At 65.1% G+C, this 95,816-nt stretch carries 94 protein-coding genes and 4 tRNA genes; 54 read left to right on the top strand and 44 right to left on the bottom strand.

Annotated elements, in window-relative coordinates; translation table 11 throughout:
• The 3 genes from CH286_RS23000 to CH286_RS22990 form a co-directional block, all read left to right on the top strand.
• On the top strand, positions 1–592 hold a 592-nt coding region (locus CH286_RS23000; protein ID WP_094610482.1), incomplete at its 5' end, for an MBL fold metallo-hydrolase.
• A gap of 111 nt (positions 593–703) precedes the next feature.
• Entirely contained in the window at positions 704–1,411 is a 708-nt protein-coding gene (locus CH286_RS22995; RefSeq protein WP_080737249.1) for a DUF5642 family protein, read from the top strand.
• A gap of 149 nt (positions 1,412–1,560) precedes the next feature.
• Entirely contained in the window at positions 1,561–2,673 is a 1,113-nt protein-coding gene (locus CH286_RS22990; protein ID WP_094610481.1) for a DUF4192 domain-containing protein, read from the top strand.
• A gap of 16 nt (positions 2,674–2,689) precedes the next feature.
• On the opposite strand, the gene galE is transcribed toward CH286_RS22990, so the two are convergent.
• Both galE and CH286_RS22980 read right to left on the bottom strand, forming a co-directional pair.
• The gene (gene galE / locus CH286_RS22985; RefSeq protein ID WP_032403287.1) at positions 2,690–3,670 is read right to left on the bottom strand and encodes a UDP-glucose 4-epimerase GalE; all 981 of its coding nucleotides are present in this window, start codon (positions 3,668–3,670) and stop codon (positions 2,690–2,692) included.
• A gap of 45 nt (positions 3,671–3,715) precedes the next feature.
• Complete coding sequence (locus CH286_RS22980; protein ID WP_032403288.1) at positions 3,716–4,402, bottom strand: metal-dependent transcriptional regulator; 687 nt, start codon at positions 4,400–4,402, stop codon at positions 3,716–3,718.
• Between the two features lie 185 nt (positions 4,403–4,587).
• On the opposite strand from CH286_RS22980, the gene CH286_RS22975 reads away from it, so the two are divergent.
• The gene (locus CH286_RS22975; protein ID WP_052058623.1) at positions 4,588–5,856 is read left to right on the top strand and encodes an acetoin utilization protein AcuC; all 1,269 of its coding nucleotides are present in this window, start codon (positions 4,588–4,590) and stop codon (positions 5,854–5,856) included.
• A gap of 67 nt (positions 5,857–5,923) precedes the next feature.
• Positions 5,924–8,581: a bifunctional acetate--CoA ligase family protein/GNAT family N-acetyltransferase gene (locus CH286_RS22970; protein ID WP_037153243.1), complete on the top strand. Its 2,658-nt coding sequence runs from the start codon at positions 5,924–5,926 to the stop codon at positions 8,579–8,581.
• Positions 8,582–8,708: 127 nt separating this feature from the next.
• On the opposite strand, the gene CH286_RS22965 is transcribed toward CH286_RS22970, so the two are convergent.
• The 3 genes from CH286_RS22965 to CH286_RS22955 form a co-directional block, all read right to left on the bottom strand.
• Positions 8,709–9,680, bottom strand: coding sequence for a sigma-70 family RNA polymerase sigma factor (locus CH286_RS22965; RefSeq protein WP_032377730.1), 972 nt, complete (start codon positions 9,678–9,680; stop codon positions 8,709–8,711).
• A gap of 180 nt (positions 9,681–9,860) precedes the next feature.
• Positions 9,861–11,354: a DUF7782 domain-containing protein gene (locus CH286_RS22960; protein ID WP_094610480.1), complete on the bottom strand. Its 1,494-nt coding sequence runs from the start codon at positions 11,352–11,354 to the stop codon at positions 9,861–9,863.
• Between the two features lie 34 nt (positions 11,355–11,388).
• Entirely contained in the window at positions 11,389–11,757 is a 369-nt protein-coding gene (locus tag CH286_RS22955) for a DUF3099 domain-containing protein (protein WP_032377732.1), read from the bottom strand.
• 93 nt (positions 11,758–11,850) lie between these two features.
• Here CH286_RS22955 and CH286_RS22950 point away from each other — a divergent pair, with 93 nt between their 5' ends.
• The gene (locus tag CH286_RS22950; RefSeq protein ID WP_032378432.1) at positions 11,851–12,087 is read left to right on the top strand and encodes a DUF3039 domain-containing protein; all 237 of its coding nucleotides are present in this window, start codon (positions 11,851–11,853) and stop codon (positions 12,085–12,087) included.
• Positions 12,088–12,091: 4 nt separating this feature from the next.
• Here CH286_RS22950 and CH286_RS22945 read toward each other — a convergent pair whose 3' ends face one another.
• Complete coding sequence (locus CH286_RS22945; RefSeq protein WP_052058624.1) at positions 12,092–13,159, bottom strand: YihY/virulence factor BrkB family protein; 1,068 nt, start codon at positions 13,157–13,159, stop codon at positions 12,092–12,094.
• 189 nt (positions 13,160–13,348) lie between these two features.
• On the opposite strand from CH286_RS22945, the gene CH286_RS22940 reads away from it, so the two are divergent.
• Positions 13,349–15,085, top strand: a complete 1,737-nt coding sequence (locus CH286_RS22940) for a DEAD/DEAH box helicase (RefSeq protein WP_094610478.1) — start codon at positions 13,349–13,351, stop codon at positions 15,083–15,085.
• A 94-nt stretch (positions 15,086–15,179) separates the two neighbouring features.
• Here CH286_RS22940 and CH286_RS22935 read toward each other — a convergent pair whose 3' ends face one another.
• Complete coding sequence (locus CH286_RS22935) at positions 15,180–15,374, bottom strand: DUF7455 domain-containing protein (RefSeq protein WP_032377734.1); 195 nt, start codon at positions 15,372–15,374, stop codon at positions 15,180–15,182.
• 233 nt (positions 15,375–15,607) lie between these two features.
• On the opposite strand from CH286_RS22935, the gene CH286_RS22930 reads away from it, so the two are divergent.
• Both CH286_RS22930 and CH286_RS22925 read left to right on the top strand, forming a co-directional pair.
• Positions 15,608–16,537 (top strand): EamA family transporter, encoded by a 930-nt coding sequence (locus CH286_RS22930; protein WP_052058625.1) that lies wholly within the window; start codon positions 15,608–15,610, stop codon positions 16,535–16,537.
• 28 nt (positions 16,538–16,565) lie between these two features.
• Entirely contained in the window at positions 16,566–16,925 is a 360-nt protein-coding gene (locus CH286_RS22925; RefSeq protein WP_094610477.1) for a DUF952 domain-containing protein, read from the top strand.
• A 73-nt stretch (positions 16,926–16,998) separates the two neighbouring features.
• Here CH286_RS22925 and CH286_RS22920 read toward each other — a convergent pair whose 3' ends face one another.
• The gene (locus CH286_RS22920; RefSeq protein ID WP_037153118.1) at positions 16,999–18,330 is read right to left on the bottom strand and encodes an RNA polymerase sigma factor; all 1,332 of its coding nucleotides are present in this window, start codon (positions 18,328–18,330) and stop codon (positions 16,999–17,001) included.
• A gap of 161 nt (positions 18,331–18,491) precedes the next feature.
• Complete coding sequence (gene ppgK, locus CH286_RS22915) at positions 18,492–19,313, bottom strand: polyphosphate--glucose phosphotransferase (RefSeq protein WP_037153120.1); 822 nt, start codon at positions 19,311–19,313, stop codon at positions 18,492–18,494.
• Between the two features lie 257 nt (positions 19,314–19,570).
• Between ppgK and CH286_RS22910 the strand changes: the two genes are divergently transcribed.
• Positions 19,571–20,413 (top strand): inositol monophosphatase family protein, encoded by an 843-nt coding sequence (locus CH286_RS22910; RefSeq protein WP_080734503.1) that lies wholly within the window; start codon positions 19,571–19,573, stop codon positions 20,411–20,413.
• A 15-nt stretch (positions 20,414–20,428) separates the two neighbouring features.
• Here CH286_RS22910 and cei read toward each other — a convergent pair whose 3' ends face one another.
• Entirely contained in the window at positions 20,429–21,109 is a 681-nt protein-coding gene (gene cei, locus CH286_RS22905) for an envelope integrity protein Cei (protein WP_094610476.1), read from the bottom strand.
• Between the two features lie 545 nt (positions 21,110–21,654).
• On the opposite strand from cei, the gene CH286_RS22900 reads away from it, so the two are divergent.
• Positions 21,655–21,957 (top strand): DUF4193 domain-containing protein, encoded by a 303-nt coding sequence (locus tag CH286_RS22900; RefSeq protein WP_027496891.1) that lies wholly within the window; start codon positions 21,655–21,657, stop codon positions 21,955–21,957.
• 72 nt (positions 21,958–22,029) lie between these two features.
• Here the strand turns inward: CH286_RS22900 and CH286_RS22895 are convergent, their stop codons facing one another.
• Positions 22,030–22,500, bottom strand: a complete 471-nt coding sequence (locus CH286_RS22895; RefSeq protein ID WP_037153252.1) for a DUF3093 domain-containing protein — start codon at positions 22,498–22,500, stop codon at positions 22,030–22,032.
• A gap of 163 nt (positions 22,501–22,663) precedes the next feature.
• Here CH286_RS22895 and dut point away from each other — a divergent pair, with 163 nt between their 5' ends.
• Both dut and CH286_RS22885 read left to right on the top strand, forming a co-directional pair.
• Positions 22,664–23,167, top strand: coding sequence for a dUTP diphosphatase (dut, locus tag CH286_RS22890; RefSeq protein ID WP_094610490.1), 504 nt, complete (start codon positions 22,664–22,666; stop codon positions 23,165–23,167).
• Positions 23,168–23,231: 64 nt separating this feature from the next.
• Positions 23,232–24,059 carry a DUF3710 domain-containing protein gene (locus tag CH286_RS22885; RefSeq protein ID WP_094610475.1) on the top strand — a complete coding sequence of 276 codons (828 nt, stop codon included), beginning with the start codon at positions 23,232–23,234 and terminating at the stop codon, positions 24,057–24,059.
• Here the strand turns inward: CH286_RS22885 and CH286_RS22880 are convergent.
• The gene (locus CH286_RS22880; protein WP_255182748.1) at positions 24,041–24,763 is read right to left on the bottom strand and encodes an alpha/beta fold hydrolase; all 723 of its coding nucleotides are present in this window, start codon (positions 24,761–24,763) and stop codon (positions 24,041–24,043) included. The two genes, CH286_RS22885 and CH286_RS22880, sit on opposite strands and share 19 nt — an antisense overlap.
• A 167-nt stretch (positions 24,764–24,930) precedes the next feature.
• Here CH286_RS22880 and CH286_RS22875 point away from each other — a divergent pair, with 167 nt between their 5' ends.
• Both CH286_RS22875 and CH286_RS22870 read left to right on the top strand, forming a co-directional pair.
• A complete protein-coding gene (locus CH286_RS22875) occupies positions 24,931–25,308 on the top strand; it encodes an OB-fold nucleic acid binding domain-containing protein (protein WP_032378440.1) in 378 nt (125 codons plus the stop codon).
• Positions 25,309–25,420: 112 nt separating this feature from the next.
• Positions 25,421–26,074, top strand: a complete 654-nt coding sequence (locus CH286_RS22870) for a DUF3159 domain-containing protein (RefSeq protein ID WP_052058637.1) — start codon at positions 25,421–25,423, stop codon at positions 26,072–26,074.
• On the opposite strand, the gene CH286_RS22865 is transcribed toward CH286_RS22870, so the two are convergent.
• Together CH286_RS22865 and CH286_RS22860 are read right to left on the bottom strand one after the other, a co-directional pair.
• Positions 26,048–26,707 (bottom strand): potassium channel family protein, encoded by a 660-nt coding sequence (locus CH286_RS22865; protein ID WP_032377739.1) that lies wholly within the window; start codon positions 26,705–26,707, stop codon positions 26,048–26,050. The two genes, CH286_RS22870 and CH286_RS22865, sit on opposite strands and share 27 nt — an antisense overlap.
• 49 nt (positions 26,708–26,756) lie before the next feature.
• Positions 26,757–27,422 (bottom strand): potassium channel family protein, encoded by a 666-nt coding sequence (locus CH286_RS22860; RefSeq protein WP_032403642.1) that lies wholly within the window; start codon positions 27,420–27,422, stop codon positions 26,757–26,759.
• Positions 27,423–27,599: 177 nt separating this feature from the next.
• Between CH286_RS22860 and CH286_RS22855 the strand changes: the two genes are divergently transcribed.
• Genes CH286_RS22855 through CH286_RS22845 form a run of 3 tightly spaced genes read left to right on the top strand, consistent with a single transcriptional unit; the run spans position 27,600 to position 31,905 of the window.
• A complete protein-coding gene (locus CH286_RS22855) occupies positions 27,600–29,597 on the top strand; it encodes an APC family permease (protein WP_032403643.1) in 1,998 nt (665 codons plus the stop codon).
• Positions 29,594–30,865, top strand: a complete 1,272-nt coding sequence (locus CH286_RS22850; protein WP_094610473.1) for a class I SAM-dependent RNA methyltransferase — start codon at positions 29,594–29,596, stop codon at positions 30,863–30,865. Before CH286_RS22855 ends, CH286_RS22850 begins: the two co-directional genes overlap by 4 nt.
• Before the next feature lie 44 nt (positions 30,866–30,909).
• A complete protein-coding gene (locus CH286_RS22845) occupies positions 30,910–31,905 on the top strand; it encodes an iron-siderophore ABC transporter substrate-binding protein (RefSeq protein ID WP_255182747.1) in 996 nt (331 codons plus the stop codon).
• 4 nt (positions 31,906–31,909) lie between these two features.
• On the opposite strand, the gene CH286_RS27920 is transcribed toward CH286_RS22845, so the two are convergent.
• The gene (locus tag CH286_RS27920; RefSeq protein WP_165430216.1) at positions 31,910–32,062 is read right to left on the bottom strand and encodes a hypothetical protein; all 153 of its coding nucleotides are present in this window, start codon (positions 32,060–32,062) and stop codon (positions 31,910–31,912) included.
• Positions 32,063–32,087: 25 nt separating this feature from the next.
• On the opposite strand from CH286_RS27920, the gene CH286_RS22840 reads away from it, so the two are divergent.
• Positions 32,088–32,609: a CGNR zinc finger domain-containing protein gene (locus tag CH286_RS22840; RefSeq protein ID WP_176458323.1), complete on the top strand. Its 522-nt coding sequence runs from the start codon at positions 32,088–32,090 to the stop codon at positions 32,607–32,609.
• A gap of 56 nt (positions 32,610–32,665) precedes the next feature.
• On the opposite strand, the gene CH286_RS22835 is transcribed toward CH286_RS22840, so the two are convergent.
• Complete coding sequence (locus tag CH286_RS22835; protein ID WP_037153133.1) at positions 32,666–33,505, bottom strand: ABC transporter permease; 840 nt, start codon at positions 33,503–33,505, stop codon at positions 32,666–32,668.
• Complete coding sequence (locus CH286_RS22830) at positions 33,502–34,491, bottom strand: daunorubicin resistance protein DrrA family ABC transporter ATP-binding protein (protein WP_032403644.1); 990 nt, start codon at positions 34,489–34,491, stop codon at positions 33,502–33,504. The genes CH286_RS22835 and CH286_RS22830 overlap by 4 nt, the downstream gene beginning before the upstream one ends.
• Before the next feature lie 181 nt (positions 34,492–34,672).
• Between CH286_RS22830 and CH286_RS22825 the strand changes: the two genes are divergently transcribed.
• Both CH286_RS22825 and CH286_RS22820 read left to right on the top strand, forming a co-directional pair.
• Positions 34,673–35,416 carry a sigma-70 family RNA polymerase sigma factor gene (locus CH286_RS22825; protein WP_094610472.1) on the top strand — a complete coding sequence of 248 codons (744 nt, stop codon included), beginning with the start codon at positions 34,673–34,675 and terminating at the stop codon, positions 35,414–35,416.
• A complete protein-coding gene (locus tag CH286_RS22820) occupies positions 35,413–36,171 on the top strand; it encodes an anti-sigma factor (protein WP_094610471.1) in 759 nt (252 codons plus the stop codon). Before CH286_RS22825 ends, CH286_RS22820 begins: the two co-directional genes overlap by 4 nt.
• A gap of 38 nt (positions 36,172–36,209) precedes the next feature.
• Here the strand turns inward: CH286_RS22820 and glsA are convergent, their stop codons facing one another.
• Entirely contained in the window at positions 36,210–38,036 is a 1,827-nt protein-coding gene (gene glsA, locus CH286_RS22815) for a glutaminase A (RefSeq protein ID WP_094610470.1), read from the bottom strand.
• A 179-nt stretch (positions 38,037–38,215) separates the two neighbouring features.
• On the opposite strand from glsA, the gene dxs reads away from it, so the two are divergent.
• Positions 38,216–40,096 (top strand): 1-deoxy-D-xylulose-5-phosphate synthase, encoded by a 1,881-nt coding sequence (gene dxs, locus CH286_RS22810; RefSeq protein WP_037153264.1) that lies wholly within the window; start codon positions 38,216–38,218, stop codon positions 40,094–40,096.
• 14 nt (positions 40,097–40,110) lie between these two features.
• On the opposite strand, the gene CH286_RS22805 is transcribed toward dxs, so the two are convergent.
• From CH286_RS22805 to CH286_RS22770, 8 genes are all read right to left on the bottom strand, one after another.
• Positions 40,111–40,380 carry a YciI family protein gene (locus tag CH286_RS22805; RefSeq protein WP_032403302.1) on the bottom strand — a complete coding sequence of 90 codons (270 nt, stop codon included), beginning with the start codon at positions 40,378–40,380 and terminating at the stop codon, positions 40,111–40,113.
• Position 40,381: 1 nt separating this feature from the next.
• Positions 40,382–41,779 (bottom strand): sugar porter family MFS transporter, encoded by a 1,398-nt coding sequence (locus CH286_RS22800; protein WP_037153145.1) that lies wholly within the window; start codon positions 41,777–41,779, stop codon positions 40,382–40,384.
• Between the two features lie 161 nt (positions 41,780–41,940).
• Positions 41,941–42,687, bottom strand: a complete 747-nt coding sequence (locus tag CH286_RS22795) for an SDR family oxidoreductase (protein WP_094610469.1) — start codon at positions 42,685–42,687, stop codon at positions 41,941–41,943.
• 95 nt (positions 42,688–42,782) lie between these two features.
• Positions 42,783–43,643, bottom strand: coding sequence for an RNA polymerase sigma factor SigJ (gene sigJ / locus CH286_RS22790; RefSeq protein WP_094610468.1), 861 nt, complete (start codon positions 43,641–43,643; stop codon positions 42,783–42,785).
• A gap of 97 nt (positions 43,644–43,740) precedes the next feature.
• The gene (locus tag CH286_RS22785; RefSeq protein ID WP_094610467.1) at positions 43,741–45,846 is read right to left on the bottom strand and encodes a 3-hydroxyacyl-CoA dehydrogenase NAD-binding domain-containing protein; all 2,106 of its coding nucleotides are present in this window, start codon (positions 45,844–45,846) and stop codon (positions 43,741–43,743) included.
• Positions 45,843–47,069 carry a thiolase family protein gene (locus CH286_RS22780; RefSeq protein WP_032403307.1) on the bottom strand — a complete coding sequence of 409 codons (1,227 nt, stop codon included), beginning with the start codon at positions 47,067–47,069 and terminating at the stop codon, positions 45,843–45,845. The genes CH286_RS22785 and CH286_RS22780 overlap by 4 nt, the downstream gene beginning before the upstream one ends.
• A gap of 72 nt (positions 47,070–47,141) precedes the next feature.
• Positions 47,142–48,437, bottom strand: coding sequence for an HRDC domain-containing protein (locus tag CH286_RS22775; RefSeq protein WP_094610466.1), 1,296 nt, complete (start codon positions 48,435–48,437; stop codon positions 47,142–47,144).
• Between the two features lie 40 nt (positions 48,438–48,477).
• Positions 48,478–49,077 (bottom strand): DUF3000 domain-containing protein, encoded by a 600-nt coding sequence (locus CH286_RS22770; RefSeq protein WP_032403309.1) that lies wholly within the window; start codon positions 49,075–49,077, stop codon positions 48,478–48,480.
• Positions 49,078–49,202: 125 nt separating this feature from the next.
• Here CH286_RS22770 and hemE point away from each other — a divergent pair, with 125 nt between their 5' ends.
• From hemE to CH286_RS22745, 5 genes are read left to right on the top strand one after another with little or no spacing between them, the layout of a single operon-like run.
• Positions 49,203–50,276, top strand: a complete 1,074-nt coding sequence (hemE, locus tag CH286_RS22765) for a uroporphyrinogen decarboxylase (protein WP_032403646.1) — start codon at positions 49,203–49,205, stop codon at positions 50,274–50,276.
• Positions 50,273–51,628 carry a protoporphyrinogen oxidase gene (locus tag CH286_RS22760; protein ID WP_037153161.1) on the top strand — a complete coding sequence of 452 codons (1,356 nt, stop codon included), beginning with the start codon at positions 50,273–50,275 and terminating at the stop codon, positions 51,626–51,628. The genes hemE and CH286_RS22760 overlap by 4 nt, the downstream gene beginning before the upstream one ends.
• A 4-nt stretch (positions 51,629–51,632) precedes the next feature.
• On the top strand, positions 51,633–52,328 hold the full coding sequence (hemQ, locus tag CH286_RS22755) for a hydrogen peroxide-dependent heme synthase (protein ID WP_094610465.1): 696 nt from the start codon (positions 51,633–51,635) through the stop codon (positions 52,326–52,328).
• Positions 52,325–53,029 carry an HAD family hydrolase gene (locus CH286_RS22750; RefSeq protein WP_032403311.1) on the top strand — a complete coding sequence of 235 codons (705 nt, stop codon included), beginning with the start codon at positions 52,325–52,327 and terminating at the stop codon, positions 53,027–53,029. Before hemQ ends, CH286_RS22750 begins: the two co-directional genes overlap by 4 nt.
• Positions 53,030–53,059: 30 nt before the next feature.
• Positions 53,060–55,381: a molybdopterin-dependent oxidoreductase gene (locus CH286_RS22745; protein ID WP_176458322.1), complete on the top strand. Its 2,322-nt coding sequence runs from the start codon at positions 53,060–53,062 to the stop codon at positions 55,379–55,381.
• Here CH286_RS22745 and CH286_RS22740 read toward each other — a convergent pair.
• The 5 genes from CH286_RS22740 to CH286_RS22720 all read right to left on the bottom strand — a co-directional run bounded on the left by CH286_RS22740 (position 55,359) and on the right by CH286_RS22720 (position 60,064).
• Positions 55,359–55,817 carry a MaoC family dehydratase gene (locus CH286_RS22740; protein ID WP_170944821.1) on the bottom strand — a complete coding sequence of 153 codons (459 nt, stop codon included), beginning with the start codon at positions 55,815–55,817 and terminating at the stop codon, positions 55,359–55,361. The genes CH286_RS22745 and CH286_RS22740 overlap by 23 nt on opposite strands.
• Before the next feature lie 28 nt (positions 55,818–55,845).
• Positions 55,846–56,274 carry a peptide-methionine (R)-S-oxide reductase MsrB gene (msrB, locus tag CH286_RS22735; RefSeq protein ID WP_032403312.1) on the bottom strand — a complete coding sequence of 143 codons (429 nt, stop codon included), beginning with the start codon at positions 56,272–56,274 and terminating at the stop codon, positions 55,846–55,848.
• Between the two features lie 27 nt (positions 56,275–56,301).
• The gene (locus CH286_RS22730; RefSeq protein WP_094610485.1) at positions 56,302–57,540 is read right to left on the bottom strand and encodes a glycosyltransferase family 87 protein; all 1,239 of its coding nucleotides are present in this window, start codon (positions 57,538–57,540) and stop codon (positions 56,302–56,304) included.
• A 114-nt stretch (positions 57,541–57,654) separates the two neighbouring features.
• Positions 57,655–59,229: an alpha/beta hydrolase gene (locus CH286_RS22725; protein ID WP_032403313.1), complete on the bottom strand. Its 1,575-nt coding sequence runs from the start codon at positions 59,227–59,229 to the stop codon at positions 57,655–57,657.
• 46 nt (positions 59,230–59,275) lie between these two features.
• Positions 59,276–60,064 (bottom strand): pyrimidine reductase family protein, encoded by a 789-nt coding sequence (locus tag CH286_RS22720; RefSeq protein WP_037153167.1) that lies wholly within the window; start codon positions 60,062–60,064, stop codon positions 59,276–59,278.
• Between the two features lie 34 nt (positions 60,065–60,098).
• Between CH286_RS22720 and zapE the strand changes: the two genes are divergently transcribed.
• Positions 60,099–61,112, top strand: coding sequence for a cell division protein ZapE (zapE, locus tag CH286_RS22715; protein WP_037153170.1), 1,014 nt, complete (start codon positions 60,099–60,101; stop codon positions 61,110–61,112).
• Positions 61,113–61,119: 7 nt separating this feature from the next.
• Here the strand turns inward: zapE and CH286_RS22710 are convergent, their stop codons facing one another.
• From CH286_RS22710 to CH286_RS22680, 7 genes are all read right to left on the bottom strand, one after another.
• Positions 61,120–61,647 carry a GNAT family N-acetyltransferase gene (locus CH286_RS22710; RefSeq protein ID WP_052058627.1) on the bottom strand — a complete coding sequence of 176 codons (528 nt, stop codon included), beginning with the start codon at positions 61,645–61,647 and terminating at the stop codon, positions 61,120–61,122.
• Entirely contained in the window at positions 61,644–62,096 is a 453-nt protein-coding gene (locus CH286_RS22705) for a ribosomal protein L7/L12 (RefSeq protein ID WP_037153171.1), read from the bottom strand. Before CH286_RS22705 ends, CH286_RS22710 begins: the two co-directional genes overlap by 4 nt.
• A 16-nt stretch (positions 62,097–62,112) precedes the next feature.
• On the bottom strand, positions 62,113–62,808 hold the full coding sequence (locus CH286_RS22700; RefSeq protein ID WP_080734500.1) for an alpha/beta hydrolase family protein: 696 nt from the start codon (positions 62,806–62,808) through the stop codon (positions 62,113–62,115).
• Positions 62,801–63,091 (bottom strand): hypothetical protein, encoded by a 291-nt coding sequence (locus CH286_RS22695; RefSeq protein WP_230592486.1) that lies wholly within the window; start codon positions 63,089–63,091, stop codon positions 62,801–62,803. Before CH286_RS22695 ends, CH286_RS22700 begins: the two co-directional genes overlap by 8 nt.
• A 126-nt stretch (positions 63,092–63,217) precedes the next feature.
• Positions 63,218–63,292, bottom strand: a tRNA-Val gene (locus CH286_RS22690).
• Positions 63,293–63,329: 37 nt separating this feature from the next.
• A tRNA-Cys gene (locus CH286_RS22685) sits at positions 63,330–63,400 on the bottom strand.
• 17 nt (positions 63,401–63,417) lie between these two features.
• Positions 63,418–63,489 (bottom strand) — tRNA-Gly (locus CH286_RS22680).
• 242 nt (positions 63,490–63,731) lie between these two features.
• On the opposite strand from CH286_RS22680, the gene CH286_RS22675 reads away from it, so the two are divergent.
• The 9 genes from CH286_RS22675 to pdxS all read left to right on the top strand — a co-directional run bounded on the left by CH286_RS22675 (position 63,732) and on the right by pdxS (position 71,882).
• A tRNA-Val gene (locus CH286_RS22675) sits at positions 63,732–63,803 on the top strand.
• Between the two features lie 116 nt (positions 63,804–63,919).
• Positions 63,920–64,321: a TIGR02611 family protein gene (locus tag CH286_RS22670; protein ID WP_032403651.1), complete on the top strand. Its 402-nt coding sequence runs from the start codon at positions 63,920–63,922 to the stop codon at positions 64,319–64,321.
• Between the two features lie 101 nt (positions 64,322–64,422).
• Positions 64,423–66,483 (top strand): threonine--tRNA ligase, encoded by a 2,061-nt coding sequence (gene thrS / locus CH286_RS22665; protein ID WP_094610464.1) that lies wholly within the window; start codon positions 64,423–64,425, stop codon positions 66,481–66,483.
• A 1-nt stretch (position 66,484) separates the two neighbouring features.
• Positions 66,485–67,027: an HIT family protein gene (locus CH286_RS22660; RefSeq protein ID WP_037153177.1), complete on the top strand. Its 543-nt coding sequence runs from the start codon at positions 66,485–66,487 to the stop codon at positions 67,025–67,027.
• 25 nt (positions 67,028–67,052) lie between these two features.
• Positions 67,053–67,736 carry a phosphatidylinositol phosphate synthase gene (pgsA, locus tag CH286_RS22655; protein ID WP_037153179.1) on the top strand — a complete coding sequence of 228 codons (684 nt, stop codon included), beginning with the start codon at positions 67,053–67,055 and terminating at the stop codon, positions 67,734–67,736.
• Positions 67,733–68,638 (top strand): phosphatidylinositol mannoside acyltransferase, encoded by a 906-nt coding sequence (locus CH286_RS22650; protein WP_094610463.1) that lies wholly within the window; start codon positions 67,733–67,735, stop codon positions 68,636–68,638. The genes pgsA and CH286_RS22650 overlap by 4 nt, the downstream gene beginning before the upstream one ends.
• On the top strand, positions 68,635–69,759 hold the full coding sequence (locus CH286_RS22645; RefSeq protein ID WP_037153185.1) for a glycosyltransferase family 4 protein: 1,125 nt from the start codon (positions 68,635–68,637) through the stop codon (positions 69,757–69,759). The genes CH286_RS22650 and CH286_RS22645 overlap by 4 nt, the downstream gene beginning before the upstream one ends.
• Positions 69,759–70,784, top strand: coding sequence for an NUDIX hydrolase (locus CH286_RS22640; RefSeq protein ID WP_032403324.1), 1,026 nt, complete (start codon positions 69,759–69,761; stop codon positions 70,782–70,784). The genes CH286_RS22645 and CH286_RS22640 overlap by 1 nt, the downstream gene beginning before the upstream one ends.
• A gap of 156 nt (positions 70,785–70,940) precedes the next feature.
• The gene (gene pdxS, locus CH286_RS22635) at positions 70,941–71,882 is read left to right on the top strand and encodes a pyridoxal 5'-phosphate synthase lyase subunit PdxS (RefSeq protein WP_032403325.1); all 942 of its coding nucleotides are present in this window, start codon (positions 70,941–70,943) and stop codon (positions 71,880–71,882) included.
• Between the two features lie 7 nt (positions 71,883–71,889).
• Here the strand turns inward: pdxS and CH286_RS22630 are convergent, their stop codons facing one another.
• Entirely contained in the window at positions 71,890–72,552 is a 663-nt protein-coding gene (locus CH286_RS22630) for a hypothetical protein (protein ID WP_255182746.1), read from the bottom strand.
• Positions 72,553–72,590: 38 nt separating this feature from the next.
• Here CH286_RS22630 and CH286_RS22625 point away from each other — a divergent pair, with 38 nt between their 5' ends.
• The 12 genes from CH286_RS22625 to CH286_RS22570 all read left to right on the top strand — a co-directional run bounded on the left by CH286_RS22625 (position 72,591) and on the right by CH286_RS22570 (position 85,805).
• Positions 72,591–73,442 (top strand): acyl-CoA thioesterase, encoded by an 852-nt coding sequence (locus tag CH286_RS22625; protein WP_032377771.1) that lies wholly within the window; start codon positions 72,591–72,593, stop codon positions 73,440–73,442.
• The gene (pdxT, locus tag CH286_RS22620) at positions 73,439–74,041 is read left to right on the top strand and encodes a pyridoxal 5'-phosphate synthase glutaminase subunit PdxT (RefSeq protein WP_032403326.1); all 603 of its coding nucleotides are present in this window, start codon (positions 73,439–73,441) and stop codon (positions 74,039–74,041) included. The genes CH286_RS22625 and pdxT overlap by 4 nt, the downstream gene beginning before the upstream one ends.
• Positions 74,042–74,149: 108 nt before the next feature.
• A complete protein-coding gene (locus CH286_RS22615; RefSeq protein ID WP_032377773.1) occupies positions 74,150–74,908 on the top strand; it encodes a YebC/PmpR family DNA-binding transcriptional regulator in 759 nt (252 codons plus the stop codon).
• A 111-nt stretch (positions 74,909–75,019) separates the two neighbouring features.
• A complete protein-coding gene (ruvC, locus tag CH286_RS22610) occupies positions 75,020–75,637 on the top strand; it encodes a crossover junction endodeoxyribonuclease RuvC (RefSeq protein WP_032403327.1) in 618 nt (205 codons plus the stop codon).
• Positions 75,634–76,239, top strand: coding sequence for a Holliday junction branch migration protein RuvA (gene ruvA / locus CH286_RS22605; protein ID WP_032377775.1), 606 nt, complete (start codon positions 75,634–75,636; stop codon positions 76,237–76,239). Before ruvC ends, ruvA begins: the two co-directional genes overlap by 4 nt.
• A gap of 54 nt (positions 76,240–76,293) precedes the next feature.
• The gene (gene ruvB, locus CH286_RS22600; protein ID WP_057478785.1) at positions 76,294–77,322 is read left to right on the top strand and encodes a Holliday junction branch migration DNA helicase RuvB; all 1,029 of its coding nucleotides are present in this window, start codon (positions 76,294–76,296) and stop codon (positions 77,320–77,322) included.
• A gap of 138 nt (positions 77,323–77,460) precedes the next feature.
• Entirely contained in the window at positions 77,461–77,871 is a 411-nt protein-coding gene (gene yajC, locus CH286_RS22595; protein WP_032403330.1) for a preprotein translocase subunit YajC, read from the top strand.
• Positions 77,872–78,034: 163 nt separating this feature from the next.
• Complete coding sequence (secD, locus tag CH286_RS22590) at positions 78,035–79,804, top strand: protein translocase subunit SecD (protein ID WP_094610462.1); 1,770 nt, start codon at positions 78,035–78,037, stop codon at positions 79,802–79,804.
• Between the two features lies 1 nt (position 79,805).
• Positions 79,806–80,987: a protein translocase subunit SecF gene (gene secF / locus CH286_RS22585; protein WP_032403331.1), complete on the top strand. Its 1,182-nt coding sequence runs from the start codon at positions 79,806–79,808 to the stop codon at positions 80,985–80,987.
• Between the two features lie 26 nt (positions 80,988–81,013).
• Complete coding sequence (locus CH286_RS22580) at positions 81,014–82,717, top strand: ABC transporter substrate-binding protein (RefSeq protein WP_094610461.1); 1,704 nt, start codon at positions 81,014–81,016, stop codon at positions 82,715–82,717.
• Positions 82,714–83,253, top strand: a complete 540-nt coding sequence (locus tag CH286_RS22575; protein ID WP_094610460.1) for an adenine phosphoribosyltransferase — start codon at positions 82,714–82,716, stop codon at positions 83,251–83,253. The genes CH286_RS22580 and CH286_RS22575 overlap by 4 nt, the downstream gene beginning before the upstream one ends.
• Before the next feature lie 218 nt (positions 83,254–83,471).
• Positions 83,472–85,805 carry a RelA/SpoT family protein gene (locus CH286_RS22570; protein WP_032403654.1) on the top strand — a complete coding sequence of 778 codons (2,334 nt, stop codon included), beginning with the start codon at positions 83,472–83,474 and terminating at the stop codon, positions 85,803–85,805.
• Positions 85,806–85,872: 67 nt separating this feature from the next.
• Here CH286_RS22570 and CH286_RS22565 read toward each other — a convergent pair whose 3' ends face one another.
• Both CH286_RS22565 and CH286_RS22560 read right to left on the bottom strand, forming a co-directional pair.
• Positions 85,873–86,673: a peptidylprolyl isomerase gene (locus CH286_RS22565; protein ID WP_052058630.1), complete on the bottom strand. Its 801-nt coding sequence runs from the start codon at positions 86,671–86,673 to the stop codon at positions 85,873–85,875.
• Positions 86,670–87,533 carry a peptidylprolyl isomerase gene (locus CH286_RS22560; RefSeq protein WP_032377781.1) on the bottom strand — a complete coding sequence of 288 codons (864 nt, stop codon included), beginning with the start codon at positions 87,531–87,533 and terminating at the stop codon, positions 86,670–86,672. Before CH286_RS22560 ends, CH286_RS22565 begins: the two co-directional genes overlap by 4 nt.
• A 191-nt stretch (positions 87,534–87,724) precedes the next feature.
• Here CH286_RS22560 and CH286_RS22555 point away from each other — a divergent pair, with 191 nt between their 5' ends.
• Genes CH286_RS22555 through CH286_RS22545 form a run of 3 tightly spaced genes read left to right on the top strand, consistent with a single transcriptional unit; the run spans position 87,725 to position 90,319 of the window.
• Positions 87,725–88,417 (top strand): MBL fold metallo-hydrolase, encoded by a 693-nt coding sequence (locus CH286_RS22555; RefSeq protein ID WP_094610459.1) that lies wholly within the window; start codon positions 87,725–87,727, stop codon positions 88,415–88,417.
• 2 nt (positions 88,418–88,419) lie between these two features.
• Positions 88,420–89,691, top strand: a complete 1,272-nt coding sequence (gene hisS / locus CH286_RS22550) for a histidine--tRNA ligase (protein WP_094610483.1) — start codon at positions 88,420–88,422, stop codon at positions 89,689–89,691.
• A complete protein-coding gene (locus CH286_RS22545; RefSeq protein WP_032403335.1) occupies positions 89,681–90,319 on the top strand; it encodes a hypothetical protein in 639 nt (212 codons plus the stop codon). The genes hisS and CH286_RS22545 overlap by 11 nt, the downstream gene beginning before the upstream one ends.
• 11 nt (positions 90,320–90,330) lie before the next feature.
• On the opposite strand, the gene CH286_RS22540 is transcribed toward CH286_RS22545, so the two are convergent.
• Positions 90,331–90,801: a DUF3237 domain-containing protein gene (locus CH286_RS22540; RefSeq protein WP_094610458.1), complete on the bottom strand. Its 471-nt coding sequence runs from the start codon at positions 90,799–90,801 to the stop codon at positions 90,331–90,333.
• Positions 90,802–90,928: 127 nt separating this feature from the next.
• On the opposite strand from CH286_RS22540, the gene CH286_RS22535 reads away from it, so the two are divergent.
• Complete coding sequence (locus CH286_RS22535) at positions 90,929–91,957, top strand: Rv2578c family radical SAM protein (protein ID WP_094610457.1); 1,029 nt, start codon at positions 90,929–90,931, stop codon at positions 91,955–91,957.
• A 9-nt stretch (positions 91,958–91,966) separates the two neighbouring features.
• Here CH286_RS22535 and ypfJ read toward each other — a convergent pair whose 3' ends face one another.
• Complete coding sequence (gene ypfJ / locus CH286_RS22530) at positions 91,967–92,884, bottom strand: KPN_02809 family neutral zinc metallopeptidase (RefSeq protein WP_094610456.1); 918 nt, start codon at positions 92,882–92,884, stop codon at positions 91,967–91,969.
• A gap of 170 nt (positions 92,885–93,054) precedes the next feature.
• Here ypfJ and aspS point away from each other — a divergent pair, with 170 nt between their 5' ends.
• A complete protein-coding gene (aspS, locus tag CH286_RS22525) occupies positions 93,055–94,860 on the top strand; it encodes an aspartate--tRNA ligase (RefSeq protein WP_037153209.1) in 1,806 nt (601 codons plus the stop codon).
• Between the two features lie 75 nt (positions 94,861–94,935).
• Here the strand turns inward: aspS and CH286_RS27915 are convergent.
• Positions 94,936–95,816 (bottom strand): hypothetical protein (locus CH286_RS27915; protein WP_176458321.1); only part of this gene is annotated, 881 nt, incomplete at its 5' end.

The raw sequence follows: 95,816 nt of genomic DNA, 5'->3' as shown, positions 1-95,816 counted from the left end.
AACGTTCAGCCTCGACGGCGGCACCTGGGATGTCGAGAACAACATCTGGCTGATCGGCGACGACGACGAGGTGGTGATCGTCGACGCCGCCCACACCGCAGCCCCGATCGTCGACGCCGTCGCCGGCCGCACGGTCAAAGCCGTCATCTGCACGCACGGACACAACGACCACGTGACCGTGGCACCCGAGCTCGCCGACACCCTGGATGCGCCGATTCTGCTGCATCCCGCCGACGACATGCTGTGGCAGCAGACCCATCCGGGCGTCGGTCACACGCTTCTCGAGGACGGTCAGCGCGTCACCGTTGCGGGAACCGACATCGTGGCGCTGCACACCCCGGGGCATTCACCCGGATCGACGTGCCTGTATCTGCCCGAAGCGGGGGAATTGTTCAGCGGCGACACCTTGTTCTCCGGCGGTCCGGGAGCCACCGGACGATCGTTCTCGGATTTCCCGACCATCATCGGGTCGATCCGCGACCGATTGTTCGCGCTTCCCGCCGACACCCGAGTCAACACCGGACACGGTGACGGAACCCGTATCGGCGACGAGGCACCACACCTCGAGGAATGGATCGCCCGCGGCAGCTGAATTCCGACACCGCGGTAGGCCGCCTGCCGCATTCGAGGTGGTCGGAATGAGACAGTGGTGGGACGCCGGAGCGTGTGCTGCGGCGTCCCATCGACCCGAAGAGGACGTCTTGTGAGCCCCGCCGCACGCAGAACCCGCCTGTCCATCGCCGCGACCTCGGCAGCGATCGCAGCTCTTGTGCTGGTCGGTTGCAGCTCCACCGTCACGGGAACCCCCGAACCCAGCGCCGGCGGTACCACGTCGTCGCAGCCGGGAACGGATCTGAACACGCTGCTCATCGACCCGTCGAGTTTTCCGGCACCGTACGACGCCCTGGTGTTGCCTCAGCAGGCCATCTCGCAGGCGGCCCCCGACCTCAGCGGAATACCGGCCGGAGCCGAGGTCAGCCCGGCCGGATGCAAGCCGGCCGATCAGGATTTCGGCCCCACCGGCACGGCCATGATCGTCGGCACCGACAACGACAGCCGGTCGACCATCTCCATCGAATTGACAGCAGTCGACGAGCCGCTCTCGACCCGAATGGAGCAGCTCGAACAGTGCGGCGAGGTGACGGCCACCAAATCGGGCGCAACCTCGACGGTGACGTCCACGTTGACCCCTGCACCTCCGATCGATGCGGACGACACCTTGGCCGTCCGGCAGACGGTGGCGTCGGGAGCCGGTGGCGACGCGGTCACTCAGTCGATGCTGACGCTGATGGCACAGATCGACAACGTGCGGGTGTCGGCCACCTTCATGTCGTTCGGTTCCGAGACGCCCGACGCGATGACGCTGGACGAGCTCTTCACCGCGGCGGTGCAGAAGGTCAAGCAGGGGTGACGCTCGCCTAGCAGGAGGGGCCGACAGAATCGGCCCACAACTGCGCGTGCGGGACGGTTCGTCCACAGAAGGCTCGTTCTCCACAGGGCAGTGCGAAAGCCCAGCTCACGCTGCGTTCCCCGACGAGAGTGCCGCGAGAATTACGGGTCATGTACACACCGACGAATTCTCACGACAACTCCCACTCTCGCCGCCGCGTGCGACTCGGCGATGCCAGCGATCTGATGGCAGCGGTACCTGCGATGCTCGGCTTCCATCCACACCGTTCCATCGTGCTCATCGCGGTGAAGGACGGCGGCGCGACCGTCGGTCCCACGATGCGTCACGACCTGGTGCTGGCAGGTGAGCACATCGATCGACGCGCCGGCAGCGGCACCCGGGCTACACCGGAGATGCTCGACGTCATCGGCTATCTGGCCGGCTACTGCGCCTCGGAGAACGTCCCCGCCGTCATTGCGGTGTTCGTCGACGACCGACTCGACCGGACCGTCAGAGGTGCGCACCTGCTCGACGTCGAGGCTGTGGTGGGGGAGCTGGTCACCACCCTTGCGGCGTTCGGGATAGAGCTCAGTGCGGCCCTTGCGACGGCGGAGATCGCCGATTCCGCTGTGTGGTGGTCGGTGTCCGGGCCGCAGCGGCACGGCCGAATATCCGATCCGTCGACGTCGCCGCTGACCGTCGCCCGCGTTCTCGACGGCTACTCGGTACGACGGTCGAGGCGCGAGTTGGCCGAGACCATCGCGCCGGGCCCCGAGGGCACGGTACGGGCCGTGGCCGTCGAAATCGCGCGCCTCGGTCGCCGCGGACGTTCTGGCACCGATGAGTTGACGGCCGTCCTGTCGTACGTCGCGCGGGCCCCGTACGACACAGAACTGGACCCGGTCGACATTGCTCGGATCGCGGTCGCGATCCGCGCGGTTCAGGTTCGCGACGCGTTGCTCGCCTTGACTCTCGGCGACGATGCGGGGTTTGTCGAGGAATTCTGGGCGATGATCTCCCGTGTACTTCCACGGCGCGAGAGAGCCATCGCTGCAACGCTTCTGGCGTTCAGTGCGTACGTTCGCGGCGACGGACCGATGGCCCGTATCGCGATCGATGCGGCCCTGGAAGCGGACGAGAAATACAGCCTGGCGCGATTGCTGGACAGATCGCTCAGTGCCGGTGCCGGCCCGGAACTGGTTCGCGAAGTCGCCGAGAGTGGATTCGCGTGCGCGCGTGCATGCGGCGTTCGGTTACCCGGCGATCCGTTCGGTCGACGCTGACGGCGCTGTGAGCGCGTCAGTGTGCGGCGTGGGAACGATCGCCGAGCTGTTGCAGAAAGGCCCAGGCGTCGGCGACGATTCGATCGAGATCGGTCAGCTCCGGCGACCACTTCAGCTCCTCCATCGCTCGTGCACTGGAGGCGATGAGAACGGCAGGATCGCCCGCGCGTCGGGGAGCGTGTTCGACGGTGATGGGCAGGCCGGTGACCCTCTCGCAGGACGAGATGACCTCGTGTACGGAGAATCCGGTACCGCTACCGAGGTTGTAGATGGTGTGCTCACCCGGCTGCGCCGCGTCGACCGCAAGGATGTGCGCCTCGGCGAGGTCCGCGACGTGGATGTAGTCCCGGACTGCGGTGCCGTCGGGGGTGGGCCAGTCGGTGCCGAACACCGAGATCTTCTCGCGTTGCCCGAGCGCAACCTGCAGCACGAGCGGAATCAGATGGGTCTCGACAACGCGATTCTCACCGAAGCCGTTGTAGGCACCGGCGACGTTGAAGTAACGAAGGCTGGTGGCGGCGAGACCGTACGCCGACGCATAGGACGTGATCGCGTGGTCGATCGCGAGCTTGGTGGCACCGTAGGGATTGGTCGGCCGGGTAGGAGCGTCCTCGGTGATCGGCGTCTTCTCGGGTTCGCCGTAGGTGGCCGCGGTCGAGGAGAACACCAGTTTCGGAGTTCCGGAAGCCCGCATCGCGTCGAGCAGGGCCAGCGTGGTGACCACGTTGCCGCTCCAGTACTTGTCGGGTGCGACCACCGACTCGCCCACGAGCGACTGCGCGGCGAAGTGCAGTACGGCGTCGAACCCGCCGCCGTTCAGCACCTCCGCGGCAACGTCTCTGACGTCACCCTCTACGAACGTGGCACCACCGGGCACAGCGTCCCGGTTCCCGGTGGACAGGTTGTCCACGACGACGACGTCGTGGCCGCGCTCGAGGAGCACGGCTGCACAGACACTGCCGACGTATCCCGCACCACCGGTAACCAGAAGCTTCACTGTTGCTCTCCCTCACACGCTTGCGGCACCGCCGGCAGTGTGAGGTCAGACCCTCTTCACCTGGACGGCGTGTGCCATTTCATCGGATATGTCGACACCGCTGTGCCCTGGCACGGTGATCGTGACGGACCCGGGCTTGGCTTCGACTGTAACCCGAGCGTCGGGAACAACGCCCGCTTCACGAAGCTGTGCGATCACCTCGGGGTCGGACTGAACATGCTCGGCCAGACGGCGTACGACCACTGCGGTCGGCTGGCCGACCGGCACATCGGTGAGACGGATGAGAGCCTCGGGAGCAAGGGTCGACTGACCGAGACCGAGCTCGGCCAATCCCGGGATGGGGTTTCCGTACGGCGATGTGGTCGGGTTGTTCAGCACGGTGACCAGACGACGTTCGACTTCCTCGCTCATCACGTGCTCCCAACGGCACGCCTCGGCGTGTACGTCTTCCCAGCGCAGACCGATGATGTCCACCAGCAGTCGCTCCGCCAAGCGATGCTTGCGCATGACGGCGACCGCCAGACTGCGACCCTTCTCGGTCAGCTCCAGGTGCCGGTCTCCCGCGACGGACAACAAGCCGTCGCGCTCCATCCGCGCGACAGTTTGGCTGACGGTGGGACCACTTTGTTCGAGCCGCTCGGCGATTCGCGCGCGGAGCGGAATCACACCCTCTTCTTCCAAATCGTAGATCGTCCGGAGGTACATCTCCGTGGTGTCGACCAGATCCTTCACACTCAACCCCTTCGTCGGGCTCGATCCTACCGTCAGCGCCCCGAAATCGGCGCTGCACCCAACCGGCACGGGCGCGGCGCACCACAACGGCGCTCGTCGATTCCCGTGGCTTCTCACAGGGGGACATACGGCACAACACCGGAACCGTGCCACACCATTCCACCCGACAACGTAGTTTTGTCCGTATGTCTGACAAGGCGACACGCGCCGCCGAGTACATCCCGAACCGCCCCGAGGACATCGTCGTGTGGAGCGAGGACTACCTCGGCTACCGGTGGAGCGACGACCACCCGATGAACCCCACTCGACTCGATCTGACCATGGCACTCGCCACCGACATCGGAGTGCTCGCGGGAGTCGAACTCGTCGAGCCCGCTGCCGCCCCGGATTCCGAGCTGCTGCGATTTCACACCAGCGCCTACATCGAGGCGGTCAAACAGGCACCGTCGCAGGGCCCGGCTCTGCGTGACCCCGACGACGTCGTCCACGGGCTCGGTTCCGACGACAACCCGGTGTTTCCGCAGATGCACGAGGCGAGCGCCATGCTGGCCGGCGGTTCGTTGGCCGCAGCCCGCGAGATCGCGTCGGGTCGTGCCCGCCGCGCGGTGAGTATCGGTGGCGGCATGCACCATGCCATGGCCGACTGGGCCTCGGGCTTCTGCGTCTACAACGATGCCGCGATCGCCATCTCGTGGTTGCTGGACAACGGATTCGACAGAATCGCCTACATCGACGTCGACGCCCATCACGGTGACGGCGTCCAGGCAGCATTTCTCGGTGACCCCCGCGTACTCACCGTCTCCCTGCACCAACATCCAGCCACGTTGTGGCCGAACACCGGTTGGTCGACCGAGGTGGGAACCGAACGCGGTGAAGGAACCTCGATCAACGTCCCGTTGCTGCCGGGCACCGCGGATCGGTTGTGGTTGCGCGCGTTCCATGCGATCGTGCCCGGTGCCGTCGGGGCGTTCCGGCCCCAGATCATCGTCAGCCAATGCGGTGTGGACAGCCACCGTGAGGATCCCCTCGCGGATCTCGCCCTGACCGTCGACGGTCAGAATGCTGCGTTCCTGGCCATGCGCGATCTCGCCGACAAGCACTGCGAGGGCAGATGGTTGGCCGTCGGTGGCGGCGGATACGGCCTCGTGCGTGTGGTCCCGCGCGCGTGGACGTACCTCATCGCCGCCGCGCTCGGCCGCGAGATCGATCCGACATCAGCGCTGCCGGACACCTGGCGTGACCGAGTGCGGACGATGGCACCGAGTGTCGATCTCCCGCAGACCATGGGTGACGGGGGAGACGTGGACTATCCCGCCTGGGACGGACCCGGTGGGTCTCTCGCCGGAACCGACGGCACCGACCGGGCGCTCGAACGCGTCGACTCGGCGATCACAGCCACCCGCCGGGCAGTGTTTCCGCTGCTCGGCCTCGATCCGGAGGACCCGCGTGACTGATCGGACCGGCACCTCGTCGTCGAACTCCTCGTCCGACGAACCTGTCGCTGAGCCCAGCGCACAGGACCTGGCACGAGAGCGCGCGGAAACGTCGTTCCCCCGCCACTGGGTTGCCGACGTACTGACCTCCGACGGTGGCGTCGTGCATCTTCGTCCCATCGTCCCGTCGGACTCCGAGCGCATCGTCGCCTTCCACGGGCGACTCTCCGAACGGACGAGGTACCTCCGATATTTCGGTCCGTACCCCACCATGCCCCAGCGGGACGTTCTCAACTTCACCACCGTCGATCACCACGACCGCGTTGCGTTCGTGGCCGTACTCGGCGACGACATCATTGCGGTCGGCCGATACGAACGTCTGCCCGAGGGCGACGGCAACTCGGCCGAAGTGGCCTTCGTCGTTGCCGACGCACACCAAGGCCGCGGACTCGGACCGATCCTGCTCGAGCATCTCGCCGGAGCCGCCGCCGAGAACGGGGTCAACATGTTCGTCGCCGAGGTGCTCGCCGAGAACCGGAACATGGTCACGGTCTTCCGGGAAGCGGGCTACCAGGTCAGCAGGTCCTTCGAGGGTGGGGTGCTGCGGCTGGAATTTGCCATCGATCCGAGCGAGGCACTGCTCTCGGTGCGCAATTCACGTGAGCGCGCCGCCGAGGCCCGCAGCGTACGCAACGTGCTCAGCCCCCGGTCGGTGGCCGTCATCGGAGCGTCGACGGACAGCTCGAAGGTGGGCAACGCGGTGCTCGCCAATCTCCTGGCCGGCAACTTCACCGGACCGGTCTATCCGGTCAATGCAGACCACCGGTCGGTCCGCGGCGTTCGTGCGTACGCCACGGTGCACGACATTCCCGACCCGGTCGACCTTGCGATCGCAGCGGTTCCGGCCGACGCCATCGACGCCGTACTCGACGACTGTCTGGACAAAGGTGTGAAAGCACTGCTTGTGGTGTCGGGTGGATTCGGCGAGACGGGGCCTGCGGGGCAGGAGAGCGAGCGCAGATTGGTACTCGCAGCGAGGGCGCACGGGATGCGATTGATCGGGCCCAATGCGCTGGGAGTGGCGAACACCGACCCCGAGTTCGGGTTGAACGCCACTCTCGCTCCGCATCTGCCGACGCCCGGCAACGTCGGTTTCTTCTGCCAGTCCGGCGCTCTCGGCATCGCGATCCTGGACGAGGCCGCCAACCGCAGGCTCGGTCTCTCGACATTCGTCTCGGCAGGCAACCGAGCCGACGTGTCCGGCAACGATCTGCTGCAGTACTGGGACTCGGACCCGGCAACCGAGGTGATTCTGCTGTACCTCGAGAGCTTCGGTAACCCGAGAAAGTTCACCAGAATCGCCCGCCGGGTGGCGCGCAGCAAACCCATCATCGCTGTAAAGAGCGGACGCGGAGCCGTTCCGCCAGCACATGCGATCGGCGCCGATATCGACGATTCGATCGTGCGCGCTCTGTTCGCACAGGCAGGTGTCATCCAGGTCGATACCATCTCGGAATTGTTCGACTGCGCAGTCCTGTTCGGTAATCAGCCTCTGCCGGTCGGACCGAGGGTCGCAGTCGTCGGCAACTCGACGGCGCTCGGTGTGCTGGCGGTCGATGCTGCGCGGGCCAAGGGGTTGCATGCGAGCACCCCGATCGACGTCGGCCCACAAGCCGGTCCCGAGAATTTCGCCGAGGCCGTCTCGGCGGCACTGGCTGCGTCGGACATCGATGCCGTCATCGTCGTGTTCGTACCTCCGGTTGCCGTCGAGGTCGAACCGTTCGCGACAGCTCTGGGAAACGCCGTCCGTGGATCAGACAAGCCCGTGCTGTCGACGTTTCTCGCCACCGAGGGGATTCCCGACGTACTGGCCGTGCGGGGACCGAGCGGTCATCCGATTCGTGGTTCGGTTCCCTCGTATTCGAGCCCGGAACGGGCGGTTGCTGCTCTGGCCGCGGCCTGGCGCTACTCCGCGTGGCGTTCGCGACCGGTGTCGAACCTGGTTCGGCCCAAGAGCATCGATTCCGAGGGTGCCAAGAACCTGGTCGAGCGATGGCGTTCGGCCGGCAACCGGGGACGCTGGCTGTCGGATTTCGAGACCGCAGAACTGCTCGCCTGTTACGGGCTGGAGGTCGTGCCGTTCCGCGTCGTGACCGACGAGGACGAGGCCGTGGCGGCAGCCGACGAACTGGGCTACCCGGTGGCGGTCAAGGCGACGGGGGAAAGGTGGCGGCATCGACCCGATCTCGGGGGAGTTCGTCTGGACATGGCCGACGCTTCCGCAGTGCGGGTGGCGTACCGCAATCTGGCGGCCGATTCGGGCGAGCCGCTGCTGCACGTGCAGCGGATGGCAGTAAAAGGAATCGGCTGTGTCGTACGGGTCCAGGACGACCCCTCGTTCGGATCGCTCATCTCGTTCGGTCTGGCCGGAGTCATCTCGGACCTGTTGGGCGACCGGGCGTTTCGGGTACTTCCACTGACCGAGGACGAAGCTGCCCAACTGATCGACGCGCCGAAGGCCGCACCGCTACTGTCCGGTTATCGCAATGCGGTGCCTGTCGACAAGAAGGCCCTGATCGATCTGGTTCAGCGCATATCCGCACTCGCAGAGGACATCCCGGATATTCGGGAGATTTCGTGCGAGCCGGTGCTGGCCTCCGCCGACGGCGCGCAGATCACCGATGCGCGCGTGCGTATCGGGCCCGAACCGACCAAGGCGGATCTCGGCCCACGTCGGCTGCGCTGAACGAGACAGGCCTCGAAAAGACGGAAGCCGAGCCGACGTCCCGGGGGGAGGGAACGTCGGCTCGGCTACCGCGTCAGGTGGCGCGAACGGGGATGGTCACCGCTGCTCCACCGGTCGGTGGCTGCGATCAGCTGGCGTAAGACCGCAACTTCTCGGCGCGGTCGCCCTGCCGGAGCTTGACCATCACCTCGCGCTCGATCTGACGAACACGCTCACGGGAGAGCCCGAACAGCTTGCCGATCTGATCGAGAGTGCGGGGCTGCCCGTCGTCCAGGCCGTAGCGGAGTCGAATGACCTGCTGCTCACGCTCGTCGAGTGTGCCGAGCACGACTCGAACGTCGCTGTGCAGCAAGCCGGCGATGACGGCATTCTCGGCCGACGTCGCCTCCGAATCCTCGATGAAGTCTCCCAGGGGTGCTTCCTCGTCGCTGCCGACCGGCATGTCCAGGCTGACCGGATCGCGGCTGTGATCGAGCAGATCTGCGATCTTCTCCACCGCGATGCCGGATTCGCTCGACAACTCCTCGTCGGTCGCCTCACGGCCGAGCTGCTGATGGAGCTCGCGCTTGATCCTGGCCAGCTTGTTCACCTGTTCCACCAAGTGGACAGGCAGCCGGATGGTGCGGCTCTGATCTGCCATGCCGCGGGTGATGGCCTGCCGGATCCACCACGTCGCGTACGTGGAGAACTTGAAGCCCTTCGCGTAGTCGAATTTCTCCATTGCGCGAATCAGACCCAGGTTGCCTTCCTGGATCAGGTCGAGCAGGGGCATACCGCGACCGGTGTAGCGCTTGGCAAGAGAGACGACCAGGCGAAGATTCGCTTCGAGCAAGTGGCTCCGCGCGGCGCTACCGTCGCGAACGATGATGGCGAGGTTGCGCTTCTTGACCGCGCTCAGACGCTTGGTGTTCTCGAGAACCTGCTTGGCGTACAGACCAGCCTCGATCCTCTTTGCGAGATCGACTTCTTCGGCAGCCGTCAGCAGTGCCGTGCGACCGATCCCGTTGAGGTAAACGCGAACGAGATCGGCTGCCGGGCTCTGGGCGTCCAGATCGGCATCGGTGGGCCGTGGACGAATCGTGGTGCTGGGGCTGGTCATGACTTGCCTCCTGGTCGGTGGTGTCTCACAAGGTTCAACGCTCGGGAGACTCCGATAAGTTCCCACGCCGATCCTTCTGATACCCGTGTGACCAGGGATTACGTCATGGTCGTCCTGAGAAGTTGCTGAGAACTGAGACCGGTGGGAACAGCGCCTCGCGCGAGGCACTCCGCGGCGGTCTCATCGGGCCGGCCGAACCAGCCCGTGCCGGACGAGCCCCTGCATCATCGTCACGGCGTGCGCAGCCAGATCCTCGGGGTCTTCGTCGTGCGCGGCAGCGAGCAACTCGACCAGTTCACCGACCGGCAGACCATCGGGTCGGAGCCCGGCGAGCAATGCTGCACCGAGTTCGTCGACGTCGTGCTGCCATTGCGGGCCGTTGCCGCGATGAACCCGCACTGCCACCGGAGCCCAACCCTCGTCGCCGGGTAGATAGACGCGTTCGAGTGCAGTGTTCGGGTCCAGAGTGAGTACCGAATCGAGAATGTCGTGCTCGCGCAGCCAGTCCAACCGCGCGAAGTACTCGATCGATTCGTTACCGAGAGGGTCCGAGAAGCCATGGGTGAGTTCCTCGGCGAGAAGATCGGTCGGTGTATCGGTACGGCGGAGATAGACGAAGCCGAAACCGATTCCCTCCACGTCGGCGGCAGCGAAGTGGTCGAGCCAGGACTGCGCAACTGCGGCCGCGTCGGGATCGCGGGGGTCGAGGCCACCGTCGCGCATCCAGGTACCGACGTAGAGAGCCGGATCGGCGACGTCGCGTTCGACCACCCAGGCGTCGACCCCGTGTGCAGGCAGCCACGACGCCACCCGCGCGCGCCAGTCCTCACCTCTGACATGGACCCAGGAGGCCAGGATGGCAGCCGTGCCGCCCGGGGCCAGGTGCTCCGGGGCCTGCCCGATCATCAGTGCGCTTGCACCGTCGAGATCGAGGCCGGAATCACGATAGGAATGCTGCACTTCGGCGCGTCCGACGACGAACGGTGGGTTGGCCACGATGCGATCGAACCGGCGCCCGGCCACCGGCTCGAACCACGATCCGTGCAGCAGCTCGACCTCGAGGCCGTTGAGCGCCATCGTCGCTGCCGCGAGATCCATGGATCTCGGGCTGATGTCGGTTGCGGTCACCTGCTCGGCGTAGCCGCACGCATGGACGGCCTGGACGCCGCAGCCGGTGCCGACGTCCAGAACGGTCGAGACCGGGGACGTGGGCGTCCCCCGGAGCAGTGACAGCGATGCCTGGCCGACGCCCAAGACGTGGTCGGCCGCGGTCTCTGCCACCCGCATGCTGCCGTCCGGATCCGAGACGATCCACCGAGTGCCGTGTCCGGCATCGAGCGGTCGAATGTCGAGCAACGTCCGCACTGCTGATCCGGAGCGGTGGAGAATGCCGGCCGCCACGGCGTCGGCGACGCTCAAGGGCGCGATGGCGTCGACGACGTCGGACTCGGGGCAGTCGTCGACGAGAAGAAAGAGGCGCACCAGAACGCCCAATGGGCCGGAACCTCGGCTGGCGTTGCGGACCGGAACCGGCTCACTGCGTCCGAGTGCCGCGTGAGCGTCGTCGCCGAGCATCGTCAGGACGCCGTCCGCGTCGTACCCGGTTCGCTCGAAGGCCTCCCGGAGTTGCGAGCATGCGGCGATCAGCGGGGGCGTGGAAGTCGGTGCAGTCACAACGCAAGTGTCGCATCGGCACTCTGGGCAGGCGTCAGTCGTCGCCCGGTTCGATCACTCGGTGGTTGCTCGATTCCAACTGTGGCTTGTCCACGGTTCGGTAGTCGTACCGGCTCATTTCGTCCTTCGTGCGGGGCGGTCGATCGTTGGCGATCAACACCGCCATCCACGGCAGCGGAATGGACACCCCGACGATCGCCATGGAGATCCACGGATTCATCCACATTCCGTAGGCGAGGGCAGCCAACACCAACGCCGGGATTCGAAAGGACATGATGAACATGTACTTGCGTACACGCTTCTTGTGCTGCTCTTCGACCGACTGCTGTGCCTCGGTGATCAGTACAGGCCCATCCGGCGAGTCGCTGTACGCGCTGCCGTCGAACCCTGGGGTTCTCGTCATACCTCCACTGTGGCACTACCGCTCACAGAATGCATACGACGAGCTGTGGAACCGGTTACCCCTTGCTGTGGATCCACGGATTAATCTGTGTCCATGAGCACTCAGACGAAGGACCGTCCCGACATTGCGCCGGACGAGACCACCGAGGACGACCGGCCGAAGTTCTTCCACTACGTGAAGAAGAACAAGATCGCCGAGAGCGCCGTGATGGGTACACACGTGGTCGCCCTGTGCGGTGAGGTGTTTCCTGTCACCAAGTCCGCGAAGCCCGGATCTCCCGTGTGCCCCGACTGCAAGAAGATCTACGAGGGCCTGAAGAAAGGCGAGTGACGACCTACTCGGCGGTGGGCTCGCGGCGATCCGGCCGGCCACGATCTCCGGCCAGCTTGATCGGTCCCGTGGCGAGCCGTCGAGCAACGGCCGTCACCGGTCCCGACGGCTTGTCGTCGGTCGCTGCCTGCGCCGCGATCCACTCGCGCATCTGGTCCATTCGAGTTGCCCGGGCCGGCCAGAACTCCTGAATAGTGGCGTTGAACTCGGCTCCGAGAACGACGGCGAAGCCGAGGAAGAACGTGAACAGCAAGAATGCGATCGGCGTGGCCAGCGCGCCGTAGGTGTACCCCGTGCTCGTCACCCAGGTGAGGTATCGGCGGAGCACCGCGCTGGCGATCATGAAGAACACGCCTGCGAGCAGAGCCCCACCGAGCAGTCGGTGCCACGGCAGCGAGGTGTGCAGGGCGAGCTTGTACAGCGTGGTCAGACCGATGATCAGCAGCAGACCGACGGCCGGGTAGTAGAAGAAGTCGATCAGTTCGCTGCCGAACGTGATCCACGAATCGGGCAAAATCTGCTGGACGTACACCGGTCCGAGCGCGACGAGTGGGAGCACGAACACCGCGATGACGAGAAAGCCGACGTAGAGAAGCAGGGCGAAGAACCTTTGCCAGACGGGATTTCGCGCGTCGGCCTGTCCGTGCGCTTCGACGATGGAGTCCACGAACGTCGAGATCGCCGACGAGCCGGCCCACAGCGAGAGCAGGAAGCCCACCGAGACGATCTCGCCGCTTCCCTGCGCGAGGACGTCTCGGACGGTCGGAGCGATGATCTGATCGACAACACTGCTGCTGAAGAGCGTGTTGCTGAAGGTGATGATCTTGGACTCGATGATGTCGACGGTGTTGGGGCCGAACCATCCGCCGACGAATCCCAGGCTGCCCAGCACACCGAGAAGGAGCGGGGGCAGCGAGAGGGTCTGCCAGAACGCTGCCGTGGCGGCCTTGCTGAAGATCGAGTCGTCCCACGCTTTGCTCAGGGTGCGCAGAGTCACTTTCCACACCGCACGTATCGGCTTTCTCGCCGACAACCGCTCCGGTGTCGGCGTTGTGCCTGTTGACTCACTCATGGTCTCTCCAGCATTCCTGACGAAAGGCGTCTTCGCCTAACGACCGACCCGCCGTGTCGCGTCCGGTTCACCCCAGCGATGCGGGATCGGTCGGTGTGGAGCGATAGGCTCCACGGCGGACACTGCAGGGCTACCGAGAGCGCGAGGAAGTACATCGATGCCAGGAACCGGCGGCCAGTGAGCGCTGACATGTTCGATCCCACACCACAATCCGAGCAGGCAGCTGCCCCCGTGAGCGGGGGAGCGCCGCTGCGCGCGTGGCAGCGGCGTGCGCTGACGAAGTACCTGGTGGCCTCACCGAAGGACTTTCTGGCCGTCGCGACACCGGGCGCGGGTAAGACGACGTTCGCTCTGCGCGTGGCTGCGGAGTTGCTGGCCCATCGCACGGTCGATCAGGTGACCGTCGTGGCACCCACCGAGCACCTCAAGCATCAGTGGGCGGAGTCGGCGGCGAGGGTGGGGATCGCTCTGGACTCACGCTTCTCGAACTCGACCGGTCAGACGTCCAGCGACTATCACGGCGTGGTCGTGACGTACGCACAGATCGCCTCGCATCCGTTCAAGCATCGGGTGCGCACCGAAGCGCGCAAGACCCTCGTGATCCTCGACGAGATTCACCACGGCGGCGATGCGAAGAGCTGGGGAGAAGGCATTCGCGAGGCCTTCGGCGACGCGACTCGACGTCTCGCTCTGACCGGTACGCCGTTCCGTAGCGACGACAGTCCCATTCCGTTCGTCAACTACGAACCGGACCAGGACGGGTTGATGCGGTCCAAGGCGGACCACGCGTACGGATATTCCGACGCGTTGGCCGACGGCGTCGTTCGACCGGTGGTGTTTCTTGCGTATTCCGGCGAAGCGCGTTGGCGAGACAGCGCGGGTGAGGAATACACCGCCCGACTGGGCGAACCGCTCAGTGCCGAGCAGACCGCGCGGGCATGGCGGACGGCACTCGACCCGCAGGGCGACTGGATGCCCGCAGTGTTGTTGGCTGCCAACACACGGTTGGCTCAGCTGCGCGCGGGCGGAATGCCCGACGCGGGCGGGCTCGTGATCGCCACCGATCAGACGGTGGCGCGGGCATACGCGAAGCTCATCGAGGTGATCACGGGGGAGACGCCGGCCATCGTCCTCTCGGACGATCCCACGTCCTCGGCTCGGATCGCCGAGTTCGGCAAGAGTGACCAGCGGTGGATGGTTGCCGTTCGCATGGTGTCCGAGGGCGTCGACGTTCCGCGTCTGGCCGTCGGCGTGTACGCGACCAGTGCGTCGACTCCGCTGTACTTCGCGCAGGCGATCGGTCGATTCGTGCGTTCGCGGCGTAAGGGGGAGACGGCGAGTGTCTTCCTGCCGTCGGTACCGGTGCTGTTGGATCTGGCATCTCAGCTCGAGGCGCAGCGTGACCACATTCTCGGCAAGCCGCACCGCGAGAAGGACGGATTCGACGACGAGCTCCTGGCCGACGCGAACAAGCAGAAGGACGAACTCGGCGAGGAGGAGAAGGCGTACACCTCCCTGGGCGCGGACGCCGAACTCGACCAGGTCATCTACGACGGTTCCTCGTTCGGAACCGCGACGTTCTCGGGCAGCGACGAGGAAGCGGATTACCTCGGGCTGCCCGGTCTGCTCGACGCCACGCAGATGCGGGACCTGCTGCGTCAGCGTCAGCAGGAACAGATCGACAAGCCCGCGGCGGGCCCGGCCGTTCCGGCCCCTCCCATCGTCAACGACAGGGCCGCCAGTGCGGGCCAGCTGGCCGGTCTGAGGCGTGAACTGAACAGTTTGGTTGCGGTGTACCACCATCGCACCGGAAAGCCGCACGGCGTGATTCACGGCGATCTGCGACGCATCTGCGGCGGCCCGCCGACGGCGATGGCGTCGGCCGATCAATTGGGCGAGCGGATCGCCCAGTTGCGAAAGATGTAGAGCGAGCGCACGAAAAAGCGGACGGTCCGAAGACCGTCCGCTTTTCCGTGAGATTCGATCGTGGCGAACCTGTTTCCCCCGACGTCTCGGTGGATTACACCGTGGAGTCCGATTCGGTCATCACCGTTGCGTTCACTTCACGCAGACGGGCTTCGTGCTCGGCGGCGTGGTGACCGCAGAAGAGAAGTTCTCCACCGGTCGAGAGCACGACACGCGCGCGAGCCCCTGCACCGCACCGGTCGCACCGGTCCGCTGCTGTCAATTGTGGGCTGGTCAATGTTCCGGGCATGACTCCTCCGTACTGGCTTGCGGGTTGTCCCGTTCGCCTGGGGCCGGTCCGCCGCGTCGGTATGGCGCGGTTCGTTCACTCTGTCAGACGTATGGCGGTCATGCGTTGTTCCCGAGCGCGTTTCTTTGTGTTGTCACTAACACGAAACATGCCTCACGAGCTGGAACGCCGTGAAATCTGTTCGCTGAGAGCAGACACGGCTCGCAGCGAGCCGCGGCAGTAGGGTCGCCGTTGTGGCTTCGACTTCTCATTCGCTGTCCGGCGCATCGAAGCTGGGTATTCCGTCGCTGTTCGTGATCGGCGCGGTGTGCATGTACGTCGGTGCGGCGATCGGTGTGTTCTTGTTCGACACCGTCGATCCGGCCGCGGTGGCGTGGCTGCGTGGTTTCGGTGCGGCGCTGGTGTTGGTGATCTGGCGGCGGCCCTGGCGGCACCGCGCCGGTGCGGGCGGCACGTGGTCCGTGCGGCGACTGTGTACGGCAGCTGCATTCGGCGGTGCGACGATCGGCATGAACGCGATGTTCTACGAGGCCATCGCCCGGCTACCGCTGGGCGCGGCGGTAGCCATCGAGTTTCTCGGGCCCATCGCGGTTGCAGCAGCCGGGTCGAGGAAGCCGGCCGACGTGTGTGCGCTACTCCTGGTCGTCGCCGGCGTCGGTGCCATCGCCTCCGCGCAGTTCGAGGGCGGCGAAGTGGGCCTCGTGGGAATTGCATTCGCGCTGGGCTCGGCGGCGTTGTGGGCCGCCTACATCGTCCTGGGTAAGTCCGTTGCCGATGCAGGTCAGGGTCTCGACGACATGGCGGCCGGGTTCGGCATCGCGTCGGTGATTCTGGCCGTGCCGTTGTTCGGGCCGTTTGCGCTGGCTCATGCCGATGCTCTGGGGGACTGGCGGATCTGGGTTCTTGGGTTGGGCGTGGGTCTGCTGTCGAGTGTGGTTCCGTACGTTCTCGATCAGTACGTCCTGGTGCGAGTCGGAAGGGCCCGATTCGCTCTGCTGCTGGCGCTTCTCCCGGCGACGGCCACGGTGGTCGGTGCGGTGGTGCTGACTCAGATTCCCACGACCCTGGAGGCTGTCGGAATCGTGGCTGTCATCGCGGCAGTGGTCGTCGGTGGGCTCCCATCCGGCAGAGATCGCGGTGTTGTCGACGTTCCGCCGCCCTGACGGGGGCTCCACCCGGCAGAATGAAACGGTGACCAGTAAGCAGGACGACCTCGTTCACATCTGCACCGCAGGGGAGTGGTTGTCGATGCGGGGGCAGGCCGAATACGTACCGGACTCGTACGGCGAGGTGGGCTTCGTTCACCTGTCGACGCCGCAGCAAGTGCATCTACCTGCAAATCGGCTGTTCCCCGGGCGTGAGGATCTGGTTCTGCTCCGTCTGGATCCGGCGCGACTGAATGCACCGGTTCGATGGGAACCCGGCGTGCCGTCCGATCCGGAGTCGATGCGCTTTCCACATCTGTACGGACCGCTACCGATCGCGGCCGTCACGGCAGTGCTCGACTATCGGCCCGGGCCGGACGGAACCTTCGCAGCACCACCTTTGTGACGACCACCGTGCCCAGACGACGAAGACCGCCGATCGCGAGGATCGACGGTCGTCGTTCGGTGAATCGGGTCACTCAGTCCAGGTAGTCGCGCAGGACCTGTGAACGGGACGGGTGACGCAGCTTGGACATCGTCTTCGATTCGATCTGGCGGATTCGCTCACGGGTGACCCCGTACACCTGTCCGATCTCGTCGAGGGTGCGCGGCTGGCCGTCGGTGAGGCCGAAGCGCAGACGGACCACGCCGGCTTCACGCTCGGACAGGGTCTCGAGTACCGACTGGAGCTGGTCCTGCAGCAGCGTGAACGACACTGCGTCGACGGCAACGACGGCCTCGGAGTCCTCGATGAAATCACCGAGCTGGCTGTCGCCCTCGTCACCGATGGTCTGGTCGAGGGAGATCGGCTCCCGCGCGTACTGCTGGATCTCCAGCACCTTCTCGGGCGTGATGTCCATTTCCTTGGCGAGCTCTTCGGGAGTGGGCTCGCGACCCAGATCCTGAAGCAATTCGCGTTGGATGCGGCCGAGCTTGTTGATGACCTCGACCATGTGAACCGGGATACGGATCGTGCGGGCCTGATCGGCCATGGCCCGAGTGATGGCCTGTCGGATCCACCAGGTGGCGTACGTGGAGAACTTGTAGCCCTTGGTGTAGTCGAACTTCTCGACCGCGCGAATGAGACCGAGGTTGCCCTCCTGAATCAGGTCGAGGAAGGCCATGCCGCGACCGGTGTAGCGCTTGGCCAGCGAGACGACGAGTCGAAGGTTGGCTTCGAGCAGATGGTTCTTGGCGCGATTGCCGTCACGGCAGATCCACGTCATGTCTCGACGCTGCGCGACGGGGAGCTTCTCGCCCTTCTCCGCGGACTCGCGCATCTTCTCGACTGCGAACAGGCCTGCCTCGATGCGCTTGGCCAGTTCGACTTCTTCCTCCGCGTTGAGGAGGGCGACCTTGCCGATCTGCTTGAGGTATGCGCGGACGGAGTCTGCCGACGCGGTGAGCTCGGCATCCTTACGGGCCTGACGCAGCGCCTCGGATTCCTCCTCGTCCCACACGAAGTCGCCCGACGCCTTGTCCTCGGCGGTCGGCTCGCTGGTGGCGTCCTCTTCGGTGTCGTCACCGGCAGCGACGACCTCGACGACATCGTTGGCGGCAGCAGCCAGGTCGCCTTCGGAGATGTCGATGTCCTCGATTCCGGGGGCGCTCTCATCGGCGTCGTCCCCGGTAGCGGGAGTTACTGCTGTTTTCTTCGCTGCGGCTTTCTTCGCCGGTGCCTTCTTGGCTGCGGCGCGCTTTGCCGGAGCCTTCTTTGCCGGTGCCTTCGCAGCGGGTGCCTTGACAGCAGGTGCAGGTGCCGCAGACTCGGTCTCGGAATCTACGGTCTGACGGATATCGGTGGCTGCCACGTACGCCCTTTCGTGACGAAGTCGTGCGGCGTCACGCCAGAGTTGTTTCCGGCGGAGAGGTCTTCGGATTCTGGCCGGCTGCGTACCGGCACACACCATTGTAACGACCTCTCAGGAGTTTGTTACCGACCCTCGTCCTACGCGGGTGGCGACGCCGCGTGTCAGTGGGCCGATCCAGCGGATGTGCCGGTTTCTGCGGACGGAACTGCGCTGTCCGCAGCGAGTGCGGCACCGACGATCCCGGCAGTGTTCAGCAGGGTTGCCGGCACCACGGGAGTGCGGTTCGTCAGGTGCGGAATCCACTTCTCGCTCTTACGACTGATCCCGCCCCCGGCAATGAACAGATCCGGCCACAGCAGCGCCTCGAACGTCTCCAGAACCTTCGAGACCTCCTTGGCCCACTCCTTGTACGACAGCCCCTGATTCTCCTTCACCGACGACGCTGCACGGTGCTCGGCTTCCTTGCCGCCGATCTCCATGTGACCGAATTCGGTGTTGGGCAGCAGCACTCCGTTGTGCAGCACTGCCGAGCCGATCCCGGTGCCGAACGTCAGTAGCACGACGACACCGTCCTTGCCTTTGCCACCGCCGTACTTGTCCTCGGCGATTCCGGCTGCATCGGCGTCGTTGAGGACGGTGATGTTCTCGGTTCCGATGGCCTTGGCGAACAATGCTCGGGCGTCGGTGTCGATCCAGGACTTGTCGATGTTGGCGGCCGAACGAGCCACGCCGTTGGTCACCACGGCGGGAAGTGTGACGCCTACCGGACCGGTCCACTCGAAGTGCGCGACGATCTCCGCGACGGTTCGCGCGACGGCATCCGGGGTGGACGGCTGAGGAGTCTCGATCTTGTAGCGGTCGCCCACGAGGTCCCCGGTGCCGAGGTCGACGATTCCGCCCTTGATGCCGCTGCCGCCGACGTCGACGCCGAATCCGTGGCGCGCTGCCCCGCCGGGGGTGTTGTCCGAACCTGCCTGTGTCATGTGGATGCCGCTCCTGGCCTGATCGAATCCGTGTGGTGCCGTCGCTTCCGAACAATAGTGCCGTTTCGGTGTTCGTGGAACGCCGAGTCGGCCCCGATGTGTTCGGTGAGTCGCTGCGGTGGTGCTCGGCCGTCGGTGTGTGTTGCGATGTACGTGTGCCGAAATCAGACGGATCGCAGAACGACACCGCCAGTACGCAATTGCCCGGAACGCCGGTGCCGGCGGGAGGGTCGGACACCGAACCGAACACGCGAGACGTGGACGTGCTGCGCGAGGTTGCCGAACGCGTCGCGACGCGAGCCGCCGAGCACGTGCGACTGCGGCGACCGCAGGTGTTCGGTGGCGGTTCGAGTGTCGATGACGACGCGGTGCAGTCCAAGAGCACGCCGACCGATCCGGTGACCGTCGTGGACACCGAAACCGAGCGCGTTCTGCGCGAGATGTTGGCGCAGCTGCGGCCGTCGGATTCCATTCTCGGGGAAGAGGAAGGGAGCGAGGACGAGTCGCTCGACGGTGTGCGGTGGGTATTGGACCCGATCGACGGGACCGTGAATTTCATGTACGGAATCCCGGCCTACGCGGTGTCGGTTGCCGTTCAGATCGACGGTGTCAGTGTGGCGGGGGCCGTGGTCGACGTTGCTCGCGATCTCGTCTACTCCGCTGCGAAGGGCCGCGGTGCCACCGTACGAGGGGCCGACGGCACCGAGGAGCAACTGCGGTGCTCGGACGTCACCGAATTGTCGATGACGTTGCTGGCCACCGGATTCGGCTACGGGTCGGGTCGTCGAGCGGTACAGGGCGCGATCATCTCCGAATTGCTGCCTCAGGTGCGAGACATCCGCCGGATCGGATCGGCAGCGCTCGACCTCTGCATGGTCGCGTCGGGAGCGGTCGACGCACACTTCGAGCACGGGCTCAGTCCGTGGGACTGGGCCGCGGGTGCGCTCATCGCTACCGAGGCCGGAGCTGTGGTGCGGCTGCCTGCTGCGAACTCGACGAGTGCGCACGGCTCTGCCACCGTGGCTATGGCCCCCGGAATCTCGAATGCCTTCCTGGCCGCGTTGCGCAGCGCAGGCGCTCTCGATCCGATTCCTGGCTGACGAGTCGAATCGACGTCAGCAACGCGATTCGCGCGCTGCGGCGAGTAGGTCGGCATCGAGCGGCTGCGGCGCAGCATCCGGCGCCGAACCGGCGAGCGTGCGCAGCACTTCTTCTGCGTCGTCGTTCGGCTGGATCGCGCTGAAGTAGGTACCGAGAGCGAGATCGACCGAGTCGTCGGTGCGGGAATCTTCGATGAGCTCGGCGCAGGGCGCGACGAGCCATACCGCGCTCGCCGCAGCGACCCCGGCTGCACCGAAGCGAATCTGGCCCTGGCACTGCATGTTCTGATCGACGTAGACCGGATCGTTGCCGACCTGGACGTCCGGTGCGCTTGCGAAACCGTAATCGATGAGCTGAGCCGCCACCAGAGCCGCCTGGCCGCGCTCACCGTTGGCGTTGAAGACACGCACCTTCGATGCGGACAGTGCCGCAGGCTCGACATCGAGCAGCGTGTCGGGGTCGACCTCGTCACCCAGCGGCACGGGCTGCGTGCCGTCGGTGGCGGCCGTGGTGGTCGGCGTATTGCATTCGGCGGTTGCGGAGGTGGCCTCGGATGTGGTGAACACCTTGACCCAGACGACCACGCCGAGCAGCGCCAGCACCGTGAACACGGCGAGAATGGGAAATGCCCGGCGGCGGCGGAACGGACGACCTCGATCGTCGGCCGAACGGCCTTCGGTGATCAGAGAAACCACAGTTGATCTTCGCCTTTCCTTCGGCTGGCGCCGAGACCGGTCACAGGGTCGGTTCACACCGACGCGGTGCCTACTGTAGATGCCCGCGGCGCCCGGCGGCGGCACACTCGGGCCCGACCCTTCTCGGATGGGGGCGCATCTCCCGTTTCGGAGCCGAAAACCCGCGCCGTGACGCCTTCGGTGGATCGTGGAATGAAGACGGCCGCCTCGGTGTTGTTGCGGCGTGCATGCAGGTAATGCACTCACCGGCGATTCGGTTTCGAGATTGTGACCGGCTTCGGCTATTGTCTGGCGGCCGCGGTGCTTCGAGAATCGGACGCCGGTGCACCATCGATCAGGTGAGCGAGGTCTCGATCGGGTTTCAACCGGCGAGTTTTGGGAACTACCCGGTGTAGTTTCGGGCACCGCGCGACGACGAACGATTCGAACAGGTACGAACAATCGGTGGGAGTGAGCAAGCGCCCTCTTCACAGCCGACGGCCACAAGCCGACCACAACGGCAGCTCCCACCACACACACGCACGAAGATGAGGGGTACGAGAACAATGGCAACCGACTACGACGCACCGAGAAGAACAGAATCCGACGACGTATCCGAGGATTCGCTCGAAGAATTGAAAGCTCGACGCAACGAGGCCCAGTCCGCAGTGGTGGACGTGGACGAATCCGACACCGCGGAGTCGTTCGAGCTCCCGGGTGCAGACCTGTCCGGTGAGGAGCTCTCGGTTCGAGTGGTTCCCAAGCAGGCGGACGAGTTCACCTGCTCGAGCTGCTTCCTGGTTCATCACCGGAGCCGACTGGCCAGCGACGCCAACGGCGTACTGATGTGCCGCGACTGCGCGGCGTGATCTTCTCCGCACAGACCTGATCATCGGCTCGGGTCTGTGCGTCGGTTCCCCGACCGTCGGTCGGGTGCGAGGTCAGCGTGCCTCGACGCCGTGAGCGGACAGTACTGCCAGTAACGCGTCGGGACGTTTGGTGCTGATCAGCCAATACGGTGTTGGATCGTCGGGGTCGTCGAGAACCACGATCACCATCTGCTTCACCCAGGTGCGGTGCTGTACGAAAGCCAGCGGATCGAGCTGTCTGCCCAGCGCCGCACTTTTTGCTGTTCCGGGGACGATCGCTGCCTTGGCTGCCACAGCGAGCGGTAGGTGTGCTTTGCCCACGCGCAATTCGACGTCGGTCGAACCGGTTTCGGCCACTACCTCGACGCGCAGTCTGCTGAAGGCGAACAGTGCCCAGGCGACAAGCGGCAGCAACACGACGTACGGCAACCATGCCCGGATGCCCGGTGCGCCCATGTGAATCTCCGCCGCCAGCAACACCGCTACGGCGGCCCCCGCTGCCCACCACCAGAGCGGCACCCAGATCCGCTCCGAGTAGAGCACCGAGTCGGTGGACCCGGTGCTGGGAGTGGAGTTGCCGGACTCCGAGTTCGCGGGTTCGGTCTGTCGATCTGCAGTCACGAGCACCAGGGTAGTCGCCACACCGAGGCACGAGCAGGCCAGCGTAGTCTCGTTCGACGTGAGCGACGAAGTCCCCGAGACCGGCATGGATCCGTCTGCCGACCGAACCCCGAACTCTGTGTGGCCTGCATCTCCACTGACCGAGGTGCGCGTCCGCCGACTCGACCCCGAGCTACCGATTCCCACCCGTGCGCACGAGGGTGACGCAGGCGTGGATCTGCGGACCACGGCACCTGTCACGATCGCGCCGGGCGAACGTGTGCTGGTGGGAACCGGTATCGCGGTCGCTCTTCCTCTGGGAACCGTCGGGCTGATTCACCCGCGGTCGGGCCTGGCGGCGAAATCGGGGCTGTCGGTCGTCAACACCCCGGGCACGATCGATGCCGGATATCGCGGCGAGATCAAGGTTTGTCTGATCAACCACGACCTGAATTCCCCGATCGTGCTCGACCGGGGCGACCGTATTGCGCAACTGGTCGTACAGCGGGTCGAGCTGGTGACGTTCGTCGAGGTCGACGAGTTGGACGACACCGTTCGAGGGGCCGGTGGTCACGGGTCGACCGGCGGCCATGCGAGTCTGAAGCAGTGAGTTCCGCCACTGCGTCGGTCGGTGGCAGGGACCGTGGAAGCAACCGAGAAGAAGAGAGCTGAACATGTTCGGACGGCGTAAGAAGAACGACGCCGGCAGTGCCTCCGCACCCGATGCGGAGGCATTCGTCGATGGAGTCGAGGACGAGGAGCCCACGGGCACCGGCGCCGACGGACCCCACGATCTGGAGGACCTGGACGACGATCGCGAGACTGTGGCGAAGACGCGTCTGGACCTCGGCTCGGTATTGATTCCGCTCCCGGAAGGTGGCCAGCTCCAGGTCGAGATGTCCCAGGCGGGCAGCCCTCAGGCAGTGCACATCGTCACCCAGTTCGGGCGCATCACCATCGCTGCGTACGCGGCACCGAAATCGCCCGGTCAGTGGCGCGAAGTGGCGGCAGGCCTGGCGACATCGCTTCGCAACGACAAGGCCGAGACCACGGTCGAGACGGGTCCGTGGGGGCGTGAGCTGCACGGCGTCACAGCCAACGCCGATCTCCGTTTCATCGGAGTCGACGGCTATCGGTGGATGGTCCGATGCGTGCTGGCCGGGCCGTCGGGTGCCGTGGGCGAGGGGCAGCCGCTCGTCCAACTCGCACACACGATTCTTCGGCAGACCGTGGTCGACCGGGGGACCGATCCGCATCCCGTACGAACGCCGCTGCCGGTGGTGTTGCCGCAGGTGCTCGCCGAGCAACTTGCTGCTGCCTCGCAACAGCAGGCGGCGGCGCAGCAATCGCCACAACCGCCGGCTCCGCAGGCTGAACCCGTTGCACCGCAACAGAATTCGGCATCTGAGCAGAATTCGGCACCGCAGTCGACTGCGGCCGAGCGCGATCGAGCGCCGCGACGCGGGGCATCGGGATCGGCAATTCAGCAATTGGGCGGTTGAGGCGACCCCAGGTCGAGACCGTCGACAACCGCACGGCCCAGACATCCTGCGTCGTTGCCGATCATGTCGAGCGTCACCGTTCTGAGTACGCAGTTCGGTAGCGCGCGCGCCCAGTTCCGCGCCACCTCGATCGGATGCACCGCGTCGTCCACCGCGCCGACGACGACGGTCGGCAGCTCGATCCGTGCGAGCTCGTCGAGCTCGAGACTCCGGTGTCGCGCTGCCTCGTCCAAGGCATCGGGAAGAGCCGGCCACTGAGAGGCCCAGGATCGCCGCAAGGTGCGAGCGAGCCATTCGGGGCTCGACGACGACATGGCCGTAGTGACGTCATCGAGCCCCACCTCGCGCAGCGATCGAGCGGTGAACTGGGCGCTGAGGGCCGCGGGAGTGCCCGTCGGGTCACCGGTCCATGCCGGTAGAGCGAGCGCCAACGCTGCAGTGCTCGACGCGTTGTCGGCGGCCCATCGTGCTGCGACCGCGGCACCGAGGGAGATTCCTGCCACGACGATTCGGCCGTGCCTGCGCGTTGCGGTGTTCAGCGCGTCGACGTAGCTCTCGACGACGCCGGTCGGATCGGGTTCGACTGCGATGGTGGTCAATCCCACACCGGCGAACGCTGCCGAGAATGCGTCTTCGGCAAACCGGGCGTCCGATCCCGTGCCAGGTAGAACGACCGCGGTGAGGGTGTCGAATCGGCTGTGCACGACACGATTGTGCACGGCTTCGGTTCCGGGCGGGGCGGTGGTTGGTCAGTGTGACACTTCGGGTCTACAGTGGCGAAGTACCCGCCCTGACGAGGCAAACCCCCACGTCGCCGCAGTTGCTTCCGAGAATGAAGCCTGCGGAACGACTCATACCGCTGGAGCGCACAATGGCACCCGCTGCCGCAGGATACTTTCGCCGGTTGACGCGAAAGTTGACCGAGGACATCGATCAGCTCGACGCCGAGGAGATGGCCGAATCTTCCGAAGCGTCCGGTGCCCGACGCGCATGCGATTGCTCGCGCGGCGAAGAGGTCACGATGTTGGGTCGGTTGCGCAGCGTGGAAGCGTGTTCGAAGGCTGCCAACGCGAACATCGAAGCAGAGTTCTTCGACGGCACCGACACGGTGACGCTCGTGTGGATCGGTCGGCGGAAGATCGCCGGTATCGAGCCGGGCAAGACCGTTCTCGTTCGTGGACGCGTCGGCGAACGCGACGGACGCAAGATCGTCTACAACCCCTACTACGAACTGCGCGACGACAGCTGACCGTCGCGGGTATGGCACTCTCGTTGTCGTGACCAACAGCGACGATGCCGTGCCGCCCCCCACGACGCCGGAACCTGCGACCGATGCGCCCACACCGGACAGTGTCGAGAAGGTGGCTCCCACCGTTCTCGAACAGCTCGGTGGTCTGAGCGGGCTCGTCTATTCCACGTTGCCGGTCATCGTTTTCGTTCCGGCCAACAGTTTCTTCGGCCTGGCCGTCGCCCTGTGGTCCGCACTCGGCGTGGCCGCTGCGGTTCTGGTGTGGCGTCTGGTTCAGCGCAGTCCCATTCAGCCTGCGATTTCGGGATTCTTCGGTGTCGGTATCTGCGCGTTCATCGCGTACCGCACCGGGGATGCCAAAGGCTATTTCCTGTTCGGCATCTACACCTCGCTGGTCTACGGCGGAGCGTTCGTGTTGTCGGTACTCGCGCGCTGGCCGCTGGTCGGAGTCATCTGGGGTTACCTCAACGGCAAGGGAACGGCGTGGCGTCACAACCGATCGGCCGTGCGCTTCTACGACGTGGCGACGATCGCATGGGCGGCAGTGTTCGCCGCCAGGTACGTCGTCCAGTCGCAGCTCTACGACTCGGATCAGACCGGCTGGCTGGCCGTTGCACGAATCGGCATGGGTTGGCCGCTCACCGGCGTGGCGCTACTGGTCACGCTCTGGGCCGTGCGTCGGGCCGATCACACGCTGGAGGTCGCGTCGAGTGCGGATCGGACCGACGGAGCATTGCCGTCAGATCAGGCCGACCGCAGCTCGTAGTTCGTTCTCTACTTCTTTCGCCGCGACGAACAGTAGTTCGTCGCCGCCCTCGAGCGGATCGTCGTGCTGCGGCACGATCACTCGGCCGCCGCGCAGAATCGTCACCAGGGCGGCGTCCCTGGGCAATTGAAGCTTTCGGACCGGCTTTCCCGCGAGTGGAGTGTTCTCGGGCAGCGTGATCTCGACGAGGTTGGCCTGGCCTTTGCGGAACGTCATCAGATGGACGAGGTCCCCGACCGAGACCGCCTCTTCTACCAACGACGCGAGCATGCGCGGCGTCGATACCGCGACGTCGACACCCCACGCGGAGTCGAACAGCCACTCGTTACGTGGGTCGTTGACTCGGGCCACCACACGATCGACACCGAATTCGGTTTTGGCCAGGAGACTGAGCACCAGGTTGGCCTTGTCGTCGCCGGTGGCGGCGATCACCACGTCGTAGTTTTCGAGATGAGCAGCTTCGAGCAGGCTGAGCTCGCATGCGTCGGCCAGCACCCATTCGGCTTCCGGCACCGCGGCCTGATCGACGTGGTCGAGCTTGCGTTCGAGGAGCATCACGTCGTGTTCGCTGCGGATCAGCTCACGTGCGATGGATCTGCCGACTGCGCCGGCACCGGCGATGGCGACTTTCATGGCTTCCCGTTCGGGTCGATGGGGGAGGTGGGGAACGTGCGGTCGTGCATCAGTCGTCCGACGGCGGGGGGTTGCCCGCCAGCGCGATGGCTTCGGCGACGGTGCCCGAGACGGCGGCGACGTACACCTCGTCGCCGGCCTGGATCACGGTGCGCTTGTCCGGTAGCAACCCGACGCCGAATCGGATGACGAAGGCCGCCCGCGAACGTGTCGCCTCTTCGAGGACCGAGAGCTTCTTGCCGATCCAGGCATCGTTGAAGTCGAGCAGGACGACGGCCACGCTGCCGGACGGATCGCGCCATTTGGTGGTCGGATCGTCACGTAGCAGGTTGTGCAGAAATCGGTCGGTCGCCCAGGGGACCGTGGCCACGGTCGGGATACCGAGGCGTTCGTAGACGGCGGCGCGTTTGGCGTCGTAGATTCTCGCCACCACTTTGTCGACTCCGAAGGTCTCGCGTGCGACGCGGGCAGAGATGATGTTGGAGTTGTCGCCGGAGGAGACGGCGGCGAATGCCTCGGCCTTCTCGATTCCCGCACTCACCAACACATCTCGGTCGAATCCCATGCCGACGACACGGTGTCCGCCGAAGTCGGGATCGAGGCGCAGAAAGGCTGCCTCGTCGCGATCGATGATCGCTACCTCGTGGCCGATGCGTTCGAGCGCACCGGCCAGCGATGCGCCGACGCGGCCACATCCCATCACAACTACGTACAACGCCCAGCTCCGTCCCGATCTCGATTGTCGACCACTGCCGGACCGACACTGCCACTACGGGCAGGCGTGCACCAACGTATCGGGGATTCGTCTCCGGGATCGACCGAGGGTGGGCTCCGACGCAGTTTCAGGCGCGTGGTTGAGACGTCCGCAGGCGGACGGCCTACGCTTCTGTCCGTGTCCAAGGTCTCGACTGCCGCCAAGCGGCTAGTGCTCGGTAAGCCGTTCCGTAGCGACAAGCTCGGTCATACATTGCTTCCCAAGCGAATCGCGTTGCCGGTGTTCGCCTCGGACGCCATGTCGTCGGTGGCCTATGCCCCCGAGGAGATCTTCCTGGTGCTGTCGGTGGCGGGTATTTCGGCGCTCACGTTCACTCCGTGGATCGGTCTCGCCGTGTGCGTGGTGATGGCCGTGGTGGTGGCCAGCTACCGGCAGAACGTGCACGCCTACCCGTCCGGCGGCGGTGACTACGAGGTGGCGACCACCAATCTCGGGCCGGCCGCCGGTCTGACGGTCGGCAGCGCGCTGCTGGTCGACTACGTCCTGACCGTGGCGGTGTCGATCTCGGCGGCCGCGTCGAACATCGGGTCGGCGGTGCCCTTCGTAGCCCAACACAAAGTGCTCTTCGCCGTGGTGGCCATCGTCTTCATCACCTCGATCAACCTGCGGGGCATCCGGGAGTCCGGGGCTGCGTTCGCGATCCCGACCTACGCCTTCATGGGTGGCATGTTCCTGATGTTGGCGTACGGCCTGTTCCGGGTCTACGTGCTCGGCGACGACATTCATGCAGAATCGGCAACCTTCGATCTGAAGGCAGAGGATTCGCACCTGTACGGAATTGCCTTCGCGTTCCTCATCGCGCGCGCCTTCTCGTCCGGTTGTGCGGCGCTGACCGGGGTGGAGGCCATCAGCAACGGTGTGCCCGCATTCGAGAAGCCGAAGTCGCGTAACGCTGCGACCACACTGTTGCTGCTCGGTGCCATCGGCATCACATTGCTGATGGGCATCATCGTGCTCGCACAGAAGATCGGCATCAAGTACGCCATGGATCCCGATATTCAGCTGATCGGTGCGCCGGAGGGGTACCAGCAGAAGACGTTGATCGCGCAGCTCGCGGAGGCGGTGTTCAGCGGGTTCCCCGTCGGCTTCTTCTTCATCACGACCGTCACGGCCCTCATCCTGGTACTTGCGGCCAACACTGCGTTCAACGGTTTTCCCGTTCTCGGTTCGGTTCTGGCCCAGGACCGGTACCTACCGAGGCAGCTGCACACTCGCGGTGACCGTCTTGCCTTCAGCAACGGCATCCTCTTTCTCTCCGGCGCTGCGATCGTCTTCGTCGTCGTGTTCGGTGCCGAGGTCACCAAGCTCATTCAGCTCTACATCGTCGGGGTGTTCGTCTCCTTCACGCTGAGCCAGACCGGCATGATCCGACACTGGACCCGGTTGCTCCGATCCGAGACCGACGGCGAGCAGCGCCGCAAGATGCAGCGTTCGCGAGTGGTCAACAGTGTCGGTCTTGCGATGACGGCCACGGTGCTCGTGATCGTGTTGATCACCAAGTTCGCCGCAGGCGCTTGGATCGCGATCGTCGCCATGGTGGCGATCTTCATCCTGATGCGGATGATCAGGAAGCACTACGACACCGTGGCGCGCGAGCTCGAGAACGAGGAATGGGACGGAGTGCTGCCCAGCCGAACGCACTCCATCGTGTTGGTGTCGAAACTGCACATGCCGACGCTGCGCGCGTTGGCATATGCGCGGGCGACCAGGCCCGACACCCTCGAAGCAGTGACCGTCAACGTCGACGAGGCCGACACCCGCGCGCTGGTGCGCGAATGGGAGGCCAGCGACGTGTCGGTGCCGCTCAAGGTCGTCGAGTCGCCCTATCGAGAGGTGACCAAGCCGGTTCTGGACTACGTCAAGCGTGTTCGACGCGACTCACCGCGTGACGTCGTCACCGTGTTCATCCCCGAATACGTCGTGGGCCACTGGTGGGAGCAGGTTCTGCACAACCAGAGCGCGTTACGACTGAAGTCCCGACTGCTGTTTCAACCGGGAGTGATGGTCACCAGCGTGCCCTGGCAGTTGCGGTCGTCCGAGAAGGCCAAGCGCGAGGTGCTCGGCAACGCACCGGGTGCGTCGCGTCGCGGCTACGAGCCCCCGGCGGGCAAGTGACCGAGAGCTGGTTCGGCCTTCTGCTCGAGGTCGAACTCGGTGCGCCGGGACACGGTGGCTTCTGTGTTGCGCGCCACGAAGGACGAGTCGTGTTCGTGCGTCACGGGCTGCCCGGCGAGCGGGTGGTGGCCCGGGTGACAGAGGACCGAGGCGGATCGTTCTGCCGAGCCGATGCCGTGGAGATCCTGTCGGCGTCCGTGGACCGGGTGGACACGCGGTGTCCCATCGCCGGGCCGGGCGGCTCCGGATGCTGCGATTACTCCCACACGACCGCCGATGCAGGTCGTCGATTGAAGTCGTTCGTCGTCGCCGAGCAACTTCGACGCGTCGCTGGAGTCGAGCGTGAGGTGCGCGTCGAGGAATTACCGGGAACCGGCGACGGCACCGGGTGGCGAACCCGCGTTCGACTCGCCGTCGATTCCAGCGGGCGTCCCGGCTACCACCGCTATCGCAGTAGCTCGATCGTCAACGAATTATCTTGTCCGCAAATGGATTCCGTAGCGTTCGAGGGATTGTCGGACCAGCAGTGGCGGCCGGGTGCCGAACTGCAAGTGGTGCTCGACGGAGCCGGTACGCGGCACGTCGTGGAGATCGCTCCGGCTCAGCTGTCGACTACCGGGCGCAGATCTCCGGGTCGACGCGGGGCATCGGCCCGTCGGGCAGCGTCGTCTCGGGCGCGGGCGGAGAAGGCCGTGATCGGGTCGGGTCGGGTGACGGAATACGTCTCGGGCAGGGCCTGGACCCTCGACGCCACCGGCTTCTGGCAAGCCCATCGAGGTGCTGCCCAGGTCTACACCGACGTGGTGACGGAATGGGCGGACGCGTCCCCGGGTGACGGCGCGTGGGATCTGTACGGCGGTGTCGGGGTGTTCGCGGCATCTCTCGCCGCCGGGGTAGGGCCGGAAGGACACGTGACCAGCGTCGAGTTCTCCCGCCGCGCGGCCGAGGACGGGCGTTCGGCGCTGGCCGACCTCGCTCAGGTCTCATTCGTGCCGGGACGCGTCGAGCGTTCGATGGATGCGTTGGCCGAGCCGGTGGCGGTAGTGGTGCTCGATCCACCTCGCGCAGGAGCCGGACGCGACGTGATCGACGCCCTCGCCGCCCGAGGTCCTCGTTCGGTGGTGCATGTCGGCTGTGATCCCGCGTCGTTCGCGCGAGATGTGAGTCTTTACCAGGCTGCGGGATACGAGCTCACCGACATGCGCGCCTTCGACGCGTTTCCTCTGACCAGTCACGTGGAGTGCATCGGACGCCTCGTTAGAAAGTAGGGTTGGCTTACCAAAGGAATCGCAGGTGTCGTAGCGTCTCCGGTGTGAGAATTCGCAGCTCGATTGTCGCAGGCCTCGTCCTGGTCTTGTCCGTGACGGCCGTCGTGTCGTGTAGCTCGGGCTCGGGCGAGACACCCGACCCGTCAGGCGAGTCGGGTGGGTCCGGAGCGGCGTTCCCCGCCACGGTCGAGACGAAGTTCGGCGCGGTGACCATCGACAGTGCACCGCAGCGCGTCGTGGCGCTCGGGTGGGGCGACGCCGAAACTGCGTTGGCGCTGGGAGTCTCACCGGTCGGTGCGAGCGATTGGTTGGCGTTCGGCGGTGACGGCGTCGGCCCCTGGGCCACTGGTCTCTACGACGCACCGCCGCAGATCATCGGAACCCAGGAGCCGTCCTACGAACAGGTCGCGGCACTGGCACCGGATCTGATTCTGGATACGAAGAGCTCAGGTGACCCCGAACGATTTGCGACGTTGTCGGCCATCGCGCCTACCGTCGGTGTGCCCGAGGGGTCGGACAACTATCTGACCTCGCTCGAGCAGCAGGTCACCATGGTGGCGGCCGCTCTCGGTCGGCATGAGGACGGCGAGGCTCTGCTGGTCGGGATCTCCGATCGTTTTCGAGCCGCTGCTGCTGCCCATCCCGAGTTCGTCGACAAAACGGTCGTCGTGGGTGCTTACAGCGGTACCGGGTTCGGAGCGTACATCTCGTCCAACAGTCGTCTCGAGTTCATGAAGAAGCTCGGGTTCGTGACCAGCCCGACGATCGATGCGCTGGTGCCGAAAGGGTTTTCGGTTCCGGTGTCGGGGGAGGAGCTCGATCTCCTCGATGCCGATCTGCTCGTGGTGTTTCCGATCGAGAAGTCGCCGTCGGAGGTGACCGACAATCCCTTGTTCCAACGGATTCCGGCGGTGGCGGATGGACGGTCCATCGTGTTCGACGACCCAGTTGTCGCGAAGTCCTACTCGACCAACTCGGCACTGTCGATCGGTTATGCCCTGGACACCGTGGTGCCCGAGGTGGCTCGCACCCTGCAGTGATCGGTCAGGCGCGACGAGCAACCTCGGCGAGTGGGGCGAAGGTCTCGGTGGGTACCGACACGATGCGTTGGGCTCCGCAGGGGCAGCCCTGGTATCCGACGAGCCCCTCGCTCGTGTGGTGGGTGGAATGAGTTGTCCAGGTGTGTTCGGTGTGCATACACCCACTGTGATGTAATGGTCTTGTGCATATCAACCCTTACGGTGAATACGCGGTGAAACTCGGCATCGGTCTGCTCAATACGCCGCCCACCTCGGCGACCGAACTGAGCGAGCGCTGCATCGATGCCGGCCTGGTTCCCGATTGGACGGCCACCGATGCCGATCTGACCGACACACTCGACTTCCTGGATCAGTGGGCGCGTGTCGTGGACGCCGACACCGAGAACGAGCGGGCCCAGGCGCTCAACATCCTGTTGGCTCGAGCGGCGGCGTACCCGAGGTTGACCGACCACGCAGGGGACGGGTGGCACATGCACTATCGAGATCCCGATATCGCCCTGGGCGGCGTCATCCGGGCTCTGGTGAGCGTCGGCACCGCGTTGCATCTGACGGGACGCGGCATGTCCCGCCTTGCTCGCTGCGCTGCGGCCGACTGCTCGCTCGCTTTTGCGGACACGTCGCGAACCGGCACGCAGCGATACTGCGGAACGGTGTGTTCCAATCGCGACGCGGTGCGCCGGCATCGAGCGCGCGCAGCGTCCTGATGGGCAGCGTCCCGATGAGCAGAGATATCGAACTGCCGTGGTATCGAACTGCGGCGCTAGGACTTTCGGTTGTACAGCCGCATCGTGATCGGTCCGAACACCGCCAGTAGAACAACACACAGCACCAGCGTCACTCCCAACTGGCCGGTGTCGACGTCGCCCTGCATCAGACCGCGGAGAGACGTCACCAAGAAGCTGACCGGGTTGACGTCGACGAAGGCACGCAGCCAACCGGGCATGGTGTTGGGATCGACGAAGATGTTGCTCGCGAATGTCAGCGGGAACAGGATGAACATCGACACACCCATTACTGCGGCCTCGGTGCGCACGATCATGGCGATCATCGTCCAGATCCAGGAAAGGCAGAACGAAAACACCAGCAGCAGAACTATCGAAGCCACGACGCCGACGAGGCCACCCTGCGGTCTGAACCCGAGGACCAAGCCCAGAATCAGCACGATCACCGACGCGAGCGTGTAGCGGACCACGTCTCCGAGCAGCGCGCCGACCAACGGCGACGGACGCCAGATGGGCAGCGACCGAAAACGATCGAACACCCCCTTCTCGATGTCCTTGTTCATCGTCACACCCGTGTACATCGTGATCATCACCACGGTCTGCACCAGAATGCCCGGAAGCAGAAACTGGATGTACGCGTCGGTCGACCCGGCCAGTGCGCCGCCGAACAAGTACGTGAACAGCAGCGTGAACATGATCGGGAAGGCCGTCACGTCGAACAGTTGCTCGGGCACGTGCTTGATCTTGAGCAGCGCCCGCCACCCGAAACTCAACGACGTGGACAGCGACGAGGGCCGCGGGGGACGAGGTCCGGCAGCGCCGAGCACATCGATGATGGTCGAGGCCTGCGGCGTCGACTGTTGGGCTTCGGCAGTCATGACGCCACCTCTCGGTCGGATGCGGACAAGTCGGTCGTTCCTGCAGGCTCCACTCCCGCCTCATGCCCTGTCAGCGCCAGGAACACCTCGTCCAAGCTCGGCTGGCCGAGGGTGAAGGACGCGATCGAGATTCCCGCTGTCTCGAGTGCGGGCAGCACGGGCGCGGCCTGTGCCGGGTTGTCGAGACGCGCCGTGACGGTCGACGGATCCGGATCCTCCGTGACAGTGCCGCCGAGCAGATCGTGCAGGATCCGCGCAGCCGCAGTTCGTTGCGCCGCGTCGAGAACCCGGAGGTGCAACGAGTTCGATCCCACCGATGCTTTCAACTCGCCCGTCGTACCTTCCGCGATGACTTTGCCGTGGTCGATAACCGCGACACGCCCGGCCAATTGATCGGCTTCGTCGAGATACTGGGTTGTCAGAAGCACTGTCGTCCCGCCCGCCACCAAGGCACGGATGATCTCCCACACATGGTTTCGGCTGCGCGGATCGAGTCCGGTGGTGGGTTCGTCCAGAAAGATCAGCTCGGGAGTGACGATGATGCTGGCGGCGATGTCGATACGTCGGCGCATTCCGCCGGAGTAAGTCTTGACCTGCCTCGGCCCGGCGTCGGCGATGTCGAACGCGGCGAGCAGCTGCTCGGACCGCGACCGGGCAGCGGGCCGTGAGTAGCCGAGCAATCGGGCAAGCAGAACCAGATTTTCCGTACCGGTCAGATCCTCGTCCAACGAAGCGAATTGGCCTGTCAGAGCGACCTTCTGCCGGACGGCCTCGGGTTCGCTCGCCACATCGTGCCCCAACACGCGTGCGCTACCCCCGTCGATCGGGAGCAGGGTGGCCAGCATTCTGATGGTTGTGGTCTTGCCTGCACCGTTGGGCCCGAGGACGCCGTAGACCCCACCGGACGGGATGGACAGATCGACGCCGTCGACAGCGATGTTCGCCCCGAATCGTTTGACCAGACCGTGTGTCTCGATGGCCGCCATGTGTCTCGACTCCTCCAGTGGGCCGATCGCCCGATTACCCACGATTGTCCGATTCTCCACCAAGGATGAATCGTGGTCCAGCTCGGTGCAACGAATTTGCGAACCCGAACCATCCTCCGGCCGGTTTGTTCCGAATATGTACCGCGGCGGGAAAACGCGGAGGTTTCGATATGAGAGCACTATGACCACTAGTGTCGTGTTCGATGAACTCGATCATGAACCCGTCTGTTGGGACGACCTTTCGATGAGCGCGCCGTTGTCCGGACCGTCGGATGCCGGCCGTGACCAGGTGCCCGACGCTGCCGAGGGCTATACGGACGACAGCGCGGTCTGCGCTGTCCCCAGCCCACAGTTGAAGAATTTGCGAGCAGAAGAGACCGATCGTCTTCGGCGGCTCATGGCATCGGTTGCACAGGGCGATCGGGCGGCATTCGCAGAGCTGTACGACGCCACGTCGGCTCGCGTCTACGGCATGGTGCTGCGGGTGCTTCGCGACCCGGGATACAGCGAGGAGACTGCGCAGGAGGTGTTCCTCCAGATCTGGCGCGCTGCACCGAACTACGACCCGAATCAGGGGAGCCCGCTCGCCTGGATCATGACGCTGGCTCACCGCCGCGCCGTCGATCGTGTTCGCAGCGAGCAGTCGGGTACCGATCGTGAGGCGGCGTACGGCGCAGTGAGCCACACGCCCGAGCACGACGAAGTGCTCGAGACGGTGACTCAGAGGCTCGAATCGGAGGCCGTGGTGGCCTGTCTCGAAACCTTGACCGATACGCAGAGCGAGTCGGTACGAATGGCTTACTACAGCGGTTACACCTATCGCGAAGTTGCGGAGCGGCTCGGGGTCGCCGTTCCTACCATCAAATCGCGCATACGAGACGGATTGATCAAATTGAAGACATGCCTGGGGGTGATCCCGCAATGAGCGAATCGTCACGGCAACGTCTGCTCGACGACGCCGAGGTCTACGCCCTTCACGCGACGACCGAATCCGAACGACGCGACATAGAGACCGAACGGCTACGCGTGGACGACACCGCGCGGGCTCAGTTCGACGTCCTCGTGACCGAGATTCAGGAGACTCTGGCGTTGGCCGCAGCGGTCGACGCGACACCTGCTCCCGACCGACTGCGCGGGGCGGTACTCGATCGGGTCGCCTCGAGCGACCAGGAGCCAACGGTTCGGAAGCTACCTCCGAATGTGACTCCGCTGCACCGGCATCGGCGCGAGCGCTCGAAGTCCTGGCGCTACTCGATGCTGTCGGCCGCTGCAGCGGTGATCGTCGCCGTCGGCGGCGTGGTGGTCGTCACGCAGACGATGGGCAACGATCCCCAGCCGTCGCAGGCGGACCAGATCGTGGCTGCACCCGATGCACGTCAGGTGACGGCGGAGTTCCCCGGTGGCGGCTCGGCAACCGTGGCGTATTCGCTCTCGCAGAACGCGGTCGTCGTCGATCTCGACGGGGTTCCGCAGCCGCCGCCAGGCCGCGTCTATCAGATGTGGTTCGTCGACGGTTCGCCTCGATCGGCCGGCGTCGTGACCGAGGACCAACTCTCGTCGGAATCGGGCACGGTGGTCGACGGCCTCGGCGCATCGACGAACTTCGCATTCTCCCTCGAGCCTGCGGGTGGGTCGCCTCAGCCCACCGAGGTGCTCACGATGCTGACGTTGGGTGCCTGACCGATCCACGTTCGCCTCGGGCGGTTCGGCCATCGGTGTCAGATGCCGATGTCGAACCGCCCGAGCGTTCTGATCACCGCGGCCATCTGGCCGTACGCGCCGGTCGCCAGATTCTCCAAAAGGGCAAGCTTGACCTCGGGTGCGTCCCGAGTCAGCGCCTCGAAGTGCGGTACCGACACCACCACGAGGTCGACCGGTGTGTCCGCCACCATGTCGAGCAGAAACGGCACTGCCATCAACAGCGGCATCTCGCCGAAGCTCATCCCGGGCGACAGAGTCGTGATCCGATGCGTACCGCCGTCGGCCGACACGGTCGTCGACGTCACCTCGCCGCGCAGCACGAGAAACAGGCCTGCGGCCGCGTCGCCGTGATGCACGATGATGTCTCCGCGCGCGTAATGCCGCTTCTCGAGATAGGGGCTCACCGCCTCGTACTGGGCGGCCGACAGTCCTGCGAGCAACGGGTGCTCGGCTGCTGTGATCTCGGTGGGCTGTCGCAGACCTGCACAATGTCGATCGAGCAGAAGATTCTCGGCCCACTGGATGGCCGACCCCAGGCTCGAATAGACACGACCCGCCGGATCGGCCGGGTCGAGACTCGAGGTGGTGTGTCCCATGATCGCCCTGGGGTCCACCAGGCACACGACACAGCCGTGTTCGGCCAGATCCCGGCGAAGATCCTCGAACATGCTGCGAGCGATGGCACTGACCTCGTCGACGCCGCGGACGTCGATGACGAGTGCGTCCAGCTCTCGATCCAGATTTCCGATCTCACGGACTGCGGTCTCGGCACCGGAGAACAGCAGGTCACCGTGCAATTCGTACACTCGCGCGCGATCTCCCACCGCGGCCAGGGTGGCCTGTTCGACGTCGGAGCGCCTTTTGCGTGACGGTGCCTCGGTGAGCACGTATCGACGCCGGATCGAGGACTTCGCCGCTCGTGTGACGTGTAGGAAGTGCAGTTCGAGCCGGCTCGACAGTTCTCGGCATGCGGCGACCCCGCGCACGCTGTTTCCATGGGAATCGAGCCGCGGCGAGTAGACGGCGATCCCCATCTGGCCGGGCAGTACCGCGAGAATCCCGCCACCGACTCCGCTCTTGGCCGGCATTCCCACCTGTGCCACCCAATCGCCTGCGCCGTCGTACATCCCGCACGTGGTCATCACCGACAACACTCGTTCGACCAGAGCAGGTGCCAGCGCGCGTTCTCTGGTGCGCGGATTGACACCGTTGTTGGCCATGGTTGCCGCCATCATTGCGAGGTCCGCCGCGGTGACATCTATCGAGCACTGACGAAAGTACAGATCGACGGCGGCGTCCGGGTCCTGCTCGATGATGTCGAACGAACGGAGCATGTATCCGATCGCGCGGTTCCGGTTACCGGTGCGCGCCTCCGAACGGTAGACGGCATCGTTGAAGGTCAGAGACCTGCCTGCATATCGTGAGTAGGAGGCCCGTATTCGCTCGAATCGATCCTGCGGAGTACGGCCGGCGATGAGAGATGCCGATGTGATCGCACCGGCGTTGATCATCGGGTTGCGTGGCCGCTCGGTGACCGGGTCGAGGCTGATCTCGTTGAACGGCTCACCGGACGGCTCGATATCTATCTTGTTCGCGACGGCATCGAGTCCGCGATCGGCCAGAGCCAGCGCGTAGGTGAAGGGCTTGGAGATCGATTGGATCGTGAAAGGTAGTCGGGTGTCGCCGACCTCGTAGACGTAACCGTCGGTGGTTGTGAGTGCTATTCCGAAGCCGTCCGGCGTGACAGCGGCAAGCTCTGGAATGTAGTCGGCCACCTGCCCGGTCGTGTCGTCTCGGCACAGTTCGTGAACACGGCACAGGATGGCATCGACGACGTTGCTCATGGGCGTCACTGTATGTGTGTGTCCGATTCGCCCACCGTCGAGGTTAGGGGCGGCTGATCCAGGGCACATCGATGGGCGACGGTAGTGTCACCGACACCACGCTGGGCGGAGCAGCGCGAGCACAGCGACTCCGTAGACTGAATTGTCCAGTGTTTTTCCGGCCGGAGGGAGCGATCTCGTTGGGTGTCCTAGCGCGAATTCAGACGCCCGAGGACTTGCGCGACCTCGGTAGCGCGGAGCTGGCCGAATTGGCTCGCGAGATCCGTGCGTTTCTCGTCGAGAAGGTATCGGCCACCGGGGGCCACCTCGGTCCCAACCTCGGGGTGGTGGAGCTGACTCTGGCGATCCACCGCATCTTCGATTCACCACGTGACCCCGTCATCTTCGACACGGGCCACCAGGCCTACGTGCACAAGATGCTGACCGGTCGTACCGGCTTGTTCGACACGCTGCGCAAGCAGGGCGGCCTGTCGGGCTATCCGTCCCGGGTCGAGAGCGAACACGATTGGGTTGAGTCCTCGCACGCGTCGGCCTCGCTGTCCTACGCCGACGGCTTGGCGAAGGCGTTCGCGCTCAAGGGCGAGACCGATCGGCACGTCGTTGCCGTCGTCGGCGATGGTGCGCTCACCGGCGGCATGTGCTGGGAAGCACTCAACAACATCGCGGCCGGCCGCGACCGATCCTTGATCATCGTGGTCAACGACAACGGACGCTCGTACGCCCCGACCATCGGCGGCCTGGCCGATCATCTGGCGGCGCTGCGCCTCCAGCCCGAGTACGAGAAGATCCTCGACAACGGGCGCCGCATCGTCCGCAAGATCCCCGTCGTCGGGCCCACGGCCTACCGGATGCTCCACGGCATGAAGGCCGGCGTGAAAGACGCCATCAGTCCGCAGGTGATGTTCACCGATCTCGGCATCAAATATCTGGGACCGGTCGACGGCCACGATCAGCATGCGATGGAATCGGCACTGCGCCGGGCCAAGGCTTACGGCGGACCGGTCATCGTGCACGCAGTGACGCGCAAGGGCATGGGCTACGTCCATGCCGAGAACGACGTCGCAGACCAGATGCATGCCACCGGTGTCATCGATCCGGCAACCGGACTCGCTCGGTCGAAATCGGCACCGGACTGGACCTCGGTGTTCTCGGCGGCATTGATCGAGCAGGGCGAGCAGAACGACGACGTCGTCGCGATCACCGCTGCGATGGCCGCGCCCACTGGTCTCGCGGCGTTCGGGGTTCGCTTTCCCGATCGGCTTTTCGATGTCGGTATCGCCGAGCAGCATGCGATGACGTCGGCGGCCGGTTTGGCTCTCGGGGGCATGCATCCGGTGGTCGCCATCTACTCGACCTTCCTCAACCGCGCGTTCGATCAGTTGCTGATGGACGTGGCGCTGCTCGGGCTGCCGGTCACGGTGGTTCTGGATCGCGCGGGCGTCACCGGTGCGGACGGTGCCAGTCACAACGGCATGTGGGACATGTCGCTGCTCGGCATCGTCCCGGGGATGAAGGTGGCGGCACCTCGCGATGCCGACACTCTGCGGGAGGAGTTGGCCGAGGCAATTGCAACGTCCGACGGGCCTACTGCACTGCGCTTCCCGAAGGGAGCGGTGACCGAGACCGTATCGGCGGTGCGCCGACTGGATGGAATCGTCGACGTGCTCGCCGAGCCGGCCGATGCCACCGGCGATGTGCTGATCGTCGCAGTCGGTGTGTTCGGTTCACTTGCCCTCGACGCAGCGAAAAAACTTCGACACGACGGCATCTCGGTGGCCGTCGTCGATCCGCGATGGGTGCTCCCGATTCCCGAGTCCTTGCTGAAGTTGGCCGAGGACTACCGGTTGGTGGTGACCATCGAGGACAGCGGTGTGCACGGCGGAATCGGCTCGACACTGTCGGCCGCGTTGCGCGCGGCAGGCGTCGATACACCATGTCGCGATCTCGGTGTGCCACAACGATTCCTGGATCACGCGTCGCGTGAGCAGCTGCACCACGAACTCGGCCTCACCTGCGAGGACGTCGTGCAGCGAGTCTCGGACTGGGCCAAGAGCCTCTGATCGCCGGCGACGGGCTATGCGCCCGTCGCCCACTCGCTGACCCGAACCCGGTCGATCAGATGGGCCGTTGCGAACGGGTCATGTGAGAACATGCGTTCCACACTTTCCTTGTCCACACCTTCGACGATCATCGTTGCGCCGCTGTGATCGGCGAGCGGGCTCGACGACCTGAGGATCTTGCGACGCTCCAATTCCCGCAACCACGCGCGATGATCGGTCCGGTGATCGTCACGGCCGGAGGATGTTTCGGGTGAGTACGCGTACTCGACGACGAACATCGGCATGTCAGATCACCATGTCCTCGAGCTCCATACCCTTGGTCTCCTTGATCTTGTACTTGACGAAGAAGAACGACAGGATCGCAAAGAACGCGAAGAACGAATAGATGAATCCCAGTCCGATGGTGTCGGACAGTGGCGGGAATGCAAGGGTGATGGCGAAATTCGCGACCCAGTTCGCCGCGGTACTGATGCCGAGTGCGACCGCACGCATTCGGTTGGGGAACATTTCTCCGAGCATCACCCACATGATCGGTCCCCAGGTAGCGGCAAAGAAGACGACGAACAGATTGGCACCCACCAGCGCGACGGGACCCCATGGCGAAGGCAACTCCAGTTGGTCGCCGCTGCCCACTGCCTGAGTGAACGAGACGGCCGCGAGTACCAGGCCGACGAACATTCCGATCGAGCCGATCATGAGCAGATTTCGACGTCCGAATCGATCGACGAACAAGATGGCGACGAATGTCATCGAAACGTTGATGATCGAGGTGATGACCGAGGTGACGAACGACTGGTTCTCGCTGAATCCGACCGACTTCCACAGTGTCGTCGAGTAGTAGAAGATGGCGTTGATTCCGACGAACTGTTGCAGGATCGCCATCGTGATGCCGACCCAGACAATGGGTTGCAAACCGAATTTCGGACCACGAATGTCGCCGAACGACGACGTGGACTCCCGGCGCAAGGTCAGACGGATTTCCTTGACTCGCTCGTTCGGGTTCACTTCTCCCGAGATCTCACCGAGAATGCGAGCCGCTTCCTCGTCGAGGTGTTTGCCGACGAGGTATCTCGGTGACTCCGGAATCAGTGTGGCGAGAAAGCCGTAGACGAGAGCGGGTGCCACGCCGACGAGGAACATCCATCGCCAGGCTTCCAGACCGAACCACAGATCGTTGGACGGCCCGCCGGCCGCGTTCTGCAGTACCGCGTCCGAGAGGAGCGCGGCGAAGATGCCGACGGTGATTGCCAGCTGTTGCAACGATGCCAATCCGCCTCGATAGCGAGCCGGCGCGATTTCCGAGATGTACGCCGGTGCGATCACCGACGCGATGCCGATGCCGAGTCCGCCGATCACTCGCCAGAGCATCAGATCCGGGACGCTGAAGGCGAACCCTGAGCCCACGGACGAAATCGTGAACAGTGCGGAACCGAGCAACATCACCTTCTTGCGGCCCCAGCTGTCCGCGAGGCGGCCGGCGAACCAGGCACCGACCGCACAGCCGAGAAGCGCGATCGCTACCGCGAAACCGGTGACGAACGACGACAGTGCAAAGTTTTCCTGGATGGAATCGACCGCGCCGTTGACAACGGACGAGTCGAATCCGAACAGGAAGCCGCCGACGGCAGCGGCAATGGTGACTCCGATAACTTTGGCGGTGTACCGATCGGTTGATTGCGTCATCGCGTGACCCAGCTTTCGAGGTGAACCAGCGTCCATGGTGGTCGTTCGTCATCATCGTCCTCGCGCTCGAGACATGGGAGCGAAATGAGCTTCAGTTTCGACTCCGGACGGTTTCGGCCCATAAAAAGGGTGAAATGTCCGATATTCGGCAAAGATGCGGCTCAGCCCGTCCGGACGGCCAACCATTGATCGAAGGTCTGTCGACCGTGATCCGAATCGGTTGTGGTGACCAGCGTTCCGTCTCGCATTGCGCGACCGTATGCGCCGGGAATCGGAATCTCGAGCACCAGGCCTCGGGCACCGACGGCCCGGGCGTCGCGCCGCACCATCTCGGCCATGCGTTCTTCACGTGGTCCACCGAGGTCTGCGACTCGGCCGGCCGGGGACTGCTCTGCCAGGTCGATCAACCGTTCGGCCACCTCTCGTGCGGCGATCGGTTGCGAGACCATCTTCGGGATGACGCTCACCGGACCGAACGACATCTGTGCGCGGATCTGGCCGGCGAATTCGTGGAACTGGGTGGCTCGAAGAATCGTCCACGGCACGGTTCCGGCGCGAACAATCCTTTCCTGCTCCACTTTTCCGGCGTAGTACGCGTGCGGGGCTCGGTCGATTCCCACAATGGACAGCGCCAGGTGATGACCGACACCGGCCTCGGTCTCGGCCGTCAGTAGGTTGCGGGCGACGGCGGCGAAGAACGCCGTCGATTCTTTTGCCGAGATCGTCTGTGTCGACGCGACGTCGATCACCGCCTCGATGCCGGACAATGCGTCGGACAGTCCTGAGCCGCTCACGAGATCTATGCCCGCCGATCGCGACAGCACGACCACGTCGTGTCCGCGTTCACGAGCGACCTCGACGACATGCACTCCGACGGTTCCTGTTCCACCCGCTACGGCTAGCTTCATCGCGTCTCCACCTGTTCATCGATCGAGTGTCGGACCTGCCGAGTGGCGGGTCTCGACTGTATGACGATGCAGCCTCGGAGAATGTATGGCGGGGGTCAGGTCCAGTGTCGGAGTTTGTCCGGATTGAGCACGATCCAGATGTCGGCCACCACCCGGTCCGTAGTGTCGAACCCGACGACGCCGAACACGCCGCCGCCGCGTCGGATCACGATGCCGGACAGGCCGTTGACGGACTCGATGCACCATTCCAGGTCGGTGGACTTGGCGGTGATGCCGCGGACGAAACGAGCGACTCGGTCGGAGCCCACAACAGGATTGCGGGCCGCCGAGACTCGCCCGCCTCCGTCGCTGATCAGGGTGACATCGGGGGCAAGCAACGAGACGAGCGTGGCAAGGTCTCCGTCTCCCGAGGCCATCGCGAAGGCGCGGACGACGCGATCGTGCTCGATGGGGTCGGCGGAGGTGAGGTGGCGGCCGTGCACGTGTTGTCGAGCGGCTGTCGCGAGCTGGCGGCACGCAGCAGGGGAGCGGTCGAGCACGGCCGCGATGTCCTCGAACGGAACGGCGAACGCATCGTGCAGGACGAATGCGACTCGCTGCGCTGGACCGAGGGATTCGAGAACGACGAGTAAGGCGAGATTCACCGAATCCTGTTGTGCGATTTGGTCGGCAGGGTCAGCGGCCGTCGAATTCACCGAGTGCAGACCGGAGACTGGTTCCGGCAACCACTGGCCGACGTAGCTCTCGCGGCGAACGCGGGCCGAGCCGAGCAGGTCGAGACAGATCCGGCCGACGACGCGGGTGAGCCACGCGGCGGGAACGTCGATGGCGTCGCGTTCGGCATCGGTGAGTCGGTACCACCGGACCATGGCTTCGGATGCAGCGTCTTCGGCGTCGCTGTACGACCCCAACATTCGATAGCCGATGCCGATCAGCCGACTGCGTTCGTTGTTCATCGGATCGCACCATAGCGCGAGCGAACGATGTCGAGTTCGAGGTCATGGACGAAAATCCGGAGAAATCCGTCCACAACCTCGAACTCGACGGGCGGGTCTAGACGCTGGCTACGCCCGGAGCCAGGAAGCGCTGACCGGTTGCGGCCTCGGATGCACCGCTGCGGTCCAGGTACGGGGTGATGCCGCCGTTCCAGAATCCGAAGCCGCCGCCGAGGAGCAGGCAGAGGTCGATATCCTCGGCAGCCGCGACGACGCCCTCGTCGAGCATGATCCGGATCTCGTCGGCGAATGCGTTGCGGGTGCGTTCGAGCACCTGCTCGGCAGTGGACGGCGAATCTCCCTGTGGCCACAGTGCAGCCACCTCGGGATCGACAACCTGGCCCTCGGGGCCGTACGTCCACACGCCCGGCTTCTTCGCCTCGACGAGTGCACGGAATCCGGGGGAGTCCTTGAACCGCTCCGGGTATGCCTCGCCGAGAGTTTCCGCTGTGTGCAGTGCGACCGCAGGGCCGACGAGGGCCAGCAGGGTCAGCGGGCTCATCGGCATGCCGAGTTCACCCACCGCGCCGTCGGCGACGTCGAACGGCGTGCCCTCGTCGATGGCACTGATGATCTCGTTGGACGCGCGGGTGACGAGACGGTTGAAGACGAATCCGGGGAGATCGGCCGACAACACGGCCGACTTCTTCAGTGTCTTGGCCGTCGCGAATGCCGTTGCGAGAGTGGCGTCGTCGGTCTTCTCGCCCTTGACGACCTCGAGCAGCGGAAGAACGGCCACGGGGTTGAAGAAGTGGAAGCCGACGACCCGCTCGGGGTGCTTCAGATCGGCCGCCATCTTCGTGATCGACAGCGAGGAGGTGTTGGTCGCGAGAATCGTTTCGGCAGAGACGAATTCCTCGACCTCGGCGAACACCTTCTTCTTGACGTCGAGGTTCTCGAACACGGCCTCGATGACGAAGTCGGTGTTGGCGAAGGCGGACTTGTCGATCGAGCCGGACACCAACGCCTTCAACCGATTCGCGGCGTCGGGGGACAGACGCTTCTTGCCGAGCAGCTTGTCGATCTCTCCGTGGACGTAGCCGACGCCCTTGTCGATGCGCTCCTGATCGATGTCGGTGAGGATCACCGGCACCTTGAGCTGCCGCACGAACAGCAGTGCGAGCTGGCTGGCCATCAGGCCGGCACCGACGATGCCGACGCCGGAGATCTTGCGCGCCAACGACTTGTCGGGTGCACCGGCGGGACGCTTCGCGCGCTTCTGCACCAGATCGAAGGCGTACAGCCCGGCACGGAGTTCGTCCTTGACCAGCAACGTGGACAGGGCCTCGTCCTCGGCCGCGAAGGCCGTGTCGAGCGAGGCGGAGTCGGTGATGTCGGTGCTTTTGGCGAGCTCGAGCAGCTCGACCGCGGCGACGGGGCCGGGGGCGAAGTTGTTGGTCTTGCCGGCCACGATTCCCTTGGCGCGGGCGATGGCGTCGTCCCAGGCTTGCCCGCGGTCGATCTCGGGACGGTTCGGAACGATCTCGCCCTTGATGACCTGAGCAGCCCACGCGAGGGACTGCTCGAGGAAGTCGGCTCCGCCGAAGAGGGCGTCGGCGATGCCGAGATCGAGTGCCTGCTGCGGCTTGAGGACGCGGTTCTGGTTCAGTGCGTTCTCGATGACGACGGTGACAGCGTTCGAGGCTCCGATGATGTTGGGCAGCAACTGGGTTCCGCCCCATCCCGGTACCAGGCCGAGGAAGGCCTCGGGCAAACCGAGTGCGGCAGCGTTCTCCGCGACGGTCCGGTAGTGCGAGTGCAGTCCCACTTCGAGGCCACCGCCGAGTGCGGCACCGTTGATGAAGGCGAATGTCGGAATCGTGGACTCGCGCAGGCGACGGAAGACCTTGTGCCCGAGCTGCCCGATCTGCAGCGCCTCGTCCTTGGTCTTGATGTTCGGTACGCCGTTGAGGTCGGCACCGACTGCGAAGATGAACGGCTTGCCGGTGACGGCGATGGCCACCGGGTTCGCTGCGAAGGCCTCGTCGAGGGCCGCGTCGAACTTGGCCAGTCCGCCGGGACCGAAGGTCGACGGCTTGGTGTGATCGAAGCCGTTGTCGAGCGTCACGAGGGCGATGGTGCCCTCGAGCCCCGGTACGGAGACGATCTTGGTGAACGCGTTCGTGACTACCTCGTCGCTGAACGCTGTGGTGATATCACTCATTTGGCTGCTCCCGAGTAGTCAGCGTGGTTGGGGTTCTCCCAGATGACGGTGCCGCCCATGCCGAGACCGATGCACATGGTCGTCAGGCCGTAGCGGACGTCGGGCTGCTGAGCGAACTGGCGGCTCAGCTGGGTCATCAGGCGGACGCCCGAGGATGCGAGGGGGTGGCCACACGCGATGGCACCTCCCCACTGGTTGACGCGGGGATCGTCGTCGGCGATGCCGTAGTGCTCGAGGAAGGCGAGCACCTGGATGGCGAAGGCCTCGTTGATCTCGAACAGGCCGATGTCTTCGATGCTCAATCCCGTTCGGCCGAGCAGCTTTTCGGTCGCGGGGACCGGTCCGATGCCCATGACGGCCGGGTCGACGCCTGCGAAGCTGAAGCCGACCATCCGCATGCCGACGTTCAGGCCGAGTTCGTGCGCGGTGTCCTCGCCGGCGAGGATCGCGGCGGTGGCACCGTCGTTGAGTCCCGCGGCGTTGCCTGCGGTGACGCGGCCGGCAGGGCGGAACGGCGTCTTGAGCTTGGCGAGGTCTTCGACGGTGGTGCCGGGACGAGGCGGCTCGTCCTCGGTGGCCAGGCCCCACCCTGCGGCGGACTTGGTGGCGACGGGAACGAGGGTGTCGGCGATGTAGCCGGCCTTCTTCGCTGCGTCGTACTTGTTCTGGCTCGCGACGGCGTAGGCGTCGGTGCGGTCCTTGGTGATGCTCGGGAACCGGTCGTGCAGGTTCTCGGCGGTGTTGCCCATCACCAGGGCGCTGGGATCGACCAGCTTGTCGGCGAGGAAGCGCGGGTTGGGGTCGACGCCCTCACCCATCGGGTGGCGGCCCATGTGCTCGACGCCACCGGCGATGACGACGTCGTACTGGCCGAAGCCGATGCCCGATCCGGTGGTGGTCACCGAGGTCATTGCACCCGCACACATGCGGTCGATGGCGAATCCGGGGACGCTGCGGGGGAGTCCGGCGAGCAAGGCGGACGTGCGGCCGATGGTCAGCCCCTGGTCACCGGTCTGTGTGGTCGCGGCGATGGCGACCTCGTCGATACGTTCGGGAGGGAGGTTGGGGTTCTTGCGAAGAAGTTCGCGGATTGCCTTGACGACCAGGTCGTCTGCGCGAGTGTCGGCGTACATGCCCTTGGGGCCTGCTTTGCCGAACGGGGTACGGATGCCGTCGACGAAGACAACATTCCTCTGTGAGCTGGTGGACGCGGGTACAGACACGCTTTTCGATCCTCCCGACAGATGCGGACGACTCGCCCGGGTGCCCGGACGCGCCACCTACTGTAGCGGGTATTACCCGTCGGTAACTTGGGAAGGGTGCAGTGCCTTCGCCAGAACCGGTACCACCAGCGAGCGTTGCCAGGGCCGCGCCCCTCCCTCGGTCAGCCGACTGTCGATCAGCTCTGCAGGATCGAGGCCTTCGTCGTCGGGAGTCCGCCAATCCCACACCAATCGACGGAGCAGATCCGGCATCAGGAGGTTCTCGACCGGAACCGACACCGCCTCGCTGAGCTCGGTCATCGCCGCTCGCACGTCGGCGAGCCTGGCCGCCGCGTCGGGATCGCGACGCGCCCATCGATTGACCGGGGGCGGGCCGTCGAAAGACGCTGCCATGGAGGGCAGCTCGGAGGTCGGCAGGGCCCGCGCACGCGTGAGCGCCGACGCCCACAGGCGGGAAGATCGACGCTGGCGAGGACCGCCGAAGACCGGTAGTTGCTCGAGCTCGCGCGAGGTCTTCGGATCGGCAGTTGCCGCCGCCACGATCGCCGAGTCCGGCAACACCCGGCTCGGAGCCACGTCACGTTTGGCCGCCAGTTCGTCTCGGGTGGTCCATAGTTCGCGGACGGCCGCGAGCGTGCGGGGAGACTTGATCGCGTGAATCCCGGATGTCCGACGCCACCTGTCGGTCTTGGGTTTGGGCGGTCCGAGAGAGAGGATGTGGGCGAATTCCTGTGCCGCCCAGTCCGTTTTGCCTTGTCGTTCGAGCTCCGCGGCCATTTCGTCGCGAAGCTCGAGCAGAACTTCGACGTCGAGCGCGGCGTAGTTGAGCCAGGTGTCGGGCAGGGGACGAGTGGACCAGTCGGCAGCGCCGTGGCCCTTCTGCAGCGCCAGTCCGAGGGTGCGTTCGACGATGGCGCCGAGGCCGACGCGTTCGAATCCGGCGAGACGGCCGGCGAGCTCGGTGTCGTAGAGCGTGGCGGGGACCAGGCCGAGTTCGGCCAGCCCCGGGAGGTCCTGATCGGCGGAGTGCAGCACCCATTCGAGCGGGTTGATCACCTCGGCGAGAGGCGCGAGGTCGCCGGTGACCGGGATCGGATCGAGCAGAACGGTGCCCGCTCCGCGGCGACGAAACTGCAGCAGGTAGGCGCGCTGGGAGTACCGAAAGCCCGACGCGCGTTCGGCATCGACCGCGAGAGGCCCGTGACCTGCGGCGAGGAGCTTCGCGGCCGCGAGAACGGCGTCCGGTGTGTCCACGACATCGGGCACACCGTCAGCCGGGGCAAGCAACGGAACGGCGACCGGCTCGTTGACCTGCTCGTCCGACGTGGCGTCGTCCGACGTGGCGTCGGGGGAACTCTCGGCTGACATGGACAGTGACTCTAAGCCCTACGGTCGGTGGGTCCGGAGACTATGTCCGGCTGGAACTGCGTCGACCGAGGGTCGTGATGCCCGCGGGCGGCAGACCTGCCGCGTACGCGAGAACCTCGCAGAAGGCCTCGACGTGTGTCGAGAGGTCCTCGGACGTCGCGGTCCAGGACGCGCGAAGTTCGAGCTGATGGGCCTTGGGGGGACCGGCGATGTCGCCGTAACGCACCGAGCTGGTCGAGGTGACGGTGCCGCCGAGTGCGTTGAGCGGCTCCGACCGTGACTCCAGTGCGTCGACCAGCCAACTCCACCCGACCTCGGGAAGCAGGGGATCGTCGGCCAGCGATTCGTCGACGTCCGCTTGAATGTAGGCAACCAGTCGAAGAGTGCCGTTCCAGGCTTCTGCACCGTCGGGGTCGTACAGCAGGATCAGGCGGCCGAAGGCGTCACCGTCACTCTGTTCGTCGACCTGGTCGGAATCGGGATGCTTGACCTCGGCCCCGATCGCATAGCTGTAGGGGGCGAGACGCTGCGGCGGCCGGATCGGACCGATTTCGATCGCCGGGTGTACCTGGGCCCGATGCATCGCGTCGATGGCGGCGCGGAAAGGCGCAGGTTCGGCGGTGGATTCGGGTTCGGTCACGTGATCGGACGTTAGACGCGTCACGTTGTCCGGCGGCGGAGGCGCGCCGAGCCGTGATGGAACCGAAGTGGGTGTGTCGCCCTTGGTGGCAGAAGCTTTCCTGACGCGTGGCAGCATGGAACTCGATGAACGCCGAAGCACACACCACAGCCCCCGCCCGTCGAGAACTCCCGGACGCGCCGTTCTTGGCCGCGATCGCCGGTGAAACGCCCTCGCGTCGGCCGGTGTGGTTCATGCGTCAGGCCGGCAGGTCTCTCCCCGAATACCGAAAGATCCGCGCCGGCATCGGCATGCTGGATTCGTGCTTCCGGCCGGATCTGGTGGCCGAGATCACTCTGCAACCTGTCCGTCGACACGATGTGGACGCGGCAATCCTGTTCTCGGACATCGTGGTTCCGCTCAAGGCTGCCGGTATCGATCTCGACATCGTTGCCGGTACCGGTCCGGTCGTGGCTCAGCCGGTGCGTTCGGCGGCCGATGTTGCGGCGCTCCCCACGTTGACCGCCGATCAGGTCGAGCCGGTGGCCGATGCGGTGCGGATCCTCACCAGGGAGCTCGCGGGCACGCCGCTCATCGGGTTCGCCGGAGCGCCGTTCACCCTCGCGTCCTACCTGGTCGAGGGTGGCCCCAGTCGCAATCACGAGAAGACCAAGGCGCTGATGCGCTCCGACCCGGCGACCTGGCATGCCCTGCTCGACGCGCTGGCGACCACAACGATCACATTCCTGCAGGCTCAGTTGGCCGCCGGAGTGGACGCGGTGCAGGTGTTCGACTCGTGGGCGGGTGCGCTGTCGCTCGCCGACTACCGCGAGTACGTGCTGCCGCACTCGACGCGAGTGTTCGACGCCGTGTCCTCGGCGGGCGTTCCCAAGATTCATTTCGGGGTCGGTACCGGCGAGTTGCTCGGTGCGATGGGTGAGGCCGGCGCCGATGTGGTCGGTGTCGACTGGCGGATTCCGCTCGACGACGCCGTGCACCGAGTCGGTGGCGGCAAGGTCTTGCAGGGAAATCTCGATCCGGCGGTGCTGTTCGCCGGCTGGGATGCCGTCGAGGCCGAAGTTCGACGTATTGCCGCCGAAGCCGACCGCGCGGTGGCGGCCGGTGCGCGGGGGCATGTGTTCAATCTCGGACACGGCGTGTTGCCCGACACCGATCCCGAGATTCTGACCCGGGTGGTCTCGTTGGTGCATTCGTTGTGACGCTGCGGCGCTACGCCGTGGTCGGCGGCGGGATCTCCGGCCTCGTCGCGGCGTATCGCCTCCGGCAGGCCTGTGGTCCCGATGCGGAGATCACTCTCGTCGAGGCATCCCCTCGCCTCGGTGGCACCCTGCGGACCACCGAGGTCGGTGCCGAGTCGCTCGACGTCGGCGCGGAAGCGTTCATCGGTCGTCGTCCGGAAGTACCGGCTCTGCTCGCCGAACTCGGCCTGTCGGATCAGCTGGTGCACCCGTCGTCGGCGCGTCCGCTGGTCTTCTCGGGCGGCCGAACGCATGCGCTCCCGCTGGGCACCTTGATGGGTATCCCGTCCTCTGCCGATTCCGTGCGGGATCTGGTGGACCCGGAGGAACTGCACCTCATCGAGACCGAAACAACACGGCCGTTCACGTGGACCGCGGGCTCGGACGTCAGCGTGGCCGATCTCGTGGGCAGCCGCTTCGGCTCCCAGGTCGTGAGCCGTTCGGTCGACCCGCTGCTCGGCGGCGTGTACTCCGGCTCGGCGAGCTCCATCGGCGTCCGGGCTGCCCTTCCGACGTTGGCAGCCGCATTGGACGGCGGGGCAGCGAGCCTCACCGAGGCAGTGCTGGCGGCATTGCCCACGCCGTCGCCCGGACCGGTGTTCGGCGGCCTGCGCGACGGCTATGCGGTGCTGCTCGATGCGCTGATCGCCGCGACCGATGCCCGGACGATCGTCGACGCAGGCATCGGCGAGGTACGCCGTGAGGCGAACGGCTGGTACGTCGATCGCGTGGGCGTCGTGGACGGACTGGTCTTGGCGGTACCCGCGCCCGTCCTCGGTCACCTGATCGCCGCGGTGGCACCCGAGGCCTCGCGGGCTGCACGCAGTATCGAGCTGGCGTCGTCGGTGGTCGTAGCGCTGGCCTTTCCGAAAGCGACCGAGCTGCCCCAGAATTCGGGCATTCTCGTGGCCACGGACGCAGGCCTCGATGTCAAAGCGTTCACATTGTCGAGCCGGAAGTGGCCACACCTGGGGGAGCGTGACGCGGTATTGCTGCGGGCCTCGCTAGGCCGGTTCGGCGACTCCACGGCCTCGGACCGATCCGAGGCCGAGTCGATCGAGACGGCGCTGCGGGATCTGCGAACGGTTGCGAACATCGACACCCCACCACTGGCCGCGACAGTGCAGCGCTGGCCGGGCGGTCTGCCGCAATATGCGCCCGGGCATCTCGATCGCGTCGCCGCCGTGGAGTCCGGTGTTGCCGACCTCCCCGGCCTCGAGGTCACCGGAGCCTGGCAGCGCGGTGTCGGTGTACCCGCATGTATTGCGTCCGCCACCACCGCTGCCGCCCGTCTGGTCGAGGTGGCACGATAGGGCCATGGCACGCCTCGATTACTCAGCGCTCAATTCGACACTCCGCTATCTGATGTTCTCGGTCTACAAGGTCACGCCCGGTGTGCTGGGCGACGATCGGGCCGCAGCAGCCAAGGAGGCGAAAGTCTTCTTCGAAGGTCGTGAAGACAAGGGCGTCGCAGTGCGGGGTGTGTACGACATCGCCGGCATGCGCGCCGACGCCGATTTCATGGTCTGGACGCATGCCGAGCGCATCGAGGACCTGCAAGCCACCTATTCCGACTTCCGGCGCACCACCGCGCTGGGCAGGGCAAGCACTCCGGTCTGGAGCAACACCGCACTGCACCGCCCGGCGGAGTTCAACAAGAGTCACGTTCCGGCCTTCATCGCGGGTGAGGATCCGGGTGCGTACATCTGCGTCTACCCGTTCGTCCGGTCGATCGACTGGTATCTGCTGCCCGACGACGAGCGCCGCACGATGCTCGCCGACCACGGCAAGGCCGCGCGTGACTACAAGGACGTGCGCGCGAACACCGTGCCGTCGTTCGCACTGGGCGACTACGAGTGGATTCTGGCCTTCGAGGCTCCCGAGTTGGACCGCATCGTCGATCTGATGCGGGATCTGCGTGCCACCGAGGCGCGACGGCACGTGCGTGAGGAGACCCCGTTCTTCACCGGCCCGCGGGTCGAGGTGGACGCACTCGTCGAATCACTGCCGTGACCACGACGGGCACATCGACGATCGAGGCCGTCCTGTTCGACTTCTCGGGCACGCTGTTTCGGCTCGAGGAGGATCCCACCTGGTTCGACGGCATCCATGACGCAGACGGCACCCCGGTCGACGGTGCCGGAGCCGCGGAACTGATGCGGCGTATGACCGCGCCGGTAGGCGAGACAGTCGAGTTCGACGATGCAACGCGTCATGCCTGGCGAAACCGAGACCTCGATCCGGCACTGCACCGGCAGGCCTATCTGCACGTGCTCGAGCAGTCCGGTGTCACGGACCGTGCGCAGGCGGAATCGGTTTACGGGCGGGTGATCGATGCCGATTCGTGGACGCCGTACCCGGATACCGAGTCGGTCCTGAAAAAGCTTGCTGCCGAGTCGATTCGGGTCGGTGTGCTGAGCAACATCGCCTTCGACATCCGTCCTGCGTTCGTCGATCGCGGTCTCGATCGGTACGTCGACGAGTTCGTGCTCTCGTTCGAGGTAGGTCACGTCAAACCGCAGCCCGAGATCTTCCGGCACGCAGTCGCGAGCTTGGGCGTCGACCCATCGGTGACATTGATGGTGGGCGACAGCGCCGAGGCCGACGGTGCGGCGAGGGAGATCGGGTGCAGCTTCGCGCTCGTCGATCCCGTACCGACGGTCGAGCGTCCGGATGCACTGCTGGCAGCGTTGAGCGCGTTCGGAATTCGATGACCGGGGTAGTTCGATGACCGGAGTAGTTCGATGACCGGAGTGGCCGGCGTCCAGCACATGGGCCACTGGGGCATGTTTCGTGCCGAGTCGGACGGACGCGATGTCACCGCTGTTCATCCCGAGGTCTCGGACAGCAATCCTTCCCCGGTGTTGGGTAACCTCGTCGGGTCGGTGACCCACCGATCGCGCGTTACCTCACCCGCGGTACGCAGAGGCTGGCTCGAGCGCGGCCCGGGGCCGACCGACGACCGTGGCAGCGACGAGTTCGTCGAGGTGTCGTGGGACGAGTTGACCGAGCTCCTGTCCAACGAATTGCGCAGAGTTGTCGGCACATACGGCAACAGCGCCATCTACGGCGGCTCGTACGGGTGGGCGAGTGCCGGACGCTTCCATCACGCGCAGAGTCAGGTGCATCGATTCCTCAACTGCATCGGCGGTTACACCAGATCGGTGCACAGCTACTCACTGGGTGCGACCGGTGTCATCATGCCGCACGTACTCGGTGCGCACTGGAAGATGTTCTCGCGCTCCACGTCCTGGAACGTGATCGCCGCGCACACCGACCTACTCGTGGCCTTCGGCGGCGTTCCGGTGAAGAACACCGGTATCAATCACGGCGGTACGTCGGACCATCCGACGGTCGATTCGCTCGACGCGATGCGTGCTCGCGGCGGACAGATCGTCTCGGTCAGTCCGCTGCGCAACGACATGAGCGGCGACGCTCGATGGATCGCGCCGCGACCCGGAACCGACGTGGCGATGATGTTGGCTCTCGCATTCGTGCTCGCCGACGAAAAGTTGCACGACACAGCCTTTCTCGACACGTACTGCGAGGGCTATCCGGAGTTCGAGCGGTACCTGCTCGGCGTCTCGGACGGCACACCCAAGACCCCGCAGTGGGCGTCGACGATCTGCGGCATCGAGGCTGCGGTGATCGCGGATCTCGCGCGGGAGATGGCGTCGAAACGCACGATGGTCACCGTCACGTGGTCACTGCAACGGACGCAGCACGGCGAGCAGGCCCCGTGGATGGGCATCACACTGGCATCGATGTTGGGTCAGATCGGCGTGCCCGGTGGGGGATTCGGACACGGCTACGGCTCGATGAACGAGCCCGGTCTGGCCCCGGTTCCGTATCCGTTACCGACTCTGCCGCAGGGAATCAATCCGGTGCCCGATCTGATTCCGGTGGCGGCGGTCTCGGACATGTTGCTCGATCCCGGTGGCCAATTCGACTACGACGGTCAGCGATTGACGTACCCGGACATCAAGGTCGTCTACTGGGCCGGCGGCAATCCGTTCCACCACCACCAGGATCTCGGACGGCTTCGTCGTGCTCTCGGCAGACCCGACACCGTCGTCGTACACGATCCGTACTGGACACCGATGGCCAAGCACGCCGACATCGTCATCCCGTCGACGACGTCGTTGGAACGATCGGACCTGAGTTGCACGCGCAACGATCCTCTGCTCGTCGCCATGGAACCGGCCGCCGCCCGGTACGCGGACGCTCGCGACGACTACGACACGCTCGCTGAACTGGCCACGAAACTCGGTGTGGGGGAGCAGTTCACCGAGGGGCGTACCTCGGAGCAGTGGCTGGAGCATCTGTACGGGCAGTGGCGCGGATATCTACGGGCGGGTGGCGTCACGACCCCGGAGTTCCAGGCCTTCCGGCGTGAGGGTTCGTTCCGAATGCAGACCGAGGATGATCTGACGTTCCTCCACGACTTCCGAACAGACCCGGTCGGGAACGCCCTGCGCACCCCGAGCGGCAAGATCGAGATCTTCTCGGCCACGGTGGCGGGCTTCGACTACGACGACTGCCGAGGGCATCCGATGTGGTTCGAGCCGCAGGAGTGGCTGGGCGGGCCACGCGCCCAGCAGTTTCCGTTGCACCTGATCGCCAATCAGCCACGCACCAGGCTGCACAGTCAGCTCGATCACGGCGCGGTGAGCCGACACTCGAAGATTCAGGGCCGAGAGCCGATACGAATGCACCCGTCCGCGGCGGCGGCCAGGGGAGTGTCGGACGGCGATGTCGTGCGGGTGTTCAACGACCGTGGCTCGTGCCTGGCCGGTGTCGTTGTCGACGACGCGATGCTGGAAACGGTGGTCCAGCTGTCCACGGGTGCCTGGTACGACCCGCTCGATCCAGCTGATCCCGGCTCGATGTGCAAGCACGGCAGCGTGAACGTACTCACCGCGGACGACGGGGCGTCCTCGCTGTCGCGTGGATGCACTGGACAGCATGTGCTGGTGGAGATCGAACGCTACGACGAACCATTGCCGCCGATCACCGCGTTCGATCCACCAGTTCGGTCAGGGGTCAGAACACGACCCGAGAGATGATCTCGGCGACCAGCGCCGGCTTGTCCTCGCCCTCGATCTGCAATGTTCCCGCTGTCACTATCTGCAGTGCTCCGCCGGATACCTCTTCGACGGAGACGAGGGTGGTCTGCAGGCGCACGTGGGCTCCGACCTTCACCGGGTTGATGAAGCGAACCTTGTTGGAGCCGTAATTGATTCCGAGCTTGGTGTTCTCGATCGTGTAGATCTGCCAGTTGAGCATCGACACCAGGGACAGGCTCAGGAATCCGTGTGCGATCGGCGCGCCGAACGGGCTTTCCTTCTTCGCCCGCTCGACATCCACGTGAATCCACTGGTGATCGCCGGTCGCGTCGGCGAAGGTGTTGACCCGTTCCTGGGTGATCTGCAGCCAGTCACTGGTGCCGAGGTCTTCGCCGACGGCCGCTTTGATCTGCTCTGGTGAGGTGAAAGTGCGCATGTTCACAGTATGGATGAATCAGCGCCGATCAGGATGCAGGCTTGAGTACCAGCGAGATCGAGTTGATGCAGTAGCGCTGGTCGGTCGGCGTGGGGTAGCCCTCGCCCTCGAACACGTGGCCGAGGTGACTGTGGCAGTTGCGGCAGATCACCTCGACTCGGCGCATTCCCAGCGTGGTGTCCTCTTTCAGGATCACGGCGTCGCTGTCGGCCGGGTCGAAGAACGACGGCCAGCCGCAGTGGGATTCGAACTTCTCGGTGCTGCGGAACAATTCGGCTCCGCAGGCTCGGCATTCGTAGATGCCTTCGGTGGTGGTGTCGGTGTACTCGCCGACGCCCGGGCGTTCGGTGCCTGCTTGGCGGAGCACCGCGTACTCCTCGGGGGTCAGCTTCTCGCGCCACTGTGCGTCGGTGAGCTGGACGGCGGGAGCGGAGTTGTTGTCGGTTGCTGAACTCATGCTTCCACGCTAATACGATTTGTCGGGCTATGCCGTTTTCGCTGGTGGCGCGCTCGGCAAAAGGTAGTTCGGTTCGATCCCGTCGTCCAGTCGTCCTTCGCTTCGAGCGGCGAAATAGCGTCCGACGAGAACACCGAAGATGACGACGATCAGCAGCGCCCACCCGAACGTGGTTCGGAGGTAATCGAGGGCACGGCCCGTTTCGATCCAGCGCCCGGACAGCCATCGGTCGTAGTTCATGAACCCGTAGATCGCGAGCCAGGCGGGCCAGTTGCGAAGTAGTGAGTTCTTCAGCACCACAGTCATGAGCAGCGGGAACAGCATCATCGAGTAGTACATCTGGCCCAGCGAACCCAGCAACCAGTGCGCGGTCAGGATCAATCCCGAAGTGGTCGCGAAGAAGAAGAGACGGTCCTCGCGGCAGTATCGGTACAGCAGCCACAGCGACACCAGAACCATGATTCCGAGAACCGCGCGGATGCCGAGGGTGAGCAGTTCGGGAACACCGTAGTAGCGACCGTTACCGACGACAGCACTGTTGAAGTAGTCGCGAGTCTGCAGCAGGTACGGCAGCGTCCGGTCGATGAAGTTCATCGGGTCGACCGACAGCGGCCAGGCGATGGCCATCATCACCACGGGGATCGCGATCGAGGTGACGAAGACCTTCCACTGACGCGTCATCAGCGGTAGCAGCAGCAGCGGCGCGAGCATCGGCTTGACCGCCAGAGTCAGACCCATGGCAACGCCGGCCGACAGGTCTTTGCGCTGGAGTAGAAACCCGAGGAACGCTACTTCGCCGAGGAGGACGAAGCCGTTGAAGTTGGTGAACACCAACGTGTTCGTCACTGTCTCGCTGACGAATGCGGCGAGGAGCAGCGCGGGAGCGGCAACTGAATCGAGCCGGAATCCGAAGATGCGCAGCAGGATGTACAGCGCCACGAGAATTGCGATGGTGCTGGCGATGATGAACAGCCAGCGAGATCGCTCGGGGTCGATGATGGCTATGGGGGAGAGCAGCATCGTCGCACTCGGTTGGTACAGGTAGTGCGGATCGACGGAGTCGAAATTCGCCGTGTACACCGGCTGTCGATTCAGGAACGCCAGAGCTGCGCTGTACACGGGATTGAAGTCGTTGGTGATATCACCGTTGACCGCCTTGATGACCACCCGCTGGATCACGGTCATGATGGCGATGGGCCACAGGGCGTACTTGATTACCTCGGCGGTCGTCCGCCCTGAACGCGGCTCCAGAAAGCTAAGTGACACCCGCGAACGGTACCCGAGCCGGTGCCGCACCAGAGAAAGGACACCCCGCAAGTTCAGCGGGCCGACCGACGGAACCTACCGGCAGGTATCGATCGCCGGAGTCCGGTCGAGGAATCAGGCGGGACAGACGGTGCCGTCGGTGGGAAGCGAAGTATCGAGCGCGTAATTCACCGCAGCGCTCTGCAGACACTGCGATCCGCCGAGGCTCGGGTGTCCGCTGCCCTGCCACGCCGCCGACGCCACTGCTGCACCGGTTGCCCCGACCAGCCCGGTGACCGAGGACAGGCCTCCGTTGCCGACGATCGGGTCGCCCGCGTTCGACAGGACCAGTACCGGAACGTCCAACGAGGTGGGCAGGGGGATCGACGGTGCTGTCGGCCAGGAGGAGCACAGCAACGCTGTCAGGGCGGCGTCGGTGCCGTAGACCGGGTAGCGGTCGGTCCATTGCGACGACAGGTCACGCACGCCCTGCGGAGACGGCCACTGCTGGCCGTCCGTGCACCGGGAAACGAACTGCCCGTCGGTGCCGTAGGCATTTCGACCTCGTTCGGCGAGAGCGAGCAGAGCTGCGGTGTCGGAGCCGGCCGCTGCGGACAAGGTCGTGGACAGGGTGGTGGCCCGGGACGACGCGTCCCCTGCAGTCGATGCGAGCGCGAAGGTGATGCCGTCGAGAATTTCGTGAGTGGACAGCGGTGCGAACTCGCCACCGGCGGCGCGTCGGAGCAGCTGCTCCACAGCAGCCGTCGGATCGGCCCCGAGTGAGCAGTTCAGCGCGACGCATCGTTGTGCGAACGCCGCGAAGGCGGCTTCCTTGCCCTGGGTGCGTTGCTCGGCCAGCGTGATCTGATCGGTGTTGACCCCGGGCGGCGAATCGAGAATCAGACGCGAGATGTTGTCCGGGAACTTCGCCGCGTAGGCCAACGCGGTGAGCGCACCGTTCCCCGATCCGATCACTCCGATCTGGTTCACGCCCCAGAGCTGCCGCAGACGGTCGAGATCGTCCGCGGCGTAGGTGGTTCCGAAGGCGAGTTCCTGTGGCTGGAGTGTGTCGGTGCATTCGATGGTGGCGTCTCGGCCTGCGTCGACTGCGCGGTCGGCGGTATCGGCGTCGGATCTGGTGAACTGTCCCAGGGCATCGACTGCTGTCTTGGTAGGGGAGTCGATGGTGTCGTCGATGCAGTCCACAGCGGTGGAGCGGCCGATCCCGCGCCGATCTACGGCGACGATGGGGTGAGCTTCCAGCAGTGTCGAGAGCGGACCGGCTGCCATCGTCGCCAGGGTGGCGATAGAGGATCGATCGGAGCCGGAGGTGAACACCAGCGGACCCGCATCGGCCGGCGTTCCATCGAGTCGGGCGCGCAGAGCGCCGACGGCGAACGTGCCGAACATCTGCCCGCTGGCATCGACATCGGCCTCGTATTCGGCGCACTCGAGTGTCAGTCCGGGCGTGGTCGAGGTGAGCCCGAACGTCCCGAGAGTTGCGGCGGTGCAGTCGGCCCAGTCGAGGTCGGTCGTCGGCACGGCGAGAGCAGCCGGCTCCGGCGGAGCCTCTGCGGACGGCTCGCCGGGCTGACCGGGGGATCGTTGCTCCACCGCGACATCGGGCCGGATCGACGGCCCGGCGCCGCAGGCCGCGCACATCGTGGCCACGACGAGGACGGCGGCGAGCAACGTACGTTTCTGCGTCACCGTGCGAGGCTATCGACTTTTCGATCGATGCCGCACCGAGCGCTGCTCATGGCCGACGCACCCAGCGTGTGAGCAGCGTTCCGTCCGCGTCAGCGAGAACGTGCGCCCGCTGCATCGGTGTGTCGGAGCCACTGGCCGAGTGTGCGATGCGGCCCGCCTCTCCGGCGACGAGCATCGGCGAGATCGTCAGGCACAGATCGTCTGCCGCCCCGTCGGATGCGAGTTGCCCGAACAGTCCTGGTCCGCCCTCGCACAGGATGCGACGAAATCCGAGTTCGCTCAGCGTGTCGACGATGTCTTCGGTCGACACCGATTCACCGGACACCTCGATCACCGTTGCGCCCGCGGAACGCAGCGCGCCCACCTTCGCAGTGTCCGCCGCCACCGAGGTCAGGACCACCGGCTGCACTTCGGTGTCGGTGACGAGCCGAGAATCCGCATCGATCGAACCGGAGGCGGTGACCACCACGATCGTCGGAACCGGTGCCAATCCGCCCGCCACCCGCCGTGCCTTTGCTTCGGCGGACAGCGAGACACCGCCGTAGTTCTCGGTGCGAGCAGTTCCGGCCCCGACGAGAACGGCGTCGCACAGCTCTCGCAGAATGCCGAACAATCGTGAGTCTGCGGGGGTTCCCAGGCCCGCCGACTTTCCGTTCGCGGTGACAGATCCGTCGATGCTGGCGACGAAGTTGGTGCGGATCCACGGTCGGCCCAGGTCTGCCGGGTAGGCGTACAGGTCGCGGACGGCATCGTCGTCGAGAATCGACCCGACGGTGGACGCGGACTCGGCGGCCTGCTCCGATGTGAAGTAGGTCCCAATATCGAGAAGCTGCATGAGAGAGATCAGACCACGTCGTTACGCTCGACAAATGCCCGCACGCCTTGTCGACCGAAATCCCGTGGTCCCCTCCGATCAGCTGATCGCGCAGATGGTCCCGCCGGCGATGTTCGACGACGTCAGCTTCTCCTCGTACATTCCCGACCCCAAAGAGCCGACCCAGGCTGCTGCGGTCGCGAAGGCCGAGGAATTCGCGAACAAAGTTCAGAAGATCCGCGGCAAGGGCAAGCGCGGACTTTTCGGCAAGAAGACCCCGGCCACCGGTGCGGGTCTGTACCTCGACGGCGGCTTCGGCGTCGGCAAGACCCACCTGCTGGCGTCGATCTACCACAGCGTTCCCGAGCCCAAGGCGTTCGGCACCTTCGTCGAGTTGACCCACGTGGTCGGCGCACTCGGCTTCAACAAGGCGCTGGAAGAACTCTCGGGCCACAGCGTGCTCTGCATCGACGAGTTCGAGCTCGACGATCCCGGCGACACGATGCTGGTCTCGCGGCTGCTGTCCGAGCTGTCTCAGCGTGGAGTGTCCATCGTCGCGACGTCGAACACCCTGCCCGGCCAGCTCGGTGAGGGCCGCTTCGCTGCCGAGGACTTCATGCGGGAGATCAAGAAGCTCGGTTCGATCTTCGAGTCCATCCGCGTCGACGGCCCCGACTACCGCCACCGCGACCTTCCTCCGGCCCCCGAGCCGACGTCCGAATCCGAGCTGGTCGAGCGCGCGGACACCGTCGACGGCGCAACCCTGGACGATTTCGACGAGCTGTTGGCGCATCTGAGCACGCTGCACCCTTCGCGCTACGGCAAGTTGCTCGACGGCATTCCTGCGGTGTTCCTGAAGAACGTGCACCCGGCATCGGATCAGGCCATTGCCTTGCGCCTGGTGGTGCTCGCCGACCGCCTGTACGACGCGGGCATCCCGGTGACAGCCTCGGGCGGCAAGCTCGACGAGATCTTCACCGAGGAGATGCTGGCCGGCGGTTACCGCAAGAAGTATCTGCGCGCGACCTCGCGTCTGCTCGCTCTGTCCCGCTTCGCCGCAGTCGGCTGAATCAGCGTCACAGCCGTACCTGCATGACGTAGTCGTCGTGTGTCTGCACGCCGACAACGAATGTCTTGGTGCCGACGATCTCGAATCCGTGCTTCGCGTAGAACTTCTGGGCACGCACGTTGAGTTGATTGACGCCCAGCCACGCTCCTGCGCAACCGGATTCGCGCGCGTGGGTCAATGCGAACGAGATCAGCCGTGCCGCCACTCCGCCGCCGTGCTCGGCCGGCCGTACGTACAGCTTGCTGACTTCCAGCGTCGGATGGTGCGAGAGGGCTGTTCGGATATCCGGGTCCGCTGGAGCGCCCGACACGAGCATCGCGTACCCGACCACCTCGCCGGTGGGTGTTTCGTCGACCAGAACGGTTCGGTTCGGGTCGGCAACGTAACCCTCGAAATTGCTGACCGACAACACGTTCGAGATGAAATGCTCGATGTCCTCGGTGCGAGTTCCCGGTGGGCAGGCGAGTGGAAAGGTCTGCGCGGCCAATTCTGCGACGTTGGATACATCGGCAACTGTCGCCACACGCACACTCACAGCAGATCCACTGCGTTCTTCGCCTCCCGCAACGACAAGCCGGTTCGATCGCGCAGCAGTTTGATGGCCGAGATCGCCTTGCCCTCCGACTTCAGCGACTGCAACCGCGGGATGAGGTCGTCCCAGGGTGTCGGACCGGACTGAGCCGCGTCGACGATGGTGGACGAAGACGGAAAGGGTTCGCCGCGTTGAACGTTTTCGATCGCGTTCTTCGCTTCGATGAGACCGGCACCTGTCCGTTCACGAAAGATCTTGATGGCCTGGATCTTCTTGTTCGCCGCCAACAACTGATGAATGTCTGCACGGGCGTTGCCGTCGAGGCCGATCAGCCCGATGCTGCGCGATGTCTCCGGGCTAGAGCCGGGCTTCTTTCGGGCCAACAACCATGCTGCAAGCACCGCGGCATCGACGAGGACCAGAGCAACGATGAACCATCCCCAGGTCGGCATGCCTTAGTAGACCACTTCAGCGTGACGGGTCGAAGGGCGGGACGACTACCGAAGAATCGGAGAACAACGAGACCGCACCGGCAAGGGTTTTCGTCGCCGCGTCGTATTTGATCGGAGCGAGGTCGTGGCCCGCGCCCTCGATGTCGACGAGCAGTGTGGAAGCCGGGACGAGAGCGAGCGCAGCGCTCAGTTCGGCAGTGGTGCCGAACGGGTCCTTGGTGCCGTGCACCACCACCGTCGGTGTTCGCAGGTCAGGAAGATGCTGTGTACGAGCCTTTTCCGGCTTGCCCGGTGGGTGCAGGGGATAGGAGGTCAGAACGAGTCCGTCGACGAGATCCGGGCGCTCGGCTGCGATCATCGACCCTTGTCTGCCACCGTAGGAATGCCCACCGAATGCGATGAAGCCCGATGTCTCGGCGCGGAGGCGGTCGATCGCCGCGGCGATGCCCAGCCGATCCTCGGCCGACCGAGACGGATGCGGCGGGCCCTTGGGTTTGCGTACTCGAAACGGGAGGTCGAACCGCAGCACCGTGAACCCGGCTGCGGCCCACACCGCAGCGATGCGCTGCAGCAGAAGCGACTCGCAGTTACCGCCCGCGCCGTGGGTGAGAGCAATTCCGCCACGTGACGGTGTGGACGGGGTGTGCAGATGAGCGACGCCCCCGCCGAGTTCGATGTCGGCGGGGGCGTCGGGACCATCGAGTTCAGGCATCGTTCGAGGACGTTACCTTTTTGTCGGTGTCTGCGTGGCTCGAGTCCGTGCTGCCGGTTTCGGAGCTGTCGGATGCATCCTGATCGTCGGCGTCGACGAGCTCACCGTTGTCGTCGACCATGTCGGCGAATGCAGTCCCGGCGACGGTGCCGTTCGTTCCCGGTAGCGCCACGGTGGGCCGGGCACCGGGTCGATAGCGATCGTCGAGCCCTTCGACGGATTTCTTCGCATCCTCGAGGGTTGCGTCGTCGACTGTGGGTTCGCTCTGAGCATCGTCCGACACGTGAGTGTCCTTCCATCGAAGTGTGTGCGTCATCTCCACTGTGCACTTCTATGGCGTGAATCACCACAATTGATTCGTGAGACACAAAAAAGACCCCCTCGAAAGGGGGTCTGATCTGTCTGACTCTGGTGCGCGATACTGGGATTGAACCAGTGACCTCTTCCGTGTCAGGGAAGCGCTCTCCCGCTGAGCTAATCGCGCATGTCCTCGCATCGATTCTGCAATCGATGCACTAGCGAGGTGGAGACGGGAATCGAACCCGTGTGCACGGCTTTGCAGGCCGTTGCCTCACCACTCGGCCACTCCACCATGGGTCGAGACCCTCGAGCGGATGACGGGATTCGAACCCGCGACCCTCACCTTGGCAAGGTGATGCGCTACCACTGCGCCACATCCGCATACCCCGGAGGCGCTCACTGCTGGGCAGTTGTTGTCTCCGTGGTGCGGGGAAAACATTAACCCAACGGGAGTGAAACTCACAAATCTCGTGGTCAGCTGCAGAATTCGCGCGTTCGGCGCCTGTGAACGATGTGAAAGCAGTGGCGTGACGGCATTGGCTGGGCGCTGTGACAGTCTGTTCGGCGATCGGGCAGGCGATTCGGTTCGCCGTGACACCTCGTGTTAATGTTTTGCCTCGTTCGGTCCCGTGGCTCAGTGGGAGAGCGTCCGCTTCACACGCGGAAGGTCGCTGGTTCGATCCCAGCCGGGACCACAGAAAAGAAGGCCCACACCGCCCGTCGGTGTGGGCCTTCTTGCGTTCGAGGCCGGTAGCCTGAGCCGGTGAGCACCGAACAGTCGAAGCCCCAGGGTGTGGCAGACCAAGGTCCGATGGACACAGCGAAGGTCAAGCACCGGCGTTTTCGGGCGCGCATCGCCGAGAACAAGTCTCTCGACCTCGCGTACCGCATCACGGTCGGAGTCGTCGGAACAGTCGTCCTCATCCTGGGTGTGCTTGCCATTCCTTATCCCGGGCCGGGTTGGCTGATCGTGTTCGCGGGACTGGGCATCCTGGCGTCGGAATTCGCGTGGGCCAAGAGTGCACTGCGATTCGTCCGTAAGAGATACGACGCTTTCATGGCCTGGTTCTCGAAGCAGTCGATGTTCGTCAAGGGTCTCGGCGTGCTGTTCACCACGGTCGTCGTGCTCGCAACTCTGTGGCTGCTCGGAACGTTCGCGCTGGTGGGCGGCTGGTTCGGACTCGACTGGACGTGGCTCGAAAGTCCGATCTGATCAACGCGCCGCGCTGAGGGCCGACGAGGGGCTCGATGCCGATAGGCTGTCGGAGGCCTTCCTGGCCCGAAGAACCGATCGAGGAGTACATCGCCGTGAGCATGCCCGTTGTCGCCACCGTTCCACCCGCCCGCATCATGGTGCCGGCAGGAACGACGGCAGGTACGGCGCTCCGCGACACCGGCCTGCCGAACAAGGGACCCGACGCCATCGTCGTCGTGCGCGATCCCGACGGCAAGCTGCGCGATCTGTCCTGGTCGCCGGAGGGCGACATCGAGGTCGAACCCGTGCCGGCGAACACCGAGGACGGGCGAAGCGTCATCAGGCATTCGGCCGCACACGTGTTGGCGCAGGCCGTTCAGGAGCTCTTCCCCGACGCCAAACTGGGCATCGGACCGTTCATCAAGGACGGCTTCTACTACGACTTCGACGTGAAGCAGCCGTTCACTCCCGAGGATCTGGCCGCCCTCGAGAAGAAGATGAAGCAGATCGTCAAAGCCGGACAGCGGTTTTCGCGTCGGGTGTACGAATCGGTGGAGCAGGCTCGCGAGGAGCTGGCGAACGAGCCGTACAAGCTCGAACTGATCGACGACAAGTCCGGAATCGACGATCCCGAGGTCATGGAGGTCGGTGGGGGAGAGCTGACCGCTTACGACAACCTCAATCCACGCACCGGCGAGCGGATCTGGGGCGATCTGTGCCGCGGCCCCCACATCCCCACTACGAAGTACGTTCCTGCGTTCAAGCTGACCCGCAGCTCGGCAGCCTACTGGCGCGGCAACCAGGACAACGCGGATCTGCAGCGCATCTACGGAACCGCATGGGAGTCGACCGAGGCGCTCGACGCTCATCTCGAACTGTTGGCCGAGGCCGAGCGCCGCGATCACCGCAAGCTCGGGTCCGAGCTGGACCTGTTCAGCTTCCCCGACGAACTGGGCTCCGGTCTTCCGGTGTTCCACCCCAAAGGTGGTGTGATCCGCAACGAGCTGGAGAACTACTCGCGCCAACGGCACATCGAAGAGGGCTACGAGTTCGTCAACACCCCGCACATCACCAAGGGCCATCTCTACGAGGTCTCGGGTCACCTCGATTGGTACCGGGACGGCATGTTCCCGGCGATGCACCTGGACGCCGAACTCGACGAGAACGGCGACGTCCGCAAGCCCGGCCAGGACTACTACCTCAAGCCGATGAACTGCCCGATGCACAACCTGATCTTCCGTTCCCGCGGCCGCTCGTACCGCGAACTGCCGTTGCGCCTGTTCGAGTTCGGCTCGGTCTACCGGTACGAGAAGTCGGGCGTCATCCATGGTCTGACTCGCGTGCGCGGCATGACCCAGGACGACGCGCACATCTTCTGCACCCGCGAGCAGATGCGCGGCGAACTCACCAGCACGCTGGAATTCGTCCTCGGTCTACTCAAGGACTACGGCCTCGACGATTTCTACCTGGAGCTCTCCACTCGTAATCCGGAGAAGTCGGTCGGCAGCGACGAGGTCTGGGAAGAGGCAACCAACACGCTCGCGGAGGTCGCGGCGGCGTCGGGTCTGGATCTGGTGCCCGATCCGGGCGGCGCGGCGTTCTACGGACCGAAGATCTCCGTGCAGGCCAAGGATGCTCTGGGGCGCACCTGGCAGATGTCGACCATCCAGCTCGACTTCAACCTGCCCGAACGCTTCGAGCTCGAATACACCGCCTCGGGCGGAGTCAAGGAACGCCCGGTGATGATCCACCGCGCGTTGTTCGGTTCGATCGAGCGATTCTTCGGCGTGCTCACCGAGCACTACGCCGGCGCATTCCCGGCGTGGCTGGCACCGGTTCAGGTTGTCGGTATCCCCGTTGCCGAGGTGCACCAGGACCACCTCTTCTCGGTGGTGAAGGAGCTCAAGAAGCTCGGGGTGCGCGCCGAGGTGGATGCCAGTGACGATCGGATGCAGAAGAAGATCTTCAACCAGACAGCTCAGAAGATCCCCTTCATGCTTCTCGCCGGCGAACGCGACGTCGAGGCCGGTGCCGTCAGCTTCCGATTCCGTGACGGCACTCAGGTCAACGGTGTTCCGGTTGCGCAGGCAGTAGCAACGATCACCGACTGGATCTCCCAGCGCAACAATGCATCACCGACTGCCGAACTCGTGCAGACCAGTACCGCAGGAGTGAGTTGACATGGGCGATCAGGACGAGTCGATCGTCGCCACCGGTGCCGGTGAGCCCGATCGGTTGCAGCGACTGTGGACCCCACATCGGATGTCCTACATAGCCGAGGCCCCACAGGCCTCGGCCAAGTCGAGTGAGCCGTTCTCCGACATCCCGAAGATGAGCGACGAGGACGGGCTGGTGGTCGCGCGCGGCGAATCGGTCTACGCGGTACTCAACCTGTACCCGTACAACCCCGGGCACGCGATGATCGTTCCGTACCGCCGGGTCGCGGCACTCGAAGATCTCACGCCCGCCGAGAGCGCCGAGTTGATGGCGTTCACCCAACAGATGATTCGCGTCATCAAGACGGTGTCGCGCCCGCACGGCTTCAACGTGGGCCTCAATCTCGGTGCCGCAGCAGGCGGATCGTTGGCCGAGCACCTGCACCAGCACATCGTCCCGCGGTGGGGCGGCGATGCGAACTTCATCACGGTGATCGGCGGCGCCAAGGTGATGCCGCAGTTGCTCCGCGACACTCGGGCCCTGCTCGCGTCGGCCTGGAACGAATGAACAACAGGCGAGAGGAGCACGCGCCGTGCTGAGCATTTTCGGCCGTGCGCCGGTGTCGAAGGTGACCGCCCCGCTCGGGCGCGCACTCAACAGCACCGGACTGACCCCCGACTCGGTGACGATCATCGGCACCGTCGTCACTGTGACGGCGGCAGTGACGATGTACCCGGCCGGCTACCTGTGGTGGGGTTCGATCGTCATCACCCTGTTCGTACTCTTCGACATGCTCGACGGTGCCATGGCACGGGCGAGAGGCGGCGGTACCAAGTACGGCGCCGTCCTGGATGCGACGTGCGATCGAGTGGCCGACGGCGCGATCTTCGGTGGCCTTGCCTGGTGGGCGGTGTATTCCGAGCAGGACAAGCCGCTGCTGGTGGCCACCCTGATCTGCCTGGTCACCTCGCAGGTGATCTCGTATGCCAAGGCGCGCGCCGAGGCCAGCGGACTCTCGGCCGACGGCGGTTGGATCGAACGCCCCGATCGCCTCGTCATCGTTCTCGTCGGAGCCGGCCTGACCGGCGTCGGTCGACACTTCGACATTCCGTGGCTGGACAGTCTGATCTACCCGGCGATGTGGATCCTCGCTGCCCTGAGCATCGTGACGGTGTTCCAACGCGTGCTTGCGGTCCGTGGATCGGAAGGGGCCCGCGACATCATCGTGCCTCCGACGGCACCGGCCGCCGACGATGGCGACGTGGCCGCGTCGTGAACGTCTCCGAAAGAGCCAGCGACCTCGGATACGCAGCTGGCTGGCGACTCGTCCGATCGCTGCCGGAGGGCGTGGCGAGAGGTCTCTTCGATCGCGGCGCGGATTTCGCGTCCACCCGAAACGGTGGCCCGGACCAGTTGCGCCGCAATCTCGCTCGTGTCCTCGGAACCACCCCCGGCGAAGTGCCCGACGAGCTGATTCGCGACAGCGTCCGGTCGTATGCCCGCTACTGGCGCGAGACGTTCCGGTTGCCGTCGATGGATCTGGCCGCCCAGGCCGCCGTCATCGACCGGTGTGTGAACGGACAGGAGCATCTCGAGGCTGCCCTCGCGTCGGGTAAGGGTGCCGTGCTGGCGCTGCCGCACAGTGGCAACTGGGACATGGCGGGAATGTGGCTGGTGCGCAAGCACGGTGGACTCTCGACAGTTGCCGAACGTCTGAAACCCGAATCGCTGTACCAGCGGTTCGTTGCGTATCGGGAGAGCCTCGGCTTCGAGATCTTCCCGCTCAGCGGCGGTGAGCAGCCGCCTCTGCAGGCGCTGAGCGAGCGCCTGCGCGAGAACAAGGTGGTCTGCCTCCTCGGTGAACGTGATCTCGCCAAGCACGGAGTGCCGGTGACCTTCTTCGGTGAACCGACCCGGATGCCCGCGGGGGCCGCGAAGCTGGCGATCGACACCGGGGCGACGCTGCTGCCGGTGCACGGTTACTTCGACGGTGACGGGTGGGGTTTCGACATCTTTCCCGCGGTGGATGTCTCGCACGGAATCGATGTCGCCACACAGGCATTGGCAGATCACTTCGCTGCCGGCATTCGGGCGCACCCGGCCGATTGGCACATGCTCCAACCCCTGTGGATGAGCGACTGGTCGGCCGAACGACGCGCCCGAATCGAGGGCGCGTGAAGATCGGTATGGTCTGCCCGTACTCGTTCGACGTTCCCGGCGGGGTGCAGGCGCACGTCCAACAGTTGGCGGAGGTGTTCATCGAGCGCGGGCATCGGGTGAGCGTGCTGGCGCCGGCGTCGGACGACGTCGAGCTGCCGGAGTTCGTGGTGTCGGCGGGGGAGGCGCTCGCCATTCCCTACAACGGATCGGTCGCGCGTCTTCGATTCGGACCGGTGACGTATTCCCGCATCCGAAAGTGGATATCGGACAACGATTTCGACGTTTTGCACATCCACGAACCGAACGCTCCGAGTCTGTCGATGCTGGCCCTCAAGGCTGCGGACGGTCCGATCGTGGCGACATTCCATACCTCCACCACGAAGTCCTTGGTGCTCAGCACGTTCCAGGGCGTCCTACGTCCGTACCACGAGAAGATCAGCGGCCGGATCGCCGTATCGGAGCTCGCTCGACGCTGGCAGGTCGAGGCACTCGGATCCGATGCCGTCGAGATCCCCAACGGCGTCGACGTGCCCGCGTTCGCCGATGCCCCTGTGCTGGAAGGCTATCCGCGAGCCGGCCGTACGGTTCTCTTCCTCGGCCGATTCGACGAACCGCGTAAGGGAATGGCCGTTCTGCTCGGTGCTCTGCCCGCCCTCGTCGAATCCCATCCCGACATCGAGATCCTCGTCGTCGGACGCGGCGACGAGGACAAACTGCGCAAGGACGCAGGCGCACTGTCGTCACACCTGACCTTCCTGGGACAGGTGGACGACGCGACGAAGGCCTCCGCGATGCGCAGTGCCGATGTCTACTGCGCCCCGAATCTCGGCGGGGAGAGCTTCGGCATCGTGCTCGTCGAGGCCATGGCAGCCGGAACACCGGTCGTGGCAAGCGAACTCGACGCCTTCCGCAGGGTGCTCAGGGACGGCACCTGCGGACTGTTGGTTCCGATCGACGATTCCGATGCCCTCGCTGTAGCCGTCACCTCGATCCTGTCCGACGACACCGTCCGAGACCGACTGGTCGACGCCGCGTCGGTGGCTGTGTCCGCCTACGACTGGCCCGTCGTCGCCGAGCAGATCCTGCGGGTCTACGAGACCGTCACCCTCGGCGGGCAGAAAGTGCGAGCGTCGACCTGATGACCCTCTCTGCCGTCACAATTCTGGTGCTCGGGCTGATTGCAGTCCTGATTCTCGTCGTCGGTCTGTGGGCCTACGGGACGGCCAATCGACTCGATCGCTTGCACGTGCGCACCGACCTCGCGTGGCAGTCCCTCGACGCCGCACTCGCCCGCCGTGCCGTCGTCGCGCGTGCAGTGTCTGCGGCCACCCGCGACTCGGTGCCGTCGAGCAGAGAACTCGCCGCGCTGGCGGACCGAGCCGAGCGAGCCGACCGGTCGCAGCGAGAAGAAGCCGAGAACGCGGTATCGATGGCGCTCGCGGTCGTCGAACCGAATGAGCTTCCCCCGCAACTGGTTGCAGAATTGGCCGACGCCGAGGCTCGTGTACTGATTGCCCGGCGGTTCCACAACGATGCCGTGCGCGACACTCTGGCGTTGCGCATCCGTCGACCGGTCCGGTGGTTGCATCTCGGTGGAACGGCCGCACTGCCGTCGTACTTCGAAATCGCGGAGCGTTCTGCCGCTGCGACGTTCGGCAGCGAGAATCGGGCCACCCCGCGAACCTCCGCGCGAGTGGTGTTGCTCGACGAGCGCGGGCGCGTACTGCTGTTGCGGGGCCACGATCCGACAGTGCCCGACACCTTCTTCTGGTTCACGATCGGTGGGGCAGTGGAGAAGGGGGAATCGCTCCGCGAGGCAGCGGTGCGAGAAGTGCACGAAGAAACGGGATTGCGTGTCGCTGCAGCCGATCTACGCGGTCCGTTGTGGCGGCGCGTCGCCACGTTCCCGTTCAACGGAACCCTGATCAGGTCCGAGGAACTGTTCTTCGCGCACCGAACACAGGAGTTCGAGCCGGAGAGCGCCGGGTTCACCGACTTCGAGCGACGGACCGTGACCGGGCATCAGTGGTGCACCGAGTCCGACATCCGGGCGCTCAGCGCCCTCGGCGAGAACGTCTATCCTCAGGACCTGGCGGAACTGCTCGACGAGGTGAACGTGGCTCTCGCTCGACGCGGCGACCCGGACGTGCGCGCGATTCGGTAGGCATCTGGACCCTTTCGAGCAGTCCAGCAATCTTCAAGTGGTTATGGGAATCGCACGGGCGAAGGCCTATCGTTCTGGGCGCGACATCGCGCCGCGCGCGATCGCACCTATCAGCCCGCAGCGCCGCAACAGCGTCGAAGAACACAGGAGTTTCGCTTGACTACCCCACACGCCTCGAACACGCCCGCCGCATCGGTCGACGGTGGATCCGGCGAGAACGGAGTCGGAACCGCGCGCGTCAAGCGGGGTATGGCCGAGATGCTCAAGGGCGGCGTCATCATGGACGTGGTCACCGCCGATCAGGCCAAGATCGCCGAGGACGCCGGAGCTGTCGCCGTCATGGCTCTCGAGCGCGTTCCCGCCGACATCCGCGCCCAGGGCGGGGTGTCGCGCATGAGCGATCCCGACATGATCGACAGCATCATTTCCTCGGTGAGTATCCCGGTGATGGCCAAGGCACGCATCGGACACTTCGTGGAGGCGCAGATCCTGCAGAGTCTGGGCGTCGACTACATCGACGAGTCCGAGGTGCTCACCCCGGCCGACTACGCCAATCACATCGACAAGTGGAACTTCACCGTTCCCTTCGTGTGCGGTGCCACCAACCTGGGTGAGGCCCTGCGTCGAATCACCGAGGGCGCGGCCATGATTCGCTCCAAGGGTGAGGCCGGCACCGGTGACGTCTCGAATGCGACGACGCACATGCGCAAGATTCGCGACGAGATTCGTCGACTCACCTCGCTGCCCGAGGACGAGCTGTACGTGGCGGCCAAGGAACTGCAGGCACCGTACGACCTCGTCGTCGAGATCGCCAGGGCAGGCAAGCTACCCGTCACGCTGTTCACGGCCGGCGGTATCGCCACTCCCGCCGACGCGGCGATGATGATGCAACTCGGTGCCGAGGGAGTCTTCGTCGGATCGGGAATCTTCAAGTCCGGCAACCCGAAGGAGCGCGCCGAGGCAATCGTCAAGGCCACCACGTTCTTCGACGACCCCGACGTTCTCGCGAAGGTCTCGCGTGGCCTCGGTGAGGCCATGGTCGGTATCAATGTCGACGACCTCCCCGTCGGACACCGGCTCGCCGAGCGCGGTTGGTGACTCGCTTCTAGGGTCGGTGTTCCAAGGCCGGGCGGTCCGGATGGTCCCATCGGACCAAAAAATCCGGCCGGCCGGCGGAACGGTCCGACCGATTCAGGCTGTCGTAGTACGTCGCCAAGGGCTCGCAGGTCCATTCTTCGGCCGCATCGGTTCTGCGCCGTAGCGCAGTCTCGGACAGCCGGAGGTGCACCGACAGATCGACGTCGAGGCCTCGCCCGAGCAGCATGGGACCGGCAATCAGCACGATCTCGTTCGGCGCTGCCGGGACGCTGCGGGCGCGAGCCGATCGATCGGTTGCCTCATCCCACAAGCGAGGCAGGAAGTGACCTCGGCCACCGGGTCGCAGCGGTGCGATGACCTCCCGAGATACGGCGTCGTAGTCGAACCACAGTGTGCGATAGCTCAATTCGTCGTGGCGTGAATACTCGAATCGGATCGACGCTGGTCGGACGTAGTCGTGCAGATCGATCACGGTTGCCGAACGACCGCCGGAGCGGGCGTGTTCTGCTGTGCGCGAGGCGAACTCGACCGGCCGCGCAGCATCGGCACCGTCGACCACGACGATCGTTCGGGCGCCGGCCGGACAGGATTCGACGATCGATGCCACGAGGAGATCGGGAAAGATCGGCACAGGTTGACCCACACCGACCATCTTGCCTGGTCGATCCATTGTTAGCCTGATCCACTGGAGAAAGGTGGGCACCAGCCATGGCCAGTATCGAGGACATTCTCGAATTGGAACGGATCGAGAACGACATCTATCGGGGACGGACTTTCCCGAGTCGTCTACCCCGGACGTTCGGCGGCCAGGTTGCGGGCCAGGCGCTCGTCGCGGCGGTGCGCACAGTGGCCCCCGAGTTTCGTGTGCACTCGTTGCACGGCTACTTCCTGCGTCCGGGCAACCCCAACGAACCGGCCGTGTTCATGGTCGATCGAATCCGTGACGGACGGTCGTTCTGCACGCGCCGCGTCACCGGAATTCAGCACGGCAAAGCAATATTCACGATGTCTGCGTCGTTCCACGGCGACGACGACGGTATTTCTCATCAGGACCTCATGCCCGAGGTCGTCGGCCCGGAGACTCTGCCCGATCCGACTACCCTCGCCGAGTACGACAACTCGTACTACAAGGAGTGGTCGGAATGGGACATCCGTCTCATTCCCGATGGCCAGACCGTCAAGCATCCGAGTTTCGCTGCGCAGCAACGTGTCTGGTTCCGCTATCGCGATACGTTGCCCGACGATCAGGTCTTCCACGTCTGTGCACTGGCCTACATGAGCGACATGACGCTGCTGGGTTCGGCCAAGGTGCCGCACCCGGACGCCGTCACTCAGACCGCCTCCCTCGACCACGCCCTGTGGTTCCTCCGGCCGTTCCGTGCGGACGAGTGGTTGTTGTACGACCAGACGTCACCGTCCGCCGATTTCGGGCGGGCGCTGACTCAGGGCCGAATCTTCGACACCTCCGGACGCATGGTCGCCGCGGTGGTGCAGGAGGGGCTGATGCGGTACGAGCGAGACACCAGCAAATCCAACGTCGATCCGTTCGGCCTGAAGTGACCTCTCCGACCATCGGAGTTCTGGCACTGCAAGGCGATGTTCGCGAACATCTGGCAGCACTCGAGTCGAGTGGTGCGAACGGCATCACGGTGCGGCGTCCGGCCGAACTCGCACAGATCGACGGGCTGATCATCCCCGGTGGGGAATCGACGACCATGAGCAACCTGCTCGGTGTGTTCGATCTTCTCGACCCGTTGCGTGCCCGATTGGCCGAGGGCATGCCCGCCTACGGATCCTGCGCGGGGATGATCCTGCTGGCGTCCGAGATTCTCGATACCCGACCCGACGCGCGGCATCTGGACTCCCTCGATATCACCGTGCGGCGCAATGCTTTCGGCCGTCAGGTCGACTCCTTCGAGACCGATCTCGACGTCATCGAGATCGACGGCGGCCCGGTGCGCGCGGTGTTCATCAGGGCACCCTGGGTCGAGCGTGTCGGCGAAGAAGTCGAGGTCCTTGCCACCGTGCCCCATGGACCGGCCGCGGGACGTGTGGTGGCCGTGAGGCAGAACTCGGTGCTGGCGACGAGCTTCCATCCCGAGGTCACCGGGGACGATCGTGTGCACCGACTGTTCGTCGACATGGTGCGTCGCAGTTAGAAACGGTGTGCCGCCGTTTCGAACCCGCCGGAGCAGGTCGGTCCCGAGCGCGGTAGCGGGCGAGTAAAGTCGACAACACTGATTTCGAGCAGGAAGGGGCTCTATCGCATGAGCGGCCACTCAAAATGGGCCACCACCAAGCACAAGAAGGCGGTGATCGACGCCCGACGCGGCAAGTCTTTCGCCAAACTCATCAAGAACATCGAGGTGGCGGCCCGCACGGGTGGCGGTGACCCCACGGGCAACCCGACTCTCTTCGATGCCATCCAGAAGGCGAAGAAGACCTCGGTTCCGATCGACAACATCGAGCGGGCCCGTAAGCGAGGCGCAGGCGAAGAGACCGGTGGAGCCGACTGGCAAACCATCATGTACGAGGGCTACGGCCCCAACGGTGTGGCGATTCTGATCGAGTGCCTCACCGACAACCGCAACCGCGCCGCAGGCGAGGTACGCGTGGCAATGACGCGCAACGGCGGAAACATGGCAGACCCGGGTTCGGTCTCGTACCTGTTCTCGCGCAAGGGCGTGGTGACTCTCGAGAAGAACGGTCAGAGTGAGGACGACGTCCTGATGGCCGTTCTCGAAGCCGGTGCCGAGGAAGTCAACGACAACGGCGACACGTTCGAGATCGTCAGCGAGCCGACGGACCTGATCGCAGTGCGCACCGCGCTGCAGGAGGCCGGATTCGACTACGACTCGGCCGAGGCGAGCTTTCAGGCCTCGGTCAACGTTCCGGTGGATGCGGACGGCGCGCGCAAGGTCTTCAAGCTCATCGACGCGCTGGAAGACAGCGACGACGTGCAGAACGTCTGGTCCAACGTGGATCTGTCCGACGAGGTCATGGCCGAGCTCGACGAAGAGGACTGACCGCCTCGACTCGATCGAGCCAACAGGCCGGGTGTCGTATCCCTGATCCGTCGGTGCGCTCCGCTACGCTACGCTATCGAACAACAGTTCGTAAGCGGAAGGTGTGGTGGCGTGCGGGTGATGGGTGTCGACCCCGGTCTCACCAGGTGTGGGCTCAGTTTGATCGAGGGTGGTGTGGGTCGATCGGTGGTTGCTCTCGACGTGGATGTGGTGCGCACGCCCGCGGACATGGATCTTGCGCAGCGGTTGCTGCGCATCTCCGAGGCAGCAGAATATTGGCTCGATACCCACAAGCCCTCGGTGGTGGCCATCGAGCGGGTGTTCGCGCAGCACAACGTCCGCACCGCCATGGGAACCGCGCAAGCCGGCGGAGTGATCGCGCTGGCGGCGGCCCGGCGGGGCGTCGATGTCTGCTTCCATACCCCCAGTGAAGTCAAGGCCGCGGTCACCGGCAACGGTTCGGCCGACAAGGCCCAGGTCACTGCGATGGTCATGCGCATTCTCGGTCTGCAGACTGCCCCGACCCCGGCGGATGCCGCCGACGCACTTGCGCTGGGCATCTGTCATTGCTGGAGAGCTCCGATGATCGCTCGGATGGCGAAAGCGGAAGCCATGGCGGCAGAACAGAAGCGCAAGTACGACGCGCGCCTGGCCGAGGAGCGTAAGGCTCGCGCCGTCGTTGCACGCAGGATCGAGAAGATGGCCAAGAAAGAGGCGGGCGCACGATGATCGCATCGATCAGAGGCTCGGTGATCGACATCGCGCTCGATCACGCCGTGCTCGAGGCTGCCGGCGTCGGATACCGCATCAGCGCCACTCCGGCGACGCTGGCCACGCTGCACCGCGGGAGCGAATCGACGCTCCTGACAACCATGATCGTGCGCGAGGACTCGCAGACGCTGTACGGGTTTCCGGACAAGGAGTCACGCGAGCTGTTCGAGTTGCTTCTCACCGTGTCCGGCGTCGGACCGCGGATCGCAATGGCCACGCTGGCCGTGCACGAACCGGACGCGCTGCGAACGGCGTTGGCGGACAGTGACATCGGAGCACTGACGAGGGTTCCCGGAATCGGCAAACGTGGCGCGGAGAGAATGGTCGTCGAGTTGCGCGACAAGGTGGACGCAGTGGTCGGCCGCGCTGGTAATTCGGTTCTGCCGGGATCCGGTGCCGGAAATTCGGTGCGCGATCAGATAGTCGAGGCGCTGATCGGGCTCGGATTCCCGGCGAAGCAGGCCGAGGAGTCCACCGACGCGGTACTCGCCCAGCAGCCGGAGGCCACGACGTCGATTGCGCTGAGGTCGGCCCTGGCGTACCTCGGAAAGTCCAGGTAGGCCGGCGTGGACGAGGACGACCAGGTCGCCGAATCACAGGTGGGCGCGGACGCCATGTCCGACGACCTGGATGTCGAGACGAGCCTGCGTCCGAAGAACCTCACCGATTTCATCGGTCAGCCTCGGGTACGTGAGCAGCTCCAGCTCGTACTGTCCGGTGCCAAGATGCGCGGCGGCACTCCCGATCACATCCTGATGTCCGGGCCTCCGGGGCTCGGCAAGACCAGTATGGCGATGATCATCGCCGCCGAGTTGGGAACCTCGCTGCGGCTCACGTCCGGGCCGGCGCTCGAGCGCGCTGGTGACCTGGCAGCGATGCTCAGCAACCTGGTCGAGGGAGACGTGCTGTTCATCGACGAGATCCATCGCATCGCCCGTCCGGCCGAGGAGATGCTGTATCTGGCGATGGAGGACTTCCGCGTCGACGTCATCGTCGGTAAGGGGCCGGGTGCGACGTCGATACCGCTCGAGGTGGCTCCGTTCACGCTTGTCGGAGCGACCACCAGGTCGGGTGCTCTCACCGGGCCGCTGCGTGACCGATTCGGATTCGTGGCGCACATGGATTTCTACGAGCCGAGCGAGCTCGAGCGCATCCTCATGCGGTCGGCCGGAATACTCGGGGTGCCGATCGACCGAGACGGCTGCGCCGAGATCGCCGGCCGTTCGCGTGGCACTCCACGTATCGCGAACCGATTGCTCCGGCGAGTGCGCGACTACGCGGATGTGCGGGGCGATGGCACCGTCACCCGGGAGACGGCCAAAGCGGCTCTGGTGGTGTACGACGTCGACAAGCTCGGCCTCGACCGACTCGACCGTGCCGTCCTCAGTGCACTCATCCGGAGCTTCGGCGGGGGACCGGTCGGCGTATCGACGCTGGCCGTCGCCGTCGGGGAGGAACCCTCGACGGTCGAGGAAGTGTGCGAACCCTTCCTGGTGCGCGCAGGCATGATCGCCCGCACACCACGAGGCCGCGTTGCCACTGCCACCGCGTGGCAACATCTCGGTCTGACCCCGCCGCCGGACCTCGCGGTAGGGGGAATTTCGGTCCGATCCTCGGAGGCTGCGCAGGGATTATTCGACTGAATCGGGCAGAACACGAGACGAACGGACCGGATCGGTTCCCGGTGATGGCACACTGGGTAGCTGCGAGGCCCACACCCACGGCGTTCTCGCACGAGACAATGACGATTTTCGACCCGAACTTCGAGGACTGACCTTCCGATGGATTTGCTGTTTCCGCTGCTGATCGTGGCCCTTCTGGTACCGCTGTTTCTCAATGCGCGTCGACAGAAGAAGGTGCTGGCCAAAACCACGGAGATGCAGGACTCGCTCAAGGTCGGTGACGAGGTCGTCACCACGGCAGGCCTGTACGCCCGCGTGGTTCTGGTCGAGGACGACACGATCGACCTCGAGATCGCGGACGGCGTCATCACCACCTGGTCTCGCGCCGTAGTACGCGAGGTGCTGCCCGATGGCTCCGAATTCGACGACACCGAGTTCGAGACCACCACCGACGCCGACATCGCGGCCCTCGACTCGAGCACCAGCGCAGGGCCGTCGTTGCACAAGACCGACGTCAGCGGGCCCGACGAGACCGTGGAACAGACCGCGAAGCGGCTCGAAAAAGAGTGAGCAGCCGTTGATCCGAACCGCTGTCGGAGACTTCGATCCGGCAGCGGTTTCGTCTGCGGTGACCGATGTGGTGCACAATCGCAGCGCTCGCCGCTGACATATCGGGCCGACAGTCCCCGCAGGAACCGACACTTTCCATCGCCTTAGAGGAGAAACACTCACCGTGGCACCTACCAGCGGACCGGTGCGTCCCGCCCGCTATCTGGCCGTTTTTGCGGTGCTGATAGCAGCGGTGTACGCCCTGGTCTTCTTCACCGGAGACAAAGACCCCTCGCCGAAGCTGGGAATCGACCTGCAGGGCGGCACGCGCGTGACACTCACCGCGCGAACCCCCGACGGCAATGCGCCGACGCAGGACAGCCTGAAGCAGGCCCAGCAGATCATCGAGACTCGCGTCAACGGTCTCGGTGTCACGGGCTCCGAGGTGGTCGTCGACGGAGACAACCTCGTCATCACGGTGCCCGGTGACGACAGTTCGCAGGCGCGCACTCTGGGCCAGACCGCACGACTGTTCATCCGACCCGTGGTGGGATCGGTTGCCCCGTCGGCGGGCGCGGGTGCAGGGTCGCAGCAAACGCCGGCCGACCCCGCCGCGCCGGTCGATCCGGTCGCTCCTGCAGATCCCGCCGCTCCTGCTGCAGATCCCGCCGCACCGGCCGCTCCTCAGAGTCGGGTCTTCCCGGCGCAGGATCCGTCTGCGGTGGATCCGACGCCCGCTCCCGCGACCGATGCACCCGCGACCGATGCACCCGCTACCGACGATCCCGCCGCGGATGCGTCGTTGTCGGACGCCGATCGTGCTGCCCAGGAGATCGCCGACGCCAAGACGCTGCGGCAGAGCGAGGATCAGCAGATTCAGCAGTTGGCGATGCAGTCCCTCGACTGCAACGCGGCCGACCCCCTCGCTGGCAACGACGATCCGGCTCTTCCCCTCGTTGCGTGCTCGACCGACGGGACGGCCGTCTACCTGCTCGGCCCGACGATCATCGACGGGCAGCAGATCGCAGACGCAACCTCCGGATTCGACAGCCAACAGGCCCAGTTCCAGGTGAGCCTGACGTTCGACTCGGACGGTTCCAACACGTGGGCTCAGTTCACCGCCGCCAACCTGCAGAAGCAGGCCGCATTCGTGCTCGACTCGAAGGTGATCAGTGCGCCGGTGATTCAGGGTGCCACCCCCGCGGGCAGCGCCACCTCGATCACCGGAAACTTCAACGCCCAGAGTGCCTCGGAGCTGGCCAACACCCTCAAGTACGGCTCTCTACCGCTGTCCTTCGTATCCTCCGAAGCCGAAACTGTCTCGGCCACACTGGGATTGGCTTCGCTGGAAGCCGGCCTCATCGCCGGAGCCATCGGACTGGCGCTCGTGCTGGTCTACTGCCTGCTCTATTACCGCGCCCTGGGTCTGCTCACGGCGCTGTCGTTGGCGTTGGCGGGTCTCGTCGTCTACGGAATCATCGTTCTGTTGGGCAGGTGGATCAGCTTCACCCTGGACCTCGCAGGAATTGCCGGACTCATCATCGGCATCGGTATGACCGCGGACTCCTTCGTGGTGTTCTTCGAGCGCATCAAGGACGAAATTCGTGAGGGTCGCAGTTTCCGGTCGGCGGTACCACGCGGTTGGGCACGCGCACGCAAAACCATCCTGTCCGGCAACGCGGTCAGCTTCATCGCGGCCGCGGTGCTGTACGTCCTCGCTGTGGGGCAGGTCCGCGGCTTCGCCTTCACCCTCGGTCTGACGACGATCCTCGACATCATCGTCGTGGTGCTGGTGACCTGGCCACTGGTGTACCTGGCGTCGAAGTCGAAATTCTGGTCCAAGCCGTCTGTCAACGGTCTCGGTGCCGTCCAGCAGATCGCGCTCGAACGCAAGCGTGCTGCCAACAAGGCGCTCGCCGTCAAGACCGGCACCACGCCGTCGAAGGAGGCATGACATGTCGGATACGACCACGTCGACCCCATCGCCCCTCGACGACTCGAGTGTCGATCAGTCCACCCAGCCCAAGCACAGCTGGCTGTCCAGGCTCTACACCGGAACCGGTGCCTTCGACATCGTCGGTCGTCGCCGCTTCTACTACATCCTCACCGCTGTCATCGTGTTGGTGTGTCTGCTGAGCTTCCTCGTGCGCGGATTCACGCTGGGCATCGATTTCGAGGGCGGGACTCGGATTGCCCTGCCGGCCGCCGACAACATCTCCACCGAGCAGGTCGAAACCGTGTACAACGACTCGCTGGGTATGCCCCCGGTGTCGGTGCAGACAGTTGGCTCGGGTGCGGCAGCAACGGTGCAGATTCGCTCCGAAGCTCTCGACCCCGGTGAAGTGGACAGCTTGCGTCAGGCGTTGTTCCAGGCTTTCGAGCCGCAGGACAACAGCGGCACCGCTACTCCCAATGCGATCAGCGTGTCCGACGTCAGTGAGACCTGGGGTGGCCAGATCACCCAGAAGGCGTTGATCGCGCTCGCGGTGTTCCTGGTCATCGTCAGCATCTACATCGCTGTCCGATACGAACGGGATATGGCGTTCGCCGCTCTGGCTGCACTGGGATTCGACCTCGTCGTCACGGCGGGCGTGTATTCGATCGTCGGGTTCGAGGTGACCCCTGCGACGGTCATCGGACTGCTGACGATCCTCGGTTTCTCGTTGTACGACTCGGTGGTGGTGTTCGACAAGGTAGAGGAGAACACCCGCGGGATCTTGAACCTGCACCGCAAGACGTACGCAGAGCAGGCCAACCTCGCTGTCAACCAGACCCTGATGCGCTCGATCAACACGACCGTCATCGGCGTTCTGCCGGTGATCGCGCTCATGATCGTCGCCGTCTGGCTGCTCGGGGTCGGCACACTCAAGGACCTGGCGCTGGTGCAGCTCGTCGGCATGATCGTCGGTGCCTACTCGTCCATCTTCTTCGCTACTCCGCTGCTGGTGACGCTCAAGGAGAAGTGGGGCCCGGTTGCTGCCCACACACGCAAGGTCCATTCCAAGCGGGCCGATGCCGCTGCCCGCGCGGCCGGTCTCGCTCCCGAACCGGTGGCCGTCGGAGTGTCCACCACCAAGGCGTCCACTCCGCAGCCGGGTAACCGGCCCACCGGAAAGCGAAACAAGAAGCGACGGTAGATATCCACCCTCGACTGGGACGGAGAGTGCACGTGAAACGCAGGTGGAGCGCGGCACTGGTGGCGGCCGGTGTCGCTGCGGTGTCCATCACCGCGTGTTCGTCGCCCGAGGACAAGGTTCCCTCGATCGGCTACTCGTTCGACAACGTCGTCGCCACGTACAACGCGAGAACGGTCGACGGCGCGGCGTCGGGAGCTCGGCAGGCGTTCACCCGGGTTCAGGTGGGCTTCAGTTACCTCGGTCCCGAGGGGGATGCGTTGTCGGACAACGATATCGGGACCACGGAAGTGGTTCCCGGTGACACGTTGACCGTGCAGTACTCCATTGCCCCAGCGGCGAAGTACTCCGACGGTGCACCGATGGCCTGCGATGACCTCGTGTTGGCCTGGGCTGCGAACAGCGGCCGATTCGCCACCGACGGTCCCATGTTCGACGCGGCGTCGTCGGCCGGGTACTCGGACATCCAACGCATCGACTGTGTCCCCGGGGCCAAGGAGGCCACAGTCGTGTTCGCTCCAGGGCGCAGTTACCAGAACTGGCGCGCCCTGTTCGGTGCCACCGATCTGTTGCCTGCGCACGTTGCGGCCCGGGCGGCAGGAGTGCCGAACGTCGTCGATCCCATCCTGGCCGGCGACAACGATGTGGTGGGCCGCATCGCCGAATTCTGGAATACCGGGTGGACACTGACGCCGGGCGCGATCGACACCTCGTTGCTGCCCTCGGCCGGGCCGTACCGCGTCGAGTCGTACACCGCCGACGGAGGTCTTGTTCTCGTCGCGAACGAGGCTTGGTGGGGAATTCCGCCCGAAACCGAGCAGGTCGTCGTCTGGCCCAAGGGCACCGACGTGGCTGCCAAGGTGGCGGACGGCTCGCTCGACGTGCTCGACCACGGTGCGGGCGCCGTCGATCTCGGCACGACCGAGGGATTCGCGACCAGCGAGGAGCCGTCACGAGGCCTCGAACAGCTGACCTTCGCCACACAGGGGGTACTGGCCGACGCGAGCGCGCGACGAGCGGTCGCCGCGTGCATCCCGAGATCGGATCTGTTCGACACGCTCGGGCATCCGGGATCGGACGCTCCAGCGGCCGGGCTCGGCTCGGGAATCGTCGATGCTCGACTGGTGCAACTGGACACCCTCGAGTATCCGGCGGTCGCAACCGTCGTCGGCGATCGGTATCGGCGCTCGGACCTCGATCAGGCGGGCAAGGAACTTGCTGCGGCAGGCGAGAGTGCCCTCACCGTTCGCGTCGGCTACCGGGGACCGGATGCTCGTCGCGCACAGGAAGTCGGCCGCATGGCTGCCGATTGCGCTGCTGCCGGCATCACCGTCGTCGATGCGAGCTCGCCGGAGTTCACGCCGTCCGCCCTGCGCGGCGGTGCCGTCGACGCGGTACTGGGCAGCAGTGGTTCTCTGCCCGGGCCATCGGGGTCGGCAGGTGGAGCTGTCGCACGGTATTCGCTGAGGACGGGAATCGGACTGAACGTCGGCGGCTACAGCAACGGCAGGATCGATTCCATCGTCGATCAGCTGGCGGTGACCGATGACCCCGAGCGAGTGCTGGCTCTCGCCACGGAGGGCGAGAACATCCTGTGGAACGACATGCCGTCGCTTCCCCTGTACAACGAGCCGCGCACCACCGTCGTCAGCGACGGAATGCAGGATGTGGTGCCCAACCCGACGGCCGCTGGTGCCGGATGGAACATGGATCGGTGGGTTCTTCTTCGATGAACGACGCAGGTGGTCGGGCAGACGCAGTCGCTGCCGTGGCTCGGCTGACGCGGTGGGTCGACGACTTCCCCGTTCCCGGAGTGCGTTTCGGCGATCTGACGCCGGTGTTCGCAGACGGCAGCGCCTTGCGCAGCGTCGTGTCGGAGTTGGCGCAGGGCCACCACGATGTCAATCTGGTTGCGGGAATCGACGCGCGTGGCTTTCTGCTGGGTGCCGGTGTGGCCCTGGAGCTGGGCTGCGGTGTGCTGGCAGTGCGCAAGGCGGGCAAGCTGCCACCTCCGGTGCATTCGCGGGCCTACGACCTCGAATACGGGACCGCCGAGTTGCAGATCCCGACGGCGATCGAGCTGGCTGGACGGCGGGTGTTGGTGATCGACGACGTGCTGGCGACGGGCGGTACCGTCGACGCGACCGCACGGTTGTTGGCCGATCAGGGTGCGGTGATAGTCGGTGCCGCCGTCGTTCTCGAGATCACGGCCCTGGGAGGGCGTGAGAGGTGCAGTGACTACCCGCTCGCCTGCCTGGTTCGAGTATGAGGACTAAAGTCTCTACATAATGCGTTCTCCGGATGCGTCCGGCGACAGCGTGGAGCGCGTGGCAGGAGGTGATGAGAGTGACCCGTTACATCGATCAGCCCTTGCCGGATGGGCCCGCCGTCCCCGAAAGGCCTGATGTTTCCGATCAGGCCGGAGTCGACGTCGTGACCGAGGGCGAGACCGGCTCCGGTGACACCGGTCCCGCAGTCGAGTCCCCGATGTCCCGTGATTCTGTTTCCCCCGATTCTGTGCCGAACGACGCGCAGGCTCCGTCCGGTACGCGCAATTCGGCACCGGTACCGACGTCGGCGTCGCGGCGGGTGCGGGCCCGTCTGGCGCGCCGCATCACCGCCGGACGCAGCGCCGCCGTCAAGCCGGTGCTCGAACCTCTCGTCAGCCTGCACCGCGAGCTCTACCCCAAGGCCGATCTCGCGTTGTTGCAGCGGGCCTACGACGTCGCGGACGAGTTGCATGCATCGCAGATGCGTAAGTCCGGCGATCCCTACATCACTCATCCGCTCGCCGTGGCGAATATCCTGGCCGAGCTGGGAATGGACACCACGACGCTGGTAGCGGCGTTGCTGCACGACACGGTCGAGGACACCGGGTATTCGCTCGCCAAGTTGACCGAGGAATTCGGCGAGGAGGTGTCCCATCTGGTCGACGGGGTGACCAAACTCGACAAGGTGGTTCTCGGAACCGCGGCCGAAGGCGAGACCATCCGCAAGATGATCATCGCGATGGCGCGAGATCCGCGGGTGCTCGTCATCAAGGTGGCAGACCGACTGCACAACATGCGCACCATGCGTTTCCTGCCGCCGGAGAAGCAGGCCCGCAAGGCGAAAGAAACGCTGGAAGTCATTGCGCCGCTTGCGCATCGGCTCGGAATGGCAACGGTCAAGTGGGAGCTCGAGGACCTGGCGTTCGCCATCCTGCACCCCAAGAAGTACGACGAGATAGTTCGTCTCGTTGCCGATAGAGCACCATCACGCGACACGTACCTCGAGAAGGTGCGGGCCGAGATCAACGCGACACTGGCGGCGTCGAGAATCAGCGCCGTGGTCGAGGGGCGGCCGAAGCACTACTGGTCGATCTACCAGAAAATGATCGTGAAGGGCCGCGACTTCGACGACATCCATGACCTCGTGGGTGTACGGATCCTGTGCGACGAGATCCGCGACTGCTACGCCGCCGTGGGCGTCGTGCACTCGCTGTGGCAGCCGATGGCGGGCCGCTTCAAGGACTACATCGCTCAACCGCGCTACGGCGTCTACCAGTCTTTGCACACCACGGTGATCGGACCCGAGGGCAAGCCTCTCGAGGTGCAGATCCGCACGCGGGACATGCACCGGACGGCAGAGTTCGGAATTGCTGCGCACTGGCGGTACAAGGAGACCAAGGGCAAGCACTCTCAGGACAACGCCGAGGTCGACGACATGGCGTGGATGCGCCAACTGCTCGACTGGCAACGTGAAGCGGCCGATCCCGGAGAGTTTCTCGAGTCGCTGCGGTACGACCTCGCGGTCAAGGAGATCTTCGTCTTCACGCCCAAGGGCGACGTCGTCACCTTGCCCGCCGGTTCGTGTCCGGTCGACTTCGCCTACGCGGTACACACCGAGGTGGGCCATCGCTGTATCGGCGCACGCGTCAATGGTCGACTTGTCGCACTCGAGCGCACCCTGGACAACGGTGAAGTGGTCGAGGTGTTCACCTCCAAGGCCGCCACCGCCGGACCGAGCCGGGACTGGCAGGGATTCGTGGCATCGCCGCGAGCGAAGACCAAGATTCGTCAGTGGTTCGCCAAGGAGCGCCGCGAGGAAGCACTCGAGGCCGGCAAGGACGCCATCGCGAAAGAGGTGCGCCGAGGCGGACTACCGTTGCAGCGGTTGATGAATGCCGAATCGATGTCGGCCATCGCGCACGAACTGCGGTACGTCGATGTCTCGGCGCTCTACACCGCGGTCGGCGAGAATCACGTGTCCGCTCGCCACGTGGTGCAGCGTTTGGTCGCTCATCTCGGCGGTGTCGGCGATGTCGAGGAGGAACTCGCCGAGCGGTCGACTCCGTCGACAATTCCTACCCGTCCTCGCCAGGTCGGCGATGCCGGGGTGTTGGTCACCGGTGCGGACGGCGTCGTCGCGAAACTCGCGAAGTGCTGTACTCCCGTGCCAGGAGACGAGATCCTCGGATTCGTCACCCGCGGCGGTTCGGTCAGCGTGCATCGCACCGACTGCACCAACGCTCGCTCACTCGAGGAGCAGTCCGAGCGGTTCATCGAGGTTCAGTGGGCACCGTCGGCGTCCTCGGTGTTCCTGGTGGCCATTCAGATCGAGGCACTCGACCGCCACCGACTGCTCTCCGATGTGACCAAGGCGCTGGCCGACGAGAAGGTCAACATCCTCTCGGCATCCGTCGCCACGTCGGGAGACAGGGTTGCGATCAGCAAATTCACGTTCGAGATGGGTGATCCCAAGCATCTCGGTCACGTGCTGAACGTGGTCCGCAATGTCGAGGGCGTCTACGACGTCTACCGGCTGACATCGGCCGCCTGAGCGGTCCCGACAACGACGAGAGGGTGAGCAGAGATTCTCTGCTCACCCTCTCGTATTTCGAATCTGTCTACGCCGTTGCCGATTCCAGGATCACCGGGTTCGCAGGCGCGCCGTCCTCGGAGCCTCCGGTCACCCCTCCCGCCGCGATGGCGTCGAGGGTGGCCAGTCCGCTCTCGGAGATGGTGCCGAACACCGTGTACTGCGGCGGCAGCACAGAATCGGCGTACACTAGGAAGAACTGGCTGCCGTTGGTGTCGGGGCCGGCATTGGCCATCGCGAGCGTCCCGCGGGGGTACACCACCGGATTCTCGGCCTGTGCGGGATCGCCGGTGTATGTCGTCGTGGGGTACTCGTTGGCGAAGCTGTATCCGGGTCCGCCTCGACCGGATCCGGACGGATCGCCGCACTGGAGCACCTCGAGGCCCGGTGACGTGGTCAACCGGTGGCAGGGAGAGCCGTCGAAGTATCCCTGCTGGACGAGGCTGACGACGCTGTTGACCGTGCACGGTGCTTGCGTCCGGTCCAGCGTGATGTCGATCGGCCCCTGGCTGGTGGCCAGTGCGACGTCGACGGTTCCGTACACGTCGACATTGTCGACAGGAGGTGGATCGACCTCCTTCGCGGCCGGCGTCTCAGCCGGATAGGCGCAGGACACAGTGTCGGTCGTCGGCTGTGGCACGGCTGGCAGCGCACCGAACCGAGACAGGTCCAACGCCGGCCGCTGTGTTGTCGTTGCCGCCGGAGCGGACGACGTCGTCGACGAGGTTGCTGCAGCAGGCTGGGCAGCGGGTTCGGCCGAACTGGAGCAGCCGGCCAGCACCAGAGCGGTAGCCGAGAGCCCGGTCAGAAGGACAGAGGTGCGGTTCACAGGTCGCTCAGCATGTTCGTGATGTCGACCGGCTCGGCGGGTGCTCCGTCGGATGCGCCGCCCTGCACTCCCTTGGCCGCGATGGCGTCGAGCGTGGCGAGGCCGGTCTCGTCGATCGTGCCGAACGCGGTGTAGGCAGGCGGCAGTTCCGAATCTCCGTAGACCAGGAAGAACTGGCTGCCGTTGGTTCCCGGACCTGCATTGGCCATCGCCAACGTGCCGCGCGGGTACGCGATCGGTGTCTGCGCAGCGGGGTCGCCCTCGGCGAACGTGTCGGTGGGGAATTCGTCGGCGAACTGGTAGCCCGGTCCACCGCTTCCGGTGCCCGTGGGATCGCCGCATTGCAGCACCTGAAGACCGGCACCGGTGGTGAGTCGATGACAGGTGGTGCCGTCGAAGTAGCCCTGGTTGGCGAGCGAGACGAAACTGTTCACCGTGCACGGCGACTCGGGGTTGTTCAGAGTCAGACCGATATTGCCCTGGTTCGTGGTCATGCTGTAGCTCAGCGGCTCGTCGCTGGTGGGGACGTTGTCGGTGCGCGGGGGAGTGTTCTCCTTGGCTGCAGGCTGTGCCGCAGCGGGATAGGAGCAGTTCACCGTCTCGGGCAAGGGCTCGGAACGTCCCGCCGCGATGAGGGAGTCGGCGGGTGCGGACGTCGTCGATTCCTGGGCGGTACTCGCATCGTCGTCACCGCGGGTCACCACGTACACGACCGAGACGACGGCCACGACTGCGACGACACCGAGAATGGAACCTGCAATCGTCAATTGCTTACGACGCCGTGCGCGCTCCGCACGGCGTACGAGTTGGCGTTCGAGCTTTCGTTTGGCAGCCTCGCGCCGTTGCTCGTTGCTGGGCAATTCGTGTTCCTCCCGCTTGTCCGAAAATCGACCTTGCCCGCTCGCTGCACGGACCGATCGTGTGGTAACAGGCCGAAATCGGCCAACGCGAGTGTGCCATCAATGCCTGAGAGCATGCTGGGGGGACCCGATCCGAACGGCCCCACTAAGCTTGTTCGGTACTTCGGCCTCAGCCTTTAGGAGCGATTGGTTTGCTCGTCACCGGATTCCCCGCAGGCATGTTTCAGACGAATTGTTACATCCTGGCCCAGGACGACGCGTCCGAGTGCGTCGTCGTCGATCCCGGCCAGGACGCCGCGGATCCGCTGATCGATTTTCTGACGCGATCCTCGCTCACTCCCACCGCAGTGCTGCTCACGCACGGCCACCTCGACCACACGTGGTCGGTCGAGCCGATCTGCGAAAAGTACGGCATTGCTGCGTACATCGCACCCGAAGACCGATACATGCTGTCGGACCCGATCAAGGGAACGGGTCCAGCGTTGGCTGCCGTGCTGGGTGACATCGAGTTCCGCGAACCGGCCGAGGTGATCGAACTCACCGACGGCGGGCAGCTCGATCTCGCCGGGATCGAGTTCTCGGTGGTGCACACGCCCGGGCACACCCAGGGTTCGGTGGTGTTTCTCGCTCGGGCCGACGGGCCGGACGGTGCGGTCCCGCTGGCGCTGACCGGAGACACCCTCTTCGCGGGGTCGATCGGTAGGACGGATCTACCCGGCGGCGACCACGACCAGCTACTGCGGTCCATCGCGACCCGGTTGCTGCCGCTCGGTGACGACACCGTGGTACTGCCCGGACACGGCGGCCAGAGTTCGATCGGCCAGGAACGTGCGTCCAATCCGTTCCTCGTTGGACTCGGCGACCCCGAGCAAGGGAAGCTGTGAGCGTGAGCAAGCCGACCACCTTTTCTGCGCCCAAGGGCATTCCCGACTACTTTCCCCCCAACTCGGACGAGTTCGTCGCCGTGCGAGAGGGGCTGCTCGACGCCGCCCGCAACGCCGGCTACGGACACATCGAACTGCCGATCTTCGAGGACACCGGGCTGTTCGCCCGTGGGGTCGGGGAGTCGACCGATGTGGTCAGCAAGGAGATGTACACGTTCGCCGATCGCGGAGATCGGTCGGTGACGCTGCGTCCCGAGGGCACCGCGGGGGTCATGCGTGCGGTGATCGAGCACGGATTGGATCGGGGCGCGCTTCCGGTGAAGTTGGCCTACGCCGGGCCGTTCTTCCGTTACGAGCGCCCGCAGGCCGGGCGGTACCGGCAGCTGCAACAGGTTGGTGTCGAAGCGATCGGCATCGACGACCCAGCGTTGGACGCCGAGGTCATCGCCGTGGCCGACGCCGGTTTTCGCGCTCTCGGGCTCACCGGTTTCCGCCTGGAGATCACCTCGCTCGGAGACGACACCTGCCGCCCTCAGTATCGAGAGTTGTTGCAGCAGTTCCTCTTTGCGCTTCCTTTGGACGAGGACACGCGTCGGCGCGCCGAGATCAACCCGCTGCGGGTGCTCGACGACAAGCGGCCGGAGGTGCGCGAGATGACCGCGGACGCGCCGTTGATGCTCGATCACCTCTCCGATTCGGCCAAAGAACACTTCGACGAGGTGCTGGCGTATCTGGACGTGATGAACGTCCCTTATCTGGTGAACCCGCGGATGGTGCGCGGCCTGGACTACTACACCAAGACCACGTTCGAGTTCGTGCACGACGGGCTGGGGGCGCAATCGGGCATCGGCGGCGGCGGCCGCTACGACGGGCTGATGGAACAGCTGGGCGGGCAAGCGTTGTCGGGTATCGGATTCGGGCTCGGCGTCGACCGCACCGTCCTCGCCCTGGCCGCCGAGGGAAAGACTGCGGGGGCCACGTCTCGGTGTCAGGTGTTCGGCATCCCGATGGGTGCCGCAGCCAAACTGGCGATCGTCGATATCGCCGCGCAGCTACGCGAACGGGGTATCGCAGTGGACATGGCGTACGGAAATCGCGGCATCAAGGGAGCGATGAAGGCAGCCGATCGATCGGGTGCCCGATACGCGCTGGTGCTGGGCGATCAAGAACTGTCAGCGGAATCGGTTGTGGTGAAAGACCTCTCGAACGGGGAGCAGGACACTGTCGCGTTGGCCGACGTGGTCGACGCCCTCGGGGTCCGCCTTGGCCGATAACCCTCGGCCCGCTTCCGGGCCGGTAGCCTTGGACCTGGTCTCGGTGGAGTTCCTGGCACCGCGCCTGCGGAAAATCATTGTCGGGTCGGCTGCGATCGGGATCGTTCTCGCAGTCGTCCTGGCGTTGTTCGTGCCGGTGTGGGTTGCCGTTCTCGTCGGGGTGGTCATCGGTGGCCCCGCAGTATTGTCGGGCTGGCTGGGCCTGCGTCGGCGGGTGTGGCTCGATGGTCCGCAACTCTGCGCGCGAGGGTTGCGCACTCGCCGGCTGAGGATGCCGGAGGTGGTGACGGCCGAGCTGACGATTCGCACGGCTGGGATCGATCAGATCTCGTTGCGGCTCTACGACGGTCGCACTCGCGTAGTCCTACCACTGGCGCTGTACACCAACGGTGGGGGTCGTGAACTGCCGATCCTCGCCCTACGCACCCTGGCCGATTCGCTGTGGACCACCGAGCTCGTCCCCGCCGCGGCCATCGCGTCGGTCCTGGTGGACCAGCTACGGGCCGAGGCACGTGACGCCGGACTGGACGAACGGCCCCTGTACCGAGCGATCGAACTGGTTCGCAGCAAGGGCCGCACTCCGCATGCGACGCTGACCGACCGTGAGGTCGCCCAGCTGCTTCGATGAGCGAGCAGGTATCAGGTCACCAGGAACGCGTCGAGGACCACGGCCTCGGCCGATCGTGAGCCGGAAGTGACGACCAGCGCACGGTTGAGGTACGTGAACTTCGGAACAGCCGTCGACACTCGCAACGTGCCACGGAAGTAGTAGGTAGCGGGATCGACCTCCCGGTCGGGATCGTCGAGCGCATCGATGACCTCGGCCGGGCCGAACTGAACCCCGCGATAGTCGAGCGAAAGGTAACCACCGGTTGCCAATTCGAGGACGAGATCACTGCTGAACTCGGTGCATCCGTCGGGTCGGGTGATGCTGACGACTGTCGATCGAGCAGCCAGAGTGCCCTCGATGTCCGGGCCGGGGGCGGCCCCGCCGAGGACAGTGGTGACGACTCGGTCGCCTTCGGGCACCGGACCGATCTCGATGGCCGGTCCCAGTGTGAGTCCCAGGCGCAGAATGGGTTCGAGGGTCGGTGTGTTCGGGGCGGTCACGTGCGGTGCACTCCTAGGATCGACTTGAGGCCCTACGCTATCGCTTACCGGCCGCCGGATTCGAGCGGGGATGCGGGGGAACGATACCGACCTTGACACCACATAGAACAAATGTTCGACTGTGTGCATGCGATGGGCCGGTCAGACTCTCGAAGCCGCGGACGACGGCGCGCTACCGGGACTCGAACGGTCCGGGCTCGTCCGCAGCGTGCAGACCCCGGAGTTCGAGGGAATAACCTTCCACGAGGTGCTGTGCAAGAGTGCCCTGAACGAGGTTCCGGGTGAATCGCAGGTGCCCTTCTCGTGGACCGTGAATCCGATGCGGGGATGTTCCCATGCGTGCCGGTACTGCTTCGCCAGACCGACACACGAATACCTGGACCTCGACTCCGGCAACGACTTCGACTCGCAGATCGTCGTCAAGACGAATGTCGCGGCAGTCCTACGCAAAGAGCTCGCACGTCGATCCTGGAAAAGGGAGCCGGTAGCGCTCGGGACGAACACCGATCCCTATCAGCGCGCCGAGGGCCGATACCGGTTGATGCCCGGCATCATTCGGGTGTTGACGGAGTCCGGTACGCCTTTCTCGATCCTGACCAAGGGCACACTGCTGCGTCGCGACCTGCCCTTGTTGACGTTGGCTGCTCAGCAGGTAGATGTGCACGTGAGCATCAGCCTCGCCATCCACGACCCCGATCTGCAGAAGCAGCTCGAGCCCGGGACCCCAAGTCCACGTGCACGATTGGACCTCATCCGTGCCGTCCGTGACGCAGGCATGGATTGTGGAGTGTTGGTCGCACCGGTGATTCCCTTCCTCACGGACGGTGCCAAGCATCTCGACGGTCTGATCAGCGCACTGGCCGACGCGGGAGCTACGAGTGTGACGGCGTTGCCGATGCATCTACGGTCCAGCACCAAGGACTGGTACATGAGCTGGCTGGTGAAGGAGCACCCGGCGTTGGTCCGGCGATACCGTCAGCTCTACGGTCACGGGGCGTACGTGACGCCCGAGTACAAGCAGTGGCTCCGAGGGCGTATCGACCCGTTGCTCGAGACGTACGGGTTCGCCGTAGAACAAACCCGGTCTTTGCCTGCCAACGAGCCCGCCGAACCCCGAGAACTGGCGACCTCGGGACCGGCCCTCACGCTGTTCTGAGTGGTGCGATCACGGGTTGTTCAGATCGCGCGCCGAGAACGTGTCGCAGGCCGCGACCTGTCCGGTCTCGTACCCGGCGGTGAACCATGCCTGTCGCTGGGCAGAAGACCCGTGCGTCCAGCCCTCGGGGTTGACGCGGCCGGTGGATGCCTGCTGAATCCGGTCGTCGCCCACCGACGACGCGGCCGAGAGCGCGTCGTTGATGTCGGTGGTGGTCAGCGGCTCGAGGAACGGAACCCCGGTTTTCGGATCGACCGTCTCGGCTGCGTAGTGCGCCCAGATGCCCGCGTAGCAATCTGCCTGCAACTCCACCTTGACGCCACCGGACTCGGGTCCCTGCGGATCGGCTTGCGCGCGCCCGATGTCACCCAGCTGATTCTGGATGTGGTGGCCGATCTCGTGCGCCACCACGTACTCCTGCGCGAGTGGTCCGCCGCTGGAGCCGAACTGGTCGACGAGTACCTGAAAGAAGCTGGTGTCGAAATATGCGGTGGAATCGGCCGGGCAGTAGAACGGCCCGACGGCGCTGGTGGCGTTGCCGCAGCCAGTGTTCGTTGCACCCGAGAACAGGTTGACAGCCGGCTGGACGTACGCGACGCCGGTCTGCGATTGCAGCTGCGATTCCCACACTGTGTCGAGGCTCGCCACCGTGAAATCGACTCGGCAGTCGACATTGCTGTTCGCCTCTGTGACGTCACAGTCGAGCGTTCCGGACGACCCGGAGTCGTTCTGTCCGGCGGAACTGTCGCCGCCACTGATCTGGTTCAGGATTGCTCCCGGGTCGCCGCCGAACAGCAGGGCAAGGACGATGACGACCAAGCCACCCGCTCCGCCGCCGATCGCCAACTTGCCGCGTCCACCGCCCCCGCCGCCGCCGCCGACCGAGACTCGGCCCGGTTCCGATTGCGAGCCTTCTCTGAACGTCATGACCGAGTTCCCCTCCGCCGAGCCAGCATCTGACGATGCGAACCGATACCGCCGCTGTCGGCCTTAGCTTCGCATGCCGGGACGGCATCTCGTTTCCTTCTACGGTGATGTGCTCCGTAGGATCGGTGAGCGAAGAACACGATCAGCGGATTTTTCTCGAAAGGACACCCGTGCTGCGCACCCACCTCGCCGGCTCATTACGCCCCGAGCACGTCGACCGAACCGTGACGCTGACGGGATGGGTGGCCCGTCGACGCGATCACGGCGGCGTCATCTTCATCGACCTTCGTGACGCCTCCGGTGTGTCCCAGGTCGTCTTCCGCGAGGGAGCAGCACTCGAGCAGGCACACCGCCTGCGTGCCGAGTACGTGGTGAAGGTGACCGGCAAGGTCGAGGGTCGTCCCGAGGGCAACGCAAACTACGAGATCCCCACCGGTGCCATCGAGGTCGAGGCCTCCGAGATCGAGGTCTTGTCCGAGGCCGCACCGCTGCCGTTCCAGCTGGACGATCAGCCGGGCGAGGAAGCGCGTCTGAAGTACCGCTACCTCGACCTGCGCCGTGAGGGCCCCGGCCGTGCCATTCGGCTGCGTTCGCACGTCAACGCTGCCGCCCGGTCGGTGCTTGCGCATCACGAGTTCGTCGAGGTCGAGACCCCGACGCTGACGCGTTCCACTCCCGAAGGCGCACGAGACTTCCTCGTTCCCGCACGTCTGCAGCCGGGCAGCTTCTACGCTCTGCCGCAGAGCCCGCAGCTGTTCAAGCAGCTGCTCATGGTCGGCGGTATCGAGCGGTACTACCAGATCGCCCGGTGCTACCGAGACGAAGATTTCCGCGCCGACCGTCAGCCCGAGTTCACCCAGCTCGACGTCGAGATGAGCTTCGTCACTCAGGACGACGTCATCCTGCTGGCCGAGGAAATTCTGGCGTCGCTGTGGAAGCTCGTCGGGCATCACTTCACCGCGCCGATTCCGCGGATCACCTACGCCGAGGCCATGCGCCGCTACGGATCCGACAAGCCGGACCTGCGATTCGACATCGAGCTTGTCGAGTGCACGGACTTCTTCTCCGAGACCACCTTCCGGGTGTTCCAGGCTCCCTACGTCGGCGCGGTCGTCATGCCCGGTGGCGCATCTCAGCCCCGCAAGCAACTGGACCGCTGGCAGGAATTCGCCAAGCAACGTGGACACAAGGGCCTCGCCTACGTTCTCGTCGGCGAGGACGGCACCCTCGGCGGCCCGGTCGCGAAGAATCTGACAGACGCCGAACGCGACGGCCTGGCCGCGCACGTCGGTGCGAACAACGGCGATGCGATCTTCTTCTCCGCAGGACCCGTCAAGGCCTCGCGTGGACTGCTCGGTGCCGTCCGCGGCGAGATCGCCCGCAAGCTCGACCTGATCGACCCGAAGGCCTGGGCATTCGTCTGGGTCGTCGACGCTCCGCTTTTCGAGCCGACGTCCGATGCCACCGCCAGCGGTGACGTAGCCGTCGGATCCGGCGCGTGGACGGCTGTGCACCACGCGTTCACCTCGCCGAAGCCGGAGTCGATGGAGACGTTCGACACCGACCCCGGGTCTGCTCTGGCCTACGCCTACGACATCGTCTGCAACGGCAACGAGATCGGTGGCGGCAGTATTCGTATCCACCGCAAGGATATTCAGGAACGAGTGTTCGCGATCATGGGTATCGGCAAGGAAGAAGCTCAGGAGAAGTTCGGCTTTCTCCTCGATGCCTTCTCCTACGGCGCACCGCCGCACGGCGGAATCGCGTTCGGCTGGGACCGGATCACCGCGCTGCTCGCCGGGGTCGATTCCATCCGTGAGGTCATCGCATTCCCCAAGTCCGGTGGTGGCATCGATCCGCTGACCGACGCGCCTGCACCGATCACGCCGCAGCAGCGTAAGGAATCGGGCGTCGACTTCAAGCCGGAAAAGAAGGAAGAGTCTCCAGCTTCGGCCGAGACTGTGGTCGACGCGTAACAGTCGACTTCCGAACGCGAATGTCCCCGTAACGCCGAGCGTTACGGGGACATTCGCGTATATCGAGCTGTGTCGTCAGCGAGCGGGGGACAACGGCCCACCGGTGAGCACGCGGTAGGCGTAGTTCAGCGCAATCACCGAAACTGGGACGGTGACCAGCAGCCCTAGTCCGCACGGTATGGCGCCGACGATATTGATCGCAGCCAGAGCGAGGATCAGCAGGATGACGGGGCCGAAGTTCTTGACCACCAGATCGACGCTCGTCTTGATGGCGTCGAACGCGGCCAGGTTCCGGTCCAGCGCGAACGTCAGAGTGAAGGCTGTCAGTACGCCGACCACGATCTGCAGGAGCGTTCCCAGGAAAGGGATGAATCCGAGCACCACGGTGACCACGGTCCAGATCGCGGCCAGGACGGCGAGCTGAGGCACATTGGTCAGTTGGAAGAACCGGCCGAACGTCGGCTTCTGCGGGCCGACGGTCTCGTCCAGCGCTCCGCGTACGAAGGCCGCGTTGACGAAGTACCCCACGAAGGTAGCGACGGCGGTCAGGAGTATCGACAGTACGGAGAAGGTGCCGACGTCCAGGGTCTCACCGCGATTGCCGGCGTCCATCGCAGCAGCGAAGGTCGACGCGAACGTAACCACGAAGGCGACCACGCCCACCGCCAGCACGATGGCGGTCAGTCCGAGCCACGGACCGACATTGGCCTTGAATTTGTCGAAGCCGTAGCTCAGCGCCGCACCGACGTCGAGTCGGCCGGGATTGGGGCCCATCGGTGCCTGCCCGTAGCCCTGGTTTCCGTAATTCCCGTAGTTTCCGGGAGGCGGTGGGTAGGCACCGGGAGGCGGTGGGTAACCGCCGGGTGCGCCGCCTTGGGGTGGATAGTTTCCGGGCGGTGGGGGATATCCACCGGGTGCGCCGCCCTGGGGTGGGTAGTTCCCGGGCGGTGGGTAGC

Origin of the sequence: Rhodococcus sp. WWJCD1, assembly GCF_002258735.1 — a bacterium.
Lineage (GTDB): Bacteria > Actinomycetota > Actinomycetes > Mycobacteriales > Mycobacteriaceae > Rhodococcoides.
The sequence above is the reverse complement of the archived record's forward strand: the minus strand, read 5'-3'. Positions and strand labels throughout refer to the sequence as shown.

What these genes read in the sequence shown, in the direction of transcription:
- CH286_RS22575 (WP_094610460.1), top strand. Translation starts at nt 82,714, where the DNA reads ATGAACGACGCAGGTGGTCGGGCAGACGCAGTCGCTGCCGTGGCTCGG.
- CH286_RS22700 (WP_080734500.1), bottom strand. Translation starts at nt 62,808, where the DNA reads ATGCCTGAACTCGATGGTCCCGACGCCCCCGCCGACATCGAACTCGGC.
- CH286_RS22945 (WP_052058624.1), bottom strand. Translation starts at nt 13,159, where the DNA reads ATGAGTGAGTCAACAGGCACAACGCCGACACCGGAGCGGTTGTCGGCG.
- CH286_RS22820 (WP_094610471.1), top strand. Translation starts at nt 35,413, where the DNA reads ATGAGCGAATCGTCACGGCAACGTCTGCTCGACGACGCCGAGGTCTAC.
- thrS (WP_094610464.1), top strand. Translation starts at nt 64,423, where the DNA reads ATGCCCGTTGTCGCCACCGTTCCACCCGCCCGCATCATGGTGCCGGCA.
- glsA (WP_094610470.1), bottom strand. Translation starts at nt 38,036, where the DNA reads ATGAGCAACGTCGTCGATGCCATCCTGTGCCGTGTTCACGAACTGTGC.
- CH286_RS22825 (WP_094610472.1), top strand. Translation starts at nt 34,673, where the DNA reads ATGACCACTAGTGTCGTGTTCGATGAACTCGATCATGAACCCGTCTGT.
- CH286_RS22615 (WP_032377773.1), top strand. Translation starts at nt 74,150, where the DNA reads ATGAGCGGCCACTCAAAATGGGCCACCACCAAGCACAAGAAGGCGGTG.
- CH286_RS22975 (WP_052058623.1), top strand. Translation starts at nt 4,588, where the DNA reads ATGTCTGACAAGGCGACACGCGCCGCCGAGTACATCCCGAACCGCCCC.
- CH286_RS22955 (WP_032377732.1), bottom strand. Translation starts at nt 11,757, where the DNA reads ATGACGAGAACCCCAGGGTTCGACGGCAGCGCGTACAGCGACTCGCCG.
- CH286_RS22830 (WP_032403644.1), bottom strand. Translation starts at nt 34,491, where the DNA reads ATGGCGGCCATCGAGACACACGGTCTGGTCAAACGATTCGGGGCGAAC.
- CH286_RS22835 (WP_037153133.1), bottom strand. Translation starts at nt 33,505, where the DNA reads ATGACTGCCGAAGCCCAACAGTCGACGCCGCAGGCCTCGACCATCATC.
- CH286_RS22785 (WP_094610467.1), bottom strand. Translation starts at nt 45,846, where the DNA reads ATGAGTGATATCACCACAGCGTTCAGCGACGAGGTAGTCACGAACGCG.
- ppgK (WP_037153120.1), bottom strand. Translation starts at nt 19,313, where the DNA reads ATGACACAGGCAGGTTCGGACAACACCCCCGGCGGGGCAGCGCGCCAC.
- CH286_RS22640 (WP_032403324.1), top strand. Translation starts at nt 69,759, where the DNA reads ATGACCCTCTCTGCCGTCACAATTCTGGTGCTCGGGCTGATTGCAGTC.
- CH286_RS22745 (WP_176458322.1), top strand. Translation starts at nt 53,060, where the DNA reads ATGACCGGAGTGGCCGGCGTCCAGCACATGGGCCACTGGGGCATGTTT.
- CH286_RS22660 (WP_037153177.1), top strand. Translation starts at nt 66,485, where the DNA reads ATGGGCGATCAGGACGAGTCGATCGTCGCCACCGGTGCCGGTGAGCCC.
- CH286_RS22950 (WP_032378432.1), top strand. Translation starts at nt 11,851, where the DNA reads ATGAGCACTCAGACGAAGGACCGTCCCGACATTGCGCCGGACGAGACC.
- CH286_RS22720 (WP_037153167.1), bottom strand. Translation starts at nt 60,064, where the DNA reads ATGCAGCTTCTCGATATTGGGACCTACTTCACATCGGAGCAGGCCGCC.
- CH286_RS22800 (WP_037153145.1), bottom strand. Translation starts at nt 41,779, where the DNA reads ATGACGCAATCAACCGATCGGTACACCGCCAAAGTTATCGGAGTCACC.
- CH286_RS22705 (WP_037153171.1), bottom strand. Translation starts at nt 62,096, where the DNA reads ATGCCGACCTGGGGATGGTTCATCGTTGCTCTGGTCCTCGTCGATGCC.
- CH286_RS22625 (WP_032377771.1), top strand. Translation starts at nt 72,591, where the DNA reads ATGGCCAGTATCGAGGACATTCTCGAATTGGAACGGATCGAGAACGAC.
- dut (WP_094610490.1), top strand. Translation starts at nt 22,664, where the DNA reads ATGGATCCGTCTGCCGACCGAACCCCGAACTCTGTGTGGCCTGCATCT.
- CH286_RS22740 (WP_170944821.1), bottom strand. Translation starts at nt 55,817, where the DNA reads ATGCGCACTTTCACCTCACCAGAGCAGATCAAAGCGGCCGTCGGCGAA.
- CH286_RS22535 (WP_094610457.1), top strand. Translation starts at nt 90,929, where the DNA reads ATGCGATGGGCCGGTCAGACTCTCGAAGCCGCGGACGACGGCGCGCTA.
- secF (WP_032403331.1), top strand. Translation starts at nt 79,806, where the DNA reads ATGTCGGATACGACCACGTCGACCCCATCGCCCCTCGACGACTCGAGT.
- msrB (WP_032403312.1), bottom strand. Translation starts at nt 56,274, where the DNA reads ATGAGTTCAGCAACCGACAACAACTCCGCTCCCGCCGTCCAGCTCACC.
- zapE (WP_037153170.1), top strand. Translation starts at nt 60,099, where the DNA reads ATGCCCGCACGCCTTGTCGACCGAAATCCCGTGGTCCCCTCCGATCAG.
- CH286_RS22570 (WP_032403654.1), top strand. Translation starts at nt 83,472, where the DNA reads ATGTCCCGTGATTCTGTTTCCCCCGATTCTGTGCCGAACGACGCGCAG.
- sigJ (WP_094610468.1), bottom strand. Translation starts at nt 43,643, where the DNA reads ATGAACAACGAACGCAGTCGGCTGATCGGCATCGGCTATCGAATGTTG.
- ypfJ (WP_094610456.1), bottom strand. Translation starts at nt 92,884, where the DNA reads ATGACGTTCAGAGAAGGCTCGCAATCGGAACCGGGCCGAGTCTCGGTC.
- yajC (WP_032403330.1), top strand. Translation starts at nt 77,461, where the DNA reads ATGGATTTGCTGTTTCCGCTGCTGATCGTGGCCCTTCTGGTACCGCTG.
- CH286_RS22795 (WP_094610469.1), bottom strand. Translation starts at nt 42,687, where the DNA reads ATGAAGCTAGCCGTAGCGGGTGGAACAGGAACCGTCGGAGTGCATGTC.
- CH286_RS27920 (WP_165430216.1), bottom strand. Translation starts at nt 32,062, where the DNA reads ATGCACACCGAACACACCTGGACAACTCATTCCACCCACCACACGAGC.
- CH286_RS22940 (WP_094610478.1), top strand. Translation starts at nt 13,349, where the DNA reads ATGTTCGATCCCACACCACAATCCGAGCAGGCAGCTGCCCCCGTGAGC.
- CH286_RS22965 (WP_032377730.1), bottom strand. Translation starts at nt 9,680, where the DNA reads ATGACCAGCCCCAGCACCACGATTCGTCCACGGCCCACCGATGCCGAT.
- hemE (WP_032403646.1), top strand. Translation starts at nt 49,203, where the DNA reads ATGAACGCCGAAGCACACACCACAGCCCCCGCCCGTCGAGAACTCCCG.
- CH286_RS22805 (WP_032403302.1), bottom strand. Translation starts at nt 40,380, where the DNA reads ATGCCGATGTTCGTCGTCGAGTACGCGTACTCACCCGAAACATCCTCC.
- CH286_RS22885 (WP_094610475.1), top strand. Translation starts at nt 23,232, where the DNA reads ATGTTCGGACGGCGTAAGAAGAACGACGCCGGCAGTGCCTCCGCACCC.
- CH286_RS22630 (WP_255182746.1), bottom strand. Translation starts at nt 72,552, where the DNA reads ATGGATCGACCAGGCAAGATGGTCGGTGTGGGTCAACCTGTGCCGATC.
- CH286_RS22990 (WP_094610481.1), top strand. Translation starts at nt 1,561, where the DNA reads ATGTACACACCGACGAATTCTCACGACAACTCCCACTCTCGCCGCCGC.
- CH286_RS22900 (WP_027496891.1), top strand. Translation starts at nt 21,655, where the DNA reads ATGGCAACCGACTACGACGCACCGAGAAGAACAGAATCCGACGACGTA.
- ruvB (WP_057478785.1), top strand. Translation starts at nt 76,294, where the DNA reads ATGTCCGACGACCTGGATGTCGAGACGAGCCTGCGTCCGAAGAACCTC.
- hemQ (WP_094610465.1), top strand. Translation starts at nt 51,633, where the DNA reads ATGGCACGCCTCGATTACTCAGCGCTCAATTCGACACTCCGCTATCTG.
- CH286_RS22865 (WP_032377739.1), bottom strand. Translation starts at nt 26,707, where the DNA reads ATGAAAGTCGCCATCGCCGGTGCCGGCGCAGTCGGCAGATCCATCGCA.
- CH286_RS22875 (WP_032378440.1), top strand. Translation starts at nt 24,931, where the DNA reads ATGGCACCCGCTGCCGCAGGATACTTTCGCCGGTTGACGCGAAAGTTG.
- CH286_RS22935 (WP_032377734.1), bottom strand. Translation starts at nt 15,374, where the DNA reads ATGCCCGGAACATTGACCAGCCCACAATTGACAGCAGCGGACCGGTGC.
- CH286_RS22670 (WP_032403651.1), top strand. Translation starts at nt 63,920, where the DNA reads ATGGACACAGCGAAGGTCAAGCACCGGCGTTTTCGGGCGCGCATCGCC.
- ruvA (WP_032377775.1), top strand. Translation starts at nt 75,634, where the DNA reads ATGATCGCATCGATCAGAGGCTCGGTGATCGACATCGCGCTCGATCAC.
- CH286_RS22775 (WP_094610466.1), bottom strand. Translation starts at nt 48,437, where the DNA reads ATGTCAGCCGAGAGTTCCCCCGACGCCACGTCGGACGACGCCACGTCG.